This window comes from Cupriavidus phytorum (assembly GCF_003254285.1).
Classification (GTDB): domain Bacteria; phylum Pseudomonadota; class Gammaproteobacteria; order Burkholderiales; family Burkholderiaceae; genus Cupriavidus; species Cupriavidus phytorum.
This window is the reverse complement of the sequence record NZ_QKZN01000001.1, coordinates 899,912-1,013,581: the sequence shown is the minus strand read 5'-3', so window position 1 is coordinate 1,013,581 and position 113,670 is coordinate 899,912. Positions and strand designations below refer to the sequence as shown.

Annotated in this window: 98 protein-coding genes and 1 pseudogene (1 of these 99 running past the window's edge); 44 read left to right on the top strand and 55 right to left on the bottom strand. The window is 68.6% G+C overall.

The annotated features are described in order from the left end of the window. Positions 1 to 207: 207 nt before the first annotated feature. Complete coding sequence (locus C7416_RS04360; RefSeq protein WP_111517275.1) at positions 208 to 1,476, bottom strand: MFS transporter; 1,269 nt, start codon at positions 1,474 to 1,476, stop codon at positions 208 to 210. A 172-nt stretch (positions 1,477 to 1,648) separates the two neighbouring features. Between C7416_RS04360 and C7416_RS04355 the strand changes: the two genes are divergently transcribed. Next, positions 1,649 to 2,581 (top strand): LysR substrate-binding domain-containing protein, encoded by a 933-nt coding sequence (locus C7416_RS04355; protein ID WP_111517274.1) that lies wholly within the window; start codon positions 1,649 to 1,651, stop codon positions 2,579 to 2,581. Here C7416_RS04355 and C7416_RS04350 read toward each other — a convergent pair. The 5 genes from C7416_RS04350 to C7416_RS04330 form a co-directional block, all read right to left on the bottom strand. After that, on the bottom strand, positions 2,550 to 2,837 hold the full coding sequence (locus tag C7416_RS04350; RefSeq protein WP_111517273.1) for a DUF2917 domain-containing protein: 288 nt from the start codon (positions 2,835 to 2,837) through the stop codon (positions 2,550 to 2,552). The genes C7416_RS04355 and C7416_RS04350 overlap by 32 nt on opposite strands. Positions 2,838 to 2,942: 105 nt before the next feature. Further along, on the bottom strand, positions 2,943 to 4,283 hold the full coding sequence (locus C7416_RS04345; protein ID WP_111517272.1) for a TolC family outer membrane protein: 1,341 nt from the start codon (positions 4,281 to 4,283) through the stop codon (positions 2,943 to 2,945). 173 nt (positions 4,284 to 4,456) lie between these two features. Further along, on the bottom strand, positions 4,457 to 8,377 hold the full coding sequence (locus C7416_RS04340) for a beta strand repeat-containing protein (protein WP_111517271.1): 3,921 nt from the start codon (positions 8,375 to 8,377) through the stop codon (positions 4,457 to 4,459). 88 nt (positions 8,378 to 8,465) lie between these two features. Then, positions 8,466 to 9,848 carry an HlyD family type I secretion periplasmic adaptor subunit gene (locus C7416_RS04335; RefSeq protein ID WP_111517270.1) on the bottom strand — a complete coding sequence of 461 codons (1,383 nt, stop codon included), beginning with the start codon at positions 9,846 to 9,848 and terminating at the stop codon, positions 8,466 to 8,468. After that, entirely contained in the window at positions 9,832 to 12,045 is a 2,214-nt protein-coding gene (locus C7416_RS04330) for a type I secretion system permease/ATPase (protein WP_111517269.1), read from the bottom strand. The genes C7416_RS04335 and C7416_RS04330 overlap by 17 nt, the downstream gene beginning before the upstream one ends. A gap of 357 nt (positions 12,046 to 12,402) precedes the next feature. Here C7416_RS04330 and C7416_RS04325 point away from each other — a divergent pair, with 357 nt between their 5' ends. Both C7416_RS04325 and C7416_RS04320 read left to right on the top strand, forming a co-directional pair. After that, complete coding sequence (locus C7416_RS04325; protein WP_111517268.1) at positions 12,403 to 13,344, top strand: amino acid ABC transporter substrate-binding protein; 942 nt, start codon at positions 12,403 to 12,405, stop codon at positions 13,342 to 13,344. A gap of 185 nt (positions 13,345 to 13,529) precedes the next feature. Continuing rightward, positions 13,530 to 13,847: an amino acid ABC transporter permease gene (locus C7416_RS04320; RefSeq protein WP_111517267.1), complete on the top strand. Its 318-nt coding sequence runs from the start codon at positions 13,530 to 13,532 to the stop codon at positions 13,845 to 13,847. 82 nt (positions 13,848 to 13,929) lie between these two features. On the opposite strand, the gene C7416_RS04315 is transcribed toward C7416_RS04320, so the two are convergent. Next, positions 13,930 to 14,841, bottom strand: coding sequence for a hypothetical protein (locus C7416_RS04315; protein WP_111517499.1), 912 nt, complete (start codon positions 14,839 to 14,841; stop codon positions 13,930 to 13,932). Positions 14,842 to 15,297: 456 nt separating this feature from the next. Between C7416_RS04315 and C7416_RS04310 the strand changes: the two genes are divergently transcribed. The 7 genes from C7416_RS04310 to C7416_RS04280 are packed head-to-tail and all read left to right on the top strand — an operon-like array spanning position 15,298 to position 22,505. Further along, positions 15,298 to 17,031: a glycosyltransferase family 39 protein gene (locus tag C7416_RS04310; protein WP_111517266.1), complete on the top strand. Its 1,734-nt coding sequence runs from the start codon at positions 15,298 to 15,300 to the stop codon at positions 17,029 to 17,031. 18 nt (positions 17,032 to 17,049) lie between these two features. After that, entirely contained in the window at positions 17,050 to 17,421 is a 372-nt protein-coding gene (locus tag C7416_RS04305) for a DMT family transporter (RefSeq protein ID WP_012356262.1), read from the top strand. Positions 17,422 to 17,473: 52 nt separating this feature from the next. Next, positions 17,474 to 18,646 carry a DegT/DnrJ/EryC1/StrS family aminotransferase gene (locus tag C7416_RS04300; protein ID WP_111517265.1) on the top strand — a complete coding sequence of 391 codons (1,173 nt, stop codon included), beginning with the start codon at positions 17,474 to 17,476 and terminating at the stop codon, positions 18,644 to 18,646. Continuing rightward, on the top strand, positions 18,643 to 19,599 hold the full coding sequence (locus C7416_RS04295; RefSeq protein ID WP_373425123.1) for a glycosyltransferase: 957 nt from the start codon (positions 18,643 to 18,645) through the stop codon (positions 19,597 to 19,599). Before C7416_RS04300 ends, C7416_RS04295 begins: the two co-directional genes overlap by 4 nt. Then, on the top strand, positions 19,599 to 20,540 hold the full coding sequence (locus tag C7416_RS04290) for a formyltransferase (RefSeq protein WP_111517263.1): 942 nt from the start codon (positions 19,599 to 19,601) through the stop codon (positions 20,538 to 20,540). The genes C7416_RS04295 and C7416_RS04290 overlap by 1 nt, the downstream gene beginning before the upstream one ends. Next, the gene (locus C7416_RS04285) at positions 20,537 to 21,589 is read left to right on the top strand and encodes a bifunctional UDP-4-keto-pentose/UDP-xylose synthase (RefSeq protein ID WP_111517262.1); all 1,053 of its coding nucleotides are present in this window, start codon (positions 20,537 to 20,539) and stop codon (positions 21,587 to 21,589) included. The genes C7416_RS04290 and C7416_RS04285 overlap by 4 nt, the downstream gene beginning before the upstream one ends. Positions 21,590 to 21,599: 10 nt before the next feature. Then, complete coding sequence (locus tag C7416_RS04280) at positions 21,600 to 22,505, top strand: polysaccharide deacetylase family protein (protein WP_111517261.1); 906 nt, start codon at positions 21,600 to 21,602, stop codon at positions 22,503 to 22,505. A 190-nt stretch (positions 22,506 to 22,695) separates the two neighbouring features. Here the strand turns inward: C7416_RS04280 and C7416_RS04275 are convergent, their stop codons facing one another. The 4 genes from C7416_RS04275 to C7416_RS04260 all read right to left on the bottom strand — a co-directional run bounded on the left by C7416_RS04275 (position 22,696) and on the right by C7416_RS04260 (position 27,831). After that, on the bottom strand, positions 22,696 to 24,801 hold the full coding sequence (locus tag C7416_RS04275; protein ID WP_240988291.1) for a heavy metal translocating P-type ATPase: 2,106 nt from the start codon (positions 24,799 to 24,801) through the stop codon (positions 22,696 to 22,698). Between the two features lie 346 nt (positions 24,802 to 25,147). Then, positions 25,148 to 25,558: a VOC family protein gene (locus C7416_RS04270; RefSeq protein ID WP_111517498.1), complete on the bottom strand. Its 411-nt coding sequence runs from the start codon at positions 25,556 to 25,558 to the stop codon at positions 25,148 to 25,150. Positions 25,559 to 25,675: 117 nt separating this feature from the next. Beyond that, a complete protein-coding gene (locus tag C7416_RS04265; protein WP_111517259.1) occupies positions 25,676 to 27,145 on the bottom strand; it encodes a heavy metal sensor histidine kinase in 1,470 nt (489 codons plus the stop codon). Next, positions 27,142 to 27,831 (bottom strand): heavy metal response regulator transcription factor, encoded by a 690-nt coding sequence (locus tag C7416_RS04260; RefSeq protein ID WP_018008628.1) that lies wholly within the window; start codon positions 27,829 to 27,831, stop codon positions 27,142 to 27,144. Before C7416_RS04260 ends, C7416_RS04265 begins: the two co-directional genes overlap by 4 nt. A gap of 209 nt (positions 27,832 to 28,040) precedes the next feature. Between C7416_RS04260 and C7416_RS04255 the strand changes: the two genes are divergently transcribed. Next, entirely contained in the window at positions 28,041 to 28,478 is a 438-nt protein-coding gene (locus tag C7416_RS04255) for a hypothetical protein (protein WP_111517258.1), read from the top strand. A gap of 42 nt (positions 28,479 to 28,520) precedes the next feature. On the opposite strand, the gene C7416_RS04250 is transcribed toward C7416_RS04255, so the two are convergent. Then, on the bottom strand, positions 28,521 to 28,826 hold the full coding sequence (locus tag C7416_RS04250; RefSeq protein ID WP_111517257.1) for an H-NS family nucleoid-associated regulatory protein: 306 nt from the start codon (positions 28,824 to 28,826) through the stop codon (positions 28,521 to 28,523). Between the two features lie 251 nt (positions 28,827 to 29,077). Here C7416_RS04250 and C7416_RS04245 point away from each other — a divergent pair, with 251 nt between their 5' ends. Beyond that, positions 29,078 to 29,353, top strand: a complete 276-nt coding sequence (locus tag C7416_RS04245; RefSeq protein WP_111517256.1) for a hydroxyquinol 1,2-dioxygenase — start codon at positions 29,078 to 29,080, stop codon at positions 29,351 to 29,353. A gap of 52 nt (positions 29,354 to 29,405) precedes the next feature. Here the strand turns inward: C7416_RS04245 and C7416_RS04240 are convergent, their stop codons facing one another. Together C7416_RS04240 and C7416_RS04235 are read right to left on the bottom strand one after the other, a co-directional pair. After that, complete coding sequence (locus C7416_RS04240; protein WP_111517255.1) at positions 29,406 to 30,293, bottom strand: beta-keto acid cleavage family enzyme; 888 nt, start codon at positions 30,291 to 30,293, stop codon at positions 29,406 to 29,408. Beyond that, on the bottom strand, positions 30,290 to 31,279 hold the full coding sequence (locus tag C7416_RS04235; RefSeq protein WP_111517254.1) for a 3-hydroxyacyl-CoA dehydrogenase family protein: 990 nt from the start codon (positions 31,277 to 31,279) through the stop codon (positions 30,290 to 30,292). The genes C7416_RS04240 and C7416_RS04235 overlap by 4 nt, the downstream gene beginning before the upstream one ends. Positions 31,280 to 31,415: 136 nt before the next feature. Between C7416_RS04235 and C7416_RS04230 the strand changes: the two genes are divergently transcribed. The 4 genes and pseudogenes from C7416_RS04230 (at position 31,416) to C7416_RS04215 (ending at position 36,151) form a co-directional block, all read left to right on the top strand. Continuing rightward, a complete protein-coding gene (locus C7416_RS04230; protein ID WP_111517253.1) occupies positions 31,416 to 32,351 on the top strand; it encodes a LysR family transcriptional regulator in 936 nt (311 codons plus the stop codon). After that, positions 32,348 to 34,651: a cation:proton antiporter gene (locus C7416_RS04225; protein ID WP_111517252.1), complete on the top strand. Its 2,304-nt coding sequence runs from the start codon at positions 32,348 to 32,350 to the stop codon at positions 34,649 to 34,651. Before C7416_RS04230 ends, C7416_RS04225 begins: the two co-directional genes overlap by 4 nt. 265 nt (positions 34,652 to 34,916) lie before the next feature. After that, positions 34,917 to 35,804 (top strand): annotated as a pseudogene (locus tag C7416_RS04220) (NAD(P)-dependent oxidoreductase); the annotation flags it as partial. Positions 35,805 to 35,974: 170 nt separating this feature from the next. Then, complete coding sequence (locus C7416_RS04215; RefSeq protein ID WP_082819097.1) at positions 35,975 to 36,151, top strand: glycine zipper 2TM domain-containing protein; 177 nt, start codon at positions 35,975 to 35,977, stop codon at positions 36,149 to 36,151. A 62-nt stretch (positions 36,152 to 36,213) separates the two neighbouring features. Here C7416_RS04215 and C7416_RS04210 read toward each other — a convergent pair whose 3' ends face one another. Continuing rightward, on the bottom strand, positions 36,214 to 37,032 hold the full coding sequence (locus tag C7416_RS04210; protein ID WP_111517250.1) for a glycosyltransferase family 2 protein: 819 nt from the start codon (positions 37,030 to 37,032) through the stop codon (positions 36,214 to 36,216). A 38-nt stretch (positions 37,033 to 37,070) separates the two neighbouring features. Further along, positions 37,071 to 37,331: a phosphopantetheine-binding protein gene (locus C7416_RS04205; RefSeq protein WP_018008617.1), complete on the bottom strand. Its 261-nt coding sequence runs from the start codon at positions 37,329 to 37,331 to the stop codon at positions 37,071 to 37,073. A gap of 312 nt (positions 37,332 to 37,643) precedes the next feature. Here C7416_RS04205 and C7416_RS04200 point away from each other — a divergent pair, with 312 nt between their 5' ends. The 9 genes from C7416_RS04200 (at position 37,644) to C7416_RS04160 (ending at position 47,555) form a co-directional block, all read left to right on the top strand. Next, a complete protein-coding gene (locus tag C7416_RS04200; protein ID WP_111517249.1) occupies positions 37,644 to 38,327 on the top strand; it encodes a COG4648 family protein in 684 nt (227 codons plus the stop codon). Between the two features lie 49 nt (positions 38,328 to 38,376). After that, positions 38,377 to 40,098, top strand: coding sequence for an AMP-binding protein (locus C7416_RS04195; protein WP_111517248.1), 1,722 nt, complete (start codon positions 38,377 to 38,379; stop codon positions 40,096 to 40,098). Next, the gene (locus C7416_RS04190) at positions 40,092 to 41,066 is read left to right on the top strand and encodes an LpxL/LpxP family acyltransferase (RefSeq protein WP_062802926.1); all 975 of its coding nucleotides are present in this window, start codon (positions 40,092 to 40,094) and stop codon (positions 41,064 to 41,066) included. The genes C7416_RS04195 and C7416_RS04190 overlap by 7 nt, the downstream gene beginning before the upstream one ends. Positions 41,067 to 41,083: 17 nt before the next feature. Further along, positions 41,084 to 41,719, top strand: a complete 636-nt coding sequence (locus C7416_RS04185; protein ID WP_111517247.1) for a LolA-related protein — start codon at positions 41,084 to 41,086, stop codon at positions 41,717 to 41,719. Then, entirely contained in the window at positions 41,716 to 44,130 is a 2,415-nt protein-coding gene (locus C7416_RS04180; RefSeq protein WP_111517246.1) for an MMPL family transporter, read from the top strand. Before C7416_RS04185 ends, C7416_RS04180 begins: the two co-directional genes overlap by 4 nt. After that, positions 44,127 to 44,984: a polysaccharide deacetylase family protein gene (locus C7416_RS04175; RefSeq protein WP_111517245.1), complete on the top strand. Its 858-nt coding sequence runs from the start codon at positions 44,127 to 44,129 to the stop codon at positions 44,982 to 44,984. Before C7416_RS04180 ends, C7416_RS04175 begins: the two co-directional genes overlap by 4 nt. A gap of 74 nt (positions 44,985 to 45,058) precedes the next feature. Beyond that, positions 45,059 to 46,261, top strand: coding sequence for a beta-ketoacyl-[acyl-carrier-protein] synthase family protein (locus C7416_RS04170; RefSeq protein WP_111517244.1), 1,203 nt, complete (start codon positions 45,059 to 45,061; stop codon positions 46,259 to 46,261). 9 nt (positions 46,262 to 46,270) lie between these two features. Continuing rightward, positions 46,271 to 47,083, top strand: a complete 813-nt coding sequence (locus C7416_RS04165; RefSeq protein ID WP_111517243.1) for a beta-ketoacyl synthase chain length factor — start codon at positions 46,271 to 46,273, stop codon at positions 47,081 to 47,083. Next, entirely contained in the window at positions 47,076 to 47,555 is a 480-nt protein-coding gene (locus C7416_RS04160) for an ApeP family dehydratase (protein WP_111517242.1), read from the top strand. Before C7416_RS04165 ends, C7416_RS04160 begins: the two co-directional genes overlap by 8 nt. Positions 47,556 to 47,579: 24 nt before the next feature. On the opposite strand, the gene fahA is transcribed toward C7416_RS04160, so the two are convergent. The 3 genes from fahA to C7416_RS04145 all read right to left on the bottom strand — a co-directional run bounded on the left by fahA (position 47,580) and on the right by C7416_RS04145 (position 50,971). Further along, on the bottom strand, positions 47,580 to 48,842 hold the full coding sequence (gene fahA / locus C7416_RS04155; protein WP_111517241.1) for a fumarylacetoacetase: 1,263 nt from the start codon (positions 48,840 to 48,842) through the stop codon (positions 47,580 to 47,582). A 15-nt stretch (positions 48,843 to 48,857) separates the two neighbouring features. Further along, on the bottom strand, positions 48,858 to 50,177 hold the full coding sequence (hmgA, locus tag C7416_RS04150) for a homogentisate 1,2-dioxygenase (RefSeq protein ID WP_111517240.1): 1,320 nt from the start codon (positions 50,175 to 50,177) through the stop codon (positions 48,858 to 48,860). A gap of 410 nt (positions 50,178 to 50,587) precedes the next feature. After that, positions 50,588 to 50,971: a helix-turn-helix domain-containing protein gene (locus C7416_RS04145; protein WP_111517239.1), complete on the bottom strand. Its 384-nt coding sequence runs from the start codon at positions 50,969 to 50,971 to the stop codon at positions 50,588 to 50,590. A 338-nt stretch (positions 50,972 to 51,309) separates the two neighbouring features. Here C7416_RS04145 and C7416_RS04140 point away from each other — a divergent pair, with 338 nt between their 5' ends. The 3 genes from C7416_RS04140 (at position 51,310) to C7416_RS04130 (ending at position 53,454) form a co-directional block, all read left to right on the top strand. Then, a complete protein-coding gene (locus C7416_RS04140; RefSeq protein WP_240988292.1) occupies positions 51,310 to 51,924 on the top strand; it encodes a TetR/AcrR family transcriptional regulator in 615 nt (204 codons plus the stop codon). Positions 51,925 to 52,090: 166 nt separating this feature from the next. Continuing rightward, the gene (locus C7416_RS04135) at positions 52,091 to 53,107 is read left to right on the top strand and encodes an alpha/beta fold hydrolase (protein ID WP_111517497.1); all 1,017 of its coding nucleotides are present in this window, start codon (positions 52,091 to 52,093) and stop codon (positions 53,105 to 53,107) included. Positions 53,108 to 53,121: 14 nt separating this feature from the next. Next, the gene (locus C7416_RS04130; RefSeq protein WP_111517237.1) at positions 53,122 to 53,454 is read left to right on the top strand and encodes a DUF2917 domain-containing protein; all 333 of its coding nucleotides are present in this window, start codon (positions 53,122 to 53,124) and stop codon (positions 53,452 to 53,454) included. 173 nt (positions 53,455 to 53,627) lie between these two features. On the opposite strand, the gene aliA is transcribed toward C7416_RS04130, so the two are convergent. From aliA to badH, 4 genes are read right to left on the bottom strand one after another with little or no spacing between them, the layout of a single operon-like run. Further along, positions 53,628 to 55,271, bottom strand: coding sequence for a cyclohexanecarboxylate-CoA ligase (gene aliA, locus C7416_RS04125; protein WP_111517236.1), 1,644 nt, complete (start codon positions 55,269 to 55,271; stop codon positions 53,628 to 53,630). 38 nt (positions 55,272 to 55,309) lie between these two features. Continuing rightward, on the bottom strand, positions 55,310 to 56,461 hold the full coding sequence (gene aliB / locus C7416_RS04120) for a cyclohexanecarboxyl-CoA dehydrogenase (RefSeq protein ID WP_111517235.1): 1,152 nt from the start codon (positions 56,459 to 56,461) through the stop codon (positions 55,310 to 55,312). Positions 56,462 to 56,487: 26 nt separating this feature from the next. Next, the gene (gene badI, locus C7416_RS04115; RefSeq protein WP_111517234.1) at positions 56,488 to 57,270 is read right to left on the bottom strand and encodes a 2-ketocyclohexanecarboxyl-CoA hydrolase; all 783 of its coding nucleotides are present in this window, start codon (positions 57,268 to 57,270) and stop codon (positions 56,488 to 56,490) included. A 35-nt stretch (positions 57,271 to 57,305) separates the two neighbouring features. After that, positions 57,306 to 58,073, bottom strand: a complete 768-nt coding sequence (badH, locus tag C7416_RS04110; protein ID WP_111517233.1) for a 2-hydroxycyclohexanecarboxyl-CoA dehydrogenase — start codon at positions 58,071 to 58,073, stop codon at positions 57,306 to 57,308. Between the two features lie 139 nt (positions 58,074 to 58,212). Here badH and C7416_RS04105 point away from each other — a divergent pair, with 139 nt between their 5' ends. The 5 genes from C7416_RS04105 to C7416_RS04085 all read left to right on the top strand — a co-directional run bounded on the left by C7416_RS04105 (position 58,213) and on the right by C7416_RS04085 (position 63,051). Further along, on the top strand, positions 58,213 to 58,734 hold the full coding sequence (locus tag C7416_RS04105) for a MarR family winged helix-turn-helix transcriptional regulator (protein WP_111517232.1): 522 nt from the start codon (positions 58,213 to 58,215) through the stop codon (positions 58,732 to 58,734). A gap of 239 nt (positions 58,735 to 58,973) precedes the next feature. Continuing rightward, the gene (locus tag C7416_RS04100) at positions 58,974 to 59,267 is read left to right on the top strand and encodes a GYD domain-containing protein (RefSeq protein ID WP_111517231.1); all 294 of its coding nucleotides are present in this window, start codon (positions 58,974 to 58,976) and stop codon (positions 59,265 to 59,267) included. 175 nt (positions 59,268 to 59,442) lie between these two features. Then, entirely contained in the window at positions 59,443 to 59,667 is a 225-nt protein-coding gene (locus C7416_RS04095) for a DUF2188 domain-containing protein (RefSeq protein ID WP_111517230.1), read from the top strand. Between the two features lie 83 nt (positions 59,668 to 59,750). Then, the gene (locus C7416_RS04090) at positions 59,751 to 60,797 is read left to right on the top strand and encodes an AI-2E family transporter (RefSeq protein ID WP_111517229.1); all 1,047 of its coding nucleotides are present in this window, start codon (positions 59,751 to 59,753) and stop codon (positions 60,795 to 60,797) included. Between the two features lie 154 nt (positions 60,798 to 60,951). Continuing rightward, the gene (locus C7416_RS04085) at positions 60,952 to 63,051 is read left to right on the top strand and encodes a TonB-dependent siderophore receptor (protein WP_111517228.1); all 2,100 of its coding nucleotides are present in this window, start codon (positions 60,952 to 60,954) and stop codon (positions 63,049 to 63,051) included. Between the two features lie 50 nt (positions 63,052 to 63,101). On the opposite strand, the gene fdhF is transcribed toward C7416_RS04085, so the two are convergent. The 5 genes from fdhF to C7416_RS04060 all read right to left on the bottom strand — a co-directional run bounded on the left by fdhF (position 63,102) and on the right by C7416_RS04060 (position 71,062). Next, positions 63,102 to 65,924: a formate dehydrogenase subunit alpha gene (gene fdhF / locus C7416_RS04080; RefSeq protein WP_111517227.1), complete on the bottom strand. Its 2,823-nt coding sequence runs from the start codon at positions 65,922 to 65,924 to the stop codon at positions 63,102 to 63,104. Positions 65,925 to 65,950: 26 nt separating this feature from the next. Beyond that, positions 65,951 to 67,660 (bottom strand): NADH-ubiquinone oxidoreductase-F iron-sulfur binding region domain-containing protein, encoded by a 1,710-nt coding sequence (locus C7416_RS04075; RefSeq protein WP_111517226.1) that lies wholly within the window; start codon positions 67,658 to 67,660, stop codon positions 65,951 to 65,953. Positions 67,661 to 67,847: 187 nt separating this feature from the next. Beyond that, entirely contained in the window at positions 67,848 to 69,167 is a 1,320-nt protein-coding gene (gene oxlT / locus C7416_RS04070; RefSeq protein WP_062802904.1) for an oxalate/formate MFS antiporter, read from the bottom strand. Between the two features lie 627 nt (positions 69,168 to 69,794). Next, positions 69,795 to 70,013, bottom strand: a complete 219-nt coding sequence (locus C7416_RS04065; RefSeq protein WP_111517225.1) for a hypothetical protein — start codon at positions 70,011 to 70,013, stop codon at positions 69,795 to 69,797. A 125-nt stretch (positions 70,014 to 70,138) separates the two neighbouring features. Beyond that, a complete protein-coding gene (locus C7416_RS04060) occupies positions 70,139 to 71,062 on the bottom strand; it encodes a LysR family transcriptional regulator (RefSeq protein ID WP_111517224.1) in 924 nt (307 codons plus the stop codon). 306 nt (positions 71,063 to 71,368) lie between these two features. Here C7416_RS04060 and C7416_RS04055 point away from each other — a divergent pair, with 306 nt between their 5' ends. Next, the gene (locus C7416_RS04055) at positions 71,369 to 72,310 is read left to right on the top strand and encodes a LysR family transcriptional regulator (RefSeq protein WP_111517223.1); all 942 of its coding nucleotides are present in this window, start codon (positions 71,369 to 71,371) and stop codon (positions 72,308 to 72,310) included. Positions 72,311 to 72,426: 116 nt separating this feature from the next. Continuing rightward, positions 72,427 to 72,732 (top strand): HAD family hydrolase, encoded by a 306-nt coding sequence (locus C7416_RS04050; RefSeq protein ID WP_012356314.1) that lies wholly within the window; start codon positions 72,427 to 72,429, stop codon positions 72,730 to 72,732. 54 nt (positions 72,733 to 72,786) lie between these two features. On the opposite strand, the gene C7416_RS04045 is transcribed toward C7416_RS04050, so the two are convergent. Further along, a complete protein-coding gene (locus C7416_RS04045; protein ID WP_111517222.1) occupies positions 72,787 to 73,245 on the bottom strand; it encodes a DUF2269 family protein in 459 nt (152 codons plus the stop codon). Beyond that, positions 73,227 to 74,507 carry an SDR family oxidoreductase gene (locus C7416_RS04040; protein ID WP_240988293.1) on the bottom strand — a complete coding sequence of 427 codons (1,281 nt, stop codon included), beginning with the start codon at positions 74,505 to 74,507 and terminating at the stop codon, positions 73,227 to 73,229. The genes C7416_RS04045 and C7416_RS04040 overlap by 19 nt, the downstream gene beginning before the upstream one ends. 12 nt (positions 74,508 to 74,519) lie before the next feature. Here C7416_RS04040 and C7416_RS04035 point away from each other — a divergent pair, with 12 nt between their 5' ends. Continuing rightward, complete coding sequence (locus C7416_RS04035; protein ID WP_240988294.1) at positions 74,520 to 75,062, top strand: hypothetical protein; 543 nt, start codon at positions 74,520 to 74,522, stop codon at positions 75,060 to 75,062. A gap of 263 nt (positions 75,063 to 75,325) precedes the next feature. Continuing rightward, positions 75,326 to 75,913 (top strand): TetR/AcrR family transcriptional regulator, encoded by a 588-nt coding sequence (locus C7416_RS04030; RefSeq protein WP_111517219.1) that lies wholly within the window; start codon positions 75,326 to 75,328, stop codon positions 75,911 to 75,913. A gap of 31 nt (positions 75,914 to 75,944) precedes the next feature. Here C7416_RS04030 and C7416_RS04025 read toward each other — a convergent pair whose 3' ends face one another. From C7416_RS04025 to C7416_RS03970, 12 genes are all read right to left on the bottom strand, one after another. Continuing rightward, positions 75,945 to 76,961 carry a Bug family tripartite tricarboxylate transporter substrate binding protein gene (locus C7416_RS04025; RefSeq protein ID WP_111517218.1) on the bottom strand — a complete coding sequence of 339 codons (1,017 nt, stop codon included), beginning with the start codon at positions 76,959 to 76,961 and terminating at the stop codon, positions 75,945 to 75,947. Positions 76,962 to 77,039: 78 nt separating this feature from the next. After that, positions 77,040 to 78,617, bottom strand: a complete 1,578-nt coding sequence (locus C7416_RS04020; RefSeq protein ID WP_111517217.1) for an AMP-binding protein — start codon at positions 78,615 to 78,617, stop codon at positions 77,040 to 77,042. Positions 78,618 to 78,754: 137 nt separating this feature from the next. Further along, positions 78,755 to 79,192 carry a PAS domain-containing protein gene (locus C7416_RS04015; protein WP_111517216.1) on the bottom strand — a complete coding sequence of 146 codons (438 nt, stop codon included), beginning with the start codon at positions 79,190 to 79,192 and terminating at the stop codon, positions 78,755 to 78,757. Positions 79,193 to 79,350: 158 nt separating this feature from the next. Further along, a complete protein-coding gene (frc, locus tag C7416_RS04010; protein WP_111517215.1) occupies positions 79,351 to 80,601 on the bottom strand; it encodes a formyl-CoA transferase in 1,251 nt (416 codons plus the stop codon). Positions 80,602 to 80,640: 39 nt separating this feature from the next. Then, a complete protein-coding gene (gene oxc / locus C7416_RS04005) occupies positions 80,641 to 82,380 on the bottom strand; it encodes an oxalyl-CoA decarboxylase (protein WP_111517214.1) in 1,740 nt (579 codons plus the stop codon). Positions 82,381 to 82,935: 555 nt separating this feature from the next. Then, the gene (gene oxlT / locus C7416_RS04000) at positions 82,936 to 84,282 is read right to left on the bottom strand and encodes an oxalate/formate MFS antiporter (RefSeq protein ID WP_111517213.1); all 1,347 of its coding nucleotides are present in this window, start codon (positions 84,280 to 84,282) and stop codon (positions 82,936 to 82,938) included. A 317-nt stretch (positions 84,283 to 84,599) separates the two neighbouring features. Beyond that, positions 84,600 to 85,997 (bottom strand): Re/Si-specific NAD(P)(+) transhydrogenase subunit beta, encoded by a 1,398-nt coding sequence (pntB, locus tag C7416_RS03995; protein ID WP_111517212.1) that lies wholly within the window; start codon positions 85,995 to 85,997, stop codon positions 84,600 to 84,602. Positions 85,998 to 86,013: 16 nt separating this feature from the next. Then, positions 86,014 to 87,573: a Re/Si-specific NAD(P)(+) transhydrogenase subunit alpha gene (locus C7416_RS03990; protein ID WP_111517211.1), complete on the bottom strand. Its 1,560-nt coding sequence runs from the start codon at positions 87,571 to 87,573 to the stop codon at positions 86,014 to 86,016. Positions 87,574 to 87,610: 37 nt separating this feature from the next. Next, a complete protein-coding gene (locus C7416_RS03985) occupies positions 87,611 to 88,393 on the bottom strand; it encodes a fumarylacetoacetate hydrolase family protein (RefSeq protein ID WP_111517210.1) in 783 nt (260 codons plus the stop codon). A gap of 148 nt (positions 88,394 to 88,541) precedes the next feature. Continuing rightward, a complete protein-coding gene (frc, locus tag C7416_RS03980) occupies positions 88,542 to 89,774 on the bottom strand; it encodes a formyl-CoA transferase (RefSeq protein ID WP_062802884.1) in 1,233 nt (410 codons plus the stop codon). A 313-nt stretch (positions 89,775 to 90,087) separates the two neighbouring features. After that, positions 90,088 to 90,807: a GntR family transcriptional regulator gene (locus C7416_RS03975; RefSeq protein WP_012356329.1), complete on the bottom strand. Its 720-nt coding sequence runs from the start codon at positions 90,805 to 90,807 to the stop codon at positions 90,088 to 90,090. Between the two features lie 269 nt (positions 90,808 to 91,076). Beyond that, positions 91,077 to 92,054 (bottom strand): 2-dehydropantoate 2-reductase, encoded by a 978-nt coding sequence (locus tag C7416_RS03970; protein ID WP_111517209.1) that lies wholly within the window; start codon positions 92,052 to 92,054, stop codon positions 91,077 to 91,079. A 187-nt stretch (positions 92,055 to 92,241) separates the two neighbouring features. On the opposite strand from C7416_RS03970, the gene C7416_RS03965 reads away from it, so the two are divergent. From C7416_RS03965 to C7416_RS03955, 3 genes are all read left to right on the top strand, one after another. Then, on the top strand, positions 92,242 to 93,024 hold the full coding sequence (locus tag C7416_RS03965) for a TerC family protein (RefSeq protein WP_111517208.1): 783 nt from the start codon (positions 92,242 to 92,244) through the stop codon (positions 93,022 to 93,024). A 107-nt stretch (positions 93,025 to 93,131) separates the two neighbouring features. Next, positions 93,132 to 94,745, top strand: coding sequence for an OpgD/OpgG family glucan biosynthesis protein (locus C7416_RS03960; RefSeq protein WP_111517207.1), 1,614 nt, complete (start codon positions 93,132 to 93,134; stop codon positions 94,743 to 94,745). Between the two features lie 141 nt (positions 94,746 to 94,886). Next, the gene (locus C7416_RS03955) at positions 94,887 to 95,579 is read left to right on the top strand and encodes a GntR family transcriptional regulator (RefSeq protein WP_111517206.1); all 693 of its coding nucleotides are present in this window, start codon (positions 94,887 to 94,889) and stop codon (positions 95,577 to 95,579) included. A 25-nt stretch (positions 95,580 to 95,604) separates the two neighbouring features. On the opposite strand, the gene yedA is transcribed toward C7416_RS03955, so the two are convergent. The 10 genes from yedA to C7416_RS03905 form a co-directional block, all read right to left on the bottom strand. Continuing rightward, positions 95,605 to 96,480, bottom strand: a complete 876-nt coding sequence (gene yedA, locus C7416_RS03950) for a drug/metabolite exporter YedA (protein WP_111517205.1) — start codon at positions 96,478 to 96,480, stop codon at positions 95,605 to 95,607. A 224-nt stretch (positions 96,481 to 96,704) separates the two neighbouring features. Further along, on the bottom strand, positions 96,705 to 96,890 hold the full coding sequence (locus C7416_RS03945) for a hypothetical protein (protein WP_111517204.1): 186 nt from the start codon (positions 96,888 to 96,890) through the stop codon (positions 96,705 to 96,707). A 196-nt stretch (positions 96,891 to 97,086) separates the two neighbouring features. Next, positions 97,087 to 97,971 carry an SDR family NAD(P)-dependent oxidoreductase gene (locus C7416_RS03940; RefSeq protein ID WP_111517203.1) on the bottom strand — a complete coding sequence of 295 codons (885 nt, stop codon included), beginning with the start codon at positions 97,969 to 97,971 and terminating at the stop codon, positions 97,087 to 97,089. 86 nt (positions 97,972 to 98,057) lie between these two features. Beyond that, positions 98,058 to 98,444, bottom strand: a complete 387-nt coding sequence (locus C7416_RS03935) for a hypothetical protein (protein WP_111517202.1) — start codon at positions 98,442 to 98,444, stop codon at positions 98,058 to 98,060. Between the two features lie 52 nt (positions 98,445 to 98,496). Next, a complete protein-coding gene (locus tag C7416_RS03930) occupies positions 98,497 to 101,601 on the bottom strand; it encodes an efflux RND transporter permease subunit (RefSeq protein WP_111517201.1) in 3,105 nt (1,034 codons plus the stop codon). Between the two features lie 9 nt (positions 101,602 to 101,610). Further along, on the bottom strand, positions 101,611 to 102,729 hold the full coding sequence (locus tag C7416_RS03925; RefSeq protein WP_111517200.1) for an efflux RND transporter periplasmic adaptor subunit: 1,119 nt from the start codon (positions 102,727 to 102,729) through the stop codon (positions 101,611 to 101,613). Then, positions 102,729 to 103,298, bottom strand: coding sequence for a hypothetical protein (locus C7416_RS03920; RefSeq protein ID WP_111517199.1), 570 nt, complete (start codon positions 103,296 to 103,298; stop codon positions 102,729 to 102,731). The genes C7416_RS03925 and C7416_RS03920 overlap by 1 nt, the downstream gene beginning before the upstream one ends. After that, positions 103,295 to 104,512: a TolC family protein gene (locus C7416_RS03915; protein WP_111517198.1), complete on the bottom strand. Its 1,218-nt coding sequence runs from the start codon at positions 104,510 to 104,512 to the stop codon at positions 103,295 to 103,297. The genes C7416_RS03920 and C7416_RS03915 overlap by 4 nt, the downstream gene beginning before the upstream one ends. A 100-nt stretch (positions 104,513 to 104,612) precedes the next feature. After that, positions 104,613 to 104,957, bottom strand: a complete 345-nt coding sequence (locus C7416_RS03910; protein WP_240988295.1) for a hypothetical protein — start codon at positions 104,955 to 104,957, stop codon at positions 104,613 to 104,615. A gap of 153 nt (positions 104,958 to 105,110) precedes the next feature. Further along, the gene (locus C7416_RS03905; RefSeq protein ID WP_181461151.1) at positions 105,111 to 106,277 is read right to left on the bottom strand and encodes an acyl-CoA dehydrogenase family protein; all 1,167 of its coding nucleotides are present in this window, start codon (positions 106,275 to 106,277) and stop codon (positions 105,111 to 105,113) included. A gap of 305 nt (positions 106,278 to 106,582) precedes the next feature. Here C7416_RS03905 and C7416_RS03900 point away from each other — a divergent pair, with 305 nt between their 5' ends. From C7416_RS03900 to C7416_RS03890, 3 genes are read left to right on the top strand one after another with little or no spacing between them, the layout of a single operon-like run. Beyond that, complete coding sequence (locus C7416_RS03900; RefSeq protein ID WP_111517495.1) at positions 106,583 to 107,896, top strand: acetyl-CoA hydrolase/transferase family protein; 1,314 nt, start codon at positions 106,583 to 106,585, stop codon at positions 107,894 to 107,896. A 40-nt stretch (positions 107,897 to 107,936) separates the two neighbouring features. Then, positions 107,937 to 109,145, top strand: coding sequence for an acetyl-CoA C-acetyltransferase (locus C7416_RS03895; protein WP_111517196.1), 1,209 nt, complete (start codon positions 107,937 to 107,939; stop codon positions 109,143 to 109,145). A gap of 44 nt (positions 109,146 to 109,189) precedes the next feature. Next, the gene (locus C7416_RS03890) at positions 109,190 to 110,722 is read left to right on the top strand and encodes a class I adenylate-forming enzyme family protein (protein ID WP_111517195.1); all 1,533 of its coding nucleotides are present in this window, start codon (positions 109,190 to 109,192) and stop codon (positions 110,720 to 110,722) included. A gap of 27 nt (positions 110,723 to 110,749) precedes the next feature. On the opposite strand, the gene C7416_RS03885 is transcribed toward C7416_RS03890, so the two are convergent. The 3 genes from C7416_RS03885 to C7416_RS03875 all read right to left on the bottom strand — a co-directional run bounded on the left by C7416_RS03885 (position 110,750) and on the right by C7416_RS03875 (position 113,367). Next, positions 110,750 to 111,652, bottom strand: a complete 903-nt coding sequence (locus tag C7416_RS03885; protein WP_111517194.1) for a LysR family transcriptional regulator — start codon at positions 111,650 to 111,652, stop codon at positions 110,750 to 110,752. A 79-nt stretch (positions 111,653 to 111,731) separates the two neighbouring features. Further along, positions 111,732 to 112,328, bottom strand: a complete 597-nt coding sequence (locus tag C7416_RS03880; RefSeq protein WP_111517193.1) for an AraC family transcriptional regulator — start codon at positions 112,326 to 112,328, stop codon at positions 111,732 to 111,734. Between the two features lie 130 nt (positions 112,329 to 112,458). Continuing rightward, positions 112,459 to 113,367, bottom strand: coding sequence for a LysR family transcriptional regulator (locus tag C7416_RS03875; RefSeq protein ID WP_111517192.1), 909 nt, complete (start codon positions 113,365 to 113,367; stop codon positions 112,459 to 112,461). 156 nt (positions 113,368 to 113,523) lie between these two features. Here C7416_RS03875 and C7416_RS03870 point away from each other — a divergent pair, with 156 nt between their 5' ends. Next, positions 113,524 to 113,670 carry the start of a M20 aminoacylase family protein gene (locus tag C7416_RS03870; RefSeq protein ID WP_111517191.1) on the top strand. Its footprint extends 1,035 nt past the window's final position, so the window shows 147 of its 1,182 coding nt (coding positions 1–147); it begins with the start codon at positions 113,524 to 113,526; its stop codon lies beyond the right edge, outside the window.

The following is a 113,670-nucleotide window of genomic DNA, read 5'->3' as shown; positions in this document are numbered from 1 at the left end:
GGTTACACAGTGGCCGTGCTTGTTGCCAGTTCGACAGCCGTCGTACCGGCGCATCGGCAGCTGGTGGGGATCATTGGCACAGCGCCATCAGCGCGATCCACGCCTGGGCATGGGCCGGATCGAGCCACCCCGCCAGCGCCACCGCGCACACGACGGCGCCACCGAGTACCGACAGCCACGCGGCGAGCGCGGTTGCGCCGGGCCGCCTCATGGCCGTGCCGGTGCCAGGCCGGTGCGGGCGATCTGGCGGTCGTCGATCGGCGAATGCAGCGCCGCGGCGACGATCCCCAGCGCCATGGCGCCGTACCAGACCGCGTCGTACGAGCGGGTCAGCTCGAACACCAGCCCGCCCAGCCACACCCCCAGGAACGAGCCGAGCTGATGGCCCAGGAACACGAAGCCGAACAGCGTGGCGAGATAGCGCACGCCGAACACCTGGGCCAGGATGCCGTTGGTGAGCGGCACCGTGCCCAGCCACAGCAACCCCATCGCCGCACTGAAGGCGTACAGCGTCGCCGGGCTCAGCGGCAGCAACAGGAACAGCGCCATCGCCGCGGTGCGCGCGAGGTAGATGCCGGCGAGCAGGTACTTCTTGCTGTGACGCCCGCCGAGCAGCCCGCACACATAGACGCCGGCCACATTGGCCAGCGCGATGATGGCGAGTGCCGCCATGCCGTCGGCCGCACGCATGCCGCGGTCCAGCAGATAAGCCGGCAAGTGGCTGGCGATAAAGGCCAGCTGGAAGCCGCACGCAAGAAAGCCCAGGTTGAGTAGCCAGAAACCCGAATGGCCGAAGGCCTCGCGCACTGCGGCGCCCAGCGGCTGGCCCGCCGCCCCGTCGGCCGCGTGGTGGTCCGGCGCTGCCGCCGCGCCGCGGTCGTGGAACGGAAGGGCCAGAGGCAACAGCACGGCCAGCGCCACGGCAAGCAGCAGCAGCGTGCCCGCCCATCCGGTCCCCGCCAGCAGCGCCTGGACGCCAGGCACCAGCGCAAACTGGGCGATGCCGCCGACGGCGCCGGCCAGCCCCAGCGCGCGGCTGCGCTGCGCGGCCCCGGTCATCCGGCTGAGCGCGCCATAGACCACGCCGAAGGTGGTGCCCGACAAAGCCACGCCGAGGCAAAGTCCCGCCGACCACACCAGCGCCGTCGACGTATGCGCCTGCGTCATCCCATAGAGCCCCACGGCATACAGCGCCAGCCCGCCCGCCATCACCTTCCACGAGCCGTAGCGGTCGGCCAGCATGCCGGTGAAGGGCTGCGCCAGCCCCCAGGCCAGGTTCTGCACCGCCATGGCAAAGGCGAAGGTCTCGCGGGTCCAGCCGCGCTCGGCAATGATGGGCAGCATGAACAGCCCTTGCACATGGCGCACGCCCAGCGCCATTCCCATCAGCACGCCGCCGGCCAGCACCAGCACCCACAGTTGCCGCCACCAGGGCGTGACGCCGGAATCGGATGAGGGTGGCAAATGGATGGTCATGGCAGCCTCTTGTCAATCAATGGCGCCTGCAGGCGCGATGGCTCTATTGCAAGCGACGGCAGCCCTTGCTTCAACCGATCTTTCGGTCGTCCTGCCATGCGCACCACGCATGGCAGGAACCTGCCGGATCGTGCTGTAATGAGGTCTCGCACGTCTGCCTGGAGTTCTCTGCATGTCCACCCCGCTGGTTCGCCTGTTCTCGCTCGACCTGCTCAAGGGTTTCGTTGCCGTCGGCCGGCGCATGAGCATTACGCAGGCGGCGGACGACCTGTGCCTGACCCAGTCGGCGGTAAGCCGCCAGATCCATGCGCTGGAGGCGCAACTGAAGGTGCAGCTGTTCGTGCGCAAGCATCGCGGCGTTGCCTTCACCGCCGAGGGCGAGCGCTTGTTTCGCAGCGCCGACAGCGCGCTGCAGCAGCTGCAGGACGTGGTGGCCGAGGTGCGCCGCAGCGAGGGCCGGCAGCCGGTCACCGTCACCGCCAGCATCGGCGTGACCGGCCTGTGGCTGCTGCCGCGGCTGGGGAGCCTGCAGAAGGCACACCCGCACCTGGATGTGCGCCTGTCGGCCAGCAACCGCATCAGCGACCTGCGTGAAGAGGGGATCGACCTCGCGGTGCGCTATTGCCGCGACGCCGCGGCGCCGCCCGATGCCGTGCGCCTGTTCGGCGAGCACATCGCCCCGATCGCGCATCCGTCGCTGCTGGCCGCGCTCGCGCCGCACGGCGATGCGCTGCTGCAGCTGCCGCTGCTGGAATTCGACGATCCGCGCCCGTGGCTGCAGTGGCGCAGCTGGCTGGCCGCGCGCGACCTGCGCCAGGCCAGCCAGCGCGGCATGCTTCGCTTCAACCAGTATGACCAGGTCATCCAGGCGGCGCTGGCAGGGCAAGGGGTCGCGCTGGGCCGGCTGGAACTGGTGCGGCCGCTGGTCGACGGCGGCCAGCTGGCGCTGGTGCCCACCGCGCGGCAAGCGCCGCCGAGCCCGAACGCCTACTGGCTGATCCAGGCCGCCGCGCAGCCGCGCGCCGACGTCAAACGCGTGGCGCAGTGGATCTGCCAGGAAGCCGCGCGCACGGTCAAGATGCCCGCGCGCCCCGCAGCCAGCTGAACCGCAGCGGCCCGGCCCGGCGCGGCGGCGCTTCGATCCGGCACAGCGCCGGGCCCGCGCCGTGCAGCGCCGCGACAAAGACCTCGGCATCCGCTTGCAGCCGATGGCGCTCGCCGGGTGCCAGCAACACATCGGGCGACGGCCGCCCCGGCACCTCGAAGGTCAGCCACAGGTTGCCGCCGCGGCAGACCAGTTCCGTGCCGGCGCGCAGTCGCAGGCCGAGACATTCCGCTTCCAGGGAAAAAGTGCGTGACATGAAAGGCTCCGGTTAGGGCCTTTTTATTGTGCTGGGCGGCGTCGCAGGCTGCCATGAGCAATGCGTCGGCCAGCCATCTGCCAGCGGCATGCGAGCCCCGCAGGGCTAGCGCTGCCCCGTGCGCGTCCCGGCCCGGGCCAGCGCCTCGCCGGGGGGCGCGACGTCGAGCGTCGCCAGCAGCAGCCCCATGCCCGCCAGGATGCGGTACTGGCTGGCCAGTTCGGTGTACTGGCCCGTCACATAGGCGGTGCGGGCGCTGAAGTATTCATTCTCGGCATTGAGCAGGTCCAGCAGGCTGCGCTGCCCGATGCGGAATTGCCTGCCGTAGCTGAGCCGCGTGGCATCGCTTGCCTGCACATATTGCTGCAGGCTGGCCAGGCGGTCCTGCGCGGTTCGGTTGGCGTTATACGCCAGCGACACGCTTTCCTGGACCTGCCGCCGCAGCCGTTCCAGGTTCTGCTCGGCTTCCTGGATCTGGAAGCCAGCCTCGCTGATGCGAGCCTTGTCGGCATTGCCGCGGAACACGTTATAGCGCACCCGCAGCATCACCCGGCGCTCGTCGGTGGTGCCCAGCACACGGTCGCGGTCGCGGGCCCCGCCTACCTCCAGTTCCAGCCTGGGCCACAAGGCCGAGCGCGCCTGCGCGCGTGCGGCCTCGGCCTCGGCGATATCGGCCTGTCCCGCGCCCAGCGCAGGGTGGCTGGCACTGGCCACTTGCTGCGCCTCGCGCTCGGTCGCGGGCAGCACGGCAGCCAGCGATGCCGGGCGGGACAAGAACTGCGGCGTGGTCCCGACCACGCGCACGAACGCCGCCTCGGCATCCTGCAGCGCGCCTTGCTCCGCCCGCAGGCTGGCCTTGGCCAGCGCGAGCCGGCTCTCGGCCTGGTAGAGGTCGGCGCGGCGCAGTACGCCATTGTCGGCGCCGAGCCGGATCTGGTCATGGATATGCTGGTGGGCCTCGAGATTGGCGATGCCGATCGCCACGGTTTCCTGCCGACGCAGGACCTCGACATAGACGCCGACGGTGCGCAGCGCGATGTCTTCGGCGGTAGCGCCGACCCGGTAGGCCGCGCCTTCGATCCGGGCGCCCTGGCGCTCGACATCGCTGCTCACGCCGAAACCGTCGAACAGCATCTGCGTGATGGTGACGTCGGCGGCATGGCGGCCATACGAGGCGTCCGACATCCCGGCCACGCGGCTGCTTTGGCTGTCGAGCCGCACGCGGCCGGTGGCGCCGCCGATATCGATTCGCGGCAGGTAGCCGGCGCGCGCCTGCTTCAGCCCCTCGTCGGCAGCCAGGCGGCGGCTGCCCGCGGCCAGCACTTCGGGATTGCTGTGCACGGCCAGGTCGACGGCCTGGGGCAGCGCCTGGGCCGCTGCGTACTGCGGCAGCGCCAGTGCCATCCAAAGCAGCACGGGTGCCGGCCGGCACCATGTCGTCGTCATGCTTCCCCCTGCCGGGTACACCGCGCTCGTGCGTTGCACGCGTCCGAACGCGGTGCCCTACCCGCTTATTATGGTTTTGATACTGCCGGCGGCGGTGCCACCGTCCTGCGTTGCCGCTTGTTGCTGTTTGCTTCCGTTTCCTCCCTTGCGCTGCCCTCCTGCCGGTGACTGGCTCAAGCCGTATGGATGTTGCCGTTGCTCAGCAACGTATTCAGGTCCAGCCCGACCACGCCCTGCAGCACGGCGACATCCTGGAATGCGGCGGCGCTGCCGCCGCCATCGCGGTCCAGGCTGACCACGGTATTGCCATCGACCTCCGCCAGCCGGACGAATTGCGCCACGTTTGCGCTGGTCACGCTGACGCCCGACAGCAACTCCGACAGGTCCAGCACGTCGCCCCCTGCCGAGGCCGGCGCGAGGTCGAAGTCGGTGATCGTATCGACCGAAGCGGCCTCGCCGCGCAGGAAGCCAAAGGTGTCGCTGCCTGCGCCGCCGGCAAGCGTGTCCGATCCGGCGCCACCAGTGATCAGGTCGTCGCCCGCCCCGCCTGTCAGCTGGTCATCGCCCGCGCCGCCACGCAGCACATCGTTGCCGGCCGAGCCGTTGATCGTGTCGTTGAAGGCCGACCCGATCACGCCCTCCATGCCCTTGTAGCTGTCCGTGCCCAGGCCGACGCTGCCAAGATTGACCGAGGTCGCGCTGCTGCTCTGCACCAGCGTGAAATCGATCGCGCCGGTGGCATCGGAGAAGTCCAGCAGGTCGATGCCCGCGCCGCCATCGACGGTGTCGTTGCCGGCGCCGCCGCGCAGGACGTCATTGGCGCCGCTGCCGGTCAGCGAATCGTTGAAGCGCGACCCGATCACGCCTTCCATATTGCTGTAGGTATCGCTCCCAAGGCCCACGCCTGACAGGTTGACCATCGTGCTTCCGCCCTGCGCCAGCGTAAATGCCAGCCCGCTGCTGGCATCGGACAGGTCCAGCATGTCGATGCCGGCGCCGCCATCGAGCGTATCGTCTCCGGCGCCGCCTCGCAGCACGTCATCGCCCGCACCGCCGCGCAATGTGTCGCTCCCTGCGCCGCCGATGAAGACATCGCTGGCCGGGGCTCCGCTCAGCGCATCGTTGTTGCTGCCGCCGTCGAGGTAGGAGGCCTGGTAAGTCTGGCCTGCCAGCGTCACCGATGCCGCGCCATTGGTCGACGAGACATTGACCGTCACGGTAGCCGTGCTGGTGCCGCCCGCACCGTCGGAGACGGTATAGCTGAAGCTTCCCGCCGCCGCGTTGCCGGAGTCGAACATGATGTAGCTGTTATTGGTGCCGGGCGCGAACCGCAGGTTGCTGACGGCTCCAGTGGCCCCGGCGAGCGCGGTTATCGCAAGCGCCGAGCCATCGACGTCGCCGTCATTGGCAAGCAAGGCACTGACCGGTATCAGGATGCTGCCGGTGTTGTTCGAGACATAGACCACGTCCGCGGCAGCCATCGGCGCATCGTTGACAGGATGGATGGTGATCGCCACGGCATCGGTGTCGGTCGCCGCGCCGTCGCTGGTCTGCACCTGCAGCGAGGCCGTGCCGGCATAGTCCTTGTCGCCGACGAACTGCAGGCCGTCCAGTGCGGCGTGGATTGCCGCGTCGCTGCCGGTGAAGGTCATGGTGCCGTCCGCGCTGCCATCGCCGGCAAGGAACTGCAGTCCCGCCGTGCCGTTCAGCGTAATCGTGCCGCCGCTCGCCTTCAGCGTCACCGTATGGCTGCCGCCGTCCACATCGAAGAAGCCGAGGGCATTGCCGGTGGCCGTGCCGAATACGAGCGGCGTGTCTTCATCGACCGACTGCGCCCCCGGCACGCTGTTGACGGCGGCATCGTTGGCGCCCACGACATTGACCTTGATTTCCTGGCTGGCGCTGAGGTCGGCGGAATGCACCGTCAAAGATTCCATAACCTGCTGCCCGGCAGCCAGCCCATCAGCCTTGCCGTTATCCAGCGTATAGGTCCAGGCGCCGGTGGTGGTGTCGAACGTGAACGTGCCGTACTGCCCTACCAGGCTGTCCGGCGGCACCGCGGCGAAGTAGGCCTCGCCGGCATCGACATCGCTGAGGGTCAGCGTGCCGCTGGCAGAGGCGTCGCCTGCCGTGGCATTTGCGACGCCGCCGGCTTCTATCACCGTCGTATCGTCGCTAGCCGACGCGGTGATGGTCGCTGCGTCGTTCGTGCCGGTGATATTGACCGTGATCGTCCGCTGCGCGGTCTGATCGGCCGAGGACACCAGTAGCGAATCGCTGACCTGTTGTCCGGCGGTCAGCGCATCGGCCTTGCTGTTATCCAGCGTGTAGGTCCAGGCACCGGTGCTGCTGTTGAAGGTAAACGTGCCGTACTGCCCGACCAGGCTTTCCGGCGTCACCGCGGCAAAGTGCGCTTCGCCGGTGTCGACATCGCTCACCGTCAGCGTGCCGCTGGCCGACGTGTCGCCTGCGGTGGCGTTGCCCACGCCGCCAGCTTCGGTCACCGTCGCATCTTCGCTCGCCGACGCGGTGATGGTCGCCGCATCGTTGGTGCCCGTGATGTTGACCGTGATGGTCTGCTGCGCGGTCTGGTCGGCCGAGGACACGGTCAGCGCATCGCTGACCTGCTGCCCCGCAATCAGCGCGTCGGCCTTGCTGTTGTCCAGCGTATAAGTCCAGGCGCCGGTGGTGCTGTTGAAGGTGAAGGTGCCGTATTGCCCGACCAGGCTGTCCGGCGCCACCGCGGCAAAGTGCGCTTCGCCGGTGTCGACATCGCTCACCGTCAGCCTGCCGCTAGCGGACGCGTCACCTGCGGTGGCGTTTGCCACGCCACCAGCTTCAGTCACCGCCGTGTCCTCGCTAGCCGACGCGGTGATGGTAGCGGCATCGTTGGCCCCGTTGATCCGGATGCTCAGCGTCGATGCCGCCGAGGCCTGGCCGTCCGTCACGCTATAGCCGAACGACTCATCGAGATGGTCGCCAAGGCGCAACGACTGGACCAGCGGATTGCCGTTGTCCAGGGTGTAGCTGTAGCTTCCGTCGGCGTTGATCTGCAGCGTGCCGTACTGGCCGACATAGGTGCCGGGACTGGCCACGGCGAGCACATTACCGGCATCGACGTCGCTGTCATTGGCCAGCACGTTGCCGGTAACGGGGTTCGGATGGTTGTCTTCGCCGATGGCGTTGGTATCGGCCGCGGCGGTAGGGGCATGGTTGTCGTAGCCGGCAAAATCGGATTTGGTCAGGTCGTGCAGGCCGTCCAGGCGAATCACCATTTCGGCGGTGGCGGGATTGCCGTCGACATCGACGTAGACATAGGTGTTGCCGCCCGATTGCTGGTACCAGGCACCATGGGCGGTCGGCGTCAGGCCGCCCCACTGGAAGCCGGTGTCGCCCAGCACCGGGCGCAGGTCCAGCCGATCGGTGCCGCGCTGGAAGTCGGCGATGATGTCCATGCCGGCCGCGGTGGAATCGGAGACAGCGTTGTAGAGGAAGGTGTCGCGGCCGCTGCCGCCGCCCAGCGTGTCGCCGCCGCCCCCGCCGGCGACGGTGTCGTTGCCGCCTTCGCCGTAGACGGTGTCCCTGCCATTGCCGCCGGCGATGATGTCGTCGCCGCCGACGACGGCGCCGTCGCCGTTGTCGCCAAAGATCAGGTCGTCGCCGTTGCCGCCCTGGATGCGGTCGTTGCCCGGCTGGGCCGATTCGTGCCCGCGCCCGCGCAGATAGTCGGCATGGCTGTCGTAGCCGTCGCCATACAGCGTATCGCCGCCGTTGTCGCCGGTGTAGAGCGTCGACGCACCGTCGGCGCTGCCGATCACGTCGTCGCCGCTGCCGCCATAGACCGCGTCGGTGCCGTTGCCGCCGGACAGGCTGTCGTTGCCGCGACCGCCGAACACGCGGTCCTTGCCGTTGGCGCCCAGCAGCGTGTCGTTGCCATCGCCGCCCTCGACGATATCGTCGCCGTTGCCGGCATCGACATAGTCGCTGCCATCGCCCGCACTGACATAGTCGTTGCCGTTGCCGCTCAGAATGGTGTCGCTGCTTGCGGTGCCGATGAGGCTGTCGCTGCCGTTGGTGCCAGTCACGGTTGCCATGGTGGTTCTCTCTCCGTCCTGAATGCAGGCCTTGCGGCCATGCCTTGCTTGTTATCGTTGCAAAAGGGCTCGCGTGCGAGCGCAGTCCCTACCGTTCACGGAACGCCATGTCCCGGGTCTTGATGATGGGCTTGAGCAGGTAATGGAGCACCGTCTTCTGGCCCGTCAGTACATCCACCGTGGCGACCATGCCGGGCAGGATCGGCACCTGCACCGCACTGCCTGCCGGCCGGTTGTCGCGGGTGCGCACGCGCACCAGGTAGTAGCTCTCGGGCCGCTCGCCGGGCCGCTCCGGCGTGAGCGTATCGGCGCTGATATGTTCGACGGTGCCGGCAAAGCCGCCATAGACGGAGAAATCGTAGGCCGACAGCTTGACCACGGCTGGCTGGCCCGGCCGCAGGAAGGCGATGTCCGCCGGCCGCACGCGTGCCTCGACCAGCAGCGTGTCTTCCAGGGGCACGATTTCCACCAGGTCCATGCCCGGCTGGACCACGCCACCCACGGTGTTGATCTTGAGCTGCTTGACGATCCCGCTCAGCGGCGCGCGCACCAGGGTGCGATCGACCCGGTCCTGCAAGGCGGTGTTGGTCGCGCTCAGCGCTGCCTGCTCGGCCCTGGCCTGGTTGAGTTCGCGCATGGCCTCGGCGCGGAAATGCGCGCTCGCCTCGTCGAGCTTCTGCTGGCTCTCGCGATAGGCCGCCTCCAGGCGCGGCATCGCCAGCGGCGACGCGTCGAGCTCGCCCTTGAGGTCATTGGTCTGCCGCTCCAGCCGCAGCACATCGACATCGGAAACCACGCCCTGCGCCACCATCGGCCGCATCATCGCCAGCTCCTGCGCCACCAGGCGATGGCTCTGCCGCAATTGCTGCTCGCGCGAGCGCTTTTCGGCCAGCTCCTGCCGGCGCTGCTCCGACTGCCGGCGCAGCACGGCCAGGTTCGCTTCCAGCGCGTGCTTGCGCGAGGCGAACAGCGAGCGTTCCTCGGCCACGAAACGGCGCGTATCGCCGTCGCCGCCCGCGCTGGCGACGAAGTCGGTGCCGGCGGCCTCGGCGCTCAGGCGCGCGATGCGTGCCACCAGCGCATCGTCCTTGGCGCGGCCTTCCTGGTACGAGGCGGTAAAGCGCGTATCGTCGATGCGCATCAGCGGCTGGTCCTTGCTGACGACCTGTCCGGGCCGCACCATGATCTGCGCCACGATCCCGCCTTCCAGGTTCTGCACCACCTGCACCTGGCTCGACGGAATCACCTTGCCCTCGCCCACAGCGACCTCATCGACCCGTGCCAGCGCCGCCCAGCTCAGCGCCACGATGACGAAGACCACCGCGCACCACAGGATCCAGTGCGCGAACCAGCGTGGCCGCGACAGCGCCGCCGCGTCGCGCGCATCCATGAAGGCGGTGTCGTCGTCGCTTGGCCGCAGCGCGGCGGCCACGCGGCGCGCAAGGGCGCGGGGTTCAGGCCGAGGCGACATGGAGCTTTCTCCCCGCGAGCGCGTTCAGCACCTCGGCCTTGGGCCCGTCCGCGACGATGCGGCCCTGGTCCATCACGATCAGGCGATCGACCAGGCTCAGCAGCGAGCCGCGGTGGGTCACCAGCAACAGCGTGCGCTCGCCCAGCGCTGCCGCGAGCCGAGCCTTGAACTGCTCTTCGGTGCGGTTGTCCATGGCACTGCTGGGCTCGTCGAGCAGCAGCAGCGGTGGCTGCAACAGCTCCGCGCGCGCGATCGCGATGGCCTGCCGCTGTCCACCCGAAAGCCCCTCGCCGCGCTCGCCCAGGCGCAGATCATAGCCCTCGGGCAGGCGCTCGATGAAATCGCTGACGCCGCCCAGGCGCGCGGCGCGCAGCACGGCGGCATCGTCGGCGTAAGGCGCGCCCATCACGATGTTGTCGCGCACGGTGCCGCTGAACAGCATCACGTCCTGCGGCACATAGCCGATACCGCGCCGCAGCGCCGCCGGGTCGAGCTGGCGCACCTCGGCGCCGTCGACCAGCACCGAGCCGGCATCGGGCGGATACAGGCCCAGGATCAGCTTTTCGATGGTGGTCTTGCCCGAGCCGATGCGGCCGATCAGCCCGACCCGCTCGCCGCTGGCGATGCGGAATGACACACCGTCGAGCGCGGCACCGTCGCGGCCGGGGTAGCGGAAGCTGACCGAGCGGAATTCGATCTCGCCGCGCAACGGCGGGCGGTGCAGGAAATGCTTGCCGGGCGGGCGCTCGACCGGCAGCGCCATGATCCGGTCGAGGGCGGCCAGCGCGGTGCGCGCCTGGTGATAGCGCGTGGTCAGCCCGGCCATCTGCGACAGCGGCGCCAGCGCGCGCCCGGCCAGGATGGTGCAGGCGATCAGGCCGCCCATGGTGAGGCGGTCGTCGGCGATCTGGTAGACGCCAATGACGACCACCACCAGCGTGGCGGCCTGCTGCGCGAACAGCGCCGCGTTGATGACGCACGCCGACAGCCAGCGCGAGCGCAGCGCCAGCCTGGCCATCTGCCCGACCACCTGCTCCCACTGTCGCTGCGCGACACCTTCCGCGCCGGTGGTCTTGATGGTCTCCAGCCCCACCAGCGTCTCCACCAGCGCTGCCTGCCGCTGTGCCGCGCAGGCACTGCTGGCCCGCACCGCGCGCGACAACGGCCCCTGCAGCGCCAGGCTGAGGCCAAGCACCAGCGGCACCGTCAGCAGCGGCACCCACGCGAGCGGGCCGCCCACCCAGAACATCGCGGCGATGAAGACCGCGGCAAACGGCAGGTCGACCAGCGTGGTGATGGTGGCCGAGGTCAGGAAATCCCGCACCGATTCGAATTCCTGCAGCTGGCTGCTGAGGCTGCCGACCGAGGCGGGCCGTGAGCGCATCTCGATGCCCAGCACTTTCTCGAACACCGTGGCGGACACCGTCACGTCGATGCGCTTGCCGGCCACGTCGACAAAGTAGCCGCGCAGCATGCGCATGGCGAGTTCGAACAGCAGCACCAGGCCGACGCCCACGGCAAGCGCCCACAGGGTCTCCAGCGCATGGTTCGGCACCACGCGGTCGTAGACGTTCATGGTGAACAGCGGCATCACCAGCGCAAACAGGCTCAGCAGCAAGGAAGCCAGCAGCACCTCGCCATAGACCGGCCAGCACTGCCGCATCACGCCCCAGAACCATGCCTGCGGTGCTTGACCGGGTGCGTGATCGGGTGCGTGACCGGGTGCGGCATCGATGGCAGCCCGGGCATCCGAACGGTACGCGGGCCGGGCAAAGATGGCGTGTCCGGTGTAGCGCGCCAGCAGGTCTTCGGCGCGCACGGCCTGTTCGCCGTCGCCGAACTCCGGCAGCACCACCACCAGCATGCCCCGCTCTGCGCGCCGCACCAGGATGCAGGCCTCGCCCTGGTCCAGCAGCAGCATCGCGGGCAGCACGCGGTCAGGGATCTCGTCGGGCTTGCGTCGCACCAGACGCGCGCAGAGGCCTGCGCGCGCCGCGGCACGCGTGCACAACGCGGGGGTCAGGCGATGGCCCTCCAGCGGCAGACCGGCGACCAGGGCCTCGGCGGAGGCAGGCTGGTGGAAGTGCCGGGCCAGCCAGAGCAGGCAGTCCAGCAGCGCATCGTCGGGACGCGCGTCGCCGGGCAGACCCGGGACGGCATGCCGGATCTCGCGCGCATGCGTGGCGGCCGCGTGCATGGCACAGGTCCCGGTGTTACGGCGACGGTGGACCAGGACGCTGCCGGCCGATGGCACCTGCCGCCATCGTCGTGCGCCCGCGATTGCTTGCTGCCATGGTGCCCCCCGTCCCGTTGCCATGTCGTTTTTTGCAAGCGTAGGTGAGCCCGACGCCGTCGCCCATCGTCCGGATGGCGCAACCGGCGCTTCCGATGCCTCGGGGGTCTCATCCGTTTGGCGTTTCACCAGTGCAACCGATGCGGGGAGCGCGCCGTAGCTGGGAATTTGCTTATGACGACAATGTCCTTCGCCGCATAACGGCTGGGGTATACCCTAGCGTCTTCGCCGGATTGCCGGCTGCTTTCCAGTTTCTCCCGCATGACCGCCTTCGCCTTGCCTGCCCTGACCACCCGCCTTTCCAGCGCCCGCCGCCCGCTCGCGGCATTCCTGCTCGCCACCAGCGCTGCAGCCGCCATGCTGGCCCCGGCTGCCGCGCGCGCCCAGAGCCCGGTGCTCGACAAGATCCGCGACGCCGGCACCATCGTGCTGGGCTACCGTGAGTCCGCGCTGCCGTTCTCGTTTGCCGACAACAAGGGCCAGCCGGCCGGCTATGCCGTCGACCTGTGCCTGCGCGCGGCCGAGGCGGCGCGCCAGAAGCTGGGCCTGAAGGACCTGAAGGTGCGCTGGATGCCGCTGACGCCGCAGAACCGCATCCCGGCGGTGGTGAACGGGCTGGTCGACCTCGATTGCGCCCCCAACACCAACTCGCTCGAGCGCCAGAAGCAGGTTGCGTTCAGCGTCTCGCACTATGTGTCGACAGTGCGCATGCTGGTGCGCGCCGACTCGGGCATCCGCTCGTTCGGCGACCTGCGCGGCAAGACCGTGGTCACCAGCGCGGGCTCGACCGGCGACCGCCACGTGCGCCGCTTCAAGGGCCAGTACGGCTATCACGACGTTTACGCCAAGGACCACGGCGAATCGTTCCTGCTGCTGGAATCGGGCCGGGCCCAGGCCTTCGTGATGGACGACGTGCTGCTGGCCGGCCTGCGCGCGCGCGCCAAGGATCCTTCGCAATACGTCATCGTCGGCCCGGCGCTGTCGGTAGAGCAGAACGCGCTGATGCTGTCCAAGGCCGATCCCGAATGGAAGCGCCTGGTCGACCAGACCCTGGCCACCACCTTCGCCGGCCCCGAGGTCAAGGCGCTGCAGCAGCGCTGGTTCCAGCAGCCCATCGGCAGCCGCGGCATCAACTTGGCGCTGGCGCCTTCGGGCGAGGTGCGCGCGGCCTGGAAGCATCCGTCCGACGCGGTCACCGAATAAGGCGCGCCGGCGGCGCCATGCGCAATCGCGCTGGCGCCGCAATTCAGGGTTTCCATGAGTTTGTCGCGCCGGGCAAGCCCCAAGTTGACAGTCGTGAATGATGTTGGCGACACTGGCCCGAGCCATCCCTGTGCAGGGAGGCCAAAGACACGACCGCCCGACGGCGGCATATCTCAGGAGAAACCATGAACAAGTTCGTCGCGACCGCGATCGCACTCTGCCTTGGCGCCGCTTCGCTGGCCGTGCAGGCACAAACCGGCGGCAAGCAGCAGTTCGATCCGCATACCCAGGGTGCCAAGTCGGGCGAGAAGTTCGACCCGTACAGCCAGGGCGCCAAGGCCGGCGACAAGTTCGATCCGTACAGCCAGGGCGCGAACAAGAGCACCCGCACCGACCTGACCGACCCGTCCGCCGCCGACAAGAAGCCGGCCAAGCAAGGCACCAAGAAAAAGAACAACAAGAGCAGCAAGAAGAAAGCCACCCCCGCCCCGGCTGCCAGCTGAACCACGGCTGCCCCCGGATACAAGAAAACCCGCCGCGGCGGGTTTTTTTGTGCCCTCCCGGGCGAGGTGGCCATGGCGCCGGCTACGGCGCCTGAGTATCGCGCTCCAGCGCGGTGACATCGACGCGCTGCACCTTGTCGTCCTGGCGCACCTCGGTGCGCAGCACGAAAGCCTCGGCCGGGCAGTACCAGTCGGTGACGTGCATCACGGTGGGCTCGACCTGCACCAGTTCGCCACCGATCATCAACGGCCCCAGCGAGGTGCGCTTGTCGTAGGAAATCGGCTGGCATTCCTTGCGGCCCATCAGGGTGTCGATCATCTGCAGCCTGCCCACGTGGCGCGACCCGATATGGATGGTGGCCCGCTGCGCGTCCATGGTGCTGACCGCTTCATCGGAGCCCAGCGGATAGACCTTCAGCGAGACGCTGGAACGGAACACTTCGCCCTCCAGCGTGGTGCCTTCGCGCAGGTCCAGGCCGGCGTAGTTGAACACCCCCTTGCCGCGGAACGCGGCCTCGCCATACATGCGGGCGTAGCGGGCGCGCGCGTTGATGACCGCATGCTGGCTTTCGATGCTGGTCTGCGCCTCGGGCGCACTGCGCTCGATCACCACCTCGTGGACCTGGTTGGTGATCACCGGCGGCCCCATCAGCGCGGACAGCGCCGACTTGGAATTGACCTCGAGCTGGGCGCGGCAACCGGTCGGGCCGCGCTTCACGTCGCGCAGGGTCATGCGGATCGACATCGGCATCACGCCGTCGCCTTCCATCTGCACATGCGACCCGGAACGGAACCACGGCGCGTTGCACAGCACCGCCGCGGCGGCAGCCTGCGCCTGGCTGGCCGCCGCCTGGGCGATGCCGCCGGTGCCGGGCAGCACCGCCATGCCCTGGGCGCCGGCGGGTGAGGCGGAGAGCGCAAAAAATAGCGCCACGAACGCCGCCGCGCACGCCACCGGCCCGGCCCAATGGTTTTGCTGAACCTCTGTCTTCACATCCATCCCCGTCTGGATTGTCCCGTCGCCGGAATCTGCGCCCGTCACGCTGATATCCGAGTGATCACATCGGAATTATGGCGTTTTTGTTGCGTATGTAACCGGTCATTTCAAGGCGTTACTGGTCTAACAGACATGCCGACGATGATGCCGGGGCTTCGTCGCGGGGTCATCCGGCCATATATGCTTCATGCGCCATATTTCTCGTGCAACGGCCGCTGGCGCCACTTCCGGTATCGGCCCGGAGTGACTTGGCCGCCGTGCTACCATTGCGCGCCTCGCGTATTCCAGCGGTTGTGGCGTTGCGGGCGCCTGGCGGTGATGGCGTGCCTGCGGCTTGTCAGCGCGGATGTTCCAGCGCGCTGTCCACCGGCAGGCCCGGCTCCGCGTTGTGATGGCTTCCGCGTCACCGCGCGCCGCCCGAGACCTGGCCCGCCGCGCTTTTCCAGGAGATCCATGCGTAGTTCATCGACCTCGCGGTTTGTTGCCGCGCCGTCCATCGGAGCCACCGCAAGTACCGTGATGCTGGTTGGCCTGCTGATCCTGCTGGTCTGGTTCGGTACCCTGGACATGCGCCACCTGCTGCGCTCCGATGAAGGCCGCTACGCCGAGATTGCCCGCGAGATGGTCGCCACCGGCGACTGGGTCACGATCCGCTACCACGAGCTCAAGTATTTCGAGAAGCCGCCCTTCCACATGTGGGTGACGGCGCTGGCCTACACCCTGTTTGGCGTCGGCGACTGGCAGGCGCGCCTGTGCGTGGCGTTGTCCGGCATGCTCGGCATCGGCGTGTCGATGCTGGCCGCGGCCCGCTGGTACGGCTTCCGCGTGGCGATGCTGACCGGCCTGGTGCTGGTGTCGACGCCGATGTGGAATGTCGCCGGCCACTTCAACTCGCTCGACATGACGCTGTCCGGCGCCATGGCATGCGTGCTCGCGTGCATGCTGCTGGCCCAGCATCCTGCGGCGACGCCGGCGGTACGACGCAACTGGATGCTGGCGTGCTGGGCGGCGATGGGGGTGGCGGTGCTGGTCAAGGGACTGGTCGGCCTGGCCTTGCCCGGGCTGGTGCTGGTGGTCTATACGCTGGCGACGCGCGACTGGAAGCTGTGGGGCCGCCTGCATCTGCTGGCCGGCATCGCGGTGCTGCTGGCGGTCACGGTGCCGTGGTTCTGGCTGGTGTCCGAACGCAACCCGGAGTTCCTGCGCTTCTTCTTTATCCACGAGCACTGGCAGCGCTACACCTCCAACGTGCACCACCGCGAGGGCGCGCTCTGGTTCTTCGTGCCGCTGCTGCTGGGCGGGTTCCTGCCCTGGCTGGGCCTGGTGCCGCAGATGTGGCAGGCGGTGCGCGAACGCGCCGGGGTGGCGCGCGGCAATGCGCCGCGCCCGTTCCAGCCGGCGCTGCTGGCCGGGCTGTGGGCGGTGGCGATCTTCGTTTTCTTCAGCCTGTCCGGCTCCAAGCTGCCGGGCTATATCGTGCCGGTCTTCCCGGCGCTGGCGCTGCTTGCCGGCGTGGCGCTGGATACCACCACGGAACGCGCGTGGCGCTGGCAGGTCAATGCCATGGTTGCGCTCGGCGTGATCGGGCTGATAGCGATCCCGTTCGTCGGCATGATGGAGAAGCCGGGCACGCCCAATGCGGTGTATCGTGAATTCGCGCAATGGCTCGCCATCGCCTTTGCCGTGATGCTGGGCGGCGCGCTGCTGGCGCGCCGGCTGCTGCGCACGCGCGGCGTGTTCCCCAGCGTGGTGGCCTATGCGCTGGCCATGTTCGTCTGCGCCACGGTCGGACTGCGCGCCCACGAAGTGATGGGCCGGCCGAGTTCCGGCGCGGACCTGGTGCCCGCGATCAGCGCCGTGCTGGCGCCCGACATGCCGCTGTACAGCGTGCGGCTGCTGGACCACACGCTGCCGTTCTACCTGCGCCGCACCACGATCCTGGTCGAGCATCCGGACGAACTCGAATTCGGCATCAGACAGGAACCGCAGAAGTGGATCCCCAGCGTCGACCAGTTCCTCGCGCGCTGGCAGGACGGCCAGCGCGCGGTGGCGATCATGGCGCCGCAGACCTACGCCGCGCTGGCCGCGCGCGGCGTGCCGATGCACAAGATCGCCGGCGACCGCCGGCGCGTGGCGGTCGCCAATTTCGCCCTGCCCGGACAGCCAGCACAGACGCAGGCACCGTAATCCGCCAACCGCCTTGCCATGACGCTTTCCACCTTTGCTTTCATCCTGACCGGCGTGCTGCTCAATGCGGCGGCGCAGTTGCTGCTCAAGGCCGGCGTCAACGCCGTCGGCGCAATCACGCTGGATCGCGGCACGCTGCTGGTGACGGCGCTGCGCGTGCTGACGCAATGGCCGGTGCTGGCCGGGCTTACGCTGTACGTGGTCAGCGTGGGCGTCTGGATCGTGGGCCTGTCGCGCGTCGATGTGTCGATCGCCTATCCGATGCTGTCGCTGGGCTACGTGGTCAATGCGCTCGCGGCCTGGTGGCTGTTCGGCGAGATCATCGGCCCCTTGCGCGTGGCCGGCATCCTGCTGATACTGGCGGGCGTCTTCCTGATCGCCCGCTCCTGAAGGCTGTCCACGCCTTCGCCTGGCCTGACCGCCGCTGCCTCCTTCGCCTGCCATGACCGCTTCCGCTCCTGCCTTCCTGCCGTTTGTGCGGCCCGAGATCGACGCCGCCGCCATTGCCGAGGTCGGCAAGGTGCTGGCCTCGGGCTGGATCACCTCCGGACCGAAGATGCAGGCCTTCGAGGCCGCGCTGTCCGACCTGTTCGGCGGGCGCCCGGTGCGCACCTTCGCCAACGGCTCGGCAACGATGGAAATCGCGCTGCGCATCGCCGGCATCGGCCCCGGCGATGAAGTCATCACCACGCCGGTCACGTGGGTCGCCACCGCCAACGTGGTGGTGGCCGTGGGGGCGAAGCCGGTGTTCGTCGACATCGACCCGCGCACGCGCAACCTCGACCTCGACGCGGTCGAGGCCGCCATCACGCCACGCACGCGCGCCATCATGCCGGTCTACCTGTCCGGCCTGCCCGTGGACATGGAACGCCTGTACGCGATTGCCGCCAGGCACGGGCTGCGCGTGATCGAAGACGCGGCCCAGGCGATCGACTCGCGCTGGCGCGGCCAGCGCATCGGCGCCCTCGGCGACCTGGTCAGCTTCAGCTTCCAGGCCAACAAGAACATCACCACCATCGAAGGCGGCTGCCTGGTGATGAACACGCCCGAGGAAGCCGTGCGCGCCGAGCGGCTGCGGCTGCAGGGCGTGATCCGCACCGGCCTGGACGGCATGGATGTCGAGGAGCCGGGCGGCAAGTTCAACCTGACCGATGTCAACGCCGCGGTCGGCCTGGCGCAGCTGGAGCGGCTCGACGCCATCACCGCGCGCCGCGCCGAACTGGCCGACACCTATTTCCGCTGCGCCGCCGACAGCGGCCTGCAGGCCCTCGGCATCGAGCTGCCGCAGGCGCTGGACCCGCACGCGGCCACCACCAACTGGCACATGTTCCAGGTGGTGATCCCGACCGAGCGCATGCAGGGCGGGCCGGCACAGGCGCGGCAGAAGCTCATGGAAGCCATGCGCGAGCGCGGCATCGGCACCGGCGTGCACTACCCGCCGGTCCATCTTTTCACTTACTACCGCTCACTCGGCTGGCGCGAAGGCATGCTGCCGCACGCCGAGCGCATCGGGCGCGGCATCGTCACGCTGCCGCTATTCCCGGCGATGCAAGCCTCGGACGTGGAGCGGGTCTGCGCAATCCTCAGCGAAACATGCAAACGTCTTTCCCAATGAGCCCGGTCCAGGTCTCGGTCGTCATTCCGGTCTACAACGAAGAAGACGGGCTGCAAGCCCTGTTCGATCGCCTCTATCCGGCGTTGGATGGCCTCGGCGAATCCTACGAGATCATCTTCATCAACGACGGCAGCGTCGACCGCTCGGCGCAGTTGCTGGCGGCGCAGTTCCACAAGCGCCCGGACGTGACCCGGGTGGTGCTGTTCAACGGCAATTTCGGCCAGCACATGGCGATCCTGGCGGGCTTCGAGCACACCCGCGGCAAGATCGTGATCACGCTCGACGCCGACCTGCAGAATCCCCCCGAGGAAATCCCGCGCCTGGTCGAGACCATGCGTGCCGGCCACGACTACGTCGGCACCATCCGCCGCCAGCGCAACGACACCGCGTTCCGCCGCTACGCCTCGCGCGCGATGAATCGGCTGCGCGAGCGCATCACCCGGATCCGCATGACCGACCAGGGCTGCATGCTGCGCGCCTATGACCGCACCGTGATCGACACCATCAACGCGTGCCGCGAGGTCAATACCTTCATCCCGGCGCTGGCCTACACCTTTGCCTCGAACCCGGTCGAGATCGAGGTGGGCCACGAGCAGCGCCACGCGGGGGAGTCCAAGTACTCGCTGTACCAGTTGATCCGCCTGAATTTCGACCTGGTCACCGGCTTCTCGATCGTGCCGCTGCAATGGTTCTCGGCCATCGGCACCTTGCTGTCATTTCTGTCCGGGGTGCTGTTCGTGGTGCTGCTGGTGCGGCGCTTCGTGCTGGGCTCCGAAGTGCAGGGGGTGTTCACGCTGTTCGCCATGAACTTCTTCCTGATCGGCATCCTGCTGTTCGGCGTGGGCCTGCTGGGCGAATACGTCGGTCGCATCTACCAGGAAGTGCGCGACCGCCCGCGCTACCGCATCAAGGCCATCCTCGAGGCCGACCCGGCCCGCACCGTGGAGCCGTGATGCGCGCCGTCGTCTTTGCCTACCACAATGTCGGCGACCGCTGCCTGCGCGTGCTGCATGCGCGCGGCGTGGAGGTGGCGCTGGTAATCACCCACCGCGACCGGCCCGACGAGAACATCTGGTTCCGCCGCGTGGCGGACACCGCCGCCGAGCTGGGCGTGCCCTTCCTCTATGGCGAGGACCCGGCCGATCCCGCCCTCGCGCAGGCCGTGCGCGACGCGCGCCCGGATGTCATCTTCTCGTTCTACTATCGCGCCATGATCCCCGCCGGCGTGCTGGCGCTGGCCCCGGGCGGCGCGTTCAACCTGCACGGCTCGCTGCTGCCGAAGTACCGCGGCCGCGTGCCGGTCAACTGGGCAGTGCTGCACGGCGAGACCGAGACCGGCGCCACGCTGCACGTGATGGAAGCCAGGCCCGACGCGGGCGATATCGTCGACCAGACCGCCGTGCCGATCCTGCCCGACGATACCGCCGGCGAAGTGTTCGAGAAGGTTACCGTGGCGGCCGAGCAGACGCTTTGGCGCGCGCTGCCCGCGATGATGGCGGGACAGACGCCGCGCCGCCCGAACCGGCTGGCCGAAGGCAGCTATTACTCGGGGCGCAAGCCCGAGGACGGCCGCATCGACTGGAACCGGCCCGCCGCCGAGGTCTACAACCTGATCCGCGCGGTGGCGCCGCCCTACCCCGGCGCCTTCACGGAAGTTGCCGGGCAGCGCTTCATCGTCGCGCAGGCGCGCCGGCCGCTGCCGGGTGCGGTGCCGCCGATGCCCGCCGGCACGCCAGCCGGCCTGCAGGTGCGCGACGGCCACGTCATCGGCGTGTGTGGCGACGGCGGCCTGGTCATCGTCACGCGGCTATTGGCACCGGACGGCGCGGCCGTCACGCCGCAGGCGCTTGCGGGGCATCTCCATACCGAACCGTCCAACGAGGGAAACCGATGAAAAAGGTCCTGATTCTCGGCGTCAACGGCTTCATCGGCCACCACCTGACGCGCCGCATCCTGGAAACCACGCCGTGGGAGGTCTACGGCATGGACATGAACACGGACCGCCTCGGCGACCTCGTCGACCACCCGCGCATGCATTTCTTCGAGGGCGACATCACCATCAACCGCGAGTGGATCGAGTACAACATCCGCAAGTGCGACGTGGTGCTGCCGCTGGTTGCCATCGCCACCCCGGCCACCTACGTGCGCCAGCCGCTGCGTGTGTTCGAGCTGGACTTCGAGGCCAACCTGCCGATCGTGCGCGCCGCGGTCAAGTACCGCAAGCACCTGGTGTTCCCGTCGACCTCCGAGGTCTACGGCATGTGCGGCGACGAGGAATTCGACCCCGACGCCTCGCCGCTGGTCTACGGCCCGATCAACAAGCCGCGCTGGATCTATGCCTGCTCCAAGCAGCTGATGGACCGCGTGATCCACGCCTACGGCATGGAACAGGGGCTCAACTACACGCTGTTTCGCCCGTTCAACTGGATCGGCGCGGGGCTGGACTCGATCTTCGAATCGAAGGAAGGCTCGTCGCGCGTGGTGACGCAGTTCCTCGGCCATATCGTGCGCGGCGAACCGATCAGGCTGGTCGACGGCGGCGCGCAGCAACGCGCCTTCGCCGACATCGCCGACGGCATCAGCGCGCTGATGCGCATCATCGAGAATCCCGGCGGCGTGGCCAGCGGCAAGATCTACAACATCGGCAACCCGGGCAATATCCATTCGGTGCGCGAGCTCGCCGAGATGATGCTGAAGATGGCCGCCGACTACCCGGAATACGCGCAGCAGGCGCAGCACACGCAGATCGTCGAGACCTCGTCGGGCGATTTCTACGGCAAGGGCTACCAGGACGTGCAGCACCGCGTGCCGAAGATCGACAACACCATCGAGGAACTGGGCTGGCACCCCGAGATCGGCATGGAAGCGGCGCTGCGCCGCATCTTCGAGGCGTACCGGGGCAAGGTGGTCGAGGCCCGCACGCTGGTCGATTCCGGCAACTGAGCGCACCCACATGGCACGGATCGCCCTGAAGGTCGACGTCGACACGCTGCGCGGCACGCGCCAAGGCGTGCCCCGGCTGCTGTCGCTGCTGGCGGCTGCGCAGGCGCAGGCCACCTTCCTCTTCAGCCTGGGCCCTGACCATACCGGCTGGGCGCTGCGGCGCGTGTTCCGCCCGGGTTTCCTGCGCAAGGTGTCGCGCACCTCGGTGGTGTCGAACTACGGCCTGCGCACGCTGATGTACGGCGTGCTGCTGCCCGGCCCGGATATCGGCCGCAAGGGCGCCGCCGAAATGCGCGCGGCGCGCGCCGTCGGGCATGAATGCGGCATCCACACCTGGGACCACGTCTACTGGCAGGACAACGTGCGCGAGCGCGATGCCGCCTGGACCCGCGACCAGATGCAGCGCGCCTTCGCGCGCTTTCGCGAAATCTTCGGCGAGCCCCCCGCCACGCACGGTGCCGCCGGCTGGCAGATGAACGAGGCCGCGTTCCGCCAGATCGATATCTGGGACATGGCCTACGCCTCGGACGGCCGCGGCACCGCGCCCTATATCCCCACCATCGCCGGCGTGCCTTGCCGCCACGTGCAGATGCCGACCACGCTGCCGACGCTGGACGAGCTGATCGGCACCGACGGCCTGACCGAGGCCAACGTCCACACCGCCCTGCTGAAGCTGACCGAAGGCACGCGCGACCATGTGTTCACGCTGCATGCCGAGCTCGAAGGCGGCAAGCTCGCGCCCGTATTCGAACGGCTCCTGGCGGGCTGGCGCGCGCAGGGGCACGAGCTGGTGTCGATGGGCACGTGGTATCGCGGACTGGATTGCGCGACGCTGCCGCGCCTGCCGGTGACGTGGGGGGAGATTCCGGGGCGCAGCGGGGAGTTGATCGTGCAGCCCAACGTGGCATTGCGCTGAATCGCAGCCCACGCCGTATGAGCAAGGCTCCCCTCTCCCGCGCGCGGGAGAGGGGTGGGGGAGAGGGCAGGAGCGTCCACGAAGTGCAAGCCTTGTCGTGCTTGCCGTGCGCCTGCCCTCTCCCCCGGCCCCTCTCCCGCAGGCGGGAGAGGGGAGCAAACCGCGAGCGTGATACACCGCCTTGCAGTGATCACCCCCCGCGCCGCGCCCCAACCCGCAGCCCATTGAACACCACCAGCAAGCTCGCCCCCATATCGGCGAACACCGCCATCCACATTGTCCCCATCCCCAGCACCGTCAGCACCAGGAACACGGCCTTGATGCCCAGCGCCAGCGCGATGTTCTGCCTGAGGATGCTGGCGGTGCGGCGCGACAGCCGGACGAAGGCCGGGATCTTACGCAGGTCGTCGTCCATCAGCGCCACGTCGGCGGTCTCGATCGCGGTATCGGTGCCGGCGGCGCCCATGGCGAAGCCGACGTCGGCACGCGCGAGCGCCGGGGCGTCGTTGATGCCGTCGCCGACCATGCCGATGCGGCCGCCACGCGCATGGGCGGCGTCGGCCAGTGCGGCGATGGCATCGGCCTTGTCCTGCGGCAGCTGGTTGCCGCGCGCTTCGTCGATGCCGACCTGCGCCGCGATCGCCTGCGCCGTGTGCGGGTTATCGCCGGACAGCATCAGCGTCTTGACGCCCAGCGCATGCAGCTCGGCAATCGCCTGGCGGCTGGTGTCGCGCACGGTGTCGGCCACCGCGAACAGTGCCAGCGCCGTGGCCGCGCCGCGGCCGTCGACGCGCGCCAGCAGCACCACGGTCTTGCCCTCGCGCTCCAGCGCTTCGAGCCGCGCTTCCAGCGCCGGCGAGCATGCGCCCATCTCATGCACCAGCCGATGGTTGCCGAACCGGTATTCGACGCCCTGCACCGTGCCGCGCGTGCCGCGCCCCGCCAGCGCCTCGAACGCCTCCACCGGCAGCGTGGCGATGCCGTCGGCCTGCGCCGCCGTGGCCACCGCGCGCGAGACCGGATGGTCGGAGCGCGCCGCCAGGCTGGCGGCAATGGCGCGCGCGTGCGGGACATCGTCGGCCAGCAGCGCGTGGTCGGTCTGCGCGGGCTTGCCGTGCGTGATGGTGCCGGTCTTGTCCAGCGCCACCCAGGCCAGCTCGCGGCCCTGCTCCAGGTAGACCCCGCCCTTGACCAGGATGCCGCGCCGCGCGGCCGCGGCCAGCCCGCTGACGATGGTGACGGGCGTCGAGATGACCAACGCGCACGGGCACGCGATCACCAGCAGCACCAGCGCCTTGTAGATCCAGTCCACCCAGCCGCCGCCCGCCAGCAGCGGCGGCACCACCGCCACCGCCAGCGCAATCGCGAACACCGTGGGCGTGTAGATGCGCGCGAACTGGTCGACAAAGCGCTGCGTGGGTGCGCGGCTGCCCTGCGCGGCCTCCACCGCGTGGATGATGCGCGCCAGCGTCGAGTCGCCGGCGGGCGCGGTCACGGTGTATTCCAGTTCGCCGGACTGGTTGATCGAGCCCGCGTAGAGTGCATCGCCCTCGGCCTTGTCGACCGGCACGCTTTCGCCGGTGATGGGCGCCTGGTCCAGCGCCGACTGCCCGCGCACGACCTTGCCGTCGAGCGCCACGCGCTCGCCCGGGCGCAGCCGCACCAGCGTGCCGACGACCACGCCGGCGGCCGGCACGGTGTCCCAGCTGCCATCGCCGCGGCGCACCGTGGCCAGCTCCGGCGCCATCGCCATCAGGCCGCGAATCGCATTGCGGGCGCGGTCCAGCGACGCCGCCTCGATGCGCTCGGCCAGCGCGAACAGCACCATGACCATCGCCGCTTCCGGCCACTGGCGCAGCAGCAGCGCGCCGGTCACGGCGATGCTCATCAGCGCGTTGATGTTCAGGTTGCCGTTGCGCAGCGCGATCCAGCCCTTGCGGTAGGTGGTAAGCCCGCCCAGCGCGACCGCGGCGAGTGCCAGCACCGCCGGCAGCCACGGCAAACCCAGGCCCAGCCACTCCGTCGCCTCTGCCCCGAGCGCGGCGACACCGGCCAGCGCCAGCGGCCACCACGGCTTGCGCGCGCCGGTTTCGGGCAGCACTTGCTGCGCGGCTGCGGCGCTGAGCGGCACCGGCCGCATGCCCAGGCTCTCGATCGCGCGGGCCACCGGCTCCACCGATGGCAGCGTGTGGTGCACCGTCAGCACGCGCTGGATCAGGTTGAATTCGAGCGCGGCGATGCCAGCCATGCCGCCCAGCTTGTTGCGGATCAGCGATTCCTCGGTGGGGCAATCCATGGCGTCGATGCGCCAGGCGGCGGTGCTGGCGCCGGCCGGAACCTCGACCCGAGCCGGCTGCGTCAGCGCGACGGTGGACGAGCACCCGCCGCCGCAACACGCTGCAGGTGCCGGTTCCGGTGCGTGAGCGTGAGCGTGGCCGTGGTGATCGTGGTCATGCGCATGGCAGGCGCCATGCGACCTATCGTGCTGGACGGCGTGATCGTGTGGAAGAGCGTCTTCAGGTGACGTGCGAGCCATGTGTTGTTGTTCGCGCTGGTTTGACCTGATGACATTGAAGACCCTGTAGTGGCTACAGAGTCAAGCGGCATGGCCGTCGTGATGCCGACCATGCCGCGGCGGGCCGCTAGTGCTCGCAGTTGACCATCCACGACATGCCGAAGCGGTCCACCAGCATGCCGAAGCCTTCGGCCCAGAAGGTCTTCTGGTACGGCACCACTACCTGGCCGCCCTGGCTCAGGCCGTCGAAGATGCGCTGGCCTTCGTCGCGGCTGACCCCGCCCACCGACAGGCTGAAGCCGCTGAATGCCGGGCGTTCGCCGGGACGGCCGTCGGAGGCCATCACCTGGTTCTCGCCGATCTGGAGATTGGCGTGCATCACCTTGTCCTTCCAGTCGTCGGGCACCGCCATGCCCTGGTCCTGCGGCGCTTCCTTGTAGCGCATCGCGAACGTAACCTGCGCACCCAGCACCTTGCCGTAAAAAGCCACCGCCTCGTCGAAGCGGCCGCCGAAGTCCAGATAAGGTTGCACCTGCATGTTGCTCTCCTGGTTATCCATCGGGTTGCATGACATGGAACTGCCGGACGCGCCCCAGCGGGCGCGTCCGGCACGCGCGCCATTATCCGCGCGCGCGGGGCCAGTGCAAGGGCGGGCTCAGGATATGGCGGCGGGGGCGGAAGGCAGCGGCATCGGCACCGGCTCGGCCGGGAACTGCAGCGTGAACACGGTCAGGCCGTCGACGCTGCGCACCGTCACGCTGCCGCCGTGCAGCCGCATGATGGTGTCGACGATGGCCAGGCCCAGCCCGGTCGATGCCGCCGAGTTGCGCCGCGACGGATCGGCGCGATAGAAGCGGCCGAAGATATGCGGCAGGGTCTCCGGCGGAATCGCCGGGCCCGGGTTGCTGACACGGATGCTGGTGCCCGTAGCGCCGCCGGTGCCGGTGCCCGCGGCCGTCGGTGCGCGTGCGACGTCGACCCGTACCGTGCTGCCCGCCGGCGCGTGGCGCAGCGCGTTGTCCAGCAGGTTGGTCACCGCGCGCCGCAGCAGCGTCTGGTCGGCCTCCACCGGGGCCGAGCCGGAGACCGTCAGCGTGACCTCGCGGTCCGCCGCCACGGCTTCGAAGTACTCGGCCATCTTGTCGAGCTCTTCGCGTGCGTCCAGCGTGCGTACGTCCAGCGCCACCTGCGCATGGTCGGCGCGCGCCAGGAACAGCATGTTCTCGATCATGCGGGCCAGGCGCTCGTATTCCTCCAGGTTGGACTCGAGCAGCGCCTCGTACTCGGCGCTCTTGCGGCTCTGCGCCAGCGTGACCTGGGTCTGCCCGATCAGGTTGCTGATCGGTGTGCGGAAGTCATGGGCAAGGTCGGCCGAGAATTCGGACAGCCGCGAAAAGCTGTCCTGCAGCCGCGCCAGCATGTCGTTGAGCGCGGCCGCCAGTTCGCGCAGCTCCGCCGGCGCGCTGCCCACGTCGAGCCGCGTGGCGAGGCGGCTGGTGGTGACCGCGGCGGCGTCGGCGGCCATGCGCCGCAGCGGCCGCAGCGCGCGCCGCGCCAGCGCAAAGCCCAGCCCGGCCGCCACCGCCGCGCCGCACAGCGTGGCCCACAGCAGCTGGTGGCGATACTCGCGGATCAGCGCCACGCGATAGCCGGCATCGCGCAGCACCACGATCTCGACGGCCTTGTCCGAATCGCCCAGCTGGCCCAGCGCGGCAATGCCGCGCGAGGGCACGCCGTTTTTCGGGCGCCAGGTCTGCAGCATGCCCTTGTCGGGCTGCGTCGTGGCCGGCAGCACACGCAGCGGCGGCACGATCTCGTTGCGCGGGTTCAGCGTCACCAGCGGCTCGCCCTGGCGCGTGCGCACCACCAGGATCAGGCCCTCGTGGCCCATCGCGATATCGGCGAAGCGGTGGGTATCGGCGCGGATCTCGGCTTCGCTGCGCACCTCGCGCAGCAGGTGGCGCACTAGCAGCACCTCGCCCACCAGCTCGCTTTCATCGCGTCCTTCGAGCTGGGCCGACAGCGCGCTCGACAGGTAGGCCGCCACGCTGGCCAGGATCGCCGCGGTGGCCAGCCCGTAGGCCAGCGCCAGCCGCGTGGTAAGCGAAGACGGCAGCCGCATCATGCGTCCTGCACCCGCTCGTCGCCGTCATCCAGCACGTAGCCCATGCCGCGGCGCGTATGGATCAGCTTGCGCGGGAACGGGTCGTCGACCTTGGCGCGCAGGCGCCGGATCGACACGTCGACCACATTGGTGTTGCTGTCGAAATTGACATCCCACACCTGCGAGGCGATCAGCGAGCGCGACAGCACCTCGCCGCGCCGGCGCGCCAGCAGGTACAGCAGCGCGAACTCCTTCGAGGTCAGGTCGATCTTCTGGCCGGCGCGCACCACGCGGCGGCGGATGGCGTCGATCTGCAGGTCGGCCACTTCGATGAATTCGCTCTCCCGCAGCGGGCCGCGGCGCAGGATGGTGCGGATGCGCAGCACCAGTTCGGCAAAGGCAAAGGGCTTGACCATGTAGTCGTCGGCGCCGAGCTCGAGGCCCTTGAGGCGGTCCGACAGCTCGTCGCGCGCGGTCAGGAACAGCACCGGCGTGTCGCGCTCGCGGCGCAGTTCGCGCAGAACCTCCCAGCCGTCCAGGCCAGGCAGCATCACGTCCAGCACGATCAGGTCATAGGGATGCTCGCGCGCATGGGCCAGGCCGTCCGCGCCGTCGCGCGCCAGGTCCACCACGAAGCCGGATTCAGTGAGCCCCTTGTGCAGGTAGTCGCCTGCCTTGGGTTCGTCCTCGACAATCAGGATACGCATGATTCAATCACTTTCGGGCGGCCCAGTGCCGCCATGGCGTAACGCTAGCCGAGGATGGCGGCAAATGGGTAAAGATTGCAGAAATGTCATCGCCATGCCAAGGCATTGCCACGGCATGGCCGCGCAAATCCCCGGTAGAATGCGCGCTCACCTCCCGTGCGCGCGACTGTCCCGCACGCATCGTCTCCCATTCTGCCGGTTTCCCTGCGATGAAACGCCTGCCTGAGTCCTTGTTGCTGTCCCTTGCCCTGCTTGCGCCCGCTGCCGGCATTGCGGCGGAGGCCCGGATGTGCGGCGCGGTGCGGGCGGCTGGCCTGTCGCTGCCGGACCGGCACGTCGCGGCCAAGCTGGCGGCGGAAGCGTCGCTGGATGGCGCAACCGACGCAGGCTGCGGCGGCAGCGCGGTGCGCGTGATGGCGGAGCCGGCCGGCGCCGGCGCGCCGTTGCAGCTGGGCGAGCCGGAGGCTCCGCAGGACCCTGCCGCGGGCAACGACCCGCAGTCGGCCGCGGCTGCCGACGTGCTGCGCGAGCTGCCGCCCGAGGTCTTCGTGCACCGCTCTCATACGGCGCCCATGGCGACGCCGGCGGCATTCACCGGCATCCTGCCGATGCTGCGGGTGCTGCGGCTGCTGCCCCCGCACTGCTGAGCGCGACGCTCCGCAGAAATTCAAAGGGGATTTAACCGCGGCTTAATCGACGCGGAAGAATTCGATCGACTGCCCGGCGTTGACCGCCCGCTGCAGCCAGTCAGGATATTCGCCCTGCCCGTCCCAGCTCTGCCCCAGGGCATTGCGGTACAGCGGGCGCGCGCCCGCGGGCTTCGGCGCCGCGGCGGTAGCCGCCGACGGCGCGGGTGCTTCGGCGTCTGCCGGTGCCGTCGCAACGTTGTCGAAGCACCCGGCCTCGACGAGGTCGTCGAGGGTCAGGGCATGACGGTCCATTTGCTCGCGGATCCACGCCACCGCAGCGAGTTTGGCTGAATCAGACTCGGACATGACTCTTGTGAGAGGCCCGCTGCATTTCCGCGGGCAATGAAAAACCGGCGATGGAACCACAGGCCGGTCGGACAGCCATGATTCTACAGCCTTTGCCCGGCGGCAGCTTCTCCGGCGTGCTGGCGGTGCCGACTAATGCCCGCGGGATGACGGCATTGTCATGTGGCGGTCATGCTCGTGTGGGTGGCCGACACCTAGACTAGCCACACCGCCGCCCATTCCGGGCCGGCAACCTTACGGAGAAGCGATCCATGCATGCACTCAGGCAAGTCTTTGTCGCCACCGCCCTTATTGCCGGCGTTGCCGGCGCCGCGCAAGCCGCGCCCCGCAGCGTCGATCCGTTCAGCGATGGCGCGCGCAGCGCTACCAGCACGCGCAGCCCGTTCACCGACGGCGCCCACACCGCCACCGGCACCCGCAGCAGCTTTACCGACGGCGAACACACCGCGACCGGCGCGCGCAACCCGTTCGCCGACGGTGCCCACAACCCCAACGGCCCGCGCGACAGCTTCAGCGACGGCGCCTGATGGCCCTGATGGCCACTGACGGTCCCATGAAGCGCCGCGCGGCGCGCCCGCTTCAGCGCACCTCGCCGTAGATCCGGCGCGCATCGGCCGCATCCGCGATCGGCCGGCCCAGCGTCAGCCCGCCCTGCACCGCCTGCGCCACCAGCGCGTGGTTGCCGGGCGCAAGGCCGCCGTCGCGCAACAGCAGGTTGTTCTCGAAGCCCACCCGCACATGGCCGCCGAACGCGGCGGCCGCGGTCACGCAGGCATTCTCCTCGCGACCGAACGCGCAGATCGCCCACGGCAGCGCATCGCCGCCCTCGGCGGCGGCCTGCAGGAACGGCAGCAGGTCGTGCGGCGACGACACCTGTCCAGCCGCATAGCGTCCCAGCACATACAGCACCGACCACGCGCCCGGCGGCACCATGCCGCGCGCGCGCATTTGCTGCCAGCGCCGCACGTCGGCCGCGTCATACAGGATCACCTGCGTCATCACGCGTTCGCGCGCCAGCCAGGCGAAGAACGCCGCCAGCTCGCTGTCCGCGATCTCAGGCACCGCGACTTCGCGCAGGCCGACCGAGACCGCCTCGGGGCGCAGCGCACGCACCATCGCCATCTGCTCGGCGGCCTGGTACACGCCAGCGGCCTCGCTGGTCACCTGCACCAGCAGCGCGTCGCCGACCGCCTGCCTGACCGCCGCCAGCGCGTCCCGGTAGGCCTGCACATCGAGCGAATGGCGGCCCTCGGCATCGCGCACGTGCATATGCATCATGGCGGCGCCGGCATCGAGGCAGGCACGCGCTTCCGCCGCCAGCGCCGCGGCGGTCAGCGGCACCGCGGGATGATCGCTGGCGCGCTTGTAGGCGCCGTTGGGCGCCACGGTGACGATCAGCGGCGATTCGGCCAGTGCCGCGCGCTGCGGGACAGGCTGGGTGACGGCCTGGGATGGGGTATCGGTCATGGCTGGATCTCGGGCAGTTCGGGCGCGATCAGCGCCAGGCCGGCGCGCAGCAGTTGGTCGTAGCGCGCGCGCTCGGCGGCGATGGTTTCAGGCGTCCATGCGTAGAAGCCTTCGCCGCGCTTCATGCCGTGGCGGCCGTCGGCGGCGCGCTCGGTCAGGCAGCGCGCGGGATGGTCGTCGTTGCAGAAGGTCGGGTACATGGTGGCGCCGGCGGCTGCATGCACGTCGATGCCGGCGTGGTCGCGCTGCAGCACCGGTCCCGCCGCCAGGAAGCGAAAGCCGAAGCCGAAGCGCACCGCCGCATCGACGTCCTCGGGCGAGGCAATGCCGCGGTCGATCAGGCTGAAGGCCTCGCGCGACAGCGCATGCTGCAGCCGGTTGGCGAGGAAGCCGGGCAGGTCCTTGCGCACCTTCACCGGCACCATGCCGCAGCGGCGCATGAACGCGGCCAGCGCGTCGGCATGGCGCTCGTCGCTGGCCTCGGCCATCACCACCTCGACCAGCGGCACCAGATGCGCCGGCATGAAGAAGTGCAGGCCGAGCATGCGCTCGCGCGTGTCCAGGCCGGCACCGATCGCGCTGATCGGGAAGCTCGAGCTGTTGCTGGCCAGCAGCGTATGCGGGCGCGCACGCGCCACCAGCTCAGCAAACAGCGCCTGCTTCAGCGCCAGGTCCTCGGGAATGCATTCGATCACCAGGTCAACCGATGCCCAGTCCACGGCGTCGAGCGTCGCCGCCACCGCGAGGCGTTCCGCGCCCGCTTCACGGCCGCTCGCGGCGAGGTTGGCGCGCACGCGCGCGGGCAGCGCGCCGGCACGCCCGGCATCCGGTTCGACGAGGGTGGTGCGGCACAGCGCGCGGGTCAGCACCACGGCGACATCGGCGCCCATGGTGCCGCCGCCCACCACCACGGCATGGGCGGCGCCCGGCCGGCTCAGGGTGGATGGCGTTGCGGCCGGGATGGAGTCGGGGGTGGGGTCGGGCATGTTTTCTCCTGGCATCCCGCCAGTGTAGAGAAGCCGCTTTGATTGAAGAAGTCGATTCTCTGGATAAAATGATCACCAAACCAGATCAATCGACCTGAAGGTCCGGCCACCGGATGCTGCCCGGACCGACGCTCCCATGAACATCAACCTGTCGATGCGCGACATCGAAACCACGCTGGTGCTGGGCCGCACCCTGAACTTCCGCCAGGCCGCCAGCCAGCTGCACCTGTCGCAATCCGCCCTGTCCACGCAGATCCTGCGCATCGAGGAAGCGCTGGGCGTGCGCCTGTTCGACCGCACCACCCGCACCGTGCGCCTGACCGCGGCGGGACAGGTGTTCATGCAGCAGGCCGCGCTGCTGCAAGCGGCGTTCCGCGGCGCCATCGACGCCGTCACCGGCATCGCCAGCGCCGAGCGCGGCCAGGTGGCGGTGGCCGCGCTGCCGTCGCTGGCCGCGCGGGTGTTGCCGCGGGTGCTGATGGCCTACCACCAGGCCCGCCCCGAGGTCGCGCTGAAGGTATTCGACACCCTGTCCGGGCCGGCCTTCGACCTGGTGCGCGCCGGCGATGTGGATTTCGCGCTGACCGCCGCCAACCCGCAGCAGGCGGACCTGCAGTACGAGCCGCTGCTGTCGGACCGCTTCGTGCTGCTGATCCCGTCGGCGCACCCGCTGGCGCGCAGCCCCGGCCCGCTGCGCTGGGCCGATACCGCCGGCGCGCCGCATGTGTCGATGACCCACCCCAGCAGCGTGCGCCAGTACGCCGAATGGGCCTTCCTGCAGAACCGCATCCGCTTCCAGCCGGTGTTCGAGGCCGAACGCCTGGCCACCATCGCGGCCATGGTCGAATGCGGCTTCGGCGTGGCCGCGCTGCCCGAGATCGCCGCCGGCACGGTGCGCCAGCCCGGCATTGTCGAGCGGCTGCTGACCGCGCCGGTGACCGAGCGCTCGATCGGCCTGGTGACCGCGCGCAACCGCAGCCTGTCGCCGGCGGCGGCCGAACTGGCGGCGGCCGTGCGCGCGCGGCTGGCCAGCCCGCCGCTGCAGGATGCCGCGCCGGAGGCCGGCGCATGAGCATCATCGTCGATATCCTGATCCTGACCGGCGTGCTGCTGGCCATCGTCGCCGTGGTGCAGGTGGCCGCGGCGCGGTTGGTGCTGCCGGAATCCACGCTGCTGTCGGCCATCGGCATCGCCATCGGCGCTGGCTATGTGGCGATCGACGCCGCCCACCCCGACTTTGCCCGCCACTTCCTGCATCCGCTGATTGACCCGGCCTTGCCGCCCGAGGCCTACCTGTGGATCTTCCTGCCGCCGCTGCTGTTCCACGCCGCGCTGACCGCCGACGTGCGCGGCATGCTGCCCGACGCGGCGCCGATCCTGCTGCTGGCGGTGATTGCGGTGGTGGTGGCCACCGGTGTCATCGGCATTGCCATCGCCGCGGCCAGCGGCATGCCGCTGGCGGTGTGCCTGCTGCTGGGCGCGGTGGTGGCCACCACCGACCCGGCCGCGGTGATCGCGATCTTCCGCGACGTCGGCGCGCCGGCGCGGCTGATCCGGCTGGTGGAGGGCGAAAGCCTGCTCAACGATGCCGCCGCCATCGCCATCGTCGGCGTGCTGGTGGCGATGCTGACCGGGCACGGCGCGCAGGCGACGCTGGCGGCGGGCCTGCGCGAACTGGCCTGGGCCTTTGTCGGCGGCGTGCTGTGCGGCGCGCTGGCCGGGCGGCTGGTGTCCGACCTGCTGCCGCGGCTGGCCGGCCTGGCCATGGCGGAAAGCGCGCTGACCCTGGCGCTGCCCTACCCGCTCTACCTGGTAGCCGAGCAACTGCTGGGTGTGTCGGGCGTGGTCGCGGTGGTGTGCGCCGGCCTGATGCTCAGCGCCCTCGGCCCCACGCGGCTGGCACCGCCCAACTGGCGCCACCTGCGCATGATGTGGGAGCAGTTCGCCGGGATCGCCGGCGCCGTGGTGTTCCTGCTGGCCGCGGTGCGCGTGCCGTCGATGCTGGCGGGCGTGACCGGGCATCATGGCTGGCTGCTGCTGGCGCTGGTGCTGGCGGCGCGCCTGCTGACGCTGTTCGGGCTGCTGCCGCTGCTGTCGTGGCTGCGCCTGAGCGCGCCCATCGACGGCGCCTTCAAGCTGGCCATCGCCTGGGGCGGCCTGCGCGGCGCGGTGACCCTGGTGCTGGCGCTGGGCATTGCCGAGAACAGCGACCTGCCCTATGAAACGCGGCATTTCGTTGCCATCCTGGCGACCGGCTTCGTGCTGGTCAGCCTGCTGCTCAACGGCACCACGCTGCGCGCACTGATCCACCGGCTCGGCCTGGACCAGCTGTCGCCGCAGGAGCGCGCGCTGCAGCTGCAGGCGATCCGCCTCTCCACCGAGGAGGTCGAAGCGATGATGGCGCGCGTGGCCGACTCGTTCGACCTGCCGCCCGCGATCGCGCGCGAGGCGGCGCAGAAATACCGGCACGGCATCGAACTGGGCTCGGCGGAATTCGACTTCGACACCGCCCTGTCCGAACGCGACCGCCTCAGCATCGGCCTGGTCACGCTGGCCACGCGCGAGCGCGAGCTGATTCCGGAATACGGCGACGGCGTGATCTCGGTGGCCAACCTCGACGCGATGATGCGCAACACCGCGCAGATGATCGACGCGGCGCGCGAGCACGGCCGCATCGGCTACAACCGCGCCGCACGGCATATCCTGGACTATCACCTGGGTTTCAAGGTGGCGCTGTTCCTGCATCGCCGGTTCGGCATCGATCGCCCGCTGGCGCGCGCGCTGGCCGACCGCTTTGAACTGCTGATCTGCCGCCAGACCGTGCTGGACCGGCTGCGCCGCTACAACCGCTCGATGCTGACGCCGGTGTTCGGCGCGCGCATGGCGACCGTGCTCGACGGGGTGCTGGAAGACCGCTCGCGCGCCGCCGCCGAAGGCCTGGCCGACATGCGCGGCAAGTTCGGCGCCTATACCATGGCGCTGGAGCGGCGCCTGCTGATGCTGTTCGCGCTGCGCAAGGGCCGGCTGTCGCTGGAAGCGATGCGCGAGGAGGCGGTGATTTCCAAGGAAGCGTTCAACCAGATCGCCCAGGTGATCCAGCAGGCGTGGCACGCCAGCCTGGTGCGCCCGCCGCTGCGCGACGTGCCGGAACCTGCGACCGGGCCCGGCGTGGCGCCGGGCCCGCAGCCGCAAGGCGGGGTAACGGCAGGGGTGTCAGGAAGGGTCTTTGGTGCGGGTACGCGAGACGGCCGCCATGATGCCGATGCCGAGCACGATCAGGCAGGCAATGCCGATATAGACCGGCGCCAGCCCGGCCGTCGACAGGCCCCAGGCAATGCCGCCCACCAGGACCAGCAGGCCGATGATATATAGCGCGAATGACATGAGTCGGCTCCTTCGGGGGTGCAACCTGTGTTCAATGTAGGCAGCGTGCGCGGCGCAAGGGATAGGACAAGGGCGGATGCTGGCGTAGGCGGGTTCTGACCCGCTTGTGACTTGTCAGGGTCCTGGCCGCCCCCACGGGCTGTCATGCCCCGGTGCCGGCAGTTCTGTATCTGTCCGGGGCGCCACCCGGCCCGTATACTCGGGGACCGGCGCGCCCGCGCCGCACCGATTCCAAACATCAAACAAGCAACGGAGCAGCAGCATGCGTGTCGCATTCCTCGGACTGGGCGTCATGGGTTTCCATATGGCCGGCCACCTGGCCGCCAAGGGCCACGAGGTCACGGTCTATAACCGCACCGCCGCCAGGGCCCAGGCCTGGGTCGAACGCTTCGGCGGCAAGGCCGCCGCCACGCCCGCGCAGGCGGTGCGCGACGCGCAGGTGGTCTGCTCCTGCGTCGGCAACGACGACGACCTGCGCGCGGTGCTGACCGGACGCGACGGCGCCTTCTTCGGCGCGCCCAGCGGCTGCATCTTCGTCGACCACACCACCGCCAGCGCCAACGTCGCGCGCGAGCTGTACGCGGCGGCCGGCGAGCGCGGCCTGCACTTTGTCGATGGCCCGGTCTCGGGCGGCGAAGTCGGCGCGGAAAAAGGCATCCTGACCATCATGTGCGGCGGCGACGCCGACGCCTTTGCGCGCGCCGAGCCGGTCATCGGCGCCTACGCGCGCGCCGTCACCCGCATCGGCGAATCCGGCGCCGGGCAGCTGGCCAAGATGGTCAACCAGATCAGCATCGCCGGCCTGATCCAGGGCCTGTCCGAGGCCATCGCCTTCGGCGAGCGCGCGGGCCTGGACATGCGCCTGGTACTGGATGTCATCAGCAAGGGCGCGGCCGGTTCCTGGCAGCTCGAGAACCGCGGCCCCACCATGATCGACAACCGCTTCGACTTCGGCTTCGCCGTGGACTGGATGCGCAAGGACCTTGGCCTGTGCCTGGACGAGGCGCGCCGCAATGGCGCGGGCCTGCCGGTCACGGCGCTGGTGGACCAGTTCTACGCCGACCTGCAGCAGATGGGCTGTGGCCGCGCCGATACTTCGTCGCTGATCAAGCGGCTGCGCCAGCACAGCGATCAGGGCTGAGGCCACGGGCGCGCCACTCCTGCCGTCGTCCGATTCCTACAGGGCAATCGGCGCCTCACGGAAGGGCCGCGCAGCGTCACACGCCTAAAGTGGACGCATGAGGGCCCGGCCGCTGCAATGTCTTCCCGAGACGTGGTGCGGCGGGCCCGGCCACGAGGCAGGAGACCATCATGTGGAAACTCGCAGGCGCGCTTCTGGTAGGCGCAAGCATGGCGCTGGCCGGCTGTACGGCGGCAGGCGCGGTTGCCGGCGGTGTCGCCGGCCATGAACTGACCGACGGCAGTGCCGCCGGCACCATCGGCGGCGCCGTGGTGGGTGGTGTGATTGGCCACGAGCTCGGCGACTGACGGGTCGGTCCGTCCTACCAGGAACCAGGCCGCTGCGTGCGGCCTGCTTTGTTTGGGCCGGGTTACGCCACGTGACTGGGCGGCCGGCGCAAGCGCCGCCACAGCAGCACCGGCAGCCGCACCACGAAGCCGGCCAGCAGCCGCAGGTGCATGCCGGTCAGCAGCAGGTTGTCGCGCAGGTAGCGGAAGTGCGAGACGCCGCCCTCTTGCCGGCCGAAGTAACGCACCGGCGCGTCGAGGTTGAGCGGACGCACGCCGCGCCAGCACAAGCGCACCGCCACCTCCGGATCGAAATCGAAGCGCCGCATCCACCGGCTGTGCTGCATCACCGCGCGCAGCGGCGCGATCGGGTAGACGCGAAAGCCAAATAGCGAATCGCCGATGCCTGCCCACAGCGTTTCCACATCGACCCAGAAATTGGACATGCGCCGCCAGTAGACCCGCTCGCGCGGCGCGCTGGCGTCGAAGCGTGGGCGGCCCAGCACCATCGCGCCGGGGTCGCGCTGCGACGCCGCCATGAATTCGGGGACCAGGTGGGCCGGATGCTGGCCGTCGGAATCCATCACCAGCACATGCGTGTAGCCGGCGGCCGCGGCCCGTTCGATGCCGTGCAGCACCGCGGCGCCCTTGCCCTGGTTGCTCGGCAGCACCAACACCTGCAGGCCTGGGTCGGCGGCGGCCTGCGCCTGCAGCCACTGCGTGCTGCCGTCGGTGCTGCCGTCGACCACCACCCACACCGGGGTCCAGGCCGCGCGCGCGCCGCGCAGCACCTCCTGCAGGCGCTCGCCGGGGTTATAGCTGGGGATCAGCACCAAGTGGGTCGCCGAAGGCGGGGCGCCGCCTTCCACCAGCGCCGGCGCGGGCGTGGCTTGCTGCGGCATGTCGTGGTCCTGTCCGGGCTGAAGGAAGCGGTGGCGGGCTAGCGCGTGCGGTGTTCCGCCAAATAGGCGGCCAGGCTGCCCAGGGAGGTGAAGATGGTCTTGTTGTCGGGATTGTCCGAGCGCAGTTCGACGCCGTACTTGCGCGATACCAGCAGGGCGATCTCGAGAATATCGATCGAATCCAGCCCGAATCCTTCTCCATAGAGCGGGGTGGCGGCGGTGATGTCCTCCAGCCGCAGTTCGGCGATGTCGAGTTCGTCGAGGATCAGGCGGGCAAGTTCGGTTTCGAGTTCGGTCATGTTGCTAGATGGCTGGAACGCCGCTGCGCCGCCCGTGCCGGGCACGAGGATCCCGCTGCGGGCGTCGGGCACCCGAATGCTATCAAACGGGGCATTCCCGGGCCAGTCGAGAGAAGTTTAGTAACAACATCAACGACCTATTGGGGAATCATGATCGCGTCCGGAGGGTCTTTTGGGGTATAAAGCGTTCGCTTCGCGTGCCACTTGGCGCCTTTCCCGGCACACCGCACTCCAAGCGCCTTACGCAACACACCAAGCCTCCCACAAATGCCTTCGAGCCAGCCCGTCGACCGCCGTTCCCCGCCCGCCGCCATGCCTGCGCCGGACGCTGCCGCCCCGTGGTGGCGGCGCCATGCCTGGCTCGGCGCGGTGGCGGCCTTCGTGGTCTACGAGTCGGCGTTGCATCGCGCGGCGCACCAGCCGGGCGCCGAGGTGGCCGCGCTGTGGCTCGGCGCGGCGCCATTCCTGCTGATCGGCTTCGTCGCCTGCCGCCGGCTGGCCGGGGCGGTCCCGGCCCTGCTGGTGCTGCTCGCCGCGTGCGCGGCGCTGTGGCTGTGGCGCGCACCGCTGTCCGGCCATTTCGGCTGGACCTACTACCTCCAGCATGCGGGCGCCAATGCCGCGCTGGGGGCGATGTTCGCGCTCAGCCTGCGCCGCGGCCGCACCCCGCTCTGCACCCAGATCGCCACCGCCATCCACGGCCCGCTGTCCGCCGCGCATGCGCGCTACACGGTACGCGTGACGCAGGCCTGGACATTGTTCTTCGCGGCGATGGTGGGGGTTTCGACGCTGCTGTTCGTGCTCGCGCCAGTCGCGGCCTGGTCCAGCTTCGCCAACCTGGCCACGCCGGTGCTGATCGCCATGATGTTCGCAGGCGAGGCCCTGTACCGCCGCCTCGCCTTTCCGGGCATGCGCCACCGCGGCCTGCTCGACGCGGTCCATGGCTACCGCGCGCTGATGACGGCCCGTGCGGCCCGGCCCGGGTTGCCGCGCTGACGCGCCGCCATCCGGCCCCGGCCCCGCGCAACAGGCACAGGCTCCGTCCATGACCTCATTCCCCATCGTTGCCCACGCTACGCCCGACGACATCATCGCCTGGGTGCACCGACGGCCCGTCACCGTGCGGCAGTTCCTGGCCGATGCGGCCCGCCTGGCGGCCGTCCTGCCCGCTGGCGGCCATGTGTTCAACGCCTGCACCGACCGCTACCGCTTTACCGTCGGCCTGTGCGCGGCGCTGTTGGCGGGCAAGCCCACGCTGCTGCCGCCGTCGCACACGCCCGAGACGGTGCGCCAGCTGCTGGCCTTCGCGCCAGACGCCTTCTGCCTGCATGACCAGCCCGACGCGGCCTTCGCCATGCCGGCGCTGCACTACCACGATGGCCTGGCCGCCATCGCCGCCGACGGCCCCGTCGAGATCCCGCGGATTCCGGCGGCGCAGGTGATGGCCTACGTGTTCACGTCCGGCTCGACCGGCACGCCGGTGCCGCATCGCAAGACCTGGGGCGCCATGGCCGGCAGCGCGCGCGCCGCGGCGCAACGGCTGGGCTTGCTGGACGGTCGCGCGTGGACGCTGGCGGGCACGGTGCCGCCGCAGCATATGTTCGGCCTCGAAGCCACCGTGATGCTGGTGCTGCAGGGCCGCGCGGCGCTGGTGGCCGCGCCGGCGTTCTATCCGGCCGATGTCAGCGCGGCGCTGGCCGCGGTGCCGGCACCGCGCGCGCTGGTGAGTTCCCCCGTGCATCTGCGCACGCTGGTGCAGTCCGGGGTCGCCATGCCCGCGGCCGACCTGGTGCTGTGCGCCACCGCGCCGATGGGACGCCAGCTCGCCGCCGAGACCGAGGCGTTGTTCGGCGCGCCGCTGCGCGAAATCTACGGCAGCACCGAGACCGGGCAACTGGCCACCCGCCGCACCGCCCAGGAAGACGTGTGGACGTTGGTGCCGGGGGTCCGGCTGCAAGCCCGCCCCAGCGCCACCGGCGACGACACCGAAACCTGGGCCGAGGGCGGCCATATCGAGCAGCCGGTGCCGCTGGGCGACGCCATCGCCCCACTCGATGCGCAGCGCTTCCTGCTGCATGGGCGCAAGGCCGACCTGCTCAATATCGCCGGCAAGCGGACTTCGCTGGGCTACCTGAATCACCAGCTCACCGCGATTGACGGCGTGCGCGACGGGGCGTTCTTCATGCCGGACGACGCGCATGAAGGCGATGCGCACGGGCACGTGGTGCGGCTGGTAGCCGTGGTGGTGGCGCCGGGCGTGGCGCCGGCGCGGTTGCAGCAGGCGCTGCGCGAACGGATCGACCCGGCCTTCATGCCGCGCCCGCTGTACTTTGCCGACCGCCTGCCGCGCAATGCCGCGGGCAAGCTGCCGCGCGAGGCGCTGGCCGCGCTGTTGGCAACCCTGTCCAGCACGCAGGACCGCGCTGCCGCGCCGCCGCCAGGCTTTGTCATCGACCCGGGCCACCCTGCCATGGCCGGTCATTTCCCGGGCCATCCGATCGTTCCCGGCGTGGTGTTGCTGGACCATGCCGTGCTGGCGCTCGGCACCGCGCTGGGCCGCCCGCTTGCCGTCGCGCAGGCCAGCCTGCTGAAGTTCCTGAGCCCGGTGCGCCCGGGCGAGCGCGTGGAGGTGCTGCACCAGTCCGAGGCCGCCGCCGATGGCGCCGAGACCATCCGCTTCACGCTGCGCAGCGCCGGGCGCGATGTCGCCAGCGGCACGCTGCAGGTACGCGCCAACGCGCCGCAAGCCGGAGCCTTGCCATGCTGAGCTGGCTGTGGCGGCGACAGGCGCCGCTGGATACGGAATGGTCCAGCCGCAAGGAGCGCGGCAGCATCACGCTGCTGCGCGTCATGACGTGGATCTCGCTGGCGCTGGGCCGGCCCGCCGGGCGCGTGGTGCTGCGCGCGATTGCCGCCTACTTCATGCTGTTCGCGCCGGCGGCACGCCATGCCTCGCGCGCGTACCTGGACCGCGTGCTCGGACGCCAGGCCGGCTGGAGCGACGGCTACCGGCATGTGTTCACTTTCGCCTCGACCATCCACGACCGCATCTACCTGCTCAACGGCCGCTTCGACCTGTTCGACATCCGCCTGCATGGCGAGCACCTGCTGGAAGCCGCGATGGCGCGCGGCCGCGGCGCCATCCTGCTGGGCGCGCACCTGGGCAGTTTCGAGGTGGTGCGCGCGCTCGGCCGGCGCCATCCGGACATGGAGGTCGCGATCACCATGTACGAAGAGAACGCGCACAAGCTCAACGACGTGCTGCAGTCGATCAACCCGGCGATGCGCCAGGACGTGATCGCACTGGGCCGCTTCGATACCATGCTGCGCGTGCGCGACTATCTCGACCGCGGCTATATGATCGGCATGCTGGCCGACCGCACGCTGTCGCAGCGCGCCACCGACCCGGTGCAGCAGTGCGATTTCCTCGGCGCGCCGACCGGCTTCCCCACCGGCCCGCTGCGCATGGCGGCCATGCTGCGCCGGCCGGTGTTCTTCATCACCGGCCTGTACCGCGGCGGCAACCGCTACGATGTCCATTTCGTGCCGCTGGCGGACTTCACCGAGACCGCGCGCGGCCAGCGCGAAACGGCGGTGCAGGCGGCGCTGGCGGACTATGTGCGGCTGCTGGAGCGATTCAGCCGCAGCGCCCCGTACAACTGGTTCAACTTCTATGATTTCTGGCACGCCGGCCCGCCGCTGTCCGAGCAGCCGCCGCCGGGCAACGAGCCCTAACCCGCGAGCCGCCATTGATGTTCTTCTCCGCGCGCCCTTTCCGCTATTCGTTGTCGACCCTGCTGGCAAGCGCACTGCTTGCGCTGGCGCCGCTGACGGCCACGGCAGCACCCGCCTCATCCGCCGCGCCGGCCGCCACCGCCGCGTTCGGCGTCGACCAGCTGATGTCCACGCTGGCGCAGCGCAAGTCGGGGCGCGTGCTGTTTACCGAGACCAAGTACCTGGCGCTGCTCGACAAGCCGGTGCAGTCGTCGGGCGAACTGCGCTTCACCGCGCCCGACCACCTGGAAAAGCGCACGATCACCCCCAAGGCGGAAAACCTGCTGCTGGACGGCGACATGCTGACGGTCGAGCGCGACGGCAAGCGCTACACCATGCCGCTGCAGAACTACCCCGAGATCGCCGCGTTTATCGAGAGCATCCGCGCCACGCTGGCCGGCAACCGCGATGCACTGGAGCGCTACTACAAGCTCGGCGTCGAGGGTCGTGCCAGCCGCTGGACGCTGACGCTGACGCCGGCGGACTCGCGCATGGCCGCGGCCGTCAGCCAGGTGCGCATCGATGGCCGGCAGGATGTGCTGGACCAGGTCGAGATCCGGCAGGCCGACGGTGACCGCTCGGTGATGAAGATCCGCCCGGCCGCCAACCGATGAGCGCGGCACCGCGCCGCCTGGCGCTGGCGTTGTGGGTGCTGGCACTGCTGGCCTGCGCCGCGGTCGTCAGCCGCACCAGCTTCACCGCCGACCTGTCCGCCTTTTTGCCGCGGCTGCCCAGCGCCGAGCAGCAGTTGCTGGTGAACCAGCTGCGCGACGGGCTGGTATCGCGCCTGATCCTGGTCGGCATCGAAGGCGGCGATGCCGATGGCCGCGCCAGGGTCTCGCGCGCGATGGCGGCGCAACTGCGCGGCGATCCGCGCTTCGCCTCGGTGCAGAACGGCGAGCCGGTCAACCAGGCGGCGGACCGCGAGTACGTGTTCGCGCACCGTTACCTGCTCAGTCCACAGGTCACGCCGGAGCGGTTCAGCGAACACGGGCTGGCCCAGGCGGTCAACGATTCGTTCGCGCTGCTGGCGTCCTCGGCCGGGCTCTTCACCAAGTCGTTGCTGCCGCGCGATCCCACCGGCGAGGTCGCGGCGATGCTGGCGCAGCTCGATGCCGGCCAGCGCGTGCCGATGCATGCGGGCGCGTGGGCCTCGCGCGACGGCAAGCGCGCGCTGCTGCTGGCGCAGACCGCCGGCGCGGGTTCGGATACCGACGCGCAGGCAGAGGCGATGGCGGCCGTGCAGCAAGCCTTTGCCAGCGCCGCCGCGAACGGCTCCTACCAGCTGGTGATGACGGGTCCGGGCGTGTTCTCGGTCAAGGCGCGCGACACCATCCGGCACGACGTCGAGCGGCTCTCGACCATCGGGCTGGCCATCATCGTCACGCTGCTGCTGGCGGTGTACCGCTCGGTGCCGCTGCTGGTGCTTGGGCTGGTGCCGGTGCTCAGCGGCGCGCTGGCAGGCATTGCCTCGGTCAGCCTGGGTTTCGGTGGCGCAGTGCATGGCCTGACACTGGGCTTTGGCACCACGCTGATCGGCGAGGCGGTCGACTATTCGATCTACCTGTTCGTGCAGTCCGCGCAGTACACACGCAATGGCCGGCGCGACGAGCGTGCGTGGCTTCGCGGCTTCTGGCCGACCGTGCGCCTGGGGGTGCTGACTTCGGTGTGCGGCTTCGCATCGCTGCTGCTGTCGGGCTTCCCCGGGCTGGCGCAGCTCGGGCTGTATTCGATCGCGGGGCTCGCCACCGCCGCGCTGGTCACGCGCTTCGTGCTGCCGCAGCTGGTGCCGGCCACGCTGCAGCTGCGCGACGTCGCACCGCTCGGCCGCAAGCTGCAATGGCTGGCCGCGCGCGCGCCCCGGCTGCGCTGGCTGGTGCTGCTGCTTGTAGTGGGCGCCTGCGTGGTGCTGGTCCAGCATCGCGGCACGCTGTGGGGCCGGGAACTGCAGGCGCTGAGCCCGGTATCGGCCAGCGACCAGGCGCTCGACACCTCGCTGCGCGAGAACCTGGGCGCACCGGACGTGCGCTACCTGGTGGTGGTGTCGGGGCCGGACCAGGAATCCGTGCTGCAGGGCGCGGAACGCGTGGCGCACGAACTGGAACCGCTGGTGGCGCAGAACTTTATCGGCGGCTACGAGAGCCCGGCGCGCTACCTGCCCAGCGCGGCGACCCAGCGCGAGCGCCAGGCCAGCCTGCCGCCCCCCGACGTGCTGGCGCAGCGGCTGCAGTCCGCGATCGCCGGCCAGCCGGTGCGCGCATCGGTGTTCGCGCCGTTCCTGGCGCAGGCCGAAGCGGCCCGCACCGGTCCCCTGCTGCAACGCGAGAGCTTGCGCGGCACCTCGATGGCACTGGCGGTCGACGCGCTGCTGGTGCAGCGCGAAGGCCGCTGGAGCGCGACGCTGCCGCTGCGCGCGCCGGTGCTTGCGCCGAACCATGCCAGCGCGGCCGACGGCGTCGACAGCGCCGCGGTGCGCGCGGCGATCCAGCGGGCGGGCGTTCCCGATACGCTGTTCGTCGACCTGAAGGGCGAATCCGACCGGCTCTATGCGGGCTACCTGCGCGAGGCCCTGCTGCTGTCGCTGGCCGGACTGCTGGCGATCATCGCCCTGCTGGCGCTGGCGCTGCGCTCGCCGCGGCGGGTGCTGGCCACGGTACTGCCGCTGGCCGCCGCCGCAATGGTGGTGCTGGGCGGACTGGTGGCGCTGGGCCAGGCGCTGACGCTGCTGCACCTGGTGGGCCTGCTGCTGCTGGCCGCGGTCGGCTCCAACTACGCGCTATTCTTTAATGGACCGGCGGCAGACGGCCAGGAGGCTGGTGCTTCGCCGCACACGCTGGTGTCGCTGCTGCTGGCCAACCTGACCACGGTCGCCGCGTTCGGCCTGCTGTCGCTGTCGAGCCTGCCGCTGCTGCAGGCATTCGGCCTGACGGTCGGCCCCGGCGCCGTGCTGGCGCTGTGGTTTTCGGCCATCCTCGCGCCCGCGGCCTCGCCCGCGGCAGCGGCGAAGGCCGGGAGTGCAACATGAAGCCGCTATCCGCACCGGGCGCACCGGACGTTACCCTGCCCGGGCGTCCTCCCAGCCGCCCCTGGCGGCCCACCCCGCTGCTCTATGGCGCCGCAGTGGTGCACGTGGGCGCCGTCGGCGCCATGCTCGCTTATCCGCAAGGCCTGGGCTGGGGCCTGGCCGGCATCGGCGCATCGCATGTCGCGATGTGCGCGGCCGGCCTGTGGCCGCGCAGCACCTGGCTCGGCCCCAACCTGCTGCGCCTGCCGCCATCGGCCGAGGGCTGCGTGGCGCTGACCTTCGACGATGGCCCCAACCCGGACCTGACGCCGCGGGTGCTCGACCTGCTCGACCAGCACGGTGCCAGCGCGACGTTTTTCTGCATCGGCGAGCGCGCCGCGGCGCATCCCGAACTGGTGCGCGAGATCGTGCGCCGCGGCCACGCCGTGGAAAACCACAGCATGTACCACCGGCTGCACTTTTCCACGTTCGGGCCCGGCCGCATGCAGCGCGACATCGCCGCCGCGCAGCTACTGCTGACCGAGATCACCGGCCAGGCGCCACGCTTCTTCCGCGCCCCGGCGGGGCTGCGCAATCCCTTCCTGGAGCCGGTGCTGTGCCGGCTCGGGCTGCACCTGGCGGCCTGGACCCGGCGCGGCTTCGATACCCTCGACGGCAACAACGCCGCGCGCGTGGCGCGGCGCCTGACCGGCCGGCTGGCCGGGCGCGACATCCTGCTGCTGCACGACGGCAACCCCGGCCTGGACCCTGCCGGCCATCCCCATTGCACCACCGTGCTGCCGGGCCTGCTGGGCGCGATCGATCGGGCCGGGCTGCGCTGCGTGACGCTGCGCGCCGCGGTGCCGCCGGGCTGAGCCGCCGCGGCTTGTTACAATTGCCGCTGCCTTCAGAGCCTTCAGAGATTCCTTTCATTCGCCTCACCGAAGCTGTGTCCCCGCTCCTGTTCTCGCATTTCACGGCCACCAGCTGCCTCGGCGCCGGCCTCGACGCCACGCTGGCGGCGCTGCGCGCGCAGCGCGGCGGCCTGGCGCCGTGCCGCTTCGGCGACGTCGCCCTCGACACCTATGTCGGCGAAGTCGCCGGCCTCGACGCCGTCACGCTGCCGGCCGCGCTGGCCGAGTTCGACTGCCGCAACAACCGGCTGGCGCAGCTGGCGCTGGCGCAGGATGACTTCGCCGCACGCGTGCGCGAGGCGGCGGCGCGCTACGGCGCCCACCGCATCGGGGTCTTTCTCGGCACCAGCACTGCGGGCGTGCTGCAGACGGAACTGGGCTACCGCCAGCGCGACCCGGCCAGCGGAGCGCTGCCGCCGGACTTCCACTACGGCGGCACGCACAACCCCTACTCGCTGCCGGCATTCCTGCGGCGGCAGCTGGGCCTGACCGGGCCGGCGGCGGCGGTGTCGTCGGCGTGCTCGTCCGGCGCCAAGGTGTTCAGCTCGGCGCGGCGCATGCTGGAGGCCGGGCTGATCGATGCGGCCGTGGTGGGCGGCGTCGACTCGCTGTGCCACACCACGCTGTACGGCTTCAATGCGCTGGAATTGTTGTCGCGCCAGCCGTGCCGGCCCTGCGACGTGGCCCGCAACGGCATCTCGATCGGCGAAGGCGCGGTGTTCGGCCTGCTCGAACGCGTGACCGGCACGGTCGCGGACGATGCCATCCTGCTCGCAGGCATCGGCGAATCGAGCGATGCGCACCATATGTCGACGCCGCACCCGCAGGGGCTCGGCGCGCGCATGGCGATGGCGCAGGCGCTGGCCGGCGCAGGCATCGCGGCGGAGCAGGTCGGCTACGTCAACCTGCACGGCACCGCCACGCGCAGCAACGACGCCGCCGAAGCGCTGGCCATGGCCGCGGTGCTGCCCGGCACGCCGTGCAGCTCGACCAAGGGCGCCACCGGCCATGCGCTCGGCGCGGCCGGCGCGCTCGAGGCGGTGATCTGCGCGCTGGCGCTGCGCCACGGCCTGGTGCCGGCCGGCATCAACACCACGCAGCCAGACCCCGCGCTCGGCGTGAACTACCAGCTCGCCAACCAGGACACGCCGTTGCGCTACGCGATGAGCAATGCGTTCGGTTTCGGTGGATCCAACTGCAGCCTGCTGTTCGCCCGTGCGGACGCGGTCGCTCACTGAGCCAGCGCCATGCCCCAGCCCGTCTATCTCGAAAGCATCGGCCTGCTCGGCCCCGGCCTGAGCGGCTGGCAGCAGGCCAGTGCCGTGCTCGCCGGGCGCGCGCCCTACGCGCATGCGGCCACCGAGCTGCCGCTGCCGTCGGGCTTGCCACCGGCAGAGCGCCGCCGCACCGGACCCACCGTCCGGCTGGCGCTTGGCGTCGGCCAGCAGGCAGTGGCGGCCGGCGGCTGCGATGCCGCACAGCTGCCGACGATCTTCACCTCGTCCAGCAGCGATGGCCACAACTTCCATGCCATCTGCGAAGCGCTGGCGCAGCCCGAGCCGCTGATGTCGCCGACGCGCTTTCACAACTCGGTGCACAACGCGACCGCCGGCTACTGGTCGATTGCCGCCGGCGCGATGCGCGCCTCCAACGTGCTGTGCGCGATGGACGGCAGCTTTGGCGCAGGTCTGCTGGAAGGCGTGCTGCAGGCCAGCGCCGATGCCGAGCCCTGCCTGCTGATTGCCTATGACACCGGCTATCCTGAGCCGCTGCACAGCTGCCGGCCGATTCCCGATCCGTTCGGCGTGGCCCTGCTGCTCACGCCGCAACCGAGCCCGCGCTCGCTGGCGCGCATCGCGGTGGCGCTGACACAGGCGCCGGCCACCGCGATGCCGGACGCCGCGCTGGAAGCGCTGCGCCAGTCCGCCCCGGCCGCGCGCGTGCTGCCGCTGCTGGCAGCCATCGCCCGTGGCGAGACCGGCACGGTGGTGCTGGATTATCTGGACACGCTGCGGATCGAAGCTGAAGTCACCAGCCTCGGCAGCCAGGCTCATGCCTGAAGTGATCAGGGACCGCGCCTGGATCGCGGCGCGCATTCCGCATCAGGGCAGCATGTGCCTGCTCGACGGCGTGGTGGCGTGGGATGCGGCATCGATCCGCTGCACGGCAACCAGCCACACGCATGCGGAGAATCCGCTGCGCGCGCAGGACCGGCTGGCAGCGGTGTGCGGGATCGAATATGCCGCGCAAGCCATGGCCGTGCATGGCGCCCTGCTGGCCGATGCCGAACAGGGCGGCGGCGCGCCGCGGCGCCCGCGCACGGGCTATCTTGCGAGCGTGCGCAAGCTGGTGCTGCAGGTGGAACGGCTCGACGACATCGCGGCGCCGCTGGAAGTCTCGGCGGAGCGCATCAGCGGCGAAGGTGCCACCGTGCTCTACGCCTTTGCCGTCAGCGCCGCGGGACGTACGCTGCTGTCTGGCCGCGCGGCGGTCATCCTGGATGCCGCCGCGCTTGGCGCTGACGCCGGCTGAAGCCTGCCGGCCAGCGCCCTCGCTTCAGCGCGCCGGCAGGATCTTGCCCGACACCGTACCGAAGCCGACGCGATAGCCGTCGCCCTGGCAGTAGCCGGTCATGATCACGTCGTCGCCGTCCTGCAGGAAGCTGCGCTGGCTGCCATCGGCCAGCGTCAGCGGCTCGGCGCCGTTGCGGGTCAGCTCGAGCAGGCTGCCATAAGAGTCCGGCGTGGTGCCGCTGATCGTTCCCGAGCCCATCAGGTCGCCCACGCGCACGTTGCAGCCGGACACGGTGTGGTGCGCCAGCTGCTGCGCCATGGTCCAGTACATCGCCTTGAAGTTGGTGCGGCAGATGGTGCTGGGAGCCGCCGCGCCGGCGGGCTGCAGCGCGACTTCCAGCGCGATGTCGTAGGCGTTCTTGCCCTGTTGCTGCAGGTACGACAGCGGCTCGGGCGACTGCACGGGATTGTCGCGGCGGAACGGCTCGAGCGCTTCCATGGTGACCACCCACGGCGAGATCGAGGTGCCGAAGCCCTTGCTGTTGAACGGCCCCAGCGGCACGTATTCCCATTGCTGGATATCGCGCGCGCTCCAGTCGTTGAGCAGCACCATGCCGAACATATGCGCCGGCGCGTCGGCAGTGCTGACGGGCTCGCCCAGGGTCGAGGGCTTGCCGACGATAAAGCCCATCTCCAGCTCGAAGTCCAGCTTGCGGCAGGCGCTGAAGACCGGGCGCGCCTCGTTCGGCAGCTTGATCTGGCCGTTGGGGCGATGCAGCGGCGTGCCGCTCACCACCACCGAGCTGGCGCGGCCGTTGTAGCCGATCGGGATTTCCAGCCAGTTCGGCAGCAACGCATTGTCCGGATCACGGAACATGCGGCCCACGTTGGTGGCGTGCTCCTTCGACGAATAGAAATCCGTGTAGCCCGGGATCTCGACCGGCAGGTGCAGCGTCGCGACCGACATCGGCACCAGCGCCCGGTCGCGCAAGGCGGCGTTGTCGCGCAACGCAGCGTCCGCACCTGACAGCAGAGCGGTCAGGCGCCGGCGCGTTTCGCTCCAGACCGGCTGGCCCAGCGCGATGAAGCGATTGAGGCTGGCCGCGGCAAAGGTGCCCCGGGCCGCTTCAGGCAGCAGGCCGGCCTGGTCCAGCGCGTCGAGGTCCAGGACCTGGTCGCCGATGGCGACGCCGACACGGGGCGTCTGGCCTTGGGTGGAAAACACGCCGTAGGGCAGGTTTTGCAGCGAAAAATGGGTGTTGCCGTCGTTGGCGCTGTCGATCCAGCTGGTTTGGGGGGCGGTCATCGGGTGCTCCGGGATTTAGCGGGTGTTCGGGTTGAAATGCTTCTTCAGCCCCTGCCAGCAGGTGTAGTACTCCTGCTGCAGCGACGCCGACTGCGCCGCGTACGGCGTCGGGCGGATCACGCCCGGCGTTTCGAACATGAACGCCATGGTGTTTTCGATATGGTGCGGGGTCGAGGTGTCGGCAACGCTGGCCTTCTCGAAGGTCTCCGCATCCGGGCCGTGGCCGCTCATGCAGTTGTGCAGGCTGGCACCGCCGGGCGCGAAGCCTTCGGCCTTGGCGTCATAGACGCCCGAGATCAGGCCCATGAACTCGCTGGCGATATTGCGGTGGAACCAGGGCGGGCGGAACGAGTCCTGCATGGCCAGCCAGCGCGGGCCGAAGATGACGAAGTCGATGGTGTCGACGCCCGGCGTATCCGACGGCGACTGCAGCACGAGGAAGATCGACGGGTCCGGATGGTCGTAGCTGATCGAGCCGATGGTGTTGAAGCGGCGCAGGTCGTACTTGTACGGGGCGTAGTTGCCATGCCAGGCCACCACGTCGAGCGGCGAGTGGCCGATGTCGGCGCGCCACAGGTTGCCCTGGAACTTGGCCACCAGCTCGAACGCGCCTTCGCGGTCTTCGTAGCTGGCCACCGGTGTCAGGAAGTCGCGCGGATTGGCCAGGCCGTTCGAGCCGATCACGCCCAGGTCGGGCAGCCGGAACAGCGCACCGTAGTTCTCGCAGATATAGCCGCGCGCCTCGCCGTCGGGCAGCTCCACGCGGAAACGCACGCCGCGCGGGACCACCACGATCTCGTGCGGCTCGACTTCCAGGCGGCCGAGTTCGGTCACCATCAGCAGCCTGCCCTGCTGCGGCACGATCAGCATCTCGCCGTCGGCATTGTAGAAAAAGCGGTCCTGCATCGAGCGGTTGGCCAGGTACAGGTGGATGCCGCAGCCGGTCATCGCTTCCGGGCCGCCATTGCCGGCCATGGTGACGATGCCATCGACAAAGTCGGTCGGCACCGACGGCATCGCCGGCGGGCTCCAGCGCATCTGGTTCGGCGACGGCGGCACCTGGTCGAAGCGGCTCAGGAAACGCGACTGTTCGATCAGCGTGAACGGCTTGTGCATTGCCGCCGGGCGGATGCGGTACAGCCACGAGCGGCGGTTGTGCGCGCGCGGCGCCGTGAACGCCGTGCCCGACAGCTGCTCGGCATACAGGCCATAGGGTGCACGCTGGGGGGAGTTCTGGCCCACCGGCAGCGCGCCCGGCAGGGCCTCGGTGGCGAATTCGTTGGCGAAGCCCGACATATAGCCGCGCTCGGCAAGCTGGGTATGCGTGAGGTCCATGGTGTTGTTTGCGTCTCCGGATAGGTCCATCAGCGCAGCGCTGGCCGCACGGCGCTTGAATTACGTATTGTGGAATGAATTTACCGTATCGTAATCATCGGAACCGGACGTGTCAAACCGCGGATGCGCGCGTGTGGCACACGTCGCTCTTGCAGTTGTAGCTGGCGAACCGGGAAATCGGGAGGGTGCCGCTGGCGGGCGCCACGGCGGCAGGAAAACAGGAAGGCTTGAAAGCGCCGGCTCAGGCAGTCAGGCCTGCGGCGTCATGGCTGTCCGGCGCCAGAAACGGCTCTCGGGACAAAAGCGGCTCGGCGCGCGCCGGAGGGCACGCGCCGCTTGCGGAGGGTGGCCTGGAGGCCCGCCGCCGGACCGGCTCGCACAAGCATGCGACCGGCCAGGCAGAAGGCGGATCAGACCGGTTTGTGGCCCTCGCCGGTGCCGGGGCCGAAACCGCCGCCGGAGGCCGGTGTCGCGGCCGGTGCCGGCGCGTTGCCGGCGGGCTGGCCAGCCATCGAGGCAGCGGTCACGCCGCCGTTGCGGCTGGCAATGAAAGCGTTGACGTCGGCGGCAAGGTGCTGCGGCGCCAGCACCACTTCCAGGCCCAGCGCCTCGCAGGCCGCCAGGAAGGTCGACATGCGAGGGTCGGCCTGGCCTGATTCTGCCCGGAGGTATGCCTCCCGGGAAATGCCCGCCTTGCGGGCGACGTCCTCCTGCTTGAGCTTGCGCGCGCGGCGCAGCGCCCGCAGTTGCCGGAACGGTTCGCTAGCGCCTCTCGGCACGGCTGTACTGTTCATGTCGGTCTCCAGTCACCAGTGAAAAAAAGTGCGCGGACGTGCATTCGAGTATAGAGCACGCAAAGCGTTCCGTATGTAACCGCCGAAACACTTTGTGCAGATTTCTTGCTGGCCCGTCATCTTGCGCCGGCATCTACCCGATGGCGCCCCGCCAGGCGTCGGACAGAGCACAACGCCTTCGCGCCGCCTTGACAGTAACGGGCCCTCGGAATTTGCGTTGACGTCACATGCATAGCTGTATGACGTTATGGCCTCCCGAGCACAACAACGCAAGTCGGGGCAACTACCATGCATCCGGTTTCGTTGACAAACCGACCGGTCGTGCTATTCTTCGTTGCATGCAGAAAGGACACCTCACCCGCAAAGCCATCATCGAGCAGGCGCTGGACGCCGCCGCCAAGGTCGGCTTCGAGCAGTTGTCGCTGGCGACGCTGGCGGCCGACACCAATATGTCCAAGAGCGGCCTGTACGCGCACTTCAAGTCCAAGGAGATGCTGCAGCAGGCGGTGCTGGACCTGGCGGTGGAGCGTTTCGGCGACATCGTGATCCGGCCGGCGATGCGCCAGCCGCGCGGCATGCCGCGGCTGCAGGCGCTGTTCGAAGGCTACCTGGAATGGCTGGGCGGCACGGTGACGCAGGGACGGTGCCTGTTTACCGCGCTGGGGCAGGAGTATCGCGACCGCCCCGGCTCGATCCGCGACCTGGTGGTGCAGTCGCTGAAGGACTGGCACAGCACCATCGCGCGGGTAGTGGGGGACGCCATCGAGGAAGGCCAGTTCGGGCCGCAGGTCGACCCGCGCCAGTTCGCCTTCGAGCTGTCCGGCATCGGCATGGCCTTCCAGCAGTCGTTCAAGCTGCTGGGGCGGCAGGATGCGGAAGCGATGGCGCGGCACGCCTTCGCGGCCCTGGTTGCGCGCGCCGCGGCAGGCGCGCCTCACCCCGCGGGGACCTGACATCGGCGCCGGCGCTATCCCGCCGGCAGGCAGCAAACCGCTCCGGCGGGCTTTTTTTGTACCGAAAAAAGCACGACTGGTCGGTCTTTTAGACAGCGCGAGACGCCTCCGGCCAGCCCGGTTCCGATGACGCCGCGCAATCCAGAATCCATTGGAGGTGCAGGTCGTGACGCAAGCAGTCTCTTCTCCTTCCCCGGTTTCCCCTTCTCCCGCTGTTGCGGCGACGGCTTCGCGCGCCGCCGATGCGTCGACCCCCGCCAGCCGCGCCGGCACCTTGCAGCGTGCCCTGATGGGCTTGCAGCGCTTGCGCTGGCAAGCCGGCAGCGTGCTGATGCCCGCAGCGACGGCGCGCCGGCTCGAGCGCATCTGGTTCTGCCCGCCGCGGGGTGCCGCCACTTCCGCTGCCCGGCATGCGCTGGACAGTGCGCGCGCAGACTGGGCCCTGGTAACCGGCCATGGACCCAGCCGGCGGGTGCGGGTCTACCGCTGGGGCAGCGCAGGTCCGGTGGTGCTGCTCGCGCATGGCTGGGGCGGTCATGCGGGCCAGTGGCATGCGGTGATCGAAGGCCTGCTGGCAGCGGGCATGCGGGTCGTCGCCTTCGATGCGCTGTCGCACGGCGCCTCCGATGCCGGCGCACGCGGCGCCGCGCAGAGTTCGGTGCTGGAAATGTCGCGCTCGCTGCTGGCGGCAGCCTGGCATGCCGGCCCGGTCCATGCCGTGGTGGCACATTCGCTCGGCGGCGCGGCCGCGGCGCTGGCGCTGCGCGAAGGCCTGCCGGCGCGCGCCGCGGTGCTGCTGGGCGCGCCCGCCGACATGCGCGCGGCATGCGCCGCGCTGGCGTGGCAGCTGGGCGTGGCGCCGGCGGTGCTGGGCCGCATGCAACGCCACAGCGAACGCTGGCTGGGCATGCCGTGGTCGGCCTTCAACGTGCCGGACCTGGGCCGCGACCGCCCGGTGCCGCCGACGCTGGTGATCCATGACCGCGACGACAAGGAAGTGCGCTGGGAGGACGGGGCGGCCATCGCCGGCGCCTGGCCTGGCGCGCGGCTGGAGACCACCACCGGCCTCGGCCATCGCCGCATCCTGCGCGATCCCGCGGTGATCCAGCGCATCGCCGACTTTATCCGGCCGCCATCCGGGCCGCGCCAGGTGCCGGTAACCGCCGGCCTGGCCTTGGCCTGAACCAGGAGCCCATCATGTACCTGGTAAGCAACGATATGACCGCCACCCTGCCCGCCCGCAGCTCGCTGCGGCTGGTCGCCGGGGCCGGCGAACGGGTGGCGGTGCGCTGCACCGCCGGCGAGCTGTGGCTGATCCGCGATGGCGATCCGAAGGACACGGCGCTGACGGCAAGCGAGTGCTTTACCTTGTCCGATGCCGGCCATGTCGAACTGTATGCAATCACCGCCGCCTCCCTGCATGTCACCCGCTGCAAGGCCGCGCCGGACCCCGCTCGCGACGCATGGCGACAGCGGCTATGGCGCTGGCTGGGCCCGCGCAGCCACGGCTATACCGGCGCCGGCCGCTGATTCGAGCCTCTGCCTCGAGCCTCTGCCCCGTCTGCTATCCGCCGACACCGCTGCTCGCTTGCCGCGCTCGCGCGCGGGCGGACGGGCGAGGGTCATGGCGGTTAATTGCGCAAATTGCGCAATTGCCATCCACAAAACGTCCTTGCTCGCGCCGGCTACCGGCCGGCGCAGCGTCAGCCCGCATCGCCCAGCAGCATCTCGCGCAGGCGGAACTTCTGGATCTTGCCCGCGGGCGTGGCCGGCAGCGCATCGCGCACCACCAGTTTCTCGGGGATGTATTGCAGCGCCATCTTCTGCTGTCTGAGCCAGTCGACCATGCCGGCCAGGTCGATGGACTGCCCGGCTCGCGGCACGACAAACGCGCACGCACGCTCGCCGAGGCGCGCATCGGGATAGGCCACGATCGCCACCTGCGCCACCGCGGGATGCCGGTACAGCAGGGTCTCGACTTCCAGCACGGGAATGTTCTCGCCGCCGCGGATGATCACGTCCTTGCTGCGCCCGGCGATGCGCAGGTAACCGTCCGCGTCCAGCCGGGCCAGGTCGCCGGTGTCGAACCAGCCGTCGGCATCGGTGGCGTTCAGGTGCGGGCGCTTCAGGTAGCCGCCGAAGTTGGAGCACGCGCGCACCAGCAGCCGGCCGGTCGCGCCCACGGGCACGTCCTCGTCGGTGCCGTCGACCACGCGGATCTCCACGCCGGGCAGCGGGCGGCCGTCGGTGGTGGATGCGCGCTCGTCGCTGTCCTCGGGCAGCGTGGTGGTGACCGCGCCGTTCTCGGTCATGCCCCATGCCGACACGATCTGCGCGCCCAGCGCCTGCCGTGCCTGCTCGACCAGCGTGCCCGGAATCGGCGCGCCCGCGCACAGGAAGAGCCGCAGGCTCGGCACCGGCACGCCGGACTCGGCCACCACGCGCGCCAGGTCGGTCAGGAATGGCGTGGAGCCCATGGTAAAGGTCACGCCCTCGTCGCGGATCAGCGCGGCGGCGCGCGCGGGATCCCAGATGTCCTGCAGCACCGCATGCGCGCCCAGCATCACCGGCATCATCAGGCCATACATGAAGCCAGTCTGGTGCGCCATCGGCGAGGCCATCAGCACCACGTCGTCGCCGCTGAGATGCAACCGGCCGGCATAGGCGACGATGTTGGAGAACAGCGTGTTGGCGGTATGCATCACGCCCTTGGGTTCGCCGGTGGTACCGGAGGTGTAGATCAGCTGCGTGACGTCATCCGGACCGGGCCGGCTGCGCAGCAGGATGGCGGCGGCCTCGGCGTCGTCTTCCCAGTGCGGGCCGCTCAGCAGCGCCTCGAAGCTGTCGTCGCCATCGCCGGCGACCACCACGACATGGCGCAGCGCGGGCAGCGCATCGCGCAAACCCAGCAGCATCTGCGCATGATCGAAGCCGCGGAACGCCTTCGGCACCACCACCACCTTGCTTTGCGCGTGCGCCAGCATGAACGACAGCTCGCGCTCGCGAAAGATCGGCATGACCGGGTTGAGCACCGCGCCCAGCCGCGCGCAGGCCAGGTACAGCACGCTCAGGTGCCAGCCGTTGGGCAGCTGGCATGAGACCACGTCGCCGGCGACGATGCCGAGGCGGGAAAGCCCCAGCGCCACGCGATCGGCCATGCGCGCCAACTCCCGCCAGGTGAAGCGCGTCACGTGCTGGCGTTCGATGCTGAGCGCCGTCAACGCGGTTGCGTCGGGCCGCTCCCGCACGCATGCGGCAAGATAGTCGTTGATGGTACGGTCCTGCCAGTGCCCGGCGGCAACGCTGGCGGCACGGCGCGGCGCGATCAGTACGGCGTCGAAATCCATGGCGGTCTCCTCGTTGTTGTGTACTGCCAGTCGTTGCGTCAGGCCGGCACCGCCTCGCGCCCCGCGCGGGTGCGCGCGATGATGGTCTTCATGATCTGCGCGGTGCCGTCGCCGATCTGGAAGCCGAGCACGTCGCGCAGGCGCTGCTCCATCACGCCGCGGTCGTAGCCGCCGTGCCCGAACGACAGCAGGCACTGGTGCACCGCGTCGTACGCCAGCCTGGGGGCCCACCACTTGCACATCGCCGCTTCGGCGGTATGCGGCAGGCCGCGGTCCTTCAGCCACAGCGTCTGCAGGCACAGCAGCCGCGCGCCCTGCACCTGGGTCTCGAAGTCGGCCAGCGGATGCGACACGCCCTGGAACGCCGACAGCGGCTTGCCGAAGGCCTGGCGTTCCGACACATAGGCCCAGGTCTCGTCCAGCGCTGCCTGGGCCACCGCGAGCACCTGCAGCCCGATCAGCGCGCGCGAGAAATCGAAGCCCTGCATCACCTGCACGAAGCCCTCGCCTTCCCGGCCCAGCAGGTGGCTGGCGGGCATGCGCACGTTCTCGAAAAAGATCGAGCCGCGCCCGATGGCACGCTGGCCGTGGCAGTCGAAGCGGTTGCGGCTGATGCCCGGCAAGTCCATCGGCACCAGCAGCGCCGACACGCCGCGCGCGCCGGCCTCGACCGGGCCGCTGCGCGCAAACACCACCGCGGCATCGGCCTGGTCGGCGGCGGAGATCGAGGTCTTCTCGCCGTTCAGCACATAGGCGTCGCCGTCGCGTTCCATGCGCAGGCGCAGGTTGGCGGCGTCAGAGCCGCCGCGCGGCTCGGTCAGCGCGATCGCCAGCAGCGCTTCGCCGCGCGTCAGGCGCTGCAGCCACGGGCCGGCGATCTCCGGCCGCGCGTGGTGCGCGAGGATCTGCCCGTTCAGCGAAGCCAGCAGGTTGATATACGACAGGCTCAGGTCGGCGCGCGCGACCGCTTCGTGGATCACGCCCGCCGCCAGCGAGCCCATGCCCTGCCCGCCATACGGTTCCGGCAGCTCGGGCGCGATAAAGCCCATCTCGCCCATCTCGCGCATCAGCGCGCGGTCCAGCACGCGGGTCCGGTCGCGCTCCAGGCAGCCGGGTGCGACGCGCGCGTCGGCAAAGCGGCGCGCGTGTTCCGCCAGCGCCATCAGGTCTTCGTCAAGATAGGGGTTCATGGTCGTCTCCGCATGGTCCGGTCGGCTTACTTCGCGTACTTGCGGAAGTCCGGCTTGCGCTTTTCCTGGAAGGCGCGCACGCCCTCGCGCGATTCCTCGGTGTCGTAATAGAGCTTGAGCGCATACATGCCCATGCCGGCGATGCCGCCCTGGTGCGCCGTATCCATGTTGAACGAGCGCTTGGCGATGGCGATCGCGGTCGGGCTCTTGTCGAGGATCTCGTCGCACCACTTCTGCACTTCGGCGTCGAGCTGCTCGTGCGGCACCACGGCGTTGACCAGCCCCATCGCCAGCGCGTCGGCGGCGGTGTAGCGGCGGCACAGGTACCAGATCTCGCGCGCCTTCTTTTCGCCGACCACGCGCGCGAGAAAGGCGGTGCCATAGCCGGGATCGACCGAGCCGACCCTGGGCCCGACCTGCCCGAACACGGCCTTGTCCGAGGCGATGGTGAAATCGCAGATGGTGCACAGCACGTTGCCGCCGCCGATGGCATAGCCCTGCACGCGCGCGATCACCGGCTTGGGCACGTCGCGGATGGCGTTGTGCAGCTCTTCCATCGGCAGGCCGATGGTGCCGCGGCCGTCGTACTGGCCCTCGTGCGCGGACTGGTCGCCGCCGGTGCAGAAGGCCTTGTCGCCGGCGCCGGCCAGCACGATCGCGCCGATCTCGCGGTCATAGCCGGCGCGGTTGATGGCGTGGATCAGTTCGTCGCAGGTGCGGCCGCGGAAGGCATTCATTTTTTCCGGGCGGTCGATAAGGATCCAGGCCGCGCCGTTGCGGACGTCATAGCGGATGTCTTCGTATTGCATGGTGGTCTCCGTGATGTTGTTGTGCCAGCTGGCGCTCAGCCGTTCATGGTCAGGCCGCCCGACACGCTCAGCACTTGTCCGGTGATGAAGGCCGCGTCGTCGCCGGCAAAGAACAGCACAGCGCCAGGCAGGTCGTCGGGCTGGCCGATGCGGCCCAGCGGGATCGAGCGGGTGAAGGTTTCGACCAGCTTGTCGGGGTTGCCCGCGCCCTGCTTGTAGTCCTCGAACAGCGCGGTCTCGGTCGGGCCAGGGCACACCACGTTCACGGTGATGCCATGGCGCGCATGCTCGCGCGCGATGGTCTTCGAGAACGACACCAGCCCGCCCTTGCACGCGGCGTACACCGCCTCGCCGGACGAGCCCACGCGCGCGGCATCGGAGGCGATATTGACAATGCGTCCGCGCCGGCGCGCCACCATGCCCGGCAGCACCGCGTGATGCATGTGCAGCGCGCCGGTGAGATTGATGGCGATCAGCCGCTCCCACTGCACCGGCTCGGTCTTGACGAACGGCCGGAACACATCCCAGCCGGCGTTGTTGACCAGCACGTCGACAGGGCCCAGTTCCTGCTCCACCGCCGCCACTGCCGCATCGACGCTGGTGCGGTCGGTGATGTCGCAGCGCACCGCCAGCGCGCGGCCGCCGGCTTCGCGGATCTGCGCCGCCACGCGTTCGCCCGCCTCCGGGTTCAGGTCGAGCACTCCCACCGCCGCGCCCGCACGCGCAAAGCGCAAACAGGTTGCGCTACCGATACCGCCACCGCCGCCGGTCACAATGACCGTCTTGCCTTCAAGTCCTTGCACAGCCGTTCTCCTTTCAGGGTTCCGGTGCTATCGTGCCGGCGGTGCCGCCGCCACATGCGCCTTCATTTACGTAAATATATTGACGTATACTAGGTGCGACCGACCTCGTGTGCAAGGCCGCTATCCTTTGGAAATCACTATGGTTAACCCCGACCAGGGAGGCGAACTCCCGACCAACGCACGCATGGAACTGGCCAACCGGCTGTTCTTCCGCCTGTACCAATGCGCAAACATGTTGCATAAAACCGGTTCGCGAGCCGTCGAAGCGGAAGGCTTGACGACACAGCAGTGGGCCGTGCTGGGCGCGCTGTCGCGGCCCGAAGCCGCCGATGGCATGAGCGTCGGCGACCTCGCCCGCTACCTGATGGTCAGTCGCCAGAACCTGTCCGGACTGGTCAGCCGGATGGAACGGGACGGCCACGTCACGCTGGCGCCCGACGGGCGCGACCGCCGCTCGCGGCTGGTGCGGATGAGCGAGCCGGGCCGCGAGGTGTGGCTGCACCAGGCGCAGCCGAAGATCCGGCAGTACTACGAGCAGGCGCTGGACGGCTTCTCCACCAACGACCTGACGCACACGCTGCATTACCTGCTGAAGCTGCTGGACAACATGCGCGCGCTTGACGCGCCGGAGGGTGGCGACAGCGGGCCGGCACAGGACTAAGGCGGATCGCTGTATCACGATTGGTACAAAGCGTGCTGCGGCGCAATGGCACGCACCGCGGCATCCGCCGCTGCGCGGCGTGCCACACCGGCTGGCGCGCGATATGCGTCGGTATGGGGTTGCTCAGGCCCCGGCGCTGTGCCGGGATGCCCTGGACCACTGCCCCGGCTGGCTGCTGCGATCGGTCGCGTGCGCGCAGCCGGGACGGCGTTCGATCGATCCTTACCGGAGATCCCGCCATGACCCGCTATATCGTGCTAGCCAGCTTCACCGACCAGGGCATCCGCGCCGTCAAGGACACCACCAGGCGCGCCGCCGCGGTGCGCGAGATGGGCGCGCGCTTCGGGGTGCAGATGAAAGACATCTACTGGACCCTGGGCAAATACGACATCGTGCTGACCGTCGAGGCCCAGGATGACGCCAGCATGACCGCATTCGGCCTCGCCGTCGGCGCGCTCGGTAACGTGCGCACGCAAACGCTGCGCGCCTTCAACGTCGACGAGATGCAGGAGATTATCGACAAGATGAGCTGAGCCGCCCTGGCACTCTGTCCTTGTCATGAAAAACGCCCGCCATGGCGCCTGGCGGGCGTTGCGGTTGCTGGCTGGTGCGCGCTTTCCGGATATCCGACGGCCTTGTCAGACGGCGCCCGATACCTCGGCCACGGCACAGCGCTGACACTCATACTGCCAACTTCCGGAGAGCGCCATGCCAGGCAAGAACATCCATGTCGTGCCGACCCATAACGGCTGGGCCGTCGAAGCGGAAGGCCGCTCCGGCAACCAGCAGCGCTTCACGTCGATGGACCATGCGATCGCTAGCGGCATGGAAAAAGCCAGGCGCGCAAAGGTCGAGTTGCTGATCCATGGAAAAGATCACCAGATCATGGAGCGCAACTCCTTCGGCAACGCTCCCGGTGACACCGACGGGTAATGGAAGGGAAACCTCGAGCAGGGTACCATCGTGCAGGGCACCATCGGCATCGTGCCTGGACGACTCTAATCGCGGACAACCCGATGCGCAATTTGAAAGGTTTCTACATCCTTCTGGTCGCCGTCACCATTGCGTTCATCTGGATACTGCTGCCCTTCTACAGCGCGATCCTGTGGGGCACCATACTGGCCATCCTGTTTCACCCCATGCACCGCAAGCTCACGGTGCGATTCCGCAACCGGGAAAATCTCGCAGCGCTGACCACGCTGCTGGTCTGCGTGCTGATGGCCATTCTTCCGGTGTTCCTGATGATTGCCACGCTGGCACAGGAAGCGGCCCTTGCGTACAACCAGATCAAGACTGGCAGGTGGGATTTCGCGCAGTACTTCCGCACGGCCGTCCAGGCGCTGCCGGACTCCGTCGAGGCCTGGCTCAATGAAATGGGATTGGCCGACGTCGCGGGGTTGCAGGCGAAGCTGACCGAAGGCGCCGCCCGCATCAGCCAGTTCATGGCGGCCCAGGCGGTCACCATTGGCCAGAACACGCTGCAGTTCGCCGTCGGCATCGGCATCATGCTGTACCTGGTGTTTTTCCTGCTGCGCGACGGCGCGGTCATTTCCCATCGCTTCCGCGAGGCCATACCGCTGAGCGACGCGCACACGCGCCGGCTGGTCGGCCGCTTTACCACCGTGGTCCGCGCCACGGTCAAGGGCAACGTGGTGGTGGCTGCGGTGCAGGGCATACTGGGCGGCCTGATGTTCCTGCTGCTGGGCATCAACGGCGCGTTGCTGTGGGGCACGCTGATGGCGTTCCTGTCGCTGCTGCCGGCCGTTGGCGCCGCGCTGGTATGGGGCCCCGCCGCGATTTATTTCCTGCTGGCCGGCCCCGCCTGGAAAGGCATCGCGCTGATTGCCATCGGTACCCTGGTGATCGGCGCCGTGGACAACCTGCTGCGCCCGGTCCTGGTCGGCAAGGACACCAAGTTGCCGGACTGGGTCGTGCTGATCTCGACCCTGGGCGGCATGTCGGTGTTTGGCATCAACGGCTTTGTGATCGGTCCGCTGATTGCCGCGCTGTTTATGTCGTGCTGGGATATGTCGGTGATCGAGGATCGCGACGACACCATGTGACCGGCCCGCGCTGCCATTTCGCGATTTCGCCATTTCGCCATTTGCCGGCTTCACCACGTTGATGAAGCAACTGGCAATGCACCGATAAAATCCCTAGAAACAAGAATTATTCTCATCTATTATTCGGCCTTTCGTTGTTTCGTCCCGGGCCGTCATGCTTTTCCGCCGTCTTGCCATACCTGCCGCCGCCAGTTCCCTGCTCCTGCCACCCCTGGTTTCCCACGCCGCCGACGAGTTCGCCACGCTGCCATCCGTGACGGTCAGCGCGGCCAGCGACGGCCAAGCCGACGTCGGTTTCGCCACGCGTCGGCCGGCCGGCGTGACCAAGTCGGGCGAAGCCGCCGCCGACGCCGCGCAATCGATCACCGTGATCACGCGCGACCTGCTCGACAGCCAGCAGGCACAGAACCTCAGCGACGCGCTGCAGAATTCGGCCGGCGTGGTCACCAACACCTATGGCCGGCGCGGCTGGGACGACTTCATCATCCGCGGCCAGCGTGCCTCGGAATCGATCTTTGCCGACGGACTGCTGGTCGACACCAACAACCGCGTGGCGCAGGAGCTGTTCGGCGTGGAGCGCGTGGAAGTGCTCAAGGGGCCGGCCTCGATACTGTTCGGCGCGGTGCAGCCCGGCGGCCTGGTCAACATGGTCAGCAAGCGCCCGCGCGCGGAACTGTTTGGCGAACTGGGCCTGACCGTCGGCAACTATGGCTTCCGGCAGATGACGGTCGATGTGGGCACGCCGCTGGCCAAAGACAGCAAGGCCGCGTTCCGCCTGAACGGGCTGATGATGAACAGCGACGATCCGACCGACTTTGTCTGGTATCGCAACCGCTGGATCGCGCCGTCGCTGACGCTCGACCTTGGCGCGCGCACGGACTTCACCATCCTGGCCAGCCACAACCAGCGCAACTACGTGCGCCAGCAGGGCCTGCCCGTGAATGGCACGCTGGTGCCGAACCGCAATGGCGTGGTGCCGGCCAACCGCTTTATCGGCGAACCGGATGCGCCGTCCTATGACGGCGAGCAGAACCGCATCGGCTACGCGCTGACGCACCGCTTCGACTCGGGCTGGACCCTGAACCAGAACCTGCGCTACCAGACCTCGTCGCTGGCCGGTACGCTGGTATCGGCCGGCACCATGGCGCTCGACAGCCAGTCGATGAACCGCAGCGGCACGCAGCAGAACTTTTCGGGCAATTCGTTCGGCGTCGACACCAACGTGCAGCGGACTTTTGCGTTCACGGGGCACGCCCACAGCGTGACCTTCGGCATCGACTACCGGCATACCAAGGAAGACCGCCTGCAGAAAACCTGCCGCGTCGCCGCGCTGAACGTCTACAACCCGGTCTACGGCGCCAGCATCAACTGCCCGTCCGCCTATAACCTGGATGCGACCGATACGCTGGACGCGCTCGGCCTCTACCTGCGCGACCAGGTCCGCCTGGGCGAGCGCTGGACGGTGACCGGCGGCGTGCGCTACGAATCCGCGCGGACCGGCACCACCGACCGGCTGGCATCATCGCGCTTCACCAATGACAGCAACGCCGTCACCGGCAGCGCGGGCGTGATGTACGACCTGACCAACTGGGCGCGGCCTTACGCGAGCTTCGCCACGTCGTTCTTGCCGAACGCCGGCACCGATGCCAGCGGCGCCACCTTCAAGCCCGAGAAAGGCCGACAGTACGAGGTGGGCGTAAAGTTCGACATGCCGGACAAGACCGGCCTGCTGACGCTGGCCGCATTCGACCTGACGCGCACCAACGTGCTCAGCAGCGACCCGCTCAATACGGGCTTCAGCGTGGCCGTCGGCGAGCAGCGCTCGCGCGGGCTGGAAGTGGAACTGACGCAGGATCTCGGCAACGGCCTCAGCGTGTCGGCGGCCTATGCCTATATCGCCAGCGAAGTCACCGAGGACACCACCGCCGCCAACGTCGGCAAGCCTCTGAACAGCGTGCCGCGGCACAGCTTCTCGGTCTGGAGCCAGTATCGCCTGCGCGGCGCGCTGGCCGGCTGGTATGTCGGGGCCGGCGTGCGGGGCGAGAGCGCCAAGCGCGGGTACAGCTTCAACTACACCGTGCCGGGCTATGCGGTCGCCGATGTTGCCGTCGGCTACGTGGCCTCGCACTGGCGCGCGGCATTCAACGTCAAGAACGTGTTCGACAAGATGTACTACGCGGGCGGCCTGAACAACAACGTGCTGCCGGTGGGCAATCCGCGCGTCGCCATGCTCAACGTGACGATGAATTATTGAGGCCAAGGCGGTGTCTCGCCTGCAATGCGAAACACCACCCGTCCTCGCGGCTAGGCCGACGCGGGCTCCAGGATCTGCCCGCCGCCATAGCTCGACTGCACCGGCACCGCTCCGCCCGCCGTCATCCTGATCGCGCAATACTTGAACTCGGGAATCTTGCCGAACGGGTCCAGCGCCGCGTTGGTCAGCTTGTTGATCGCCGCCTCGTAGTAGCAGAACGGCACGAACACGGCGCCGCGCGGCGTGCCGGCATCGGCGCGGGCATAGAGCGTGACCTCGCCGCGCCGCGACGACAGCGTGACCACGCCGCCTGGCGTGCCGCCGAGCGCGTCGAGGTCCAGCGGATGCACCAGCGCCACCGGGTCCGGCTCGATCGCATCGAGCACGCCGGCGCGCCGCGTCATGCTGCCGGTATGCCAGTGCTCGAGCTGGCGCCCGGTGATCAGCACCATCGGGTAGTCGGCATCCGGCCGCTCCGCCGCCGGGATGATATCGGCCGGCACGAAACGGCCCCGCCCGGTCGCGGTCGGGAAGCTGTCGGTGAAGATCACCGGCTCGCCCGGATCGCCCTCTTCCTTGCACGGATACGTCACCGCGTGTTCGCGCTCCAGCCGCTCCCAGGTCACGCCACCGATGCTCGGCATCGCCTGCCGCATCTCGTTGAACACGTCCTCGACGCTGTCGTAGCGCCAGTCCAGCCCCAGCTGCGCCGCCATCTGCTGGACGATCCACAGGTCCTGGCGCGCCTGCCCCGGCGGATTCAGCGCCTGCCGGCCGAGCTGCACGGTGCGGTCGGTGTTGGTGAAGGTGCCGGTCTTCTCGGGGAAGGCCGAGGCCGGCAGCACCACGTCGGCCAGGTAGGCGGTCTCGGTCAGGAAGATGTCCTGCACCACCAGGTGGTCGAGCGAGGCCAGCGCTGCGCGCGCATGCTCGGCGTCGGGGTCGGACATCGCCGGGTTCTCGCCCATGATGTACATGCCGCGCACTTCGCCGCGCTCGATCGCCTGCATCACCTCGACCACGGTCAGGCCGGGCTGGCGGTCCAGCGGCATGCCCCACAGCGCCTCGAAGCTGGCGATCGCCAGCGGATCGTCGACGCGCCGGTAGTCCGGATACATCATCGGGATCAGGCCTGCGTCGGAAGCGCCCTGCACGTTGTTCTGCCCGCGCAGCGGATGCAGCCCGGTGCCGGGCCGGCCGATCTGGCCCGTCATCAGCGCCAGCGCGATCAGGCAGCGCGCGTTGTCGGTGCCGTGCACGTGCTGCGACACGCCCATGCCCCACAGGATCATCGAACTCTTGGCGGTGGCATAGACCCGCGCGACCTCGCGGATGGTTTCGGCGTCGATGCCGCAGATCGGCGCCATCAGCTCGGGGCTGTAGGCGGCCACGTTGCGCTGCAGCTCGTCGAAGCCGATGGTGCGGCTGTCGATGAAGTCCTGGTCGACCAGGCCCTCGTTGACGATCACATGCATCATCGCGTTGAGCAGCGCCACGTCGGCATCGGGCTTGAACTGCAGGAAGCGCCAGGCGAAGCGCGCCAGGTCTGAGCGGCGCGGATCGGCCACGATCAGCTTGGTGCCGTTCTTCACGGCGTTCTTGATCCAGCTGGCCGCGACCGGGTGGTTCACGGTCGGGTTGGCGCCGATCACGATCACCACCTCGGCTTTGTCGACGTCCATCACCGGGTTCGACACCGCGCCCGAGCCGATCCCTTCCAGCAGCGCCGCCACCGACGAGGCGTGGCACAGCCGCGTGCAGTGGTCGACGTTGTTGCTGCCAAAGCCGGTGCGCACCAGCTTCTGGAACAGGTAGGCCTCTTCATTGCTGCCCTTGGCCGAGCCAAACCCGGCCAGCGCGCGCTTGCCATGGGTGTCGCGGATCTGCGCAAGCTTGCCGCCGGCCAGCGCCAGCGCTTCTTCCCAGCTGGCTTCGCGGAACACGTCCATCACGTGGTCGGGGTCCATGACGAAATCGCCCTGCTTCGGCACGCCGTCGCGGCGCACCAGCGGCACCGTCAGCCGCTGCGGATGCTGGACGTAGTCGAAGCCGTAGCGGCCCTTCACGCACAGGCGCCGGTGGTTGGCCGGGCCATCGCGCCCTTCGACGAACAGGATGCGGTTGTCCTTGACGTTGTAGGTGAGCTGGCAGCCGACGCCGCAGTACGGGCACACCGATTCCACCTGCTTGTCCGGAACCGCCAGCGCGGCATCGCGCGCGGGCATCAGCGCGCCGGTCGGGCACGCCTGCACGCATTCGCCGCAGGCGACGCAGGTGGACGCGCCCATCGGGTCGTCCATGTCGAACACGATACGCGCATCGTCGCCGCGCAACGCCAGGCCGATCACGTCGTTGACCTGTTCGTCGCGGCAGGCGCGCAGGCAGCGGGTGCACTGGATGCAGGCATCCAGGTTGACCGCGATGGCCGGGTGCGACAGGTCCGCCGCCACGCGCTCGCGCGGGGCGAAGCGCGGCTTGCCGACTTCCAGCCGGGCGGCCCATTGGTCAAGCTCGTTGTTGCGCGTGTATTCCGCTTCCGGCATGTCCGACTGCAGCAGTTCCAGCACGGTGCGCTGGGCGCGGCGGGCGCGTTCGGATTCGGTCTGTACCTGCATGCCTGCAGTGGGATAGCGGCAGCAGGACGGCGCCAGCACGCGCTCGCCCTGGATCTCGACCATGCAGGCGCGGCAATTGCCGGCGGGCTCGAGGCCGTCCTTGTAGCACAGGTGCGGCACGTCGAAGCCTTCGCGCTGCGCCACCTTCAGCAGGCTTTCGCCGGGCTGCGCGCTGACTTCACGGCCGTTGAGGGTAAAGGTAACGGCTGGCTCGGCGGATTCGACTAGCGCGCGTTCGGCGCGGGTCAGTGCATTCATGTCTGTCTCTCAGGCTCGGGCCAGCATCAGGCCAGTTCGTGCGGGAAGTACTTGACCACGCAGTCGACGGGGTTCGGCGCGGCCTGTCCCAGGCCGCAGATCGAGGCATCGCGCATCACCGCGGACAGGTCATCCAGCGCCGCCAGGTCCCACTTGGGCTGGCGGATCAGGTCGAGCGTCTTGGCCGTGCCGGTGCGGCACGGCGTGCATTGCCCGCACGACTCATGCTTGAAGAAGTGCATCAGATTGCGCGCCGCCTGCGTGGCGCTGTCGTGGTCGGACAGGATCACGATCGCGGCCGAGCCGATAAAGCAGCCGTAGGGCTGCAGCGTGTCGAAGTCGAGCGGGATATTGCCCATCGCCGCCGGCAGGATGCCGCCCGACGCGCCGCCCGGCAGGTAGCCGTAGAACGCATGGCCGTCGAGCATGCCGCCGCAGTATTCGTCGATCAGCTCCCGCACCGTGATCCCGGCCGGCGCCAGGTGCACGCCGGGGCGCTTGACCCGGCCCGAGACCGAGAACGAGCGCAGGCCCTTGCGCCCGTTGCGCCCTTGCGAGGCAAACCACTCGGCGCCCTTCTCGATGATGTCGCGCACCCAGTACAGGGTTTCGAAGTTGTGCTCCAGCGTGGGCCGGCCAAACAGGCCCACTTGCGCCACGTATGGCGGACGCAGCCGCGGCATGCCGCGCTTGCCTTCGATCGATTCGATCATCGCCGATTCTTCGCCGCAGATATACGCGCCCGCGCCGCGGCGCAGCTCGATGCGCGGCAGGCCAGGGACCGGAGGGTCCTGCTGCAGCTGCTGCAAGGCTTCGGCCAGCAGCGCGCGGCAGCCCGCATATTCGTCGCGCAGGTAGATATAGATCGCCGCCACGTCGACCACGTGCGCCGCGATCAGCATGCCCTCGAGGAAGCGGTGCGGATCGCGTTCCAGGTAGACCCGGTCCTTGAAGGTGCCGGGCTCGCCCTCGTCGATATTGACCGCCATCAGCCGCGGCGCGGCTTCGCCACGGACGATGCGCCATTTGCGCCCGGTCGGGAAGCCCGCGCCGCCCAGCCCGCGCAGGCCGGAATCCTCCATCGTGGCCAGCACCGCGGCCGGGTCGAGCCCGCCGCCGGCCAGGTCCTTCAGCAAGGCATAGCCGCCGTCGCGCCGGTAGGCGTCGTAGTCGATATGGGGTTCGGGCGCATGGCGCACCGCCCTGGCCTGCACGGCGGTGCCGATGGCGTCGGCGGTGGCATGGTCGACCGGGTTCTGCCCGACCAGCGCGGCCGGCGCCTTCTCGCAGCGGCCGATGCAGGGCGCGGCGATCACGCGCACCTCAGTGCCGAGCAGCGCCGGCAGCTTGTCGATCAGCGCCTGCGCACCGGCCAGCTCGCAGGCAATGCCTTCGCATACGCGCACGGTCAGCGCGGGCGGCGGCGCGATCTGGCCGTCGGCATCCTCGCGCACCACGTCGAAGTGGTGGTAGAAGGTGGCGACCTCGTAGATTTCGGTCATCGACAGCCGCAGCTCGCTGGCCAGCGCCACCAGGTGCGGCATGGCAAGCTGGCCGTAGCGGTCGTTGATGCAGTGCAGGTGTTCGATCAGCAGGTCGCGCCGGCGGGGCATGTCGCCCAGCGCCACGCGCACTTCGGCCAGCGCGGCCGCGTCGACCTGCCGGCCCTTGGGCTGGCGGCGCTTGCGCTGCCGGCTGAGGCCGGTGGCCTCGAGGGGAATGACAACCTGGTTCATGGCGTGCCTGGATGTTGTTTGTGGGTTGCGCTGCGCGATCAGGAAGGCGCCCGGCGGGCCGCCCTCCTGTCGTGCCTTGTTGTTGTCGTATTGTGCTCTACCGCGCGCGGCGGCTGTGCAGGCATCGCAGCCGCACGCGCCCGGGTACTTACTGCCGGCGCTGGCGGGCGCCGTACTGCTTTCTTCATCAGGTCAGGTCTTCGGGCACGGTACGATAGCCCATCGGCGCCGCCGTGTTGGCATGCACGTACTTGCGGGCATGGGCCTCGCGCATCGGCTTGAGTACGAACAGCGCCATCGCCGCGGTCAGTGCCGCCATGCCCGCGGCCACCATGAACACCGCATGCCAGCTGCCGGTGGCGGCGGTGATCACGCTGGAGAACGGCACCAGCAACGCGGCAGTGCCCTTGGCGGTGTACAGCAGGCCGGCGTTGGTGGCGGCAAACTTGGGCCCGAAGGTGTCGCCGCAGGTGGCCGGGAACAGGCTGTAGATCTCGCCCCAGGCGAAGAACACCACGCCGGTCAGGATCACGAAGGCGACCGGATGGTGGCCGTACTTCGACAGCAGCAGGATACCGACGGCCTCGACCGCGAAGGCGAAGAACATGGTGCGTTCACGGCCGATATGATCGGAGATCCAGCCGAAGAACGGACGCGTCAGGCCATTGAGCACGCGGTCGATGGTCAGTGCGAAGGTCAGCGCCGGCAGCGTCAGGCCGAGGATCGAAATCGGCGCCTCATGCAGGCCGAAATCCTTGGCGATCGGGCCCAGCTGCGCGGTGGCCATCAGGCCGCCGGCGGCCATCATCACGAACATCGCGTACATGACCCAGAAGATCGGCGACTTCAGCACCTCGCGCGGCGACGCATTGTAGGTGGCGGCGGTCTTCAGCGTGGTCTTGACCTCGCTCAGGATCTTGGCCGACGGCGGGTACAGGGCCATGCCGAGGATGAATACCACCAGTCCCTGGCCCAGGCCGAACCACAGGAATGCCGCTTCATAGCCCGAGGTCTTGATCATGTTGGCGATCGGCACCACGGTCAGTGCCGAGCCGGCGCCGAAGCCCGCCGCGGTGATGCCCGCCGCCAGTCCGCGGCGATTCGGGAACCACTTCAGCGCATTGCCCACGCAGGTGCCATACACCGCGCCCGCGCCCAGGCCGCCGATGGCCGCCGCGACGTAAAGCATGGGCAGCGACGATGCCACCGAGTTCAGCGCCCAGGCCACTGCGCACAGCAGGCCACCGCCCACCACCACCGGGCGCGGGCCATACTTGTCGACCAGGTAGCCCTCGATCGGCACCAGCCAGGTTTCTGTCACAACGAAGATGGTGAATGCGACCTGGATCGCGGTACGGCCCCAGCCGTATTTGTCGTCGATGGGGTTGACGAACAGGGTCCAGCCATACTGCATGTTGGCGATCATCGCCATGCAGATCACGCCGAATACCAGTTGCACCCACGGCGACGCAAAGCGGGACGTGGACTCCCTCTGCTGCAATTCCATGATGTCTCCTTATAGCGGCGAACCGCCAAGGTGGAAGATGGGCGCCTTAAGACGCCTCTGCGTGACTCTCGGTTGAAGAACAGCTGAGCCGTTCCAGTGCTATACGGTATGTGATATATCAGGTAAGTCAAGCGTATTCGTCGCGGCTCTGCAGCATGCAGCCGCGTTACCTGGTGCCGTGGCAGCCACGGATCGCCTGCGACTGGTGCGCAAACTGCATCAATGGCTGTTCCGGCAGCATCAAGAGTCCTTGGAAATCAAGCAGTTGCCTTGCGGCGGTTCATAAATCGGCCAGCGCACGGCATCCGCAAGCATGCCGGGGATCGCGCCATCGAAAAACCGGGAAAACGAGCGGTTCGGGAAAGTCCCTAGATGCAGACATGGAGGTCCTTCCGTGTCCGTATCGATATGGAATGTCGGGGAATCCACGCGGGGTCTGGCACGCGCGGTGCCGATGGTGGACGGCGCGCAGGGAGGCGCCAAGCGTTCGCTATTGCGAAGGGAGAGACAGAGAAGGCGGTGACGGGGGATGGCGGCCGTACTCGCCGTGATGATCGCAAGGGATGCCGGCCGCTACAGCCCTTGCCTTCAGCGCTTCAGCGCGACCGCGCCGTGCGCCGGGCGGCCTCAGGCATAGGCGAGTTCACCAGCGGCGGGCACGATGCGCGAGGCGCTGGCGCGGCCCACGCCGTCGCTGTGCTGGTCCGAGCCCAGGCCAGCGAAGCGGCCGTGGTCCTGCGCGGTGACCAGCACATCCATGGGCAGGCGCGTGGCCAGCAGCGTGGTCACGCCCACACCGACAGCAAGCAGGGCCAGGCCAAGGGCGACGAGAAGAGCGACTTCCATTTGAAAACTCCAGTAGCGTTGTGATCAGGAGTTTTCATTATATGCTGCGCCGCACTATGTGTAAATATCCTGTATGTAATATATCAATAGAGCGAGTGCACTAATCCAACACTCTGCGTCCCTCCTCAAACCGTCGTTGCCTCGCGCCTGCGCACAGGCGGCTCCTGGTACTCCTGGCCGCGCAAGGCGTCCCAGATCGCCGCAGCGTTGGGCTTGAGCGACCGGCTCTTGCGCCGCACCAGCATCACCGTCGAGGTCACCTGCGGGCGCAGCGGCCGCATCACGGCAGCCGGATGCATGCCGCCGGCCTGGGCCCGCGAAGGCACCACGCCAATGCCCAGCCCCAGCGCCACCATGCCGAACACCGCGGCGAAATGGCCCAGCAACTGCAGCGAGCCCGCGCGCACGTGATAGCTGCTGAGCGCCTTTTCCACCACGGGTTGCACGCCGCATTGCTGGTCCAGCGTCAGCACGCTGGCATCGCACAGGTCGCCCCACCCCACGGTGTCGTGCTGGGCCAGCGGGTGCTTGGCAGGCAGCACGGCGTGATACGGGTCGACGCACAAGGGCTCGCAATACAGGTCGTCGCCGGCACGCGGATCGGTGGCGATGCCGAAGTCGACCTCGCCGCTGCGCACGCTCTGCAGCACAGATTCCTGCGGGCGGTCCTTCAGGTGGATGGCGATCGCCGGCCACGCCTGCCTGCAACCGGCGAGCCAGGTCGGCAGCGACATCGAACTCAGCACCGGGTCCGACGCGATCTGCACCAGGCCCTGGCATGGGCGGCTGGCGCTCTGGCTGTCGCGCAGGGTCTGCTCCACTTCCTCGATCAGGTGGCAGATGCGCTGCGACAGGTGCTGGCCGGCGTCGGTCAGCTCCACCTGGCGCGTGGTGCGGTCGAACAGGCGCTGGTCGATCTCTTCTTCGAGTTCGCGCACGCTGCGGCTGACCGCGGATTGCGTCAGGCCTAGTTCCACCGCGGCGCGGGTAAAGCTCTTGTGCCGCGCCACCGCGGCAAAGGCCTTCAGTTGCGGGAGCGAGATATTCATGGCCTGCCCCCCTGCCCCGCGCCGGCATGGCCGAGGTGAATCCTGTCTTCAGGCACGGCATGGCGCCGTGGTGCACGCACGGTTGCGTTCAATCCGGTCACGGTTGTCTCCTGGTTTGCGTGGCTGTGGGCAGCCATCGTTGTTGTCGGCCATGATGATGGCCGGCGGCTGGCTCCTGCGCTGCCGGAGTGCCGGATTCTGGCGGGAAATGTCGAACGGACGATTGATGCTACTTGAATCTAAGATCAGCACTGCATAAAGTTTTTTATCGTTTATATAGCCGATCGTTTATAGGACGGGGGCAGGATGAAAAACGCCACGCTGCGGCAACTGAAGGTCTTCGAGACCGTTGCCCGCCATATGAGCTTTTCCCGCGCCGCCGAGGAACTGCACCTGACGCAGCCCGCGGTATCGACCCAGGTGCGGCAACTGGAACACCACGTGGGGCTGCCGCTGTTCGAGCAGCTCGGCAAGAAGATCTACCTGACCCCCGCGGGCCATGAAATGCTGCATTACAGCCGCAGCATCATCCAGCAGTTCCGCGAGGCCGAAGACGCCATGTCGCAGCTCAAGGGCATCTCCGGCGGGCGCCTCAATGTCGCGGTGATCAGCGCCGGCGATTACTTCTTTCCGCGGCTGCTGGCCGAATTCATGGACCGCCACGCGGGCGTGACGCTGAACCTGGCCGTGCACAACCGCGAGGAGCTGCTGCACCAGCTGGCCGGCAACCTGACCGACCTTGCCGTGATGGTGCGCCCGCCCGAGGGCATGGACACCATCAACGAGGCCTTTGCCCCCCACCCCTATGTGATCGTCGCCGCGCCCAGCCATCCGCTGGTGGGCGCGCGCAATATCCCGCTGGCCGAACTGGCCGACGAGGCCTTTGTCTCGCGCGAGAAAGGCTCGGACACCTGGAACTCGATGCAGGAGGGCTTTGCCGGCCGGCTGTCGAACCTGCGCATCGCCATGGAGATCAAGAGCACCGAGACCATCAAGCAGGCGGTGATCGCCAACATGGGCATTGCCTTCCTGTCAGCCCACACCGTGGGCCTGGAGCTGCAGGCCGGCAAGCTCGCCGTGCTGGATATCGAAGGGTTTCCGGTGATGCTCAACTGGTACGTGGTGCACCGCAAGAACAAGCGTCTGCCGCCGGTGGCGCTGGCGTTCAAGCAGTTCCTGATGGAAGAAGGCGCCGACCTGATCCAGACCATCACGGGCGTGGAAGGGTTGATCCGCCAGGACGCCTGAATCAATCCATAAACAATGATTTATGGTTTTGCTATGAAACTTTAATTATCGTAAATCGTTCAGCGTCCCTATGCTTGTCTCAACCCAACTGCCAGCGCGCATCCGAGGAGACCAGCATGAACCCAGCCCAGCAGGAAAGCCGCCACGCCGCCATCACGGTCGGTGCCGACAACCAGCCGATCCCGCGCGAGACCCAGCTCGCGGCATACAACGCGGCGTTTATCGAACTGGGGCTGCGCTTTCGCTGGGACGCTGCCATGTATGAATGGCTGTGCGGCATCGAATGCGAAAAGGGACGCGTGGCCCGCTATATCGAGGAACACCACCCTCACCTGCTGGCCGCGTACGACGCCGCGTTCCTGAGCGGGCTGATCTTCGAGAAAAAGAACGAGTACCTGCGCGCGGTCGGCCATCTCAACTGAGCGGCCCGATCGGTTCACGGCGAGGCGCGCGACAGCGGCCTCGCCGTTTTTTGTTCAGCTGACCTTGGCCACCATCAGGTAGAAGATGGCCAGGAACGAGAACAGCGCCGGAAAGCCCAGCCCGAACCACCACCAGAACAGGCGCCAGTAGGTGCGCGGCAGCTGGGGTCCGGTACAGTCCAGCGCCACGTCGCGCATGCGCTTCTGCAGCCAGACCACCGGCAGCCAGCAGGCAATGGCGACGGCATAAAGCACAACCGACCACTTCAGCCACGGCACCGACCACGAGAACCCGGCCATCTTCACCAGCGCATAGCCGGTCAGCGGCTGCAGGATTGCCGTCGAAGCGGTGAAGATCCAGTCGGCGATCACCACCATGCGCGCGGTCGCGGCGACGGTGCGGACATTGCGCGTCAGCGTCGCGCCGACCAGGTAGAAGGCGCTGCCCACGCCGGTGCCGAACAGGAAGGTGGCCGACATGATATGCAGCCATTTCAGCGTGACGTAGTCCATGTCCGCTCCTCGGTCAGGTGCAGCCACCACAGCACGGCCAGCATCGGCACGTTCTTGCTGAGCGGGCCATACGGATGCAGCCAATATTCCGGCAGGCGCACGCTGATGATTGCCGTGTAGCCCAGGATCAGCGCGATCTGCGCGAGCCACAGCCAGCGCGGGCGCCGCGGCAGCACGCACAGCACGCCGAAGGCCAGGTCGAGCAGCGCGGCGCCATACAGCGCCAGCGGCTGCAGCGCCGCCGGCACGCCCGCCCGCGCAAGCAGCGCGTAGCTGTCGGCCACCGGGTACAGCCCTAGCGAAACCGCCGCGGTGACGATCCACACAAAGGCCAGGCTCCAGCGCAGCAGCGGATGGATCCAGCGCTGCAGCGCCTGCGCGCGCAACGCGCCGTGCAGTCCCTGTGGGATGAATCCCGCCACCGCCCGCGGCGGCCGCCCGAGCACGCGCTCAAGCCCGGCCGGGTCGGCCACGCTGCCCTGGTCCAGCATGGTCAGCGCATCGCGCCCGAGCACGCCGCCGGTGGCGCGTTCGGCCAGCGGCATCACCGCCCGCGCCAGCGCGCGCGGCAGTGGCAATACCCAGGCCTTGCCGCGCAAACCCAGGCCATGGCGCAACGCCTGCAGGTAGCCGGCCAGCGGCATCGGTGCCGGGCCCACCAACGCGAGCCGGCCGGAGCGCCACGGCGCTGCGCCGCCCCACTCGGTCAGCAACGCCACGATGGCCTGCGCCACGTCGTCGACATGGACCGGCTGCACCGGCTGCCTGCCGCCACCGGGCAGCGCCAGGCAGGGCAGCGTCGCCAGCGCGCAGAACAGCTGCGCACTGGTGCCGTCGGCACCGAACACCAGCGACGGCTGCAGCACCACGGCATCGATGCCGAGCCCGAGCAGGTGCTGGTCGGCCGCGCGCTTGCTGCGATGGAAATCGGTCAGCGCGTGTTCGTCGGCTCCCAGCGCCGACATCTGCACCACCAGTCGCACGCGCTCCCGCAGACAGGCATCGAACAGCGCCTGCGGCGCGGCGCGGTGCAGCATTTCGAAGCGCTGCGTCGCGGTTTCGCGGAAGATGCCGACCAGGTTGACCACCGCGTCGACATCGGCCAGCAGCGGCGCCCAGTCCGCCGCCGCGATCATCCGCGCGAAATCGACGGCACGAAATTCGCTTGCCGTGCAGGCATGGCCGCTGTGCGGCGCTTCGGGTGCATCGTGCGCAGGCACGCACCGCATCCCCGCTATCACATGGAATCCTCGATCCAGCATTGCGGCACACACATGCCGGCCGATAAAGCCGCTGGCGCCGAGCACCAGCACGCGCTGGATCCGGCCACGGTGCTGCGTCGCGCCGCGGTCTCCGGCACTTGCGCCAGCCTGTTGTCCACTGGCATGCTCGCCTGCGGCGGCAGCGTCGACTGCGGCAGCGCATTCGCGCCCGTTAACGCCGTCAGCCACTGGATCTGGGGCGACCGGGCCATTCACACCAACCGGCCGTCGGTGCGGCATACGGTGCTGGGCTATGTCATCCATCATGCGATGTCGGTGTTCTGGGCGGCGTTCTACGAAGGCGCGATGGCCGTGGGCGGCGCCCATCGCGCTGCCCGCCGCAGCGCGGGCCCCACCGCGCCCGCGCGCGTGATAGGCGGTCTCGCGATTGCCGGCATTGCGTGTTTCGTCGACCTGAAGTGCACGCCCCATCGCCTCACCCCTGGCTTCGAGCGCCGGCTGTCGCCCGGCATGCTGGCGCTGGTCTACGTCGCCTTCGGGCTGGCCCTGCCGCTGGGCGCGATGCTGCTGCGGCACGCCGGAAGGCGCGCTTGAGTCCTGCCCGCGCCCGCCGCCTGTGTCCGTCCTGCTGCACGCAGCGCCAGTAATTTTCACATGGCTCTCCCGCTTTTACCGTTTCCGCCGTGTCCGGGCGGGCCTTCGCCTTGCGCCCGGCAACACGCTGCACCAGCCGTGCAAGCTCCACGCCACCGTGCGTCCGGCGCCATGCTGCATCGCATTCGGGAATCGTCGTAACATACCGCTCCCAACCTGGAACGAACCCGCCGGCGGCAGCCGGACGCACCCCCGCCCGCTTCATGGCCACGCGACGCACCGACCAAGACTTTATCCAGGACCTGACGCGCCTGCTGTGCAGCGAAGGCGTCTCGTCGCTGACCATCGGCGAGATCGCGCAGCGCATGCGCTGCTCGCGGCGACGCCTGTACGAGATCGCGCCGACCAAGGAGGCGCTGTTCGTCGGCATCTGCCGCGAGGTGCTGGCGGCCAACCTGGAGCGGGGCTTCGCCGCGGCGCGCCGCGAGAGCGATGCCGCGCGCGCCGTGTCGGCCTACCTGCACGCCGCGCTGAATACGTCGGGACTGAGCAAGGCGGCGCTGGCCGACCTCGATGCCATCGACAGCGGCCGGGCCGTGTTCGACGCGTACCAGCTGGCGCGCGTGCGCGGGCTGGAAAGCCTGCTCGAGGCCGGCATGCAGCAGGGACTGATGGCGCCGCACAACCCGAGGCTGGTGTCCGAAGCGATCCTCGGCGCCGCGCATCGCCTGCGCAGCCAGCAGTTCCTGAAGGACACCGGGATGAAGATGGGCGATGCCTTCAGCGAGTTCTACGAGATCATCCTGAACGGCCTGTTGTGCCGGCCCGGCTCCGCAGCCAGCAAGGCCTAGCCGGGCGCTCGCCCGGCAGCGCCCCACCCCGCTATTGCGGCGGGATATTGGCGGCGCGGATCACGCCGCCCCATTTGGCATATTCGTCCTGCACGAAGCGGCTGGCCTGCTCGGGCGTAGCCACCACAGGAATCAACGCCGCAGCGTCCAGCGTGGTGCGCAGGTCGGGATTTTTCTGGGCCTGGTTGATGACCTCGTTGAGCCGCGCCACCACAGGCGCCTGCGTACCCTTCGGGACGAATGCGGCCATCCAGCCGACCACCTCGAAACCAGGCACGCCGGATTCCGCGATGGTGGGCACGTCGGGCAGCTGCGGCGCGCGTTTGGCGGTGGTCACCGCCAGCGCGCGCACCTTGCCCGATTTCACCTGCGTGACCGCGGCGCCAATGTTGGCAAAGAGGAAATCCACATGACCGCCGATCAAGGCAGCCATGGCGTCCGAAGGCCCGCCGTAGGGCACGTGCGTGTACTCAAGTCCCTTGACGTCCTGCTTGAGCAGTTCTGCCGACAGGTGCGCCGAGCTGCCTACGCTGCCTGATGCGTAATTCACCTTGCCGGGCCGCGACTTGATGTTTGCCAGGAACTCGGCAAAGGTCCTTGCCGGGAAACTGTTGTTGACCAGCAGCACATTGCCGTTCAGCCCGAATACCGCGACGGCCTGGAAGTCCTTCAACGGGTCATAAGGCGTGGCGGCGATCAGACGCGGATTGATGGCATGGGTAACGTTGGTGCCCAGCAACAACGTGTAGCCGTCCGGCGCCGCGCGCGCGACCAGGTTCGCGCCGATGGTCGCGCCGGCGCCCGGCTTGTTCTCCGCCACCAGCGGCTGCCCGAGCGCATCGCCCATGTACTTGGCGAAGGTCCGCGCGGTCAGGTCGGTGACGCCGCCGGGTGCGAACGGCACCACCAGGCGAATCGGCCGCGTGGGATACGCATCGGCGGCGTATGCGCCGGTGCCAGCGATGCCCATGGCCAGCAGGCAGGCATGCGCGGCACGGAGCGCGCGGGTTGGCCAGATGGCCTTGGGTTGCGGCAAGCGGTTTGCCATGGTGGTCTCCTCCAATTTGGATCGGTCTGGCGAAAATGCCGGTCCTCTTGCGGGACCGTGCGGTAACGACGACAGGGCTCAGGCCACCTGCCGCTCCTGCCCGCCCCAGTAACGCCCGCGGATGGCCTTGCGGTCGATCTTGCCCAGCGCCGTCAGCGGCAACGCATCGGCGAACACCACCTGCTTGGGCGCGTTGACCACGCCCTTGTGCCGGGTCACGTGGGCAATTACGTCGGCCTCGGTCAGGTCGGTGCCGGGGCGTGCCACCACCACCGCGGTCACCGCTTCGCCCCACTTGGGGTCGGGCACGCCGATCACCGCCGACATGGCGATGGCCGGATGCAGCGCCAGGCAGTGCTCGACCTCACTCGGGTACACGTTGAAGCCGCCGCTGATGATCATGTCCTTGGCGCGGTCGACCAGGTACAGGAAGCCTTTGCTGTCGCAGCGGGCCATGTCGCCGGTGTGCAGCCAGTCGCCAGCAAAGACCCTGGCGTCTTCTTCCGGTCGGTTCAGGTAGCCCTCCATCACCAGCGGGCCGCGCACGCATAGCTCGCCCACCTCGCCCGGCAAGACTTCCCGCAGCTGCGCGTCGAGCAGCCTGACCTGGTTGCCGGCGATCACCTTGCCGCACGAGCGCAGGCGCTCGGGCTGGTCCGGATCGTGGTCGCGCGGGCTAAGGTAGCTGATGCACATCGGCGCCTCGGCCTGGCCGTAGATCTGCCCGAATACCGGGCCAATGCGGCGCAGCGCGTCGGCCAGCCGCACCGGTGCGATCGGCGCCGCGCCGTACAGCACCAGTTCGAGGCTGGAGAGGTCGGCCGTGCCCAGGCCATCGCAATCGAGCAGCCCGTAGATCTGCGTGGGCACCAGGAAGGTCAGGTTGATGCGGTGCTCGGCCACGCGGCGCAGGAAATCGGCCGGGCTGAACTTGTCGCACAGGTAGATGGTGCCGCCGCGCAGCAGGGTCGGCAGGAACAGGCTGCCGGACGCGTGCGAGATCGGCGTGGTCACCAGGTACCGCACCTGCGCCGGCCATTCGTAGGTGGCCAGCATGTACTGCAGCATCGTCACCGAGGTCCGGTGGGTATGCAGGATGCCCTTCGAACGTCCGGTGGTGCCGCCGGTGTACGACAGCTTGCTGATCTCGGTCGGGTCATCGCTCGGGACCACGGGCGCGTCATCGAAGTCTGCCGCGGCGTGGGCCAGCCCGGGGCCGAACTCGCCGTCGTCGAGCGGCAGCACCTGCAGCTGCGTACTCGCGGCGAGCGCGCGCGCCCGCTCGGCGAAGCGGGCATTGTCGACCACCAGCGCCTGCACGCCCGCGTCTTGCAGCACGAAGGCATGGTCCGCTTCCGCGGCCATCGGGTGCAGCGACACGGCCTTCAGTCCGGCCAGTTGCGCGGCGATGATGGCGGCGACCGCCTCGGCGCGGTTGCCTACCAGGAAGGCCACCACGTCCTGGCGCGCCAGGCCGCGCGCGGCGAACAGCCGCGCGATGCGCGCGCAGTGCCGGGCCAGCGCCTCATAGCTCAGCGTGACATCGTCGCCGACCACGGCGGGTACGCCAGGCCGCGCGCGCAGCGCCGCGGTATAGAGCTGGCCGACGGTCGCGCCGCCGTGGACGACCGCAGCCGCCGAAGCCTGACGGGCCATGTTGTCTCCCTGGAATCGTTGTGGTCAGGCTCCCAATGTAGGGGCCGCCCGGTACCGCGTCAACGCTTTTGGTACCGAGAAGGCCGGGTTAATACAGGGCGAAGCGGTGTCCGGGGGACACTCCGGCAGCAGCCGCCTCAGGCCTGTTCCTTGACCTGGCTCTCCAGTTCCACCAGCCGTTTCTTCAGGGCGCGCTCTTCCTGGAAACGCGCGGTCTCGTCGCGGATCACCGCGACGATGCCGGTGATGGCGCCGGCGGCGTCCTTGAGCAGCGCCACGGTGAAGGCGATCGACATCGCCTTGCCGTTCTTGTCGACCGCCGGCACCTTGAGCAGGTCATGGCCGTAGCGCGTGATGCCGGTCGCCATGGTCTTGTCGTAGCCCTCCCAGTGCCGCCCCCGCAGCCGCTCGGGGATGATCAGGTCCAGCGACTGGCCCATGGCCTCGGCCTCGGTGAAGCCGAACATGCGCTCGGCCGCGGGATTCCACAGCGTGATGGCGCCCTTGGCGTCGGAGATGATGATGGCGTCGCCGATGGCGGACACCAGTTGCGCGTAGTCGATCTGCTCTGTCATGGGGATTCCCTCTCGTCATCTGCAAACGGCAGCGGCCGGGGGCGCGCCGGTGCCATCAAGGTAGCGTGCCACATCGCGGCGCCACAAGCAAAAACGCCGGAGCCCGCTGTGCGCGCGGCCCCGGCGTCGGCGCCGGCACGGGGTGCCGGCGGTCGGCGTCAGATCACCTGGGACTCGCGCAGGCGCTTGATGTCTTCCGCACCGTAGCCCAGGCCCGCCAGCACCTCTTCGCTATGCTCGCCCAGCAGCGGCGAACCGGTGATCTCCGGCTTCAGGTCGGAGAACTTGATCGGGCTGCCCACCGTCAGGTAGCTGCCGCGCTCCTTGTGCGGCACCTCGGTGATGCTGCCGCTGGCACGCAGCGACGGGTCGGCGGCGATCTCCTTCATCGACAGCACCGGCGAGCACGGGATGTCGAACTTGCGCAGGATGTCGACCGCCTCGTACTTGGTCTTGTCGGCCAGCCATTCCTCGATGGTGTTGAAGATATCGAAAATATGCGGCTGGCGCGCCTTGGGGGTGGCGTAGTTGGGGTCGTCGATCCATTCCGGCTTGCCCAGCGCCTTGCAGATCGGCTCCCAGGCATGGCCCTGGATGGTGAAGTAGATATAGGCATTGGGATCGGTCTCCCAGCCCTTGCACTTCAGCACCCAGCCCGGCTGGCCGCCGCCGCCCGCGTTGCCGCCGCGCGGCACCACGTCGCTGAAGGTGCCGTGCGGGTACTGCGGGTACTCTTCCAGGTAGCCCAGGCGGTCCAGGCGCTGCTGGTCGCGCAGCTTGACACGGCAAAGGTTCAGCACCGCATCCTGCATCGACACCGCCACCTTCTGGCCCTTGCCGGTCTTGTCGCGGCCGATCAGCGCGGTCAGGATGCCGATCGCCAGGTGCATGCCGGTGTTGGAATCGCCCAGCGCCGCGGCGGAAACCGTGGGCGGGCCGTCCCAGAAGCCGGTGGTCGAGGCCGCGCCGCCGGCGCATTGCGCCACGTTCTCGTAGACCTTCAGGTCTTCATAGTGGTGGCCGTCGCTGAAGCCCTTGACCGAGGCCACGATCATCTTGGGGTTCAGTTCGTTGATGCGCTCCCACGAGAAGCCCATGCGGTCCAGCGCTCCCGGGCCGAAGTTCTCGACCAGCACGTCCGACTCGCGGATCAGCTGCTCCAGGATCTTCTTGCCTTCCGGCTTCTTCGTGTCCAGCGTGAGCGAACGCTTGTTGCTGTTGAGCATGGTGAAGTACAGCGCGTCGACATCCGGGATGTCGCGCAGCTGGGTGCGCGTCACGTCGCCGGAACCCGGGCGCTCGACCTTGATCACGTCGGCGCCGAACCATGCCAGCAGCTGCGTGCAGGCGGGACCCGCCTGGACGTGCGTGAAGTCGATGATCTTGATGCCGTTGAGTGGGAGGTTCACGTTCGTCTCCTATTGGATTAGGGGGTGAAATTCGGGTGATTACTTCTTGGCCGAGCTTTGCGGATTGAGGTTGGTCAGGCGGCCGCTTTCGGTGCCGGCCGCCGGATCGATGACGGCGTTGACCAGCGTCGGCCTGCCCGAGCGCAGCGCTTCGTTCACCGCGGCCTCGAGTTCCGCCGGCGTGGTGACGTTGGCGCCGACACCGCCGAACGCTTCCATCATCTTGTCGTAGCGCGCACCCGGGACGAAGGTCGTGACCGCCGGGTCGCTGCCGCCGGTGGGGTTCTTGTCGATGCCCTTGTAGACGCCGTTGTTGTTGAAGATGACGATGCAGACCGGCAGGTTGTAGCGGCAGATGGTCTCGACTTCCATGCCCGAGAAACCGAAGGCACTGTCGCCGCACAGCGCCAGCACCGGCTTGCCGGTCTCGACCGCCGCGGCCACCGCGTAGCCCATGCCCACGCCCATCACGCCCCAGGTGCCCACGTCCAGGCGCTTGCGCGGCTCGTACATGTCGATCACAGCGCGGGCGTAGTCCAGCGTGTTGGCGCCTTCGTTGACGAACGAGATGCCCGGGTTGGCCTTGACCACGTCCTTGAGCACGGCCAGCGCGCCGTGGAAGTTCATCGGCGCGGCATCCTTGGCCTTGGCCAGGGTCTCGGCCATCTTCGCCAGGTTGGTGTCGCGGCGGTCGGCCACCGCGTTCAGCCAGTCGGCGCCGGGCCTGGCGAAGTCATTGCCGATCTTGTCGAGCAACGCCGTGACGCACGAGCCGATGTCGCCTACCACCGGCGCGGCGATGGCGACGTTGCTGTCCATCTCGGTCGGCGCGATGTCGATCTGGATGAATTGCTTGGGCTTGCCCCAGGTCTTGCCCTTGCCGTGCGACAGCAGCCAGTTCAGGCGGGCGCCGACCAGCAGCACCACGTCGGCCTCCGCCAGCACATAGGAACGCGCGGCCGAGGCCGATTGCGGATGCGTATCGGGCAGCAGGCCCTTGGCCATCGACATCGGCAGGTACGGGATGCCGGTTTTCTCGACCAGCTTGCGCAGGTCCGCCTCGGCGCGTGCATACGCGGCGCCCTTGCCGATCAGGATCAGCGGACGCTTGGCGGTCTTCAGCAGCGCGACGGCGCGGTCGACCGAATCCGGTGCGGGCAGCTGGCGCGGCGCCGGGTCCACCACCTTGATCAGCGACTGCTTGCCCTTTTCGGCTTCCAGCGACTGGCCCAGCAGCTTGGCCGGCAGGTCCAGGTACACGCCGCCCGGGCGGCCCGACACCGCGGCGCGGATGGCACGCGCGACGCCGACGCCGATGTCCTCCGCGTGCAGCACGCGGAACGCAGCCTTGGCGTGCGGACGGGCGATGGCCAGCTGGTCCATCTCTTCGTAGTCACCCTGCTGCAGGTCGACGATCTCGCGCTCGCTCGAGCCGCTGATCAGGATCATCGGGAAGCAGTTGGTGGTGGCATGCGCCAGCGCCGTCAGCCCGTTCAGGAAACCCGGCGCGGAGACGGTCAGGCAAACGCCCGGCTTCTGCGTCAGGAAGCCCGCAATCGCCGCGGCGTTGCCGGCGTTCTGCTCGTGGCGGAAGCTGATGACGCGCATGCCGTTGGCCTGCGCCAGACGGGCCAGATCGGTGACCGGAATGCCGGGCAGGCCGTAGATGTTTTCGATGCCGTTCAGCTTCAGCGCGTCGATGACCAGATGAAAACCATCGGTTTGTGCCTGATGTTCTTCCGCGGCGTGACGCTGCAGCTCGTTTCCGACTTCTGCCATGGTTGCTTCCTTCTATGCAAATTGACTGGGGTGGGAATTTTTGTGACTCAGGCTGCCGCGGGAGTGCTTTGAGCCCGCTTCGCTACGACTTCCGACATGCTTGGTCTCCTTTTGAACTTGTGTTCGTGGTGCGCGGGCGTTGTGCCCTGCTGCGGTCGGTCCGGTTCGTTCGACCGGTCTTGATGACATACGGTATGTGATATATCAGAGAACGGCAAGCTATTTTCCAACTCTGCGCTCAACTTTCGTCAGTGCACCGCAGCAATCCTGCCTGGATCTGCGCTCAAATTAGCGCAATTCCTCAATGCGCGACTATTTATTCTTATTTCGCACAGACGCGGGCTGTTACCCTGCCAACGGCGCGGCGTCGCTAAGTTGGCATCAAGATATATCACATACAACGTTTCTGGGGAAGAAGATCCCCTTGGGGATGTCCCTGCCGCGCCTGTCAAAACGTCCCCCTGTGTCGCTTTAACCGGCTGCGAGGGACGGCCTGGCGTAAGCGCCTGGCCGTCACCGGCTTGCTGGCATCACGCCCGCACTGCTCGGCCCGGCCTATTCACCGCGGCTGGCCGATGGATTCGCCACCAGGCCGCCCTCGGTCACTGGCAGCGCCGACGCCGGGTGGCCGGTGATAAACCGCTTGCGCATCGGCGCCAGCACCAGTTTCGCCGACAGCCCCGCCGCGATCGTCACCACCGCTGCCACGGTGAATACCGCTTCCCAGCCCCCGCGTGCGGACAGGACCGAGGCCAGCGGCACCAGCATCGCCGCAGTCCCCTTGGCGGTGTACAGCGTGCCCGCGTTCGCCGCCGCGAACTTGCTGCCGAAGGTATCCGCGCACAGCGCCGGGAAGATCGAGAAGATCTCGCCCCAGAACAGGAAGGTCAGCGCCGCGAAGAACATGAACCAGTACGGGTTGTGCCCCAGCTGCATCAGCCCCAGCAGCGCCAGCCCCTCGCCGATGAAGATCACGAACATCGTGTTCTCGCGACCGAAGCGGTCCGACAGGAAGCCGCACAGCGGACGCGTGAAGCCATTGCACAGGTTGTCGATCGACAGCGTCATCGTCAGCAGCGGCAAGGTCAGCCCCAGCAGCGTCACCGGCATCGACGCAAAGCCGTAGTCCTTGGCGATCGGCCCCAGTTGCGCCGTCGCCATGATGCCGCCCGCCGCCACCGCGACAAAGCTGGCATAGATCAGCCAGAACACCGGTGTCTTCACCATCTGCCCCGGCGTGTACTCGACCGGGTTGGTCAGCACCGCCTTCGCCGCCACCGCGCCCTTGGGCGCCCTTGGCTTCACCAGCAGCAGCGCCAGCACGAAGATGCTGACCCCCTGCAGGATGCCGAAGAACAGGAAGGCCTTCTCATAGCCCGCGCTCTGGATCATGTTGGCGATCGGAATCACGGTGATGGCCGCGCCCGCGCCAAAACCCGCCGCGGTCAGGCCGGCAGCCAGGCCGCGCTTGTCCGGGAACCACTTCAGCGCATTGCCGACGCAGGTTCCGTAGACGCCGCCGGCGCCGATACCGGCGATCACCGCGGCCACATACAGCTCCGGCAGCGTGGTCGCATACGCGTTCATCACCCATGCCAGCCCGGCGCAGATCGCCCCGCCGGCCACTACCGGGCGCGGACCGAACTTGTCGACCAGCCAGCCTTCCAGCGGCACCAGCCAGGTCTCGGTGACGATGAAGATAGAAAATGCCACCTGGATCGCGGACGCGCCCCAGTGATGCCTGGCGTCCATCGGGGATACGAAAAGGGTCCAGCCGTACTGCAGATTCGCCACCAGCCCCATGCACACCACGCCGATTGCCAGCTGGATCCAGCGGTTCTGCAGCCCGCGCCCGTTCACGTCATCGCGACCGGCGGGGGCCGATGCTTCCCATTGCGCCATCTGTGTTGTCTCCTGGTACGTTCTTGTTTGTGCCCGGCGGGCACATCAGGGCTTTGTCGGATTGCCCTGCTCGCAGTTGGACCGGCGCCTGGCATTGCGGCACATGAAGTCGTGGATTGATGCTACCTGAGGCTTAATTTGACTAGTCTTAAAGTTTTTTATCGTTTCTATTCACGACCCTTTATATAAAGCGGAACTGGCATGAATCGCCGCCGGCCCGATTCACGCCAGCGGCTTGCCAATGCAACAAGCCACCGGGGCCCGCCGGAAAGCGGGCCGCGGTGGCTTGCATGGATCGATACCGCCTCGGCAGGCGGTCAGGCCGGCGCTTCCTCCAGCTGCCGCAGCAGCGCATCGACGCTGCCCTTGGCGTCGCCGAACCACATGCGCGTGTTGTCTTTGTAGAACAGCGGGTTGTCGACACCCGCGTAGCCCGCCGCCATGCTGCGCTTGGACACCACCACGGTCTTGGCCTTCCACACCTCCAGCACCGGCATGCCGGCAATCGGGCTGGCGGGGTCCTCCAGCGCCCCCGGGTTGACGATGTCGTTGGCACCGACCACCAGCACCACGTCGGCCTTCTCGAAGTCGTCGTTGATCTCCTCCATTTCCAGCACGATGTCGTACGGCACCCGCGCCTCGGCCAGCAGCACGTTCATGTGCCCCGGCAGACGGCCGGCCACCGGGTGGATGCCGAAGCGCACGTTGACGCCCTGCGCCCGCAGGCGCCGCGCGATCTCGCTGATGGTGCCCTGCGCCTGCGCCACCGCCATGCCGTAGCCCGGCACGATGATGACCTCGTTGGCGTCCTTGAGCAGGCTGCTGACCTCCTCGCTCGACACCGGCAGCACCTCGCCCTGCTCGGTCGCCGCGCCCTGCGCCTGCACCGCGCCGAAGCCGCCCAGGATCACCGACAGGAACTTGCGGTTCATCGCCTTGCACATGATGTAGCTCAGGATGGCGCCGCTCGACCCCACCAGCGCGCCGGTGATGATCAGCAGGTCGTTGCCGAGCATGAAGCCGGTCGCTGCCGCCGCCCAGCCGGAATAGCTGTTCAGCATCGACACCACCACCGGCATGTCGGCGCCGCCGATGGCCAGCACCAGGTGCGCGCCGACCAGCAGCGCAATCACCGTCATCGCCGCCAGCGGCACCAGCCCCTGCTGCGGATCCGGCGCGGCCAGGAAGGCATAGCCCAGCCACACGCACACCAGCAGCGCGCCGGCGTTGAGCACGTGGCGCCCCGGCAGCAGCAGCGGCTTGCCGCCCATGGTGCCCTGCAGCTTGAGGAAGGCGATGATCGAGCCGGTGAAGGTGACCGCGCCGATCAGGATCCCGAGGTAGGTCTCGACCTCATGGATCGCCTTCTCGACGCCGCCGAGCATGGTCGGCTCCAGGTAGTTGGCATAGCCGACCAGCACCGCGGCCAGGCCGACGAAGCTGTGCAGCACCGCCACCAGCTGCGGCATCTGCGTCATCTCGACGCGCTTGGCCAGCAGGGCTCCGGCAATGCCCCCCACCACCATCGCCACGATGATGATGGCGATGCCGTCGGGACTGCCCGCCAGCACCGTGGTCATGACCGCGATCACCATGCCGGCGATGCCGAGCATGTTGCCGCGCCGCGCGGTGGCGGGATGGCTCAGTCCGCTCAGGCTGAGGATGAACAGCGCGCTGGCGGCGAGGTAAGCGATATTGCTGATTCCGGATGGCATGGTTCTCTCCCTGGCCTTAGTCGCGCTGGAACATCTTCAGCATGCGCTGCGTCACCAGGAAGCCCCCGGCGATATTGATGGTGGCCACCAGCACCGCGCAGCCCGCGATCACCGCCGTCAGCAGCGACGGCTTGCCCAGCTGCACCAGCGCCCCCACCACGATGATCCCGCTGATGGCGTTGGTCACGCTCATCAGCGGCGTGTGCAGCGCCGCGGTGACGTTCCACACCACCTGGTAGCCGACGAAGATCGCCAGCACGAACACCGTGAAATGCGCCATGAAGGCAGGTGGCGCGACCGCCCCCAGCCCCAGCAGCGCAGCGGCCGCCAGTGCCAGCGCAATCAGCGTCGTGCCGGTGCGGCTGCGCGGCGGCGCGGCTTCGGCCGGCACCGGGGCCTCCGCCGGAGCCTGCTGCTGCGGCACCGCCACCGTCAGCGGCGGTGGCGGCCAGGTCACCGCGCCCTGGTGCAGCACCGTGGCGCCGCGGATCATCTCGTCGTCCATGTTCACCACCAGCTGGCCGTCCTTGCCCGGCGTCAGTTCGCTCAGCAGGTGGCGGACATTGGTGCCATAGAGCTGGCTCGCTTGCGCCGCCATGCGGCTGGGCAGGTCGGTGTAGCCGATGATGGTGACGCCGTCGCGGCGCACGCTTTCGCCCGGCACGGTCAGCACGCAGTTGCCGCCCTGCTCGGCGGCCAGGTCGACCACCACGCTGCCGGCGCGCATCAGCCCGACGGTACCGGCCTCCAGCAGCTTGGGCGCCGGCTTGCCGGGAATCAGCGCGGTGGTGATGATGATGTCGACCTCGCGCGCCTGCTCGGCAAACAGCCGCATCTCCGCTTCGATGAAGGCCGGACTCATCTCCTTGGCGTAGCCGCCGCTGCCGCTGCCGTCTTCTTCGATCTCGACGGTGAGGAATTCGGCGCCCAGGCTCTCGATCTGCTGGCGCACCACCGGCCGCGTATCGAAGGCGCGCACCACCGCGCCCAGGCTGCGCGCCGCGCCGATCGCCGCCAGTCCCGCCACGCCCGCGCCGATCACCAGCACGCGCGCCGGCGGGATTTTGCCTGCGGCGGTGATCTGCCCGGCGAAGGGCCGGCCGAAGGCATGCGCGGCTTCGATCACCGCGCGGTAGCCGGCCATGTTCGCCATCGAGCTGAGCGCATCCAGCTTCTGCGCGCGCGAGATGCGGGGCACGCAGTCCATCGCCAGCACCGTGGCACCGCGCTGCGCCAGGCGCTCGAGCATCGGCATCTGCTGCGCCGGCCAGACAAAGCCGATCAGCGTGGCATGCTTCTTCAGCAGAGCCGCCTCTTCCACCCCCAGGCTGGGATGGACCTGCGGCGGGCGCACCTTGACCACCACGTCGACCGAGGCCCACAGGCTGGCCGCGTCGACAATGGCCGCGCCGGCGGCGCGGTAGTCGTCATCCGAGAACGACGCTTCCAGCCCGGCACCGGTCTCCACCACTATCTGGTAACCGAGCTTGAGCAGTTCCTTGACCGAGTCCGGGGTCGCGGCAACGCGCCGCTCGCCCGGGTGGACCTCGCGCGGCACACCGATCGTCATTGGCATGGCATTCACCGTTTCAGGAAAGGGATCTGGCGCCGGCTCAGCCGCGCACGTGGTTGACCAGCGAGCCGATGCCGGCGATCGACACCTCGACCACGGCGCCGTCCTTCATCGAACCCACGCCCAGCGAGGTGCCCACGGCAATCACATCGCCCGGCATCAGCGTCAGGTCCTGCGAGATCCGGCTGACCTGCTCCTCGGGCGAGAAGATCATGTCCGACAGCGGGTAGTTCTGCCGCTCCACCCCATCCAGCCGCGTGACCACACTGGCGGTCTTCCAGGGGAAGCCGGTGACGATGGCCGGGCCGATGCAGCCGAAGGTGTCGAAGCCCTTGGCGCGGGTCCATTGCGGGAAATTGGGATCGGCCGTGATCAGCTCGGCCGCGGTCACGTCGTTGACGATGGTGTAGCCGAAGATATGGGCGCCGGCCTCCGCCACCGTCACATTGCGCGCCTTCTTGCCGATGACGATGCCCAGCTCGCCCTCGTAGACGATCTTGCCGTCGTAGCTCTTGGGGCGCTGCACCGCGTCGTTGGGACCGGCCAGCGAGGTCGCCGGCTTGATCAGGAACAACGGGTGCGTCGGCACCGGCTTTTCCAGCTTGCGCGCGAGCGCGTGGAAATTGTTCCACAGCGCCACCACCTTGCCCGGCGCGCACGGCGCGACCACGGTCAGCGCGGCGCGGTCATGCACCGCGCCGGTGGGGCTGGGATTGTCGAAGCCGTCGCGGTCATATTCGACCACGCGGTTGGGGTCGGCCTCGTCGATGCGGCCATGGCCGATGCTGCCGTCGGCGCGGCGAAAACGAATCCAGGTTTGCACAGCATGCTCCTTGCGCAGGCAAAGGAAGGCCCGCCTGCGCCGATGTCGGTTGCAGGGATCTTGGAAAGGGAGGAAACGCAGGACGGCGCGGCGCGCTCGTCATTCCCGCGCGGGCGGGAATGACGGCGGCCATCGCATCAGGGCAGCCTCATACCGCGCCGGCCAGCTTCATCGCGGCGATCTGCGCGGGCGTGCGGCCCAGCCACTCGAGGATCTCCTCGGTGTGCTCGCCCAGCAGCGGCGAGCGTTCCACCTGCACCGGCGAGGCCGACAGCGTGATCGGGCAACCGAGCTGCACGTAGTTGCCGCGCTGCGGATGCTCCAGCTCGACCAGGTAGCCGCGCTGGTACAGCGACTCGTCCTCGATCAGGTCCTTCATCGACAGGATCGGGCCGCACGGCACATCGACCTCGTTCAGCGCCGCCATCACCTCGAACTTGCTGATGCCGCGGGTCCATTTCTCGATCACGGCGAAGCAGTCGGCCAAGTGCTTGAGGCGCGCTTCCGGCGTGGCGTAGTCCGGGTTGGTGATCAGGTCCTCGCGCCCGCACAGGCGCATCAGCGGCTCCCAGCCCTGCGGCTGGATGATGACGTAGACATAGTCGTTGGGGCCGCCCGGCGCGCAGCGCAGCGCCGCACCCGGCTGGCCGCCGCCCGAGGCATTGCCCGCGCGCGGCACGTGGTCGCCGAATTCCTCGTTGGGATATTCACGCAGCGGCCCGTTGGCCAGGCGCTGCTGGTCGCGCAGCTTGACCCGGCACAGGTTCAGCACCGCGTCCTGCATCGCCACTTCCACGCGCTGGCCGCGGCCGGTGTGCTCGCGATGCAGCAGCGCGGCGAGGATGCCGACCACGGCATGCACGCCGGTGCCGGAATCACCGATCTGGGCGCCCGTCACCGTGGGCACGCCGTCGGCCTCGCCGGTGGTCGAAGCCGAGCCGCCCATGCACTGCGCCACGTTCTCGTAGGCCTTGCAGTCCGCGTACGGGCCCGGGCCGAAGCCCTTGATCGAGGCATAGACCAGGCGCGGGTTCAGGTCCTGCATGTGGTCCCAGTCGAAGCCTGCGCGCGCCAGCACGCCGGGGCCGAAGTTCTCGATCAGCACGTCGCTGCGCTGGATCAGGTCCTCGAGCAACGCCTTGCCTTCGGGCGTCTTCATGTTCAGCGTCAGGCTGCGCTTGTTCGAGTTGAGCATGGTGAAGTACAGGCTGTCGGCGTTCGGCACGTCGCGCAGCTGGCTGCGCGTGATGTCGCCGCGCCCCGGCATCTCCACCTTGATCACGTCCGCGCCCAGCCACGCCATCAACTGCGTCGCCGACGGTCCCGCCTGGACGTGGGTCATGTCCAGGATGCGCACTCCTTGCAGGGCTTTGGTTTCCATTGCGAAGGGTCTCCTCTTCCGCTATTTGTGGTCTCTGATGACATACGGTATGTGATATATCAGAAGAGAGCAAGAGGAGTTTGGCGCTTCCGAGGCAAATATCGACGATGCGACGCAGCACGCGCGCGCGATCCAGTCGATAAAGGCATAAGAGCGGCCGTTTTCAGCGCTGTGGTGGAATAAAGGCTCAATCGCTTTTCACATTGATATATCACACACCATTTAGCGAAATGCCCATCACACGCACTGCAGGCCCAAAAAGCAAAACGGCGGACCGAAGTCCGCCGCTTTCCATAAGCTCGTCCTGGCTGCTTCAGTCCAGGAAATCGCAGTGCTTCTCCACGTAGTCGGCGAGGTCCAGCGAGTGCTGTCGCACCAGCCGCTCGGCGAGTTCGGTGTCCCGCCTCTCCAGCGCCTCGATGATGCGCAGGTGGTCGACGATCGAGCGCGCCGCGCGATCGCTCTGCGAGATCGTCATCTTCCGGATCGCGCGCACATGGATAAAGATGTTGCGGATCGTGTCCATGATGATCTGCGACTTGGACAGCTGAACGATCGCCTGGTGGAACGCGATATTGGCGTCGGAATACTCTTCGATATGCTCGGCTGGCGTCGAGTCGCGGAAGCTGTCGAACATGCTGCGCAGCTGCGCGATCTCGGCGTCGGTGGCGTTCTCGGTGGCCAGCCGGGCAGCCATGCTTTCGAGCGCGGCCCACATCTGGATCATCTCGACGATCTCGCGCTTGGTCTTGCGCATGATGTAGATGCCGCGCCGCGGCACGGTGCGCAGGAAGCCTTCCTGCTCCAGCAGCGTCATGGCTTCGCGGATCGGCGTGCGGCTCACGCCCATGGCCTCGCTCAGCACCCGCTCGTCCAGCCGGATCTCGTCGCGCGACTGGTAGATGTCGGCGTCGGCGATGGCCTGGCGCAGCATGGCGTAGGCCTGGTCGCGCAGGCTGGCGCCGGCGTTGATCGGTTGTACCGACAGGGACAGCCCGTTGGGCTGGACGATGGATTGGCTTTGCGCAGACATGAATGTGCTCGTGTGAGACCGGCGGCCGGGCGGCCGGAATGGCTGCCCGCCGCATTGCTGCACAGCTTAGCAAAAACGCCTGACCCATTATGAAAACGCATCAAACGATGCGCGCTCCACATGCATCGGCACAAAAGCGGTGCGCGGCCTGTCGTATATGGTATATCACAATCGCCCTGCCTTCCGACTTTGCGAGCCGGGCAAGCGTCACGTTGCGTGCCCGGCTTGCGCCGCGGAGGACGCCGGACCCCGTCGGCGTCCCGTGCTCCTCAGGCGGCCAGCTTCGCCATCGCATCGCGCTGCTTGATCAGACCCAGCACGGCATCGCACATCGGCGTCGGCTCACCCACCAGCCGCCCCATTTCCTGCACCACCGTCAGCAGCGGGTCGATTTCCATCGCCCGCCCCGCCTCCAGGTCCTGCAGCATCGAGGTCTTGTGCGCGCCCACGGCGCCGGCGCCGTCGATGCGCCGCTCCACGTCGACGCGGAACTTCACCCCGAAGCGCTCGGCAATGCCCTGCGCCTCCACCATCATCTGGCGCGACAGCGCACGCGTGGCGGGGTCGGCGGTGATGACGTCGAGCGTGGCGTGGGTCAGCGCGCTGATCGGGTTGAAGCACAGGTTGCCCCACAGCTTGAGCCAGATCTCGTCGCGAATGTTGTCGCGCACCGGGGCGTCGAGGTCGGCCGCCATCATCATTTCGCTGAGCCGGGTCACACGCGCGGAGCGGCTGCCGTCCGGCTCGCCGAGCGGGAATTTCTTGCCGTACACATGCTTGATCACGCCAGGGGCAACGATCTCGGCAGCAGGATAGACCACGCAGCCGATGGCACGCTCCGGCCCCAGGCGCTGCCACTGGCGCCCGCCGGGATCGACGCTTTCCAGCGTGCGGCCGGCCAGCTCGCCGCCGTGCTTGTAGAAGTACCAGTAAGGAATGCCGTTGACGCCGGTCACGATCGCGGTATCCGGCCCGAGCAGCGGCTGCATCTGGTCCACCACGCCGGGCACCGAATGCGCCTTGAGGGTGATGAACACGTAGTCCTGCGGCCCGAGTTCACGCGGATCGCTGGTGCAGCGCACCTGCGCGACCCGCTCCTCGCCATCGATCAGCAGCTTGACGCCGTGCTCCTGCATCGCCGCGAGGTGGGGTCCGCGCGCGACGAAGCTGACCTCGGCCCCCGCGCGCGCCAGCTGCGCCCCGACATAGCCGCCGATGGCACCGGCGCCGTAGATACAGACTTTCATATGCTGCCTCCTTGATGGCTCGATTGGATCTTTTGATATATCACATACTATATTCCATGCCGGCACAAGGCAACCTGCACGTAACCCAGTCGAACACGCCTTTATCTTTCTGTGACAGGCTGCGCGGCCATGCGACGCTGCGCTAACATGAAGCCTGCATGCGCCCTCCCATCACTCCGGAGCCTCCATGGAAGCGACGTTGGCATTGCTGCAGGATCCCGCCGCCTGGGCGGCACTGGCCACGCTGGTGGCCATGGAAATCGTGCTGGGGATCGACAACCTGATCTTCATCTCGATCCTGACCAACAAGCTGCCCGTAGAGATGCGGGAGAAGGCGCGCAAGATCGGCATCAGCCTGGCGCTGCTGCTGCGCCTGGGCCTGCTGGCGACCATCGCCTTCATCGTCACGCTGACCCAGCCGCTCTTCACCGTGCTGGGCCATGGCCTGTCGTGGCGCGACCTGATCCTGATCGCGGGCGGCGGCTTCCTGGTGTGGAAGGCCACGCGTGAAATCCATCACCACGTCACCGCCGCCGAGGAAGGCGAGGAAGGCGGCACCACCAAGGCGGTGCACAGCTTTGCCGCCGCCATCGGCCAGATCCTGGTGCTGGACCTGGTGTTTTCGATCGACAGCATCATTACCGCGGTCGGCATGACCGAACACGTGCAGATCATGTTCGTCGCCGTGATCGCGGCGGTGATGGCGATGCTGTTCGCGGCGACGCCGCTGGCCAACTTCATCAACCGCAACCCGACCATCGTGATGCTGGCGCTGGCCTTCCTGATGATGATCGGCATGACGCTGATCGCCGAAGGGCTCGGCACGCACGTGCCCAAGGGCTACATCTATACGGCGATGGCGTTCTCGGCCGCGGTCGAGGGGCTGAACATGCTGGCGCGGCAACGGCGCCGGCAGCGCCGCGCCGCCCGCGAGGCAAGCGAGGCGAACGAGGTGCGCGAGATACCGTGAGGCGCCGGCGCCACCCGCTGTAACAGAGGGTGTCCGAACTTTTCCGCGGCGCCGGCGTCTTTTACAGTTCTGCACAATCCCGGACAATAAAAGGACGCTTTCACCACATGATGAATCGCCGAACCCTGCTGGTCTCTGCCACCGCCTCCGCCGCGCTTGCCGCGCTCGGCATTACCCCATCGGTGCTGGCAGCCAGCCGGATCAAGCTAGGCGAGGCCCAGCCGTTCGGCTTCGACGCCCTGATCGAGCGCGCCCGCGCCCTGGCCGGCAAGCCTTACGCGCCGCCGCCCGCGCCGCCGGCGGACGTGCTGTCCCGCATCGACTACGACGCCCACGGCAAGATCCGCTTCCGCACCGAGGACGCGCTCTTTGCCAGCGGCCCCGGCCAGTTCCCGGTCACGTTCTTCCACCTCGGTACCTACTTCCGCAGCCCGGTGCGCATGCATGTGATCGAGCGTGCCAAAGGCGGCACCGGCAAGGCCCGCGAGATCGTCTACGACGATGCCTACTTCGACATGCCGGCCGACAGCCCCGCGCACAAGCTGCCCCCGGGCAGCGGCTTTGCCGGCTTCCGCTTCCAGGAAAGCCGCCTGGGCGACCAGAAAACCCGCGACTGGCGCAAGAACGACTGGGTGGCCTTCCTCGGCGCCTCGTATTTCCGCGCCATCGGCGAGCTGTACCAGTACGGCCTGTCCGCGCGCGGCATCGCCATCGACGTGGCCGAAGCCGGCAAGCAGGAAGAATTCCCCGCCTTCACCCACTTCTGGTTCGAAACGCCCGAGGGCAACAGCGACACCGTCACGGTCTACGCGCTGCTGGATGGGCCCAGCATCTCCGGCGCCTACCGCTTCGTCATGCAGCGCGCCAAGGCCGTGATCATGGACGTCGAATGCGTGCTGTTCTTGCGCAAGGACGTGGCCCGGCTGGGGCTGGCGCCGCTGACCTCGATGTACTGGTTCTCCGAAAGCATCAAGGGCACCGCGGTCGACTGGCGCCCCGAGGTGCACGACTCCGACGGCCTGGCGCTGTGGAACGGCGCCGGCGAGCATATCTGGCGCCCGCTCAACAACCCGCCGCAGACCACGGCGTCGGCGTTCTCGGACGAAAACCCGAAGGGCTTCGGCCTGCTTCAACGCGACCGCCTGTTCGACCACTACCAGGACGGCGTCAACTACGAGCGCCGCCCGAGCCTGTGGGTGGAACCGCGCGACGGCTGGGGCGCCGGCTCGGTGCAGCTGGTGGAGCTGCGCACCGACGACGAGATCCACGACAACATCGTCGCCATGTGGGTGCCCAAGGCGCCGGCCAAGGCCGGCAACACCTACCGCCTGCGCTATCGGCTGCACTGGGCCGCCGACGAGCCCTACCCGACCCCGCTGGCGCGCTGCGTGGCCACGCGCCTGGGCAACGGCGGCCAGCCCGGCCAGCCGCGGCCCAAGGGGGTGCGCAAGTTCATGGTCGAGTTCAAGGGCGCGCCGCTGGAGAAACTGCCCTTCGGCGTCAAACCCGAAGCGGTGCTGACCGCCTCGCGCGGCACCTTCTCCTACGTCTTCACCGAAGCCGTGCCGAACGGCGTGGCGGGGCACTGGCGCGCCCAGTTCGACCTGACCACCGATGGCACCCAGCCGGTCGACCTGCGGCTGTTCCTGCGCCTGAACGGCAAGCCGCTGTCGGAAACCTGGCTGTACCAGTACCATCCGTTCCAGTCGCCGGCGGGCTGACGCCCTTTTCGGTCACCAGGCTGCGCGGGGCTGGCGCCGCGCCAGCCCCCTTTACACCTTATTGCGACACCGTGATGTCAGGCGGGCGCGAGCGGGTATGATGGCTGGCTACGACAGTTCCACTGCATCCGCCAGCCTCACATGATTTCTCAAGAGTTCGCCGGCGCCGCCGAAAGCGGCCAGGCTGCATCGCTCCCGCGCTCGGAGCGCGCCTACCAGCAGCTGCGCGCCGCCATCCAGGCCGGCCAGCTTTCCCCCGGCACCCGGCTGCGCGAGGTGGAACTGGCCGAGTCGCTGGGGTTGTCGCGCACGCCCGTGCGTGAAGCGCTGTCCAGGCTGGAATCCGAGGGCCTGGTCGTCAACGAGCCCAACCGCGGCATGATGGTGACGCAGCTCGACGCCAGCATGGTCAGCGAGCTGTACGTGATGCGCGAAGTGCTGGAGGGCACCGCCGCCGCGCTGGCCGCGCGCCACGCCACCGACGTCGAGATCTCGCTGCTGCGCGATATCGTCGAGCGCGATCTTGCCATTGCCAACGACCCCGACCGGCTCGCGCTGAACAACCGGCTGTTCCATGAAACCCTGCACCGCTGCGCCCACAACCGCTACCTGCTGAAGACGCTGCGCTCGCTGCACGAGTCGATGGCGCTGCTGGGCCGCACCACGCTGGCGGTGCCGGGGCGTGCGCGCAGCTCGTACGAAGAGCACATCTCGCTGGTCGAAGCGCTGGAGCAGCGCGATCCGACGCTGGCCGAGCAGATCGCGCGCCGGCATATCCAGCAGGCCTACAAGGTGCGGCTGTCGCTGTGGATCCAGGAGCAGTCGGGTAGCTGAGGCCGGCCCCACGCCGGCGGCGCGCTCAGGCCGCCTGGGTCCGCGCCGTGCGCAGCGTGCCCAGGCTCAGCACCAGCAGCGCCGCCAGGATCAGCACCACCGCGCCCAGCGTCTGCGGCGCGATCTGTTCGCCGCCCAGCCACGCGCCCATGGCCAGCGCGACCGGCGGGTTCACGTAGACATAGCTCGCCGCCAGGGTCTGGCTGACCGTCGAGACCAGGTACATGTAGGCGGAGAACGCCACCAGCGAACCCGCCACCACCAGGTAGACCCAGGACCAGCCGGCCTGCGCGCTGACGGAAGACGGCCACGGCTCCTGCCGCAGCAGCGACAGCGCCATCAGCACCGCGCCGCCGATCACCATCTCCGCGGCAAATGCCGCCGCCCCTGGCGGCAGGTCCAGCCGGCGCGCCAGCTGCGAGCCGAAAGACCAGCTCGCCACCGCCAGCAGCAGCGCCACCACGCCGCCGGTGCTGACCTGGAATTCCGCGCCCGCGGTCAGCACCAGGATGCCGGCACTGCCGATCGCGATCGCCACATACTCATACCACTTTGGCCGGTTGCCGAAGCACGCGCCCCAGATCAGCGCGAAGATCGGCATCGACCCGATCATCACCGTGGTGGCGCCGGAGGAAATGGTCTGCTCGGCAATGGCAGTCAGACCCATGCCTCCCACCAGCAGAAACAGCGCCGGCACCGCGCAATGGCGCAATTGCCGCGCCGACGGCATCGGCGTGCCGCGCCAGGCCAGCCACGCGGCCAGCAGCAGGCCCGCGCACAGGAAGCGCGTGCCCATCATGAACAGCGGCGGAAAGCTCTCCAGCGTAAAGCGGATCGCCAGGTAGGTCGTGCCCCAGACCACATAGGTGATCAGCAGGCACAGCAGCACAAGCGGGGACATGGGGCGGACGACTAACGAGGTGCGGGAAAGGCATCCAAGATAGCCTTGTCCGTCGCCGCGGCAAAACGAAAAGCGCTGGCAAGCCTTGTGAAAGTTGCTCACAAAGCACTCCAACGCCACAGGCAAAACAAAACCGGCCGCGTTCACCCGGGCGGGCGCACGTATGGCCGGTTCTTCAACGCAGCCCGGACGGGCCGCAACTACCGTACTGCCGGTGTCAGCGATCAGCCGTTGGCGTAAGCCACCTTGGCCTGGCGGGCCTGGCTTTGCAGGCGCTCGATCACCGATTGCACGGTGGCGATGGCGCGCTTGACGTCGTGGGCGAAGCCCAGGCCTTGCGTGCCGAGCTCGCGCTCGATGAGTTGGCGTTCCAGTTGATCGGTCAGCTTGATATCGGATTGGGTGTTCATGGCGTCCTTCCTTTCGGGATTACCCTTATGGGGTTTTCCCTGATTGTAGCAAAAGAATTGACGCAATGCAGCATTAGGTGAAAGTACGTATGCTGGGACACCACAAGCTGTGCCGGATGAAATACTTCTCCGTGGATTGTGTGACGGTCAAGGCGGAGGCCCGATCGCTCGATCGCTCGATCGCCGGATCTTGGCATCAAACCAGTCTTGTTCCTGTCACGCTGGCCAGTTCGCCCAGCAACCGATCCTGGAATTTCGTGTTGCGGACGAGGGCATGCGGCTCCTGCAACCGCTGGTGGTACCAATACCCGCCGCTGGTCAGCGCCCGCGGATCGTTGCTGGTAGCCAGCCACTCCTGGGTCAGATGCCCCAGCCGAAGGTCGTCCGGCGCATTCGCACCACCCATCTTGGTGGGAACCCAGCCCGGATCGACTGCGTTGCTGTACACGTCGGGCCACAGCCGCGCCACGGCTGCCGCCAGGGTCGTGATGAAAAGCTTGCTTTCAGAATAGCCAGCTGTCCCGGTACGCCCGGAAAAGTCGATGCGGTCAAGACTCACCCTGGCGCCTTTGTGCATGCTGCTGCTCAGGTAGATCAGCCGCCTGGGGCGCCGGATCAGCGCCGTGAGCAGGTACGGCGCGACCACGTTGACCATCAGGACCTGGGACCCTGACAGGATCCCCGCGTTGTGGATCACCGCGTCCATCATGCCAATGGCGTTGACCTGCCGGGCCAGGTCCCGTGTCTGCTCGAGGTCGGAAAGATCGCCGATGGTCGCGATGGCACCCTGCTCCACGAGCTCCCTGACGGCGGGCAGCCGCGCCTGGGAGCGAACGTGCACCACGACCTCATGCCCGTCGCCGAGCAGCGTCCGCGCCGCCGCATGACCGAGACCGTCGGACGAACCAGTGATGAAGATGCGGGCTTTACGACCGCGGCTGCGTTGAACGGGTGTCGCGGCGGACCTTGCCGCGGGACTGGATGCGGGTTGCGCCGATGCAGCAGCGATGGTCAGCAACGGCGCCATGACCAGGCCGGCGCCCAGTTGCACACCGTTCAGAATGAGTTTGCGGCGGTCCATGGCGCCTCCTGGTCAGCATGAAGGTTCTTGAAACAAGCGATCCAATAAGTGTTGCCAGGTAACGCTAAGAGTCAAGGGAACGCCCGTCATTTCGTCACAAAACGCGCCGTGACGGTCTTGCCGTCCGCAAACCGGATCGTCGCCACCAGCTTGGAGCCGGCCTGCCATTGCAGCTTGTCGGCTGCGACCAGCGCATTGTCGGCGCCGGGGTTCAGCGCCGTTTCGGTCTTGCGGGTGCCGGTCAGCACCGTCAGCTTGCCGCTGGCACCGGCCACGGGGAGCTTCCTGTCATGGTCGTCGACATAAATCGTGACCGCGCCATCCCGGTTCACCAGTTCGAACTGCAGGTCGCTGGCGACCTGCACGATGCCGCCGTATTGCGCAGGCTTGGCGCCGTGCGCCATGGCCACGCCGGAAAACCCGGACAGTGCGAGACTGCCGGCAAACACCATGGCCGAGATCTGTTTCTTCATCGCTTACTCCGTTGCTGCAGCGGCTTGCGGGCGCCGCTGCCTAAGCCCTGAATCAATACGTCTCCTCCGGCTGCTGCGACAGGATGCGCTGCAGCGGGCGGCGCCCGAACAGCCAGAACGCCAGCGGCGTCAGCATGGAATCGAGCAGGGTCGAACTGACCAGCCCGCCGAAGATCACCACCGCCACCGGATGCAGGATCTCCTTGCCGGGCGCATCGGCCGACACCAGCAAGGGCACCAGCGCGAACGCCGCGACCAGCGCGGTCATCAGCACCGGCGTCAGCCGCTCGAGCGAGCCGCGCACGATCATCGGGATGCCGAAGGTCTCGCCTTCGAAGCGGCACAGGTTGATATAGTGGCTGACCTTCAGGATGCCGTTGCGCGTGGCAATGCCGGTCAGCGTGATAAAGCCGACCATCGACGCCACCGACAGGCTCAGCCCCGCCATCCACATCGCGATCACGCTGCCGATCAAGGCAAACGGGATGTTGGCCATGATCACCAGCGTCAGGGTCGCCGAGCGGTAGCGCGAGTAGAGCACCAGGTAGATCAGCGCCAGCGACACCAGCGACAGCAGCACGATGCGCCGCGTAGCCTGCTCCTGCGCCTGGAACTGGCCCTCGATGCTGACGAAATAGCCGCCAGGCAGTCCGGCACGCGCCGCCGCTTCGCGCACCGCGCCGACGATCTTCGACATGTCGGAGCCGTCGGTATTGGCGTAGACCACGATGCGGCGCCGGCCGTTCTCGCGGCCGATCTGGTTGGGGCCGTCGCCCTCCTCCACGCTGGCGATGGCGGACAACGGCACCGCGCCGCGCGGAGAGTCCAGCATGACCCGGGACAGGTCCTGCGGCGTACGGCCGCTATCGGGCAGGCGCACCACCAGGTCATGGCGGCGCACGCCGTCGATCAGCTGCGTGACGCGCGTGCCGTCGGACAAGGTCTGCAGCGCCTTCAGCGCCTCGCCGGCCGGGATGCCGTACTGCGCGGCCTTGCGATAGTCGAGCCGCACATTGACCTGCGGAATCAGCACCTGGCGCTCGACCGTGATATCGACCAGGCCCGGGATCGTGGCCAGCCGCCCGCGCACGTTCTCCGCCAGGCCACGCAGCGTATCGAGGTCATCGCCATAGATCTTCAGCGCGATCTGCGCCCGCACGCCGGACAGCAGGTGATCGAGCCGGTGCGAAATCGGCTGGCCGATCGCCACCGACGCCGGCAGCCCGGCAAGCTGCGCACGGATCGCGGCCATCACCTGCTCGCGGCTGCGGGCGGAAGGCTTCAGGTCGATGTCGATCTCGGAGGCATGCACGCCCTCGGCATGTTCGTCCAGTTCGGCGCGGCCGGTGCGGCGGCCCACCCGGGTCACTTCCGGCACCTGCCGGATCAGCGATTCCGCCAGCGCGCCGATGCGGTTGGCTTCGGCCAGCGAGGTGCCGGGATTGAGCATCAGCGACATCACCATCGAGCCCTCGTTGAAGCCCGGCAGGAAGGCACGCGACAGCCATGGCACGGTGGCGGCCGCCAGCACCACCGCGAGCGCGGCCACCGCCAGCACTGCCCGCGCGCGCGGGAATGACCAGTCCAGGATGCGCGCATCGACCCGCTTGAGCCACGCCACCAGCGGGCTGTCGGGATGCTCGAGCCGCTTCATCCGCGGCAGCAGGTAGTACGACAGCACCGGCGTCACCGTCATCGACACCAGCATCGACGCCAGGATCGATACGATGTAGGCGATCCCCAGCGGCGCGAACAGCCGCCCTTCGATACCCGGCAGCGCAAACAGCGGCACGAACACCAGCACCACCACCAGCGTGGCATAGACGATGCCGGAGCGCACTTCGACCGAGGCGCGCCAGATCGTCTCCAGCACCGATGGCGGGTCGTCCATGGCGGCGCGCTGCCGCAGCCGGCGCTGGATGTTCTCGACGTCGACGATGGCATCGTCGACCAGTTCGCCGATGGCGATGGCCAGGCCGCCCAGCGTCATCACGTTGATCGACTGGCCCAGCAGGTGGAAGGCCAGCGCCGAGACCGCCAGCGACAGCGGTATCGCCACCAGCGAGATCGCGGTGGTGCGCGCGCTCAGCAGGAAGGCGAACAGGATCACCGTCACCATGATGGCGCCGTCGCGCAGCGCCTCGACCACGTTGCCGATCGAGGCCTCGATAAAGTCGGCCTGGCGGAACAGCACCTGCGGCGCGGACAAGCCCTGCGGCAGCCCCTGCTTCAGTTCGCCCAGCGCGGCTTCCAGGTCGCGCGTAAGGCGCACGGTGTCGGCGGCGGGCTGCTTCTGCACGCTGACGATCACCGCGGGCTTGCCGTTGAAGCCGGCGTCGCCGCGCTTGAGCGCCGCGGCGTAGCGTACCTGGGCTACCTGCTCCAGCAGCACCGGCACGCCGTCCTGGTAGGCAACCGCAAGGCCCTTGAGGTCGTCGATCCGGTTGGTGCGGCCGAGATTGCGGATCAGGTATTCGCGGCCGTTCAGGTCGATGAAGCCGCCACTGGTATTGGCGGCGAAGTCGCGCAGGGCAGCCTGCACCTGTGCCAGCGTCACGCCGAATTGCGCCATGCGCGCGGTATCGGGCTCGACCCGCAATTGCCGCACCTCGCCGCCGATCGGGATCACCTGCGACACGCCAGGCACCGACAGCAGGCGCGGCCGCAGCACGAAGTCGGCATACTCGCGCGCCTGCATCGGGCTGGCGCGGGCCGGATCGATCGGCAACGCGATCAGCATGATTTCGCCCATGATCGACGAGACCGGCCCGAGGATGGGCGTGAGCCCGCCGGGCAACTGCTCCTTCACCAGCGCCAGCCGCTCCGACACCAGCTGGCGGTTGCGGTAGATATCGCTGCCCCAGTCGAACTCGGCGTAGACGATGGACAGGCCGACGCCGGACACCGAGCGGACCCGCGTGACGCCGGGCATGCCGTTCAGCGCGGTCTCGATCGGGAACGACACCAGCAGCTCGACTTCCTGCGGCGCCATGCCGCCGGCTTCGGTGATCACGGTCACCAGCGGCTTGTTCAGGTCCGGGAACACATCGACCGGCGTGCGCCAGGCAGTGAGCCCGCCGTAGACCATCAGGATCAAGGCGAAGGCCAATACCAAAAGCCGGTTACCCAGGCTGGCGCGAACGATCCAGTTGAACATGCGCGCCCCTCAGCGGATCTGGTTGATCAGCGCCGCGCCGGACACCACCACCCGGTTCTCCGGCGACAGTCCGCGGATCACGACCACGGTGCGCGCATCGAGCACGCGCGCCTCGACCGGCTGCGCGATAAAGCGCTGCGTGCCGGACTTGATCCACACCACCGGCAGGTTGCTGGCGTTGCGCACCAGCGCCTCGCTGGGCAGCGCGATGCCCTGGATGGTATCGCTCAGCGTGGCTACCACGGTCACGGGCTGGCCGACCGCCAGCGGCACGTCGTTGCCGCTCAGCCGGAACGTCAGCGGTACCGCGCCATTCTTCAGGCTGCGGCCGGCACCGATGAATGCCAGCTTGCCGCTGGTGCTGCTGGCCAGCGCACCGCCCTTGATGCGGTTGGCCAGCGAACTGTCCGCGCTGCTGGCCTCGATCAGCAGGCGGGCGGGGTCGACCACCTCGTACAGCACGTCTCCGGCGGCAACCACCTGCCCTGCCAGCACATTGGCGCTGGCGATCACGCCGCTGGCCGGCGCGGTCAGCGTATCGGTCTGGTGCAGGCTCTTGCCGACCGCATCGCGCTGGCCGGACAGGCTCTGGACCTCGGCGCGGGCCGCTTCGATTTCCTTGCGCGGGATGCTGTCCGTCAGCGATTCCAGCCGCTGCAGCCGCTGCCGCGCCAGCTTCAGGCTGGCGCTGAGATTGGCGAACTGCGCCTGCTGGTTGCCGATGTCGAAGGGCTCGCTCTTGTGGCGCAGCACGGCCAGCGCCTGGCCCTTGCTGACGCGCTGCCCCAGCACCGGGAAGCCGCCCGGCGGCGGTTCGATCCAGCCCGGGTGGCCCGCCTGCAGGCGCCCGCCCGCGTTCGGATCGATCGCCACCACGGCGTTCAGTTCAACGGTGACGGGGTGCGCGGCTTGCTGCGGCATCGCGGTCCGTATGCCCATGCGGCGCTGGGCCAGCTTGGGCACCTGGACGCTGCCGTCTGGCAGCCGCGCCAGGCCACTGCCCGACACCGCGGCTGGTGCATCGAGGTGTTCGCCGTTCGGGCCGTGCGCGCCGGGCCCGGCCAGCGCCGGCACGGTTGTCCAGGCGGCCAGCGCGACCGCCAGGCTTGCGACTTTGGTGGGTTTCATCACGCCGTGCCTCCTTTCCTTTTGCCAACGCGGCGCTTCACGCCCCAGGCGCCTGCTGCCACGACCCCAGCAAGCAGGACCAGCCACGGCCAGCGCGCCTGCCACCACGCGATGCCGTGGTCGTGTTCGTCCGCGGCAACGTTCAGGGTGCCTTCAATCAGGTCCGAGTCGTTGCCGGTGACGAGCGTAAATACCAACGCATGCGGGCCGGGCCGGCGCAGCGCCCGCAGCAGCTTCTCGTCGGTAAAGGCATAGTCTCCGGCATCGGCGTGCAGCTTGCCCTGGGCCTTGATGCCGTTGAACTCGACCTCGAGCGTGCCGTCGAGCACCGGCTCGTTGGTGACGTAGCGGTCGACCATGACGGAGAGCTCATCCGTGGCGAGGGTGCCCACCAGTTCGAACGCCTCCGTATGGGCTTCGATGGTCGGCTGGGCGTGTGCCGCCGCACCGGCGTCGGCGGGCGCGTCAAGGTGCTCGCCATTGGGGCCGTGGGCACCCGGGCCGGCGTGCGCTGCCGGCACCGCGATCGCGAGCATTAGTAACAGGGTAAGCAACAACTGGCGGATCATGGCAGGACTCCGAGCGCCTGGTTGAGGGTGGCAATGGCGATGCCGCGGCGGGCCCGCTGGCGTACGAGGTCGGCCTCGGCTTCCAGCGCCTGGTTCTGCGCGCGCAGCACTTCCGGCAAGCCGATCTCGCCGGCATTGAAGGTCTTGCGCAGCAGCGCCGCCCGTTCGGACAGCGTGGCGCTGCGCTCTTGCGTCAGGCCGAGCTGCTGTTCGGCCAGCCGCAACGCGGCCTGCGCCGCGTCGATCTCGGCGCGGAGGTTGCGTTCGGTCCGCTCCAGTTCGGCCCGCGCTGTCATCAGCTCGGTCTGCGCGGCGGTTTCGCGCGGCAGGTTGCGCGCATCCGTGGCGAACGGGATCCTGACGAACACGCCGACGGTCTGGTCTCCCGGCATGCCGCCGCCGGCCCGATCGTTGCGGTACATCACGCCGACTTCCGGCGGGTCGCGGCGCGATTTGCGCAGGTAGCCCAGCTGTCGTTCGCTGCGCAGCATGGCCTGCTGCACTGCTTCCAGGCGCGGATGGGTGATGGCATGGCCGGCAGGGTCTGCCGCCGGCGCCGCCGTTTCGTCGTACCGTAGCGGTAGCGCCGAGACGCCGGTCACTTGCAGCAGCCGCGCCTTCGCCTCGACCACGCGGGCCTCGCTGTCGGCGAGCAGGCCCTGCGCCGCCAGGTCGTCCTGCTGCGCCAGCAGCAGGTCGGTACGCGCCAGGTCACCGGCGTTGACGCGCCGGCGCACATCGTCGCGCAGCGACGCGGCGATGCCGGCGCGGCGCCGCATCACCTCGCGCTCGCCTTCCGCGGCCGCCAGCTGCCAGACGCGCTCGCGGACTTCGGCGGCCAGATTCAGCCGCGCCAGCGCGGCGCCGGCCTCGGCCTCGGCCGCCTGGGCGTCGGCGAGATCGCCGCGTGCCGCGCGCTGGCCCGGCAGCCACACCGGCACGCCCAGCTGGACCTCGCTCTCGCGCAGGCCGCGCCGTTCGGTCCAGCGGTCGTCACGGTGCAGCAGCCCGAGCGTGGGCGGCCCGGCGATCAGCGAGTCGGCCTGGACCCGGCTGGCCGCCGCCTCGAGGCGCCGCCCCTCGATGGCCTGGAAGGCGACGGAGCGCTCCCAGGCGGCATCGAACAGCGCGCGCAGATCGGCCGGCGCGGACTGGCCATGGGCCGCGGGCATCAGCAACGCCGACGCCACCACGGAGATGAAGAACTTGTGCATGGAATCCCCAACGCAGATTGCGACAACACAGGCAATGCGGCGGGGCGCGGCGCAAAGACATTGCGCCACGGCAGGCAATCAGCAGATCAGCGCCCCGCCGTCAGGCGGGCGCGTGAGGGGGGCGTAACGGGGGACTGCAGCCCGGGTCGGGGATATGGCCGCCGAGGAATGACGGCTCGCGCTGCGTCTGCAGCGTCAGCGGCGGCACCATGCCGGCCGGCAATGGCGCCTGGAAGTGGGTGCCGTAGTCGAAGTCGAGCTGGTGCGACGCGGACGCGGTGGAGTCGTCGAAGGCGATCTCGCCGTCCTCATCATGGTGATGCGGAATGTGCCCGGCGTGCGCGGCCATGTGGTCCGGCGGAAAGCCGGCGGCGTGCGCGAGCTGCCGCTGCGCTGCGGCCAACGCCTGCAGCGGCAGGATCAGCATCAGGAGCAAGGCAATCATGCGCGACATAGGGCGGGATTCTACCCGAGCTGCCGGCAATGGAGTAAGGCCGTGGCGCCGGATGCCGTAAGCGTCGCCCGGGACCAAGCATCGCCGGCACGATCAGGGCAGGGTCGCCACGCCGGCCGGTGCCTGCCCAGACCTCCGTGCCGCTCAGAACGAGCGCGGCAGCCCCAGCACGTGCTCGGCGACGAAGGAATAGATCAGGTTGGTCGAGATCGGCGCCACCTGGTACAGGCGCGTCTCGCGGAACTTGCGCTCGACATCGTATTCGCAGGCAAAGCCGAAGCCGCCGTGGAACTGCAGGCAGGCGTTGCCGGCCTCCCAGCTGGCCTTGGCGGCCAGGTACTTGGCCATGTTGGCCTGCGCGCCCATGGACTCGTGCTTGTCGAACAGCTCGCAGGCTTTCCAGCGCATCAGGTTGGCCGCCTCGAGTTCGATGAACGACTCGGCGATGGGGAACTGCACGCCCTGGTTCTGGCCGATGGGGCGGCCGAACACTTGACGTTCCTTCACGTACTTCGTGACCCGGTCCATGAACCAGTAGCCGTCGCCGATGCACTCGGCGGCGATCAGCGTGCGCTCGGCATTGAGGCCATCGAGGATGTACTTGAAACCCTTGCCCTCTTCGCCGATCAGGTTCTCCTCGGGAATCTCCAGGTCCTCGAAGAACAGTTCGTTGGTCTCGTGGTTGACCATGTTGGGGATGGGGCGCACGGTCAGGCCTTTCTTCTGCGCCTCGTGCAAGTCGACCATGAAGATCGACATGCCCTCGCTCTTTTTCTTCACGTCGGCCAGCGGCGTGGTGCGCGCCAGCAGGATCATGAAGTCGCTGTGCTGCACGCGGCTGATCCACACCTTCTGGCCGTTGACGACGTAGCGGCCGTCCTTCTTCACCGCCGAGGTCTTGATCTTGGTGGTGTCGGTGCCGGTGGTGGGCTCGGTCACGCCCATCGACTGCAGGCGCCATTCGCCCGAGGCGATCTTCGGCAGGTACTTTTCCTTCTGCGCCTGGGAGCCGTGCCGCAGCAGCGTGCCCATGTTGTACATCTGGCCATGGCAGGCGCCGGAATTGCCGCCGCAGCGGTTGATCTCTTCCATGATGACCGAGGCCTCGGTCAGGCCCAGGCCGGAGCCGCCGTATTCCTGCGGAATCAGCGCCGCCAGCCAGCCCGCCGCGGTCAGCGCATTGACGAAGGCCTCCGGATAGGCGCGCTGTTCATCGACCTTGCGGAAATACTCGTCGGGAAACTCGGCGCACAGCGCACGAATGGCATCGCGGATTTCGTGGAAATTGTTCGAGAGGGTCTGTTCGATCATGGCGCTGCCTTGCGGTCGGTCTGTGTCGGTGGCGGCGTGGCGGATGGCCGACGCCGCGTGATAGCCGCCATGGTCGCGGCGTTCGGCCGGCGGGGCAATCAGCGATTCCGAAAGCGCGCCTTCCACGCGGCTTAAGTCGGGGCAGGCGGCGCCTCTTTCAGCCCGTTCGCCAGTTTCGCAATCGCCAAAGCCGGCCATTGGCATTGTCGAATAGCGCAAACGCGGCTTTGGCGACATGCTTCGGGCTATCCGGCACCCGCCGCCCTATGTCCGGCCGCGTGCCGACCGAACGTTTCCCCGTGGACATGCACGACCTGGCCTCCCGACTGCAAACCCTGATCCGCCCCGGCGACCACCTCTGGTGGGGACAAGCCACCGCCGAGCCGCTGACGCTGACGCGCGCGCTGGTGGCACACCGCCATGCCATCGCGCGCGGCGGGCGCTTCAGCGTCTTCGTCGGCATCGGCCAGTCGGACACGCTGCAGCCGGAACACGCCGACGTCATCGACTTCTTCGGCTATGCCGCCAGCGGGCCACACCGCCGGCTCGCCGGCGCGGGCGTGCTAGACATCGTGCCAAGCCATTATTCGCACCTGCCGGGACTGATCCGGCACGGCACGCTGCGCGCCGACGTGGTGCTGGTGCAGGTGTCGCCCGCCGATGAACAGGGGCGCCACAGCCTGGGCCTGGTGCATGAATACCTGCCCGCCGCGCTCGACCGCGCCCGCGTGATCATTGCCGAAGTGAACCCCGAGGTGCCGTGGACCCACGGCAGCCGTTATCTCACCGCGGAACAGATCGACCTGCGGATCGAGGCGGAATTCCCGCCCATCAGCCTCGAGCGCGGCGCTCCCGGTCCGGCCGAACAGGCCATCGCCCGCCATATCGCCGGTTGGGTCGAAGACGGCGCGACCCTGCAGATGGGCATCGGCAACCTGCCCGAAGCGGTGGTGGCGGCGCTGCATGACCGCCGCGACCTGGGGCTGCACAGCGGCGCGGTGGGCGACGGCATTGCCGCGCTGGCCGAGGCCGGTGTGCTGACCAACGCACGCAAGAGCATCGATACGGGCATCGGCATCGGCGGCATCCTGATGGGCAGCGAGCGGCTGCGGCGCTGGGCACATCGCAACCCCCGGCTGCAGTTGCGCGAAACCGCCTATACCCACCATCCCGAAGTGCTTGCCAGCGTGGACAAGCTCACCGCGATCAATGCGGCGATCGAGGTCGACCTGACGGGCCAGGTCAATGCCGAAGTGGCCGCCGGCGTCTATGTCGGCGCGGTCGGCGGCGCGGTGGATTTCCTGCGCGGCGCCGCGCGCAGCCGCGGCGGCCTGCCGATCGTGGCACTGCCCGCCACCGCCAAGGGCGCGAGCCGCATCGTCGCGCAATTGTCCGGCCCGGTCAGCACGCCGCGCGCCGATGCCGGGCTGATCGTGACCGAGCATGGCGTGGCCGACCTGCGCGGCCAGACCCTGTCGCAGCGCGTGCGCCGCATGCTGGACATCGCTGCCCCCGAACACCGCGCCGACCTGGAGCGCCAGGCCCATGCGCTGCTGCGCCAGTGCGGCGCGGCCTTCGTCGCCCTTCCCAACCTTCCCGGAATGGCGCCCACCGACTAACTTGATGGTTCATCCGATACCGAATTCCAAGGAGACTTCCATGCGCAGAGCTGCAATCGTCACCCCCCTTCGCACCCCCGTCGGCACCTTCGGCGGCAGCCTGCGTCCGGTCCCGGTCGAGGAACTGGCCGCGACCGCCGTGCGTGCGGTGGTGGAACGCAGCGGCATCGACCCGGCGCGCATCGACGACGTCGTCTTCGCCCAGTCCTACGCCAACAGCGAAGTGCCGTGCGTGGGCCGCTGGGCCGCGCTGCAGGCCGGCCTGCCGGTGGAAGTGCCGGGCATGCAGCTGGATCGCCGCTGCGGCGGCGGCCTGCAGGCCATCGTCACGGCATCGATGATGGTGCAGAGCGGCGCCGCCGACGTGGTGATCGCGGGCGGCGTCGAGAGCATGAGCAATATCGAGTACTACACCACCGACATGCGCTGGGGCGCGCGCTCCGGCAACGTGCGCTTCTTCGACCGGCTCGACCGCGGCCGCGAACGCTCGCAGCCGGTGGAGCGCTTCGGCAAGATCTCCGGCATGATCGAGACCGCCGAGAACCTGGCGCGCGACTACGGCATCAGCCGCGAGGAAGCCGACGCCTTTGCCGTGCGCAGCCACCAGCGCGCCGCGGCGGCGTGGGAGGCCGGCCGCTTCGATGCCGAGATCGTCCCGGTGCAGGTGCCGCAGCGCAAGGGCGAGCCGGTTGCGTTCACGCGCGACGAAGGCTTCCGCCCGCAGACCACGCTCGAGAGCCTGTCCAAGCTGCGCGTGCTGATGCCGAACGGCACCGTCACCGCGGGCAATGCGAGCCAGCAGAACGATGCCTCGGCCGCCTGCCTGATCGTGGCCGAGGACAAGCTCGCCGAACTCGGCCTGACCCCGATGGCCTCGCTGGTGGGCTGGGCCGCTGCCGGCTGCGAGCCCTCGCACATGGGCATCGGCCCGGTGCCGGCGGTGAAGAAGCTGCTGGCGCGCCTGAACCTGACGCTGGAGCAGATGGACCTGGTCGAGCTGAACGAGGCCTTTGCCTGCCAGGTGCTTGCCGTGCTCAAGGGCTGGGACTGGCAGGACCAGGATGCGATCGAGCACAAGCTCAACGTCAATGGCTCGGGGATCTCGCTGGGCCATCCGATCGGCGCCACCGGCGTGCGCATCCTGGCCACGCTGCTGCACGAACTGCAGCGCCGCGGCGGCCGCTACGGCCTGGAAACCATGTGCATCGGCGGCGGCCAGGGCATTGCCGCGGTGTTCGAACGCTATTGATGCCGCAGCGGCGGACACTTGGTCCGCCCCAGGACGCCTGAAACATGCCACCAGACCGAGCCCCCCTCACCCGCATCAGCGACATCCCGCGCCACTGGGCCGCGCACACGCCCGGCCATGTCGCCGTGTTCGAGGAAGACCGTAGCACCACCTATGCGCAGCTGTGGGCCGGCATCGAGGACGCGCAGCGCTACCTGCAGTCGCAGGGCGTGGGCACCGGCGACCGGGTGCTGGTGGTGGCCGAGAACTGCCTGGCGGTGGTGACGCTGGTGTTCGCGCTGGCGGAGCTGGGCGCATGGCCGGTGGTCGTCAACGCGCGCCTGTCCGAGCGCGAGATCGAGGTGATCCGCGCCCACTGCCACCCGCGGCTGATGCTGTTCACCCACGCGGCGTCGCCGGATGCGCTGCGCCACGGCGTGCGCTATCGCGCCCGCGAAATTGCCCCGGCCGGCCTGGGCCCGCTGATGGCCGGCGCCGTCGACGACACGGCCACGCGCGAGCCCGAAGCGCTGGCGCGCGACGTGGCCGCGCTGATCTACACCTCGGGTACCACCGGACAGCCCAAGGGGGTGATGGTCACCCACCGCGGCCTGCTGCACTTTGCCGACGTAACCGTGGCCTCGCGCCGCATGCAGCCGGACGACTGCGCCTACGCGGTGATGCCGATCTCGCATGTGTTCGGGCTAGGCACGCTGCTGGTGTCGACGCTGCACGCCGGCGCTAGCCTGTACCTGTGCGCGCGCTTCAACGCGGCGGACCTGACCGCGGCAATCCGCGACGGCGCGATCACGCTGCTGCAGGGCGTGCCGGCCATGTTCAGCCGCATCCTGGCCCACGTGCGGGCTTCGGGCGCGCCCTTGCAGCCGTCGCCGCGACTGCGCTATCTCTACACCGGCGGCGGCCCGCTCGACCCCACGCTCAAGCGCGATGTCGAGGCGGCATTCGGCCAGCCGCTGCACCATGGCTACGGCATGACCGAGTACGCCGGATCGATGTTCGTGACGCGCCTGGACCGGCCACGCGCCGATTGCGCCGCCGGCGAGATCGTCCCGGGCGCCGACCTGCAGGTGATCGGGCCCGACGGCAAGCCGGTGCCGCCGGGACAGCCCGGCGAACTGTGGATCCGCGGGCCGGGCGTGATGCGCGGCTACTACCGCGCGCCGGACCTGACCGCCGAGGCCTTGCGCCCCGGCGGCTGGCTCAACACCGGCGATATCGGGCGGCTGGATGCCGACGGCGCCTTGTTTATCGTCGGCCGCACCAAGGACCTGATCATCCGCTCGGGCTTCACCGTCTACCCGATCGAGGTCGAATCGGTGCTCAACACGCATCCGTCGGTGCGCGTGTCGGCCGTGCTCGGCCAGCCCGCCGCGGACGGCAACGAGGAAGTGGTCGCCTTCGTCGAGATCCGCGCGGGCGAGCGCTTCGACGCGCCGGCCTTGCATGACTACCTGGTGGGGCGCCTGTCGCCCTACAAGCGCCCGGAGCGGATCGTGCGCGTGGCGGCGATGCCTGCGACCGCCAGCGGCAAGCTGCTCAAGCACCAGTTGCGCCAGCTGCTGGCGGGCCAGCCGTAGCTGGCCGTGCCCGCCGGCGCCGCGGCTTCAGTCCTGGCGCCCCTGCCCGTCTTCGACCAGCAGGTCCACCAGCTTGCGTGCGAACAGCGGCAAGGCGTCGAGGTCGGCCACGCAGATCTGCAGCTGGCGCTCGGCCCATTCGTCGTCGAGCTGGACGATGCGCAGCGCCATGGCCCTGGCATGGCGGCGCGCGGTGGTCTCGGGCAGCACGGCCAGGCCGACATTGGCCTCGACCATGCGGCACGCGGTCTCGAAATTGCTGACCTGCACGCGCCAGCGCAGGCTGCGCTGCAGGTCCGCCGCGGCGCGCTTCAGGAAGTTGTGGATGGCGCTGTCCTCGGGCAGACCGATGAAGTCGTAGTCGAGCGTGTCGATGAAATCCACGCGCTCGCGCTCGGCCAGCGGATGGCTCAGCGCAGTGGCAAGCACCAGCCGGTCGCGCCGGTATGGCATGACCTCCAGCCCTTCGGTACGCACGTTGCCGGCGATGATGCCGATATCGACGATGCCCTCCTGCACCGCGCGCACGATGTCCGGGCTGAGCCGTTCATGCATGTCGATGGTCACGTCCGGATGGCTGACCAGGTAGCTGCGCAGCACCGCCGGCAGGAACTCGCTCATGGCGGTGGTGTTGGCAAACACGCGCACATGGCCCTTGACGCCCGCCGCATATTCCTGCAGGTCGCCGCTGAGCTGCTCCAGCTGGCGCAGCACGCGGCGCGCATGGGCCAGCAGGGTCTCGCCCGCCCCGGTCACCTTCACACCCTGGCTGCTGCGGCTCAGCAGCTTGACGCCGACGTGTTCCTCCAGGTTCTTGATGCGCGTGCTGGCCGCGGCCAGCGACAGGTGCGAGCGCTGCGCCCCGCCGGTCAGGCTCTGTGCCTCCGCGATATGCGTGAACAGTTTCAGGTCGACCAGATCAAAACGCATGACATCATTCCCGGGCACAACGGCGGCTTATCTCGCCGGATTAACTCGCCGGATTATCTCGCAAACCGCGGCACACGCGTCATGCCACCGAGCGCTGCCGCGGCATCGCGGGCGCGCCGGCCAGCCGCCGCGCGGCCTCGAGCGAGACGCCGAAGCGGTCATAGAATGCGCTGTCGACATCACTGTTGGCAGGCCACCCGACACGCCGCCTGGCCTCGCCCGGCGGCGCGTCGCCCGCCATTACGTCGAACAGCAGCCGCATCAGCCGTTGCGTGCGGCACAGGTCGGTCAGCGCGGTCCCCTGCGCGAACAACGCGCGGCGCAGCTGGGCCGCCGACATGCCGAGCCGCTCCGCGATAAAGGCCGCGCTCCAGGCGTACTGCGGCTGCAGGAACACGCGCTTGGCAATGCGGTGGTGCAGGCATTCCGACGGGTGTGCCGGGGCCAGCCCCCGCATCTCGAGCGTGCATGCCGCCGGCTGCGCGCTGCTGCCATCCAGGCGCAGCGCAAAGGCTTCGAACGGTTCGATGATGGCCTGCTGGCCGGCCAGCAGCACCCGTTCGTAGCCACGCCGCCTGACCACCACCCGGCCGCGCTCGGCGCCGACCGACAGCGGAAACGCCAGCCACAGCTGCTGCAGGCTGGCGTGCATGGAAGACTGCAGATGGACTTGCATGGCGGATTTGGGAAGGTCGGCGAGGGGCGGACAGGATCAGACTGCATGATCGCCGCAATCCGGCGCGCGCGCCTCTGCCATTCCCGAACACTCCGTTCGCCGCCGCCGCATGCCAGCTCCCCGTGCCGGTTCAGGCCGCCGGAAACGCCTTGACCAGGTGCCGCAGCAGGCCGTCCGCGACCGGCGACAAATGCCGGCCGGCACGCGTCAGGATATGGATGCGGCTGTTGTTCAGGATGGGATTGGCCAGCGGCAGCGACACCAGCTGCCGCAGCTGCGGTTCCTTCAGCGGCACCGAGCGCGCCGTCAGGATATAGCCCAGCCCCATCGCCGCGTACTCCCACAGCACCCTGAAGGAGTTGGTGACCAGCATTGGCTTGAGCGTGATGTGCTCGTCCAGCTCGGCTGCCTGCACGTGCTTGCGCACGCCGAACGAACCGGCCAGGAACGCGCCCTGGTGCTGCGCCAGGTCCGCCAGCGTCAGCGCGCGGCGGCGCCGCGCCAGCGGATGGTCCTTGTGCACGTGCGCGCGGATCGGCGACAGCCGCGAGTAGTGCGAATGCAGCCGCGCATCGTCGGGCGGCTGGAACACGAACCCGATATGGGCCAGGTCCTCCAGTAGCAGCCGCACGGTCTCGTCGGTGCCCGCCACCTGGATGCTGCAGGTAACGTCGGGATGCTTGCGCAGGAAGCCCTGCAGTACCGGCTCCAGCACCAGGTCGACAAAGCCCTCGCCAAAGGACAATTCGACATGGCCGCGCTGGGCGTTCTTCAGGTTGTTGACCTCGGCCACGAAGGTGTCGTTCAGGTCCTGCTGGCGCCGGGCAAACAGCGCCAGCAGCCGTCCCGCGTCGGTGGCCACCACGCCGCGCCCGCGCCGCTCCAGCAGCGTAAGACCGGTGTCCTGCTCCAGCTTGGCCACGGCCCGGCTGACCACCGATGGGTCCAGTTCCAGCACTTCTGCAGCGCCGCGCACCGAGCCGGTCTCGATGATCTGCAGCAGGCACAGCGCCCGCTTGCGGTCCAGCACGTCTTCCATCTCCTGGTCTCCCCTGTCGGCACGCCACGATCTCGCACCGGCGCAGCCGCGATGTCTTATCGTTGCATTCTATACAACGATTTGTCGCTATCGTTGTCATGGTTTCGGCGCGCGGCTGCGGAGAGAATGCGGTGAACCACCACGTTCCCTACCCCCATGACCCACACCCTACCCGCCGACCTGCAGCGATCCATCCAGACCCTCGCGCCGGAATTCGTCGCGATCCGGCGCAAGATCCACGCGCATCCGGAGCTGGCGTTCGAAGAGCGCCAGACCAGCAACCTCGTCGCCGAGCAGCTGGCG

Bases quoted from the DNA above. Each gene is read 5' to 3' on its own strand.
- C7416_RS04360 (WP_111517275.1), bottom strand. From the start codon at position 1,476: ATGACCATCCATTTGCCACCCTCATCCGATTCCGGCGTCACGCCCTGG.
- C7416_RS04355 (WP_111517274.1), top strand. From the start codon at position 1,649: ATGTCCACCCCGCTGGTTCGCCTGTTCTCGCTCGACCTGCTCAAGGGT.
- C7416_RS04350 (WP_111517273.1), bottom strand. From the start codon at position 2,837: ATGTCACGCACTTTTTCCCTGGAAGCGGAATGTCTCGGCCTGCGACTG.
- C7416_RS04345 (WP_111517272.1), bottom strand. From the start codon at position 4,283: ATGACGACGACATGGTGCCGGCCGGCACCCGTGCTGCTTTGGATGGCA.
- C7416_RS04340 (WP_111517271.1), bottom strand. From the start codon at position 8,377: ATGGCAACCGTGACTGGCACCAACGGCAGCGACAGCCTCATCGGCACC.
- C7416_RS04335 (WP_111517270.1), bottom strand. From the start codon at position 9,848: ATGTCGCCTCGGCCTGAACCCCGCGCCCTTGCGCGCCGCGTGGCCGCC.
- C7416_RS04330 (WP_111517269.1), bottom strand. From the start codon at position 12,045: ATGCACGCGGCCGCCACGCATGCGCGCGAGATCCGGCATGCCGTCCCG.
- C7416_RS04325 (WP_111517268.1), top strand. From the start codon at position 12,403: ATGACCGCCTTCGCCTTGCCTGCCCTGACCACCCGCCTTTCCAGCGCC.
- C7416_RS04320 (WP_111517267.1), top strand. From the start codon at position 13,530: ATGAACAAGTTCGTCGCGACCGCGATCGCACTCTGCCTTGGCGCCGCT.
- C7416_RS04310 (WP_111517266.1), top strand. From the start codon at position 15,298: ATGCGTAGTTCATCGACCTCGCGGTTTGTTGCCGCGCCGTCCATCGGA.
- C7416_RS04305 (WP_012356262.1), top strand. From the start codon at position 17,050: ATGACGCTTTCCACCTTTGCTTTCATCCTGACCGGCGTGCTGCTCAAT.
- C7416_RS04300 (WP_111517265.1), top strand. From the start codon at position 17,474: ATGACCGCTTCCGCTCCTGCCTTCCTGCCGTTTGTGCGGCCCGAGATC.
- C7416_RS04295 (WP_373425123.1), top strand. From the start codon at position 18,643: ATGAGCCCGGTCCAGGTCTCGGTCGTCATTCCGGTCTACAACGAAGAA.
- C7416_RS04290 (WP_111517263.1), top strand. From the start codon at position 19,599: ATGCGCGCCGTCGTCTTTGCCTACCACAATGTCGGCGACCGCTGCCTG.
- C7416_RS04285 (WP_111517262.1), top strand. From the start codon at position 20,537: ATGAAAAAGGTCCTGATTCTCGGCGTCAACGGCTTCATCGGCCACCAC.
- C7416_RS04280 (WP_111517261.1), top strand. From the start codon at position 21,600: ATGGCACGGATCGCCCTGAAGGTCGACGTCGACACGCTGCGCGGCACG.
- C7416_RS04275 (WP_240988291.1), bottom strand. From the start codon at position 24,801: ATGGATTGCCCCACCGAGGAATCGCTGATCCGCAACAAGCTGGGCGGC.
- C7416_RS04270 (WP_111517498.1), bottom strand. From the start codon at position 25,558: ATGCAGGTGCAACCTTATCTGGACTTCGGCGGCCGCTTCGACGAGGCG.
- C7416_RS04265 (WP_111517259.1), bottom strand. From the start codon at position 27,145: ATGATGCGGCTGCCGTCTTCGCTTACCACGCGGCTGGCGCTGGCCTAC.
- C7416_RS04260 (WP_018008628.1), bottom strand. From the start codon at position 27,831: ATGCGTATCCTGATTGTCGAGGACGAACCCAAGGCAGGCGACTACCTG.
- C7416_RS04255 (WP_111517258.1), top strand. From the start codon at position 28,041: ATGAAACGCCTGCCTGAGTCCTTGTTGCTGTCCCTTGCCCTGCTTGCG.
- C7416_RS04250 (WP_111517257.1), bottom strand. From the start codon at position 28,826: ATGTCCGAGTCTGATTCAGCCAAACTCGCTGCGGTGGCGTGGATCCGC.
- C7416_RS04245 (WP_111517256.1), top strand. From the start codon at position 29,078: ATGCATGCACTCAGGCAAGTCTTTGTCGCCACCGCCCTTATTGCCGGC.
- C7416_RS04240 (WP_111517255.1), bottom strand. From the start codon at position 30,293: ATGACCGATACCCCATCCCAGGCCGTCACCCAGCCTGTCCCGCAGCGC.
- C7416_RS04235 (WP_111517254.1), bottom strand. From the start codon at position 31,279: ATGCCCGACCCCACCCCCGACTCCATCCCGGCCGCAACGCCATCCACC.
- C7416_RS04230 (WP_111517253.1), top strand. From the start codon at position 31,416: ATGAACATCAACCTGTCGATGCGCGACATCGAAACCACGCTGGTGCTG.
- C7416_RS04225 (WP_111517252.1), top strand. From the start codon at position 32,348: ATGAGCATCATCGTCGATATCCTGATCCTGACCGGCGTGCTGCTGGCC.
- C7416_RS04215 (WP_082819097.1), top strand. From the start codon at position 35,975: ATGTGGAAACTCGCAGGCGCGCTTCTGGTAGGCGCAAGCATGGCGCTG.
- C7416_RS04210 (WP_111517250.1), bottom strand. From the start codon at position 37,032: ATGCCGCAGCAAGCCACGCCCGCGCCGGCGCTGGTGGAAGGCGGCGCC.
- C7416_RS04205 (WP_018008617.1), bottom strand. From the start codon at position 37,331: ATGACCGAACTCGAAACCGAACTTGCCCGCCTGATCCTCGACGAACTC.
- C7416_RS04200 (WP_111517249.1), top strand. From the start codon at position 37,644: ATGCCTGCGCCGGACGCTGCCGCCCCGTGGTGGCGGCGCCATGCCTGG.
- C7416_RS04195 (WP_111517248.1), top strand. From the start codon at position 38,377: ATGACCTCATTCCCCATCGTTGCCCACGCTACGCCCGACGACATCATC.
- C7416_RS04190 (WP_062802926.1), top strand. From the start codon at position 40,092: ATGCTGAGCTGGCTGTGGCGGCGACAGGCGCCGCTGGATACGGAATGG.
- C7416_RS04185 (WP_111517247.1), top strand. From the start codon at position 41,084: ATGTTCTTCTCCGCGCGCCCTTTCCGCTATTCGTTGTCGACCCTGCTG.
- C7416_RS04180 (WP_111517246.1), top strand. From the start codon at position 41,716: ATGAGCGCGGCACCGCGCCGCCTGGCGCTGGCGTTGTGGGTGCTGGCA.
- C7416_RS04175 (WP_111517245.1), top strand. From the start codon at position 44,127: ATGAAGCCGCTATCCGCACCGGGCGCACCGGACGTTACCCTGCCCGGG.
- C7416_RS04165 (WP_111517243.1), top strand. From the start codon at position 46,271: ATGCCCCAGCCCGTCTATCTCGAAAGCATCGGCCTGCTCGGCCCCGGC.
- C7416_RS04160 (WP_111517242.1), top strand. From the start codon at position 47,076: ATGCCTGAAGTGATCAGGGACCGCGCCTGGATCGCGGCGCGCATTCCG.
- fahA (WP_111517241.1), bottom strand. From the start codon at position 48,842: ATGACCGCCCCCCAAACCAGCTGGATCGACAGCGCCAACGACGGCAAC.
- hmgA (WP_111517240.1), bottom strand. From the start codon at position 50,177: ATGGACCTCACGCATACCCAGCTTGCCGAGCGCGGCTATATGTCGGGC.
- C7416_RS04145 (WP_111517239.1), bottom strand. From the start codon at position 50,971: ATGAACAGTACAGCCGTGCCGAGAGGCGCTAGCGAACCGTTCCGGCAA.
- C7416_RS04140 (WP_240988292.1), top strand. From the start codon at position 51,310: ATGCAGAAAGGACACCTCACCCGCAAAGCCATCATCGAGCAGGCGCTG.
- C7416_RS04130 (WP_111517237.1), top strand. From the start codon at position 53,122: ATGTACCTGGTAAGCAACGATATGACCGCCACCCTGCCCGCCCGCAGC.
- aliA (WP_111517236.1), bottom strand. From the start codon at position 55,271: ATGGATTTCGACGCCGTACTGATCGCGCCGCGCCGTGCCGCCAGCGTT.
- aliB (WP_111517235.1), bottom strand. From the start codon at position 56,461: ATGAACCCCTATCTTGACGAAGACCTGATGGCGCTGGCGGAACACGCG.
- badI (WP_111517234.1), bottom strand. From the start codon at position 57,270: ATGCAATACGAAGACATCCGCTATGACGTCCGCAACGGCGCGGCCTGG.
- C7416_RS04105 (WP_111517232.1), top strand. From the start codon at position 58,213: ATGGTTAACCCCGACCAGGGAGGCGAACTCCCGACCAACGCACGCATG.
- C7416_RS04100 (WP_111517231.1), top strand. From the start codon at position 58,974: ATGACCCGCTATATCGTGCTAGCCAGCTTCACCGACCAGGGCATCCGC.
- C7416_RS04095 (WP_111517230.1), top strand. From the start codon at position 59,443: ATGCCAGGCAAGAACATCCATGTCGTGCCGACCCATAACGGCTGGGCC.
- C7416_RS04090 (WP_111517229.1), top strand. From the start codon at position 59,751: ATGCGCAATTTGAAAGGTTTCTACATCCTTCTGGTCGCCGTCACCATT.
- C7416_RS04085 (WP_111517228.1), top strand. From the start codon at position 60,952: ATGCTTTTCCGCCGTCTTGCCATACCTGCCGCCGCCAGTTCCCTGCTC.
- fdhF (WP_111517227.1), bottom strand. From the start codon at position 65,924: ATGAATGCACTGACCCGCGCCGAACGCGCGCTAGTCGAATCCGCCGAG.
- C7416_RS04075 (WP_111517226.1), bottom strand. From the start codon at position 67,660: ATGAACCAGGTTGTCATTCCCCTCGAGGCCACCGGCCTCAGCCGGCAG.
- oxlT (WP_062802904.1), bottom strand. From the start codon at position 69,167: ATGGAATTGCAGCAGAGGGAGTCCACGTCCCGCTTTGCGTCGCCGTGG.
- C7416_RS04065 (WP_111517225.1), bottom strand. From the start codon at position 70,013: ATGGAAGTCGCTCTTCTCGTCGCCCTTGGCCTGGCCCTGCTTGCTGTC.
- C7416_RS04060 (WP_111517224.1), bottom strand. From the start codon at position 71,062: ATGAATATCTCGCTCCCGCAACTGAAGGCCTTTGCCGCGGTGGCGCGG.
- C7416_RS04055 (WP_111517223.1), top strand. From the start codon at position 71,369: ATGAAAAACGCCACGCTGCGGCAACTGAAGGTCTTCGAGACCGTTGCC.
- C7416_RS04050 (WP_012356314.1), top strand. From the start codon at position 72,427: ATGAACCCAGCCCAGCAGGAAAGCCGCCACGCCGCCATCACGGTCGGT.
- C7416_RS04045 (WP_111517222.1), bottom strand. From the start codon at position 73,245: ATGGACTACGTCACGCTGAAATGGCTGCATATCATGTCGGCCACCTTC.
- C7416_RS04040 (WP_240988293.1), bottom strand. From the start codon at position 74,507: ATGCTGGATCGAGGATTCCATGTGATAGCGGGGATGCGGTGCGTGCCT.
- C7416_RS04035 (WP_240988294.1), top strand. From the start codon at position 74,520: ATGCCGGCCGATAAAGCCGCTGGCGCCGAGCACCAGCACGCGCTGGAT.
- C7416_RS04030 (WP_111517219.1), top strand. From the start codon at position 75,326: ATGGCCACGCGACGCACCGACCAAGACTTTATCCAGGACCTGACGCGC.
- C7416_RS04025 (WP_111517218.1), bottom strand. From the start codon at position 76,961: ATGGCAAACCGCTTGCCGCAACCCAAGGCCATCTGGCCAACCCGCGCG.
- C7416_RS04020 (WP_111517217.1), bottom strand. From the start codon at position 78,617: ATGGCCCGTCAGGCTTCGGCGGCTGCGGTCGTCCACGGCGGCGCGACC.
- C7416_RS04015 (WP_111517216.1), bottom strand. From the start codon at position 79,192: ATGACAGAGCAGATCGACTACGCGCAACTGGTGTCCGCCATCGGCGAC.
- oxc (WP_111517214.1), bottom strand. From the start codon at position 82,380: ATGGCAGAAGTCGGAAACGAGCTGCAGCGTCACGCCGCGGAAGAACAT.
- oxlT (WP_111517213.1), bottom strand. From the start codon at position 84,282: ATGGCGCAATGGGAAGCATCGGCCCCCGCCGGTCGCGATGACGTGAAC.
- pntB (WP_111517212.1), bottom strand. From the start codon at position 85,997: ATGCCATCCGGAATCAGCAATATCGCTTACCTCGCCGCCAGCGCGCTG.
- C7416_RS03990 (WP_111517211.1), bottom strand. From the start codon at position 87,573: ATGCCAATGACGATCGGTGTGCCGCGCGAGGTCCACCCGGGCGAGCGG.
- frc (WP_062802884.1), bottom strand. From the start codon at position 89,774: ATGGAAACCAAAGCCCTGCAAGGAGTGCGCATCCTGGACATGACCCAC.
- C7416_RS03975 (WP_012356329.1), bottom strand. From the start codon at position 90,807: ATGTCTGCGCAAAGCCAATCCATCGTCCAGCCCAACGGGCTGTCCCTG.
- C7416_RS03970 (WP_111517209.1), bottom strand. From the start codon at position 92,054: ATGAAAGTCTGTATCTACGGCGCCGGTGCCATCGGCGGCTATGTCGGG.
- C7416_RS03965 (WP_111517208.1), top strand. From the start codon at position 92,242: ATGGAAGCGACGTTGGCATTGCTGCAGGATCCCGCCGCCTGGGCGGCA.
- C7416_RS03960 (WP_111517207.1), top strand. From the start codon at position 93,132: ATGATGAATCGCCGAACCCTGCTGGTCTCTGCCACCGCCTCCGCCGCG.
- C7416_RS03955 (WP_111517206.1), top strand. From the start codon at position 94,887: ATGATTTCTCAAGAGTTCGCCGGCGCCGCCGAAAGCGGCCAGGCTGCA.
- yedA (WP_111517205.1), bottom strand. From the start codon at position 96,480: ATGTCCCCGCTTGTGCTGCTGTGCCTGCTGATCACCTATGTGGTCTGG.
- C7416_RS03945 (WP_111517204.1), bottom strand. From the start codon at position 96,890: ATGAACACCCAATCCGATATCAAGCTGACCGATCAACTGGAACGCCAA.
- C7416_RS03940 (WP_111517203.1), bottom strand. From the start codon at position 97,971: ATGGACCGCCGCAAACTCATTCTGAACGGTGTGCAACTGGGCGCCGGC.
- C7416_RS03935 (WP_111517202.1), bottom strand. From the start codon at position 98,444: ATGAAGAAACAGATCTCGGCCATGGTGTTTGCCGGCAGTCTCGCACTG.
- C7416_RS03930 (WP_111517201.1), bottom strand. From the start codon at position 101,601: ATGTTCAACTGGATCGTTCGCGCCAGCCTGGGTAACCGGCTTTTGGTA.
- C7416_RS03925 (WP_111517200.1), bottom strand. From the start codon at position 102,729: ATGAAACCCACCAAAGTCGCAAGCCTGGCGGTCGCGCTGGCCGCCTGG.
- C7416_RS03920 (WP_111517199.1), bottom strand. From the start codon at position 103,298: ATGATCCGCCAGTTGTTGCTTACCCTGTTACTAATGCTCGCGATCGCG.
- C7416_RS03915 (WP_111517198.1), bottom strand. From the start codon at position 104,512: ATGCACAAGTTCTTCATCTCCGTGGTGGCGTCGGCGTTGCTGATGCCC.
- C7416_RS03910 (WP_240988295.1), bottom strand. From the start codon at position 104,957: ATGATTGCCTTGCTCCTGATGCTGATCCTGCCGCTGCAGGCGTTGGCC.
- C7416_RS03905 (WP_181461151.1), bottom strand. From the start codon at position 106,277: ATGATCGAACAGACCCTCTCGAACAATTTCCACGAAATCCGCGATGCC.
- C7416_RS03900 (WP_111517495.1), top strand. From the start codon at position 106,583: ATGCACGACCTGGCCTCCCGACTGCAAACCCTGATCCGCCCCGGCGAC.
- C7416_RS03895 (WP_111517196.1), top strand. From the start codon at position 107,937: ATGCGCAGAGCTGCAATCGTCACCCCCCTTCGCACCCCCGTCGGCACC.
- C7416_RS03890 (WP_111517195.1), top strand. From the start codon at position 109,190: ATGCCACCAGACCGAGCCCCCCTCACCCGCATCAGCGACATCCCGCGC.
- C7416_RS03885 (WP_111517194.1), bottom strand. From the start codon at position 111,652: ATGCGTTTTGATCTGGTCGACCTGAAACTGTTCACGCATATCGCGGAG.
- C7416_RS03880 (WP_111517193.1), bottom strand. From the start codon at position 112,328: ATGCAAGTCCATCTGCAGTCTTCCATGCACGCCAGCCTGCAGCAGCTG.
- C7416_RS03875 (WP_111517192.1), bottom strand. From the start codon at position 113,367: ATGGAAGACGTGCTGGACCGCAAGCGGGCGCTGTGCCTGCTGCAGATC.